General features: G+C 43.2%; 117 protein-coding genes, 9 pseudogenes and 2 riboswitches (2 of these 128 only partly in view). Of the genes and pseudogenes, 97 read left to right on the top strand and 29 right to left on the bottom strand.

The genetic code is table 11. The features are described 5' to 3' along the window. The 3 genes from ACWGXJ_RS14185 to ACWGXJ_RS14175 all read right to left on the bottom strand — a co-directional run. Positions 1–275 carry the 5' portion of a hypothetical protein gene (locus tag ACWGXJ_RS14185; protein WP_061831590.1) on the bottom strand. Its footprint begins 181 nt before the window's first position, so 275 of the gene's 456 nt are visible here — the first part of the coding sequence; the start codon lies at positions 273–275; its stop codon lies beyond the left edge, outside the window. A 153-nt stretch (positions 276–428) separates the two neighbouring features. Then, positions 429–1,001 (bottom strand): PadR family transcriptional regulator, encoded by a 573-nt coding sequence (locus tag ACWGXJ_RS14180; RefSeq protein WP_061831591.1) that lies wholly within the window; start codon positions 999–1,001, stop codon positions 429–431. Between the two features lie 251 nt (positions 1,002–1,252). Next, positions 1,253–1,816, bottom strand: a complete 564-nt coding sequence (locus ACWGXJ_RS14175; protein WP_061831592.1) for a beta-class carbonic anhydrase — start codon at positions 1,814–1,816, stop codon at positions 1,253–1,255. Between the two features lie 173 nt (positions 1,817–1,989). Here ACWGXJ_RS14175 and ACWGXJ_RS14170 point away from each other — a divergent pair, with 173 nt between their 5' ends. The 5 genes from ACWGXJ_RS14170 (at position 1,990) to ACWGXJ_RS14150 (ending at position 7,488) form a co-directional block, all read left to right on the top strand. Further along, on the top strand, positions 1,990–3,507 hold the full coding sequence (locus ACWGXJ_RS14170; protein ID WP_452567014.1) for a carboxypeptidase M32: 1,518 nt from the start codon (positions 1,990–1,992) through the stop codon (positions 3,505–3,507). 128 nt (positions 3,508–3,635) lie between these two features. Continuing rightward, a complete protein-coding gene (locus tag ACWGXJ_RS14165) occupies positions 3,636–4,727 on the top strand; it encodes an ABC transporter substrate-binding protein (protein ID WP_452567013.1) in 1,092 nt (363 codons plus the stop codon). Then, positions 4,724–5,536, top strand: coding sequence for an ATP-binding cassette domain-containing protein (locus tag ACWGXJ_RS14160; RefSeq protein WP_440722652.1), 813 nt, complete (start codon positions 4,724–4,726; stop codon positions 5,534–5,536). The genes ACWGXJ_RS14165 and ACWGXJ_RS14160 overlap by 4 nt, the downstream gene beginning before the upstream one ends. Before the next feature lie 8 nt (positions 5,537–5,544). Beyond that, on the top strand, positions 5,545–6,378 hold the full coding sequence (locus tag ACWGXJ_RS14155) for an ABC transporter permease subunit (protein ID WP_440722653.1): 834 nt from the start codon (positions 5,545–5,547) through the stop codon (positions 6,376–6,378). 153 nt (positions 6,379–6,531) lie between these two features. Then, the gene (locus ACWGXJ_RS14150) at positions 6,532–7,488 is read left to right on the top strand and encodes an aromatic acid exporter family protein (RefSeq protein ID WP_023989050.1); all 957 of its coding nucleotides are present in this window, start codon (positions 6,532–6,534) and stop codon (positions 7,486–7,488) included. 21 nt (positions 7,489–7,509) lie between these two features. On the opposite strand, the gene ACWGXJ_RS14145 is transcribed toward ACWGXJ_RS14150, so the two are convergent. Continuing rightward, positions 7,510–8,826 carry an amino acid permease gene (locus ACWGXJ_RS14145; RefSeq protein WP_452567012.1) on the bottom strand — a complete coding sequence of 439 codons (1,317 nt, stop codon included), beginning with the start codon at positions 8,824–8,826 and terminating at the stop codon, positions 7,510–7,512. Between the two features lie 115 nt (positions 8,827–8,941). Here ACWGXJ_RS14145 and ACWGXJ_RS14140 point away from each other — a divergent pair, with 115 nt between their 5' ends. From ACWGXJ_RS14140 to glnA, 16 genes are all read left to right on the top strand, one after another. Then, positions 8,942–9,838 carry a LysR family transcriptional regulator gene (locus ACWGXJ_RS14140; protein ID WP_028540705.1) on the top strand — a complete coding sequence of 299 codons (897 nt, stop codon included), beginning with the start codon at positions 8,942–8,944 and terminating at the stop codon, positions 9,836–9,838. Between the two features lie 126 nt (positions 9,839–9,964). Further along, on the top strand, positions 9,965–10,522 hold the full coding sequence (locus ACWGXJ_RS14135) for an outer spore coat protein CotE (protein ID WP_061831597.1): 558 nt from the start codon (positions 9,965–9,967) through the stop codon (positions 10,520–10,522). Positions 10,523–10,646: 124 nt separating this feature from the next. Beyond that, on the top strand, positions 10,647–11,879 hold the full coding sequence (locus ACWGXJ_RS14130; protein WP_452567011.1) for a putative amidoligase domain-containing protein: 1,233 nt from the start codon (positions 10,647–10,649) through the stop codon (positions 11,877–11,879). A gap of 110 nt (positions 11,880–11,989) precedes the next feature. After that, positions 11,990–14,809, top strand: coding sequence for a DNA mismatch repair protein MutS (mutS, locus tag ACWGXJ_RS14125; RefSeq protein WP_452567010.1), 2,820 nt, complete (start codon positions 11,990–11,992; stop codon positions 14,807–14,809). A 63-nt stretch (positions 14,810–14,872) separates the two neighbouring features. Beyond that, the gene (gene mutL, locus ACWGXJ_RS14120) at positions 14,873–17,047 is read left to right on the top strand and encodes a DNA mismatch repair endonuclease MutL (RefSeq protein WP_452567009.1); all 2,175 of its coding nucleotides are present in this window, start codon (positions 14,873–14,875) and stop codon (positions 17,045–17,047) included. A gap of 12 nt (positions 17,048–17,059) precedes the next feature. Next, on the top strand, positions 17,060–17,908 hold the full coding sequence (locus tag ACWGXJ_RS14115; RefSeq protein ID WP_452567008.1) for a class I SAM-dependent methyltransferase: 849 nt from the start codon (positions 17,060–17,062) through the stop codon (positions 17,906–17,908). Further along, positions 17,892–18,872, top strand: a complete 981-nt coding sequence (gene miaA, locus ACWGXJ_RS14110; RefSeq protein WP_452567007.1) for a tRNA (adenosine(37)-N6)-dimethylallyltransferase MiaA — start codon at positions 17,892–17,894, stop codon at positions 18,870–18,872. The genes ACWGXJ_RS14115 and miaA overlap by 17 nt, the downstream gene beginning before the upstream one ends. A gap of 20 nt (positions 18,873–18,892) precedes the next feature. Next, complete coding sequence (gene hfq, locus ACWGXJ_RS14105) at positions 18,893–19,138, top strand: RNA chaperone Hfq (protein WP_023989043.1); 246 nt, start codon at positions 18,893–18,895, stop codon at positions 19,136–19,138. 190 nt (positions 19,139–19,328) lie between these two features. Beyond that, positions 19,329–21,989 carry a PBP1A family penicillin-binding protein gene (locus ACWGXJ_RS14100; RefSeq protein ID WP_452567006.1) on the top strand — a complete coding sequence of 887 codons (2,661 nt, stop codon included), beginning with the start codon at positions 19,329–19,331 and terminating at the stop codon, positions 21,987–21,989. A gap of 165 nt (positions 21,990–22,154) precedes the next feature. Beyond that, positions 22,155–22,712: a DUF402 domain-containing protein gene (locus ACWGXJ_RS14095; RefSeq protein ID WP_013310580.1), complete on the top strand. Its 558-nt coding sequence runs from the start codon at positions 22,155–22,157 to the stop codon at positions 22,710–22,712. Continuing rightward, complete coding sequence (locus ACWGXJ_RS14090) at positions 22,709–23,404, top strand: YdcF family protein (protein ID WP_440722658.1); 696 nt, start codon at positions 22,709–22,711, stop codon at positions 23,402–23,404. The genes ACWGXJ_RS14095 and ACWGXJ_RS14090 overlap by 4 nt, the downstream gene beginning before the upstream one ends. A 115-nt stretch (positions 23,405–23,519) precedes the next feature. After that, the gene (locus ACWGXJ_RS14085) at positions 23,520–24,503 is read left to right on the top strand and encodes an AAA family ATPase (RefSeq protein ID WP_025718768.1); all 984 of its coding nucleotides are present in this window, start codon (positions 23,520–23,522) and stop codon (positions 24,501–24,503) included. Positions 24,504–24,616: 113 nt separating this feature from the next. Next, complete coding sequence (gene hflX, locus ACWGXJ_RS14080) at positions 24,617–25,903, top strand: GTPase HflX (protein ID WP_013310577.1); 1,287 nt, start codon at positions 24,617–24,619, stop codon at positions 25,901–25,903. Positions 25,904–26,014: 111 nt separating this feature from the next. Further along, a complete protein-coding gene (locus ACWGXJ_RS14075; protein ID WP_013310576.1) occupies positions 26,015–27,268 on the top strand; it encodes a methionine gamma-lyase family protein in 1,254 nt (417 codons plus the stop codon). A gap of 83 nt (positions 27,269–27,351) precedes the next feature. Beyond that, entirely contained in the window at positions 27,352–27,765 is a 414-nt protein-coding gene (locus tag ACWGXJ_RS14070) for a MerR family transcriptional regulator (protein ID WP_007430683.1), read from the top strand. 116 nt (positions 27,766–27,881) lie between these two features. Then, positions 27,882–29,210 (top strand): type I glutamate--ammonia ligase, encoded by a 1,329-nt coding sequence (gene glnA, locus ACWGXJ_RS14065; protein ID WP_013310575.1) that lies wholly within the window; start codon positions 27,882–27,884, stop codon positions 29,208–29,210. 470 nt (positions 29,211–29,680) lie between these two features. Here glnA and ACWGXJ_RS14060 read toward each other — a convergent pair whose 3' ends face one another. Next, positions 29,681–29,902, bottom strand: a complete 222-nt coding sequence (locus ACWGXJ_RS14060) for a DUF6199 family natural product biosynthesis protein (RefSeq protein WP_452567005.1) — start codon at positions 29,900–29,902, stop codon at positions 29,681–29,683. Positions 29,903–30,020: 118 nt separating this feature from the next. Continuing rightward, entirely contained in the window at positions 30,021–30,455 is a 435-nt protein-coding gene (locus tag ACWGXJ_RS14055; RefSeq protein WP_452567004.1) for a hypothetical protein, read from the bottom strand. Positions 30,456–31,838: 1,383 nt separating this feature from the next. Here ACWGXJ_RS14055 and ACWGXJ_RS14050 point away from each other — a divergent pair. The 4 genes and pseudogenes from ACWGXJ_RS14050 (at position 31,839) to ACWGXJ_RS14035 (ending at position 34,846) form a co-directional block, all read left to right on the top strand. Further along, positions 31,839–32,030, top strand: a complete 192-nt coding sequence (locus ACWGXJ_RS14050; RefSeq protein WP_452567003.1) for a hypothetical protein — start codon at positions 31,839–31,841, stop codon at positions 32,028–32,030. A 569-nt stretch (positions 32,031–32,599) separates the two neighbouring features. Further along, positions 32,600–33,173, top strand: a pseudogene (locus ACWGXJ_RS14045) (hypothetical protein). A 232-nt stretch (positions 33,174–33,405) separates the two neighbouring features. Then, positions 33,406–34,344, top strand: a complete 939-nt coding sequence (locus ACWGXJ_RS14040) for a bifunctional helix-turn-helix transcriptional regulator/GNAT family N-acetyltransferase (RefSeq protein ID WP_452567002.1) — start codon at positions 33,406–33,408, stop codon at positions 34,342–34,344. Between the two features lie 244 nt (positions 34,345–34,588). Then, a complete protein-coding gene (locus ACWGXJ_RS14035) occupies positions 34,589–34,846 on the top strand; it encodes a hypothetical protein (protein WP_452567001.1) in 258 nt (85 codons plus the stop codon). Between the two features lie 359 nt (positions 34,847–35,205). Here ACWGXJ_RS14035 and ACWGXJ_RS14030 read toward each other — a convergent pair whose 3' ends face one another. Further along, positions 35,206–35,586: a hypothetical protein gene (locus ACWGXJ_RS14030; protein ID WP_452567000.1), complete on the bottom strand. Its 381-nt coding sequence runs from the start codon at positions 35,584–35,586 to the stop codon at positions 35,206–35,208. 275 nt (positions 35,587–35,861) lie between these two features. On the opposite strand from ACWGXJ_RS14030, the gene ACWGXJ_RS14025 reads away from it, so the two are divergent. The 7 genes and pseudogenes from ACWGXJ_RS14025 (at position 35,862) to ACWGXJ_RS13995 (ending at position 40,803) form a co-directional block, all read left to right on the top strand. Next, positions 35,862–37,151 (top strand): terminase small subunit, encoded by a 1,290-nt coding sequence (locus tag ACWGXJ_RS14025; protein WP_452566999.1) that lies wholly within the window; start codon positions 35,862–35,864, stop codon positions 37,149–37,151. After that, positions 37,078–38,317, top strand: a pseudogene (locus ACWGXJ_RS14020) (DEAD/DEAH box helicase family protein). Before ACWGXJ_RS14025 ends, ACWGXJ_RS14020 begins: the two are co-directional and overlap by 74 nt. 44 nt (positions 38,318–38,361) lie before the next feature. Continuing rightward, entirely contained in the window at positions 38,362–38,604 is a 243-nt protein-coding gene (locus ACWGXJ_RS14015; protein WP_452566998.1) for a hypothetical protein, read from the top strand. Between the two features lie 28 nt (positions 38,605–38,632). After that, positions 38,633–38,965 carry a hypothetical protein gene (locus ACWGXJ_RS14010; protein ID WP_452566997.1) on the top strand — a complete coding sequence of 111 codons (333 nt, stop codon included), beginning with the start codon at positions 38,633–38,635 and terminating at the stop codon, positions 38,963–38,965. Beyond that, complete coding sequence (locus tag ACWGXJ_RS14005; RefSeq protein WP_452566996.1) at positions 38,940–39,410, top strand: hypothetical protein; 471 nt, start codon at positions 38,940–38,942, stop codon at positions 39,408–39,410. Before ACWGXJ_RS14010 ends, ACWGXJ_RS14005 begins: the two co-directional genes overlap by 26 nt. Positions 39,411–39,666: 256 nt before the next feature. Next, entirely contained in the window at positions 39,667–40,173 is a 507-nt protein-coding gene (locus tag ACWGXJ_RS14000) for a hypothetical protein (protein WP_452566995.1), read from the top strand. A gap of 327 nt (positions 40,174–40,500) precedes the next feature. Then, a complete protein-coding gene (locus ACWGXJ_RS13995; protein ID WP_452566994.1) occupies positions 40,501–40,803 on the top strand; it encodes a hypothetical protein in 303 nt (100 codons plus the stop codon). A 222-nt stretch (positions 40,804–41,025) separates the two neighbouring features. Here ACWGXJ_RS13995 and ACWGXJ_RS13990 read toward each other — a convergent pair whose 3' ends face one another. Both ACWGXJ_RS13990 and ACWGXJ_RS13985 read right to left on the bottom strand, forming a co-directional pair. Continuing rightward, positions 41,026–41,262, bottom strand: a complete 237-nt coding sequence (locus ACWGXJ_RS13990) for a hypothetical protein (RefSeq protein ID WP_452566993.1) — start codon at positions 41,260–41,262, stop codon at positions 41,026–41,028. A 75-nt stretch (positions 41,263–41,337) separates the two neighbouring features. After that, positions 41,338–41,526, bottom strand: coding sequence for a DUF7662 domain-containing protein (locus ACWGXJ_RS13985; RefSeq protein WP_452566992.1), 189 nt, complete (start codon positions 41,524–41,526; stop codon positions 41,338–41,340). A 467-nt stretch (positions 41,527–41,993) separates the two neighbouring features. Here ACWGXJ_RS13985 and ACWGXJ_RS13980 point away from each other — a divergent pair. Continuing rightward, a pseudogene (locus tag ACWGXJ_RS13980) lies at positions 41,994–42,734 on the top strand (endonuclease I family protein); the annotation flags it as partial. Positions 42,735–43,842: 1,108 nt separating this feature from the next. On the opposite strand, the gene ACWGXJ_RS13975 reads toward ACWGXJ_RS13980, so the two are convergent. Continuing rightward, on the bottom strand, positions 43,843–44,550 hold the full coding sequence (locus tag ACWGXJ_RS13975; RefSeq protein WP_452566991.1) for a DUF2278 family protein: 708 nt from the start codon (positions 44,548–44,550) through the stop codon (positions 43,843–43,845). Between the two features lie 314 nt (positions 44,551–44,864). Between ACWGXJ_RS13975 and ACWGXJ_RS13970 the strand changes: the two genes are divergently transcribed. The 3 genes from ACWGXJ_RS13970 to ACWGXJ_RS13960 are packed head-to-tail and all read left to right on the top strand — an operon-like array spanning position 44,865 to position 47,329. Beyond that, entirely contained in the window at positions 44,865–46,325 is a 1,461-nt protein-coding gene (locus ACWGXJ_RS13970; RefSeq protein ID WP_452566990.1) for a hypothetical protein, read from the top strand. A gap of 6 nt (positions 46,326–46,331) precedes the next feature. Further along, on the top strand, positions 46,332–47,114 hold the full coding sequence (locus ACWGXJ_RS13965; protein WP_452566989.1) for a hypothetical protein: 783 nt from the start codon (positions 46,332–46,334) through the stop codon (positions 47,112–47,114). After that, positions 47,111–47,329 carry a hypothetical protein gene (locus tag ACWGXJ_RS13960; protein ID WP_452566988.1) on the top strand — a complete coding sequence of 73 codons (219 nt, stop codon included), beginning with the start codon at positions 47,111–47,113 and terminating at the stop codon, positions 47,327–47,329. The genes ACWGXJ_RS13965 and ACWGXJ_RS13960 overlap by 4 nt, the downstream gene beginning before the upstream one ends. 215 nt (positions 47,330–47,544) lie before the next feature. Here ACWGXJ_RS13960 and ACWGXJ_RS13955 read toward each other — a convergent pair. The 3 genes from ACWGXJ_RS13955 to ACWGXJ_RS13945 form a co-directional block, all read right to left on the bottom strand. Next, a protein-coding gene (locus ACWGXJ_RS13955) for an IS1182 family transposase (protein WP_452566987.1) occupies positions 47,545–48,905 on the bottom strand; the annotation gives its coding sequence in 2 pieces (ribosomal slippage) (positions 47,545–48,338 and positions 48,338–48,905; 1,362 coding nt in all). Positions 48,906–49,237: 332 nt separating this feature from the next. Then, the gene (locus tag ACWGXJ_RS13950; protein ID WP_452566986.1) at positions 49,238–49,693 is read right to left on the bottom strand and encodes an AraC family transcriptional regulator; all 456 of its coding nucleotides are present in this window, start codon (positions 49,691–49,693) and stop codon (positions 49,238–49,240) included. Between the two features lie 181 nt (positions 49,694–49,874). Next, on the bottom strand, positions 49,875–50,678 hold the full coding sequence (locus ACWGXJ_RS13945; protein ID WP_452566985.1) for an undecaprenyl-diphosphate phosphatase: 804 nt from the start codon (positions 50,676–50,678) through the stop codon (positions 49,875–49,877). Between the two features lie 307 nt (positions 50,679–50,985). Here ACWGXJ_RS13945 and ACWGXJ_RS13940 point away from each other — a divergent pair, with 307 nt between their 5' ends. The 10 genes and pseudogenes from ACWGXJ_RS13940 to ACWGXJ_RS13895 all read left to right on the top strand — a co-directional run bounded on the left by ACWGXJ_RS13940 (position 50,986) and on the right by ACWGXJ_RS13895 (position 57,652). Next, a complete protein-coding gene (locus tag ACWGXJ_RS13940; RefSeq protein ID WP_452566984.1) occupies positions 50,986–51,726 on the top strand; it encodes a phage antirepressor KilAC domain-containing protein in 741 nt (246 codons plus the stop codon). Positions 51,727–51,765: 39 nt separating this feature from the next. Then, positions 51,766–51,981, top strand: a complete 216-nt coding sequence (locus ACWGXJ_RS13935; RefSeq protein ID WP_452566983.1) for a hypothetical protein — start codon at positions 51,766–51,768, stop codon at positions 51,979–51,981. A 21-nt stretch (positions 51,982–52,002) separates the two neighbouring features. Next, positions 52,003–52,436 (top strand): annotated as a pseudogene (locus ACWGXJ_RS13930) (phage holin family protein); the annotation flags it as partial. Beyond that, the gene (locus ACWGXJ_RS13925) at positions 52,428–52,967 is read left to right on the top strand and encodes a peptidoglycan recognition protein family protein (protein ID WP_452567910.1); all 540 of its coding nucleotides are present in this window, start codon (positions 52,428–52,430) and stop codon (positions 52,965–52,967) included. The pseudogene ACWGXJ_RS13930 and the gene ACWGXJ_RS13925, both read left to right, overlap by 9 nt. After that, positions 52,957–53,349: a hypothetical protein gene (locus tag ACWGXJ_RS13920; RefSeq protein WP_452566982.1), complete on the top strand. Its 393-nt coding sequence runs from the start codon at positions 52,957–52,959 to the stop codon at positions 53,347–53,349. The genes ACWGXJ_RS13925 and ACWGXJ_RS13920 overlap by 11 nt, the downstream gene beginning before the upstream one ends. A gap of 14 nt (positions 53,350–53,363) precedes the next feature. Next, the gene (locus tag ACWGXJ_RS13915) at positions 53,364–53,924 is read left to right on the top strand and encodes a phage holin, LLH family (protein ID WP_452566981.1); all 561 of its coding nucleotides are present in this window, start codon (positions 53,364–53,366) and stop codon (positions 53,922–53,924) included. 127 nt (positions 53,925–54,051) lie between these two features. Beyond that, positions 54,052–54,918: a hypothetical protein gene (locus ACWGXJ_RS13910; protein WP_452566980.1), complete on the top strand. Its 867-nt coding sequence runs from the start codon at positions 54,052–54,054 to the stop codon at positions 54,916–54,918. Positions 54,919–55,212: 294 nt separating this feature from the next. Beyond that, positions 55,213–55,830, top strand: coding sequence for a hypothetical protein (locus ACWGXJ_RS13905; protein ID WP_452566979.1), 618 nt, complete (start codon positions 55,213–55,215; stop codon positions 55,828–55,830). 13 nt (positions 55,831–55,843) lie between these two features. Next, entirely contained in the window at positions 55,844–56,239 is a 396-nt protein-coding gene (locus ACWGXJ_RS13900) for a hypothetical protein (protein ID WP_452566978.1), read from the top strand. A 373-nt stretch (positions 56,240–56,612) separates the two neighbouring features. Further along, positions 56,613–56,785, top strand: a riboswitch (M-box (ykoK) riboswitch). Between the two features lie 312 nt (positions 56,786–57,097). Further along, positions 57,098–57,652 carry a DUF1003 domain-containing protein gene (locus ACWGXJ_RS13895; protein ID WP_452566977.1) on the top strand — a complete coding sequence of 185 codons (555 nt, stop codon included), beginning with the start codon at positions 57,098–57,100 and terminating at the stop codon, positions 57,650–57,652. A gap of 152 nt (positions 57,653–57,804) precedes the next feature. On the opposite strand, the pseudogene ACWGXJ_RS13890 reads toward ACWGXJ_RS13895, so the two are convergent. Continuing rightward, a pseudogene (locus ACWGXJ_RS13890) lies at positions 57,805–58,961 on the bottom strand (SPRY domain-containing protein). A gap of 215 nt (positions 58,962–59,176) precedes the next feature. On the opposite strand from ACWGXJ_RS13890, the gene ACWGXJ_RS13885 reads away from it, so the two are divergent. The 7 genes from ACWGXJ_RS13885 to ACWGXJ_RS13855 all read left to right on the top strand — a co-directional run bounded on the left by ACWGXJ_RS13885 (position 59,177) and on the right by ACWGXJ_RS13855 (position 64,542). Next, on the top strand, positions 59,177–59,608 hold the full coding sequence (locus tag ACWGXJ_RS13885) for a NucA/NucB deoxyribonuclease domain-containing protein (protein WP_452566976.1): 432 nt from the start codon (positions 59,177–59,179) through the stop codon (positions 59,606–59,608). 172 nt (positions 59,609–59,780) lie between these two features. Then, positions 59,781–61,073: a Kelch repeat-containing protein gene (locus ACWGXJ_RS13880; RefSeq protein ID WP_452566975.1), complete on the top strand. Its 1,293-nt coding sequence runs from the start codon at positions 59,781–59,783 to the stop codon at positions 61,071–61,073. A 255-nt stretch (positions 61,074–61,328) separates the two neighbouring features. Beyond that, entirely contained in the window at positions 61,329–62,474 is a 1,146-nt protein-coding gene (locus tag ACWGXJ_RS13875; protein ID WP_452566974.1) for a hypothetical protein, read from the top strand. Between the two features lie 14 nt (positions 62,475–62,488). After that, positions 62,489–62,878 (top strand): hypothetical protein, encoded by a 390-nt coding sequence (locus tag ACWGXJ_RS13870; RefSeq protein ID WP_452566973.1) that lies wholly within the window; start codon positions 62,489–62,491, stop codon positions 62,876–62,878. Positions 62,879–62,987: 109 nt separating this feature from the next. Beyond that, on the top strand, positions 62,988–63,071 hold the full coding sequence (locus ACWGXJ_RS13865; protein ID WP_452567909.1) for a putative holin-like toxin: 84 nt from the start codon (positions 62,988–62,990) through the stop codon (positions 63,069–63,071). A gap of 317 nt (positions 63,072–63,388) precedes the next feature. Then, positions 63,389–63,703, top strand: a complete 315-nt coding sequence (locus ACWGXJ_RS13860; protein WP_250266692.1) for a transposase — start codon at positions 63,389–63,391, stop codon at positions 63,701–63,703. Next, complete coding sequence (locus tag ACWGXJ_RS13855) at positions 63,658–64,542, top strand: IS3 family transposase (protein ID WP_452566972.1); 885 nt, start codon at positions 63,658–63,660, stop codon at positions 64,540–64,542. Before ACWGXJ_RS13860 ends, ACWGXJ_RS13855 begins: the two co-directional genes overlap by 46 nt. A 56-nt stretch (positions 64,543–64,598) precedes the next feature. Here ACWGXJ_RS13855 and ACWGXJ_RS13850 read toward each other — a convergent pair whose 3' ends face one another. Next, positions 64,599–65,480, bottom strand: a complete 882-nt coding sequence (locus ACWGXJ_RS13850) for a hypothetical protein (protein WP_452566971.1) — start codon at positions 65,478–65,480, stop codon at positions 64,599–64,601. Between the two features lie 161 nt (positions 65,481–65,641). On the opposite strand from ACWGXJ_RS13850, the gene ACWGXJ_RS13845 reads away from it, so the two are divergent. The 6 genes and pseudogenes from ACWGXJ_RS13845 (at position 65,642) to ACWGXJ_RS13820 (ending at position 67,509) form a co-directional block, all read left to right on the top strand. Next, positions 65,642–65,977, top strand: a complete 336-nt coding sequence (locus ACWGXJ_RS13845; RefSeq protein WP_452566970.1) for a YolD-like family protein — start codon at positions 65,642–65,644, stop codon at positions 65,975–65,977. Positions 65,978–66,090: 113 nt separating this feature from the next. Continuing rightward, on the top strand, positions 66,091–66,255 hold the full coding sequence (locus ACWGXJ_RS13840; RefSeq protein ID WP_452566969.1) for a hypothetical protein: 165 nt from the start codon (positions 66,091–66,093) through the stop codon (positions 66,253–66,255). Positions 66,256–66,335: 80 nt separating this feature from the next. Beyond that, positions 66,336–66,665, top strand: a complete 330-nt coding sequence (locus ACWGXJ_RS13835) for a thermonuclease family protein (protein ID WP_452566968.1) — start codon at positions 66,336–66,338, stop codon at positions 66,663–66,665. Positions 66,666–66,682: 17 nt separating this feature from the next. Beyond that, a pseudogene (locus ACWGXJ_RS13830) lies at positions 66,683–66,850 on the top strand (thermonuclease family protein); the annotation flags it as partial. A gap of 3 nt (positions 66,851–66,853) precedes the next feature. Further along, positions 66,854–67,156, top strand: a complete 303-nt coding sequence (locus ACWGXJ_RS13825; RefSeq protein WP_452567908.1) for an excalibur calcium-binding domain-containing protein — start codon at positions 66,854–66,856, stop codon at positions 67,154–67,156. A gap of 156 nt (positions 67,157–67,312) precedes the next feature. Further along, a pseudogene (locus tag ACWGXJ_RS13820) lies at positions 67,313–67,509 on the top strand (group-specific protein). 92 nt (positions 67,510–67,601) lie between these two features. Here ACWGXJ_RS13820 and ACWGXJ_RS13815 read toward each other — a convergent pair. After that, positions 67,602–68,465, bottom strand: coding sequence for a tetratricopeptide repeat protein (locus tag ACWGXJ_RS13815; RefSeq protein ID WP_452566967.1), 864 nt, complete (start codon positions 68,463–68,465; stop codon positions 67,602–67,604). Positions 68,466–68,518: 53 nt separating this feature from the next. Further along, positions 68,519–68,722 carry a zinc-ribbon domain-containing protein gene (locus ACWGXJ_RS13810; protein WP_452566966.1) on the bottom strand — a complete coding sequence of 68 codons (204 nt, stop codon included), beginning with the start codon at positions 68,720–68,722 and terminating at the stop codon, positions 68,519–68,521. 227 nt (positions 68,723–68,949) lie between these two features. Here ACWGXJ_RS13810 and ACWGXJ_RS13805 point away from each other — a divergent pair. Both ACWGXJ_RS13805 and ACWGXJ_RS13800 read left to right on the top strand, forming a co-directional pair. Then, a pseudogene (locus ACWGXJ_RS13805) lies at positions 68,950–70,095 on the top strand (IS3 family transposase). A gap of 601 nt (positions 70,096–70,696) precedes the next feature. Next, positions 70,697–70,852, top strand: a complete 156-nt coding sequence (locus ACWGXJ_RS13800) for a hypothetical protein (RefSeq protein WP_452566965.1) — start codon at positions 70,697–70,699, stop codon at positions 70,850–70,852. Between the two features lie 204 nt (positions 70,853–71,056). Here the strand turns inward: ACWGXJ_RS13800 and ACWGXJ_RS13795 are convergent, their stop codons facing one another. Next, complete coding sequence (locus tag ACWGXJ_RS13795; protein WP_043882525.1) at positions 71,057–71,278, bottom strand: DUF6199 family natural product biosynthesis protein; 222 nt, start codon at positions 71,276–71,278, stop codon at positions 71,057–71,059. Between the two features lie 213 nt (positions 71,279–71,491). On the opposite strand from ACWGXJ_RS13795, the pseudogene ACWGXJ_RS13790 reads away from it, so the two are divergent. After that, a pseudogene (locus tag ACWGXJ_RS13790) lies at positions 71,492–72,851 on the top strand (IS1182 family transposase). A 119-nt stretch (positions 72,852–72,970) separates the two neighbouring features. Here the strand turns inward: ACWGXJ_RS13790 and ACWGXJ_RS13785 are convergent. Further along, positions 72,971–73,405 carry a hypothetical protein gene (locus ACWGXJ_RS13785; protein WP_254349731.1) on the bottom strand — a complete coding sequence of 145 codons (435 nt, stop codon included), beginning with the start codon at positions 73,403–73,405 and terminating at the stop codon, positions 72,971–72,973. Positions 73,406–73,646: 241 nt separating this feature from the next. On the opposite strand from ACWGXJ_RS13785, the gene ACWGXJ_RS13780 reads away from it, so the two are divergent. Both ACWGXJ_RS13780 and ACWGXJ_RS13775 read left to right on the top strand, forming a co-directional pair. Continuing rightward, positions 73,647–74,399: a BclA C-terminal domain-containing protein gene (locus ACWGXJ_RS13780; protein ID WP_432421674.1), complete on the top strand. Its 753-nt coding sequence runs from the start codon at positions 73,647–73,649 to the stop codon at positions 74,397–74,399. A gap of 1,355 nt (positions 74,400–75,754) precedes the next feature. After that, positions 75,755–76,186 (top strand): hypothetical protein, encoded by a 432-nt coding sequence (locus tag ACWGXJ_RS13775; RefSeq protein WP_231109493.1) that lies wholly within the window; start codon positions 75,755–75,757, stop codon positions 76,184–76,186. Between the two features lie 13 nt (positions 76,187–76,199). Here ACWGXJ_RS13775 and ACWGXJ_RS13770 read toward each other — a convergent pair whose 3' ends face one another. Together ACWGXJ_RS13770 and ACWGXJ_RS13765 are read right to left on the bottom strand one after the other, a co-directional pair. Then, complete coding sequence (locus ACWGXJ_RS13770) at positions 76,200–76,538, bottom strand: hypothetical protein (protein ID WP_452566964.1); 339 nt, start codon at positions 76,536–76,538, stop codon at positions 76,200–76,202. Positions 76,539–76,891: 353 nt separating this feature from the next. Then, complete coding sequence (locus tag ACWGXJ_RS13765; RefSeq protein ID WP_348622795.1) at positions 76,892–77,014, bottom strand: hypothetical protein; 123 nt, start codon at positions 77,012–77,014, stop codon at positions 76,892–76,894. 735 nt (positions 77,015–77,749) lie between these two features. Between ACWGXJ_RS13765 and tet the strand changes: the two genes are divergently transcribed. Further along, positions 77,750–79,126 carry a Tet(L)/Tet(K)/Tet(45) family tetracycline efflux MFS transporter gene (tet, locus tag ACWGXJ_RS13760; protein ID WP_452566963.1) on the top strand — a complete coding sequence of 459 codons (1,377 nt, stop codon included), beginning with the start codon at positions 77,750–77,752 and terminating at the stop codon, positions 79,124–79,126. 218 nt (positions 79,127–79,344) lie between these two features. Here tet and ACWGXJ_RS13755 read toward each other — a convergent pair whose 3' ends face one another. The 5 genes from ACWGXJ_RS13755 to lexA all read right to left on the bottom strand — a co-directional run bounded on the left by ACWGXJ_RS13755 (position 79,345) and on the right by lexA (position 81,899). Then, on the bottom strand, positions 79,345–79,884 hold the full coding sequence (locus ACWGXJ_RS13755; protein ID WP_452566962.1) for a GNAT family N-acetyltransferase: 540 nt from the start codon (positions 79,882–79,884) through the stop codon (positions 79,345–79,347). A 230-nt stretch (positions 79,885–80,114) separates the two neighbouring features. After that, positions 80,115–80,255, bottom strand: coding sequence for a hypothetical protein (locus ACWGXJ_RS13750; protein WP_165177052.1), 141 nt, complete (start codon positions 80,253–80,255; stop codon positions 80,115–80,117). A 41-nt stretch (positions 80,256–80,296) separates the two neighbouring features. Next, the gene (locus ACWGXJ_RS13745; protein ID WP_016821950.1) at positions 80,297–80,461 is read right to left on the bottom strand and encodes a hypothetical protein; all 165 of its coding nucleotides are present in this window, start codon (positions 80,459–80,461) and stop codon (positions 80,297–80,299) included. A gap of 234 nt (positions 80,462–80,695) precedes the next feature. Continuing rightward, positions 80,696–80,998, bottom strand: coding sequence for a hypothetical protein (locus tag ACWGXJ_RS13740; RefSeq protein WP_452566961.1), 303 nt, complete (start codon positions 80,996–80,998; stop codon positions 80,696–80,698). A gap of 274 nt (positions 80,999–81,272) precedes the next feature. Continuing rightward, positions 81,273–81,899, bottom strand: a complete 627-nt coding sequence (gene lexA, locus ACWGXJ_RS13735) for a transcriptional repressor LexA (RefSeq protein WP_013310545.1) — start codon at positions 81,897–81,899, stop codon at positions 81,273–81,275. A gap of 188 nt (positions 81,900–82,087) precedes the next feature. On the opposite strand from lexA, the gene ACWGXJ_RS13730 reads away from it, so the two are divergent. The 6 genes from ACWGXJ_RS13730 (at position 82,088) to ACWGXJ_RS13705 (ending at position 85,639) form a co-directional block, all read left to right on the top strand. Beyond that, positions 82,088–82,456 carry a LysM peptidoglycan-binding domain-containing protein gene (locus ACWGXJ_RS13730; RefSeq protein ID WP_452567907.1) on the top strand — a complete coding sequence of 123 codons (369 nt, stop codon included), beginning with the start codon at positions 82,088–82,090 and terminating at the stop codon, positions 82,454–82,456. A 108-nt stretch (positions 82,457–82,564) separates the two neighbouring features. After that, complete coding sequence (locus ACWGXJ_RS13725; protein ID WP_013310543.1) at positions 82,565–82,771, top strand: DUF896 domain-containing protein; 207 nt, start codon at positions 82,565–82,567, stop codon at positions 82,769–82,771. Positions 82,772–82,891: 120 nt separating this feature from the next. After that, positions 82,892–83,401, top strand: coding sequence for a hypothetical protein (locus ACWGXJ_RS13720; RefSeq protein ID WP_452566960.1), 510 nt, complete (start codon positions 82,892–82,894; stop codon positions 83,399–83,401). Between the two features lie 155 nt (positions 83,402–83,556). After that, entirely contained in the window at positions 83,557–84,351 is a 795-nt protein-coding gene (locus ACWGXJ_RS13715; protein ID WP_341163665.1) for an HAD family hydrolase, read from the top strand. Between the two features lie 135 nt (positions 84,352–84,486). After that, a complete protein-coding gene (locus ACWGXJ_RS13710) occupies positions 84,487–84,750 on the top strand; it encodes a helix-turn-helix domain-containing protein (protein ID WP_452566959.1) in 264 nt (87 codons plus the stop codon). Between the two features lie 4 nt (positions 84,751–84,754). After that, on the top strand, positions 84,755–85,639 hold the full coding sequence (locus ACWGXJ_RS13705) for an IS3 family transposase (RefSeq protein WP_452566958.1): 885 nt from the start codon (positions 84,755–84,757) through the stop codon (positions 85,637–85,639). A gap of 83 nt (positions 85,640–85,722) precedes the next feature. On the opposite strand, the gene ACWGXJ_RS13700 is transcribed toward ACWGXJ_RS13705, so the two are convergent. Then, a complete protein-coding gene (locus ACWGXJ_RS13700; protein ID WP_348622792.1) occupies positions 85,723–86,265 on the bottom strand; it encodes a 1,2-dihydroxy-3-keto-5-methylthiopentene dioxygenase in 543 nt (180 codons plus the stop codon). 280 nt (positions 86,266–86,545) lie between these two features. On the opposite strand from ACWGXJ_RS13700, the gene metH reads away from it, so the two are divergent. From metH to ACWGXJ_RS13570, 26 genes are all read left to right on the top strand, one after another. Further along, positions 86,546–89,986, top strand: a complete 3,441-nt coding sequence (gene metH / locus ACWGXJ_RS13695; protein ID WP_336077096.1) for a methionine synthase — start codon at positions 86,546–86,548, stop codon at positions 89,984–89,986. A gap of 79 nt (positions 89,987–90,065) precedes the next feature. Then, positions 90,066–90,995: a ribonuclease Z gene (gene rnz, locus ACWGXJ_RS13690; protein ID WP_103049124.1), complete on the top strand. Its 930-nt coding sequence runs from the start codon at positions 90,066–90,068 to the stop codon at positions 90,993–90,995. Between the two features lie 491 nt (positions 90,996–91,486). Continuing rightward, on the top strand, positions 91,487–92,308 hold the full coding sequence (locus ACWGXJ_RS13685; RefSeq protein ID WP_081112503.1) for a TIGR01457 family HAD-type hydrolase: 822 nt from the start codon (positions 91,487–91,489) through the stop codon (positions 92,306–92,308). A gap of 69 nt (positions 92,309–92,377) precedes the next feature. Beyond that, positions 92,378–93,196, top strand: coding sequence for an Fpg/Nei family DNA glycosylase (locus ACWGXJ_RS13680; protein ID WP_322163391.1), 819 nt, complete (start codon positions 92,378–92,380; stop codon positions 93,194–93,196). After that, positions 93,186–94,034, top strand: a complete 849-nt coding sequence (locus ACWGXJ_RS13675; RefSeq protein WP_452567906.1) for a deoxyribonuclease IV — start codon at positions 93,186–93,188, stop codon at positions 94,032–94,034. Before ACWGXJ_RS13680 ends, ACWGXJ_RS13675 begins: the two co-directional genes overlap by 11 nt. A 71-nt stretch (positions 94,035–94,105) precedes the next feature. Beyond that, positions 94,106–94,444: a cyclic-phosphate processing receiver domain-containing protein gene (locus ACWGXJ_RS13670; protein WP_452566957.1), complete on the top strand. Its 339-nt coding sequence runs from the start codon at positions 94,106–94,108 to the stop codon at positions 94,442–94,444. Further along, positions 94,441–94,755, top strand: a complete 315-nt coding sequence (locus ACWGXJ_RS13665; protein ID WP_061831513.1) for a thioredoxin family protein — start codon at positions 94,441–94,443, stop codon at positions 94,753–94,755. Before ACWGXJ_RS13670 ends, ACWGXJ_RS13665 begins: the two co-directional genes overlap by 4 nt. Then, a complete protein-coding gene (locus tag ACWGXJ_RS13660) occupies positions 94,752–95,525 on the top strand; it encodes an ABC transporter ATP-binding protein (protein ID WP_250268511.1) in 774 nt (257 codons plus the stop codon). The genes ACWGXJ_RS13665 and ACWGXJ_RS13660 overlap by 4 nt, the downstream gene beginning before the upstream one ends. Before the next feature lie 22 nt (positions 95,526–95,547). Further along, a complete protein-coding gene (locus tag ACWGXJ_RS13655; protein ID WP_452566956.1) occupies positions 95,548–96,606 on the top strand; it encodes an SAM-dependent methyltransferase in 1,059 nt (352 codons plus the stop codon). Positions 96,607–96,786: 180 nt separating this feature from the next. Continuing rightward, positions 96,787–98,280: a serine/threonine-protein kinase gene (locus ACWGXJ_RS13650; protein ID WP_250262061.1), complete on the top strand. Its 1,494-nt coding sequence runs from the start codon at positions 96,787–96,789 to the stop codon at positions 98,278–98,280. 41 nt (positions 98,281–98,321) lie between these two features. Then, positions 98,322–99,308: an SAF domain-containing protein gene (locus ACWGXJ_RS13645; protein ID WP_250261196.1), complete on the top strand. Its 987-nt coding sequence runs from the start codon at positions 98,322–98,324 to the stop codon at positions 99,306–99,308. A 22-nt stretch (positions 99,309–99,330) separates the two neighbouring features. Further along, positions 99,331–100,044, top strand: a complete 714-nt coding sequence (locus ACWGXJ_RS13640; RefSeq protein WP_061831508.1) for a hypothetical protein — start codon at positions 99,331–99,333, stop codon at positions 100,042–100,044. Beyond that, positions 100,041–100,898 (top strand): hypothetical protein, encoded by an 858-nt coding sequence (locus ACWGXJ_RS13635; protein WP_250261197.1) that lies wholly within the window; start codon positions 100,041–100,043, stop codon positions 100,896–100,898. Before ACWGXJ_RS13640 ends, ACWGXJ_RS13635 begins: the two co-directional genes overlap by 4 nt. Then, on the top strand, positions 100,899–102,734 hold the full coding sequence (locus ACWGXJ_RS13630; protein WP_061831506.1) for an ATPase, T2SS/T4P/T4SS family: 1,836 nt from the start codon (positions 100,899–100,901) through the stop codon (positions 102,732–102,734). After that, the gene (locus ACWGXJ_RS13625) at positions 102,724–104,808 is read left to right on the top strand and encodes a hypothetical protein (RefSeq protein WP_452566955.1); all 2,085 of its coding nucleotides are present in this window, start codon (positions 102,724–102,726) and stop codon (positions 104,806–104,808) included. The genes ACWGXJ_RS13630 and ACWGXJ_RS13625 overlap by 11 nt, the downstream gene beginning before the upstream one ends. Positions 104,809–104,859: 51 nt before the next feature. Next, positions 104,860–105,339: a hypothetical protein gene (locus ACWGXJ_RS13620; protein WP_023988985.1), complete on the top strand. Its 480-nt coding sequence runs from the start codon at positions 104,860–104,862 to the stop codon at positions 105,337–105,339. Between the two features lie 40 nt (positions 105,340–105,379). Further along, positions 105,380–105,775: a hypothetical protein gene (locus ACWGXJ_RS13615; protein ID WP_452566954.1), complete on the top strand. Its 396-nt coding sequence runs from the start codon at positions 105,380–105,382 to the stop codon at positions 105,773–105,775. 1 nt (position 105,776) lies between these two features. Further along, the gene (locus tag ACWGXJ_RS13610) at positions 105,777–106,331 is read left to right on the top strand and encodes a hypothetical protein (RefSeq protein WP_322160835.1); all 555 of its coding nucleotides are present in this window, start codon (positions 105,777–105,779) and stop codon (positions 106,329–106,331) included. Beyond that, positions 106,318–107,307 carry a hypothetical protein gene (locus ACWGXJ_RS13605; RefSeq protein ID WP_452566953.1) on the top strand — a complete coding sequence of 330 codons (990 nt, stop codon included), beginning with the start codon at positions 106,318–106,320 and terminating at the stop codon, positions 107,305–107,307. Before ACWGXJ_RS13610 ends, ACWGXJ_RS13605 begins: the two co-directional genes overlap by 14 nt. A gap of 184 nt (positions 107,308–107,491) precedes the next feature. After that, positions 107,492–109,045: an ABC-F family ATP-binding cassette domain-containing protein gene (locus tag ACWGXJ_RS13600; RefSeq protein ID WP_452566952.1), complete on the top strand. Its 1,554-nt coding sequence runs from the start codon at positions 107,492–107,494 to the stop codon at positions 109,043–109,045. A 93-nt stretch (positions 109,046–109,138) separates the two neighbouring features. Then, positions 109,139–109,247, top strand: a riboswitch (TPP riboswitch). 263 nt (positions 109,248–109,510) lie between these two features. Continuing rightward, positions 109,511–110,104 carry a thiamine phosphate synthase gene (locus ACWGXJ_RS13595; RefSeq protein WP_061831501.1) on the top strand — a complete coding sequence of 198 codons (594 nt, stop codon included), beginning with the start codon at positions 109,511–109,513 and terminating at the stop codon, positions 110,102–110,104. Positions 110,105–110,168: 64 nt separating this feature from the next. Next, entirely contained in the window at positions 110,169–111,317 is a 1,149-nt protein-coding gene (gene thiO, locus ACWGXJ_RS13590) for a glycine oxidase ThiO (protein ID WP_452566951.1), read from the top strand. Then, on the top strand, positions 111,314–111,517 hold the full coding sequence (gene thiS, locus ACWGXJ_RS13585) for a sulfur carrier protein ThiS (protein ID WP_061831499.1): 204 nt from the start codon (positions 111,314–111,316) through the stop codon (positions 111,515–111,517). Before thiO ends, thiS begins: the two co-directional genes overlap by 4 nt. Before the next feature lie 2 nt (positions 111,518–111,519). After that, positions 111,520–112,287 carry a thiazole synthase gene (locus ACWGXJ_RS13580; protein WP_254349647.1) on the top strand — a complete coding sequence of 256 codons (768 nt, stop codon included), beginning with the start codon at positions 111,520–111,522 and terminating at the stop codon, positions 112,285–112,287. Further along, complete coding sequence (locus ACWGXJ_RS13575; protein ID WP_452566950.1) at positions 112,284–113,345, top strand: ThiF family adenylyltransferase; 1,062 nt, start codon at positions 112,284–112,286, stop codon at positions 113,343–113,345. Before ACWGXJ_RS13580 ends, ACWGXJ_RS13575 begins: the two co-directional genes overlap by 4 nt. Before the next feature lie 142 nt (positions 113,346–113,487). Continuing rightward, complete coding sequence (locus ACWGXJ_RS13570) at positions 113,488–114,180, top strand: response regulator transcription factor (RefSeq protein WP_250261207.1); 693 nt, start codon at positions 113,488–113,490, stop codon at positions 114,178–114,180. 64 nt (positions 114,181–114,244) lie between these two features. Here ACWGXJ_RS13570 and ACWGXJ_RS13565 read toward each other — a convergent pair whose 3' ends face one another. Both ACWGXJ_RS13565 and ACWGXJ_RS13560 read right to left on the bottom strand, forming a co-directional pair. After that, positions 114,245–114,742, bottom strand: coding sequence for a C40 family peptidase (locus tag ACWGXJ_RS13565; protein ID WP_025724146.1), 498 nt, complete (start codon positions 114,740–114,742; stop codon positions 114,245–114,247). A gap of 280 nt (positions 114,743–115,022) precedes the next feature. Further along, positions 115,023–115,343: the final stretch of a thiamine diphosphokinase gene (locus tag ACWGXJ_RS13560; protein ID WP_103049145.1), read on the bottom strand. The gene runs 321 nt beyond the window's last position; only the last 321 of its 642 coding nucleotides appear in the window; its start codon lies off the right edge, out of view; it ends in the stop codon at positions 115,023–115,025.

Here is a 115,343-nt window from a genome sequence, read left to right as displayed (position 1 = left end):
AGCATCATACCTTTCAGGAATCCGCCGCCACCGCCAAGGAATCCACCAGTTCTGTTTGTATTCCCAGCAGTTGCTCCTGACTTGGTTCCGCTATCTGACTTATTGACGCCACTGCTGTCATTTGCCTTGCTTGGTGTAGATTGGTATGATTTAGGCCCGGATTTAAACCCGCCGCCTCGCCTTGCATCAGCTGTAGATGGTGCGATCATAGCAATGAGTAGGGTAAAAGCCATCATCAGCATCATCATATTTTTCAAAGTAAATGTTTTTTTCATGTAAATATATCCCCCTTAGTAAATTTTTTTTATAGGTCAAACAACCGCTAACCAGTAATACGAATGGCATGGAAAAGGGTTTCAAAGAATTTTAATTTTTAAAAATTAAATAATAACGTCCCATAAATCCTAGGCATGGATTGGTAAAAGCATTCAGCTTTGCGGCTTAAGTAAAAACGGATTAGTATCCGTACTGACATCACCGGCAAGCAGCATACGCAGAACCATTTGGCACCATTCCAGACCTGCTTTAGCATTCAAAAGTCCTTTTTGTACTAAAATATAGTCACCAAAGTTCTTACTGCCAAAATGTAAATTCTCTGCGGGAATGTCGTTCAGAATATCCTCAAGATGCTGGATTTTCTGAATAAAATGACGTTTGCGTTCTTCCAGCATACGATTGGCACTACTTTTGTCCGTCAACCAAAGACAGAACAGTCGAAGACTTAATTCATCCCGTGTAACCGGAGCAGCTAACGCTTCCTGGGACCATTGCTGAAGCATATGGATTCCCTTGTCGGTAATGGTATACATTTTCTTATCAGGCTTGTCAGACTGCTGAATCCAACGAGAGGCTAGCAGTTCCTTGCTCTCCATACGGGCCAGTAGCGGATAGATCTGACTGTGCTTAGCCTGCCAAAAAGGCTGAATACGCAACATCAGATCATAGCCGGAGGATTCCTCTCTTGCGAGAAGCCCCAACAGACCATACGATAGTAAATTCATAGATCTTATCTCCTTCATCCATCATAGTAACGGTTGTAACAGCACTGCGGCAGGTATTCTGCAGCTTCATGAAAAGTGTACACTGAAACTGTATGGTTTGACAACTTTCAGACAGGTCGTTCACAGGTTAGCCAAAATTGGTTCCTGCCATTCTCCACGTATATGCACTTTTTTTCATAAAAAAGGGTAGTTTAGGCTCGTATGTACGAGCTTAAACTACCCTGGTAACTTTCTGACAAAGCGTATCCTGTTTACTGTTCATTCCCGTCAACGACAAGCGTTAACGCTCCTGTATCTGGATGAATAACCATGCCGTGAACGGGGGCATTAGGGGGGAGAAGCGGGTGATTCTTAATAAGCTTCACGGTAGTTCTTACCCCTTCTTCAATGTTGTCAAATCCTTTTAACCATTTATTTAGCTTAATGCCTGAATTTTCTAATGTGTTCAGCACTTCCTGAGAAATTCCGCGATCGAGCATTTCATTGACCATGTGGTCTGCATTTAATGCAGCCATACCGCATTCATAGTGGCCTACGACGACGACTTCGTCTGCTCCCAGCTCATACAGGGCGACTAGCACACTGCGCATTACGCTTCCAAAGGGCTGTGAAATAATCGCACCCGCATTTTTGATGATTTTCACATCACCGTTGCGCAGGTTCATAGCTTTTGGGAGTAATTCCGTTAGCCGTGTATCCATACAGGTGATAATGACCATTTTTTTATTGGGGAACTTGCCCGTTCTATAGGCCTCGTATTCTTTGTTTTCTACGAAAACACGATTGTACTCTAAAATTTCTTTGATGTGATCCACGATTGTTCCCTCCAGATTCTAATAAAGTTTGATATGTACAGTCCAACGTTTGTTTTAGGTCTTAGGAGCTGGTCGTACATGTTGTGTGTTGATTATACTTTTTAATATAAGTATCATCAAGTATAGGTATTGTAAAGTTTTAACCATTTTAAGTTAAAGAGGTGACCTCAAATATGGCGCAACAGACGTTGGATCAATTGACGGCTTTAAAGGAGCTTGCACACAAAATTAGTAGTTATGGCGAAGCAGTAGGTCTGCTGCACTGGGATTTACGGACTGGCGCTCCGCGCAAGGGCGTTGATATTCGGTCGGAGACGTTGGGTATGCTGTCCACTGAAATGTTCAAGCTGATGATCTCGGATGAAATGGGACAATTGCTGCAATTTTTTGCCGTAGAAGACAAGCTGAAGCAACTGGAGGACAATGATCGCAGATTGGTGGAGGAATGCCGTAAAAATTATGAACTGAATCGTTCGGTTCCGGCAGACCGATACCGGGATTATAGCATTCTTGCAGCACAGGCAGAGAGCAAGTGGGAGGACGCAAAGGAACATAGCGATTTTGCCGGATTTGAACCGTACTTGTCTAAAATCGTAGACATGAAGCGTGAATTTATCGGCTACTGGGGTGTTAAGGATACAGAGTATGACACGCTTTTGGATCAATATGAGCCGGGGATGACGGTTGAAAAGCTGGATGCTGTGTTTGATCGTCTCAAGAAGCGCCTTGTACCCCTATTGTCTAAAATTCAGGCTTCATCGAACCAGCCGGATAAGAGCTTTTTAGATGGTGTGTTTGATGTGAAGCAGCAGGAGAAGTTCAGCCTATTCATTTTAGGACAGATGGGGTATGACTTTGACGCAGGTCGTTTGGATGAGAGTGTACATCCTTTCGCAACAGGATTAAATCCAGGTGATGTGCGTATAACAACTCATTATCTGCAAGATGATGTAACCAGTGCTATTTTCAGTTCTTTGCATGAAGGAGGTCATGCGCTGTACGAACAAAATATTGCTCCAGAGCTGGCAGGATCACTACTGTCTGGAGGAACCTCTATGGGGATTCATGAATCCCAGTCCCGCTTGTGGGAGAATAAAATCGGACGCAGTCGTGCTTTCTGGGATCGGTATTACGATGATTTGCAAAAGCATTTTCCTGATCGTTTGGCAAAGGTTACGGCAGAGCAATTCTACCGGGCAGTCAACCGTGTGGAAAATTCACTGATTCGTATTGAAGCGGATGAGCTAACATATAATTTACATATCATTATCCGTTATGAAATTGAAAAAATGCTGTTTAATGAAAAGCTGGATGTGAAGCGTCTCCCCGAGGTGTGGAATGCGAAATATAAGGAATACTTGGGACTTGTTCCACCGAATGACGGACTGGGCGTACTTCAAGACGTTCACTGGTCCGGCGGTGATTTTGGTTATTTTGCTTCCTACTCACTTGGCAATATGTATGCAGCGCAAATTTTGGCGACATTACGCAAAGAGTTGCCAAATCTGGATGAATTAATTGCTGCTGGAGAGCTTGAGCCGATCAAGCAATGGCTGACCGAACGTATTTACCGTTACGGCAAGAGTCGGACGCCGTCCGAGTTGATTGTAGCCATTACAGGTGAGGATCTGAACCCGGATTATCTCGCCGACTATCTGGAAGAGAAATATACCTCCATATACAAGCTGTAAATCATATAGCATCTACCCCGCGTTCCCGGGCGAACGTGGGTTTTTTTTTTTGCAATTAACCAATATATCGACAATGGCATAACAATATATGAAGTCAACCGATGTAAAAAGGTGGGGAGGGAATAAGGATGAAAAACGGCGCTCGTTTCAAAGCTGTGGTGGCTGCGGCACTACTCGGATTACTGTTGCTCAGTGGGTGCACCCCCAAAGGAGGGGAGCAGACGATTGAGATCAGATTAGGCGAGGTAGCCCGTACGGTCTTTTATGCGCCGCAGTATGTAGCCTTGAGCCAGGGTATGTTTGCTCAGGAGGGACTGGATGTCCAGCTGGCAACGATTCCCGGGGGTGACAAGGCAATGACGGCGTTGTTGTCCAATCAGGCGGATATCGCGCTCATCGGCGCGGAAACATCTATTTATGTGTATCAGCAAGGAGCAGAGGACCCTATCATTAATTTTGCCCAACTGACACAGACGGATGGAACCTTTTTGTTTGCCCGTCAAACGCAGAATAGCTTTGAATGGGAAAAGCTGAGAGGACAAAATTTTTTGGGGCAACGCAAGGGTGGAATGCCGCAAATGTCACTTGAATTTACGCTTCGCAAACACGGCATTGATCCTCACAAGGATCTGAAGCTGATTCAAAATATTGATTTTGCTAATGTTGCCTCTGCTTTCGGCTCCGGTACAGGGGATTATGTGCAGCTGTTTGAACCGCAGGCATCTATTTTTGAAAAGGAAGGTCGTGGGCGGGTTGTTGCCTCTATCGGTGTGGAGAGCGGCGAGTTGCCGTATACGGTATATATGGCTAAGCAAAGCTACCTGAACACAAATAGCGAGGCTGCACAGAAATTCACAAATGCTGTATATCGGGCACAACAGTGGATTGCTACGCATTCACCTGAACAGATTGCCGAAGCTATCACGCCCTATTTTAAAGATACAGATTTAGCTGTTTTAACGAGTAGTATCAAGCGATATAAGGAACAGAGTACCTATGCTTTGAACCCGATGATTGAGGAAAAGGAATGGAAGAACTTACAGGATGTCATGACCTCGGCAGGGGAGCTTAAAAGTCCGGTTGCACTAGATAAGCTAGTGAACCCAAGCTTTGCACAACAAGCGATTTCGTCAAGCTCTACCGGTAATACTGAACCGCCTGTGAAAAAGAGCACAACTGAATCTACGGATGCAGGTGTCGGTGCTGGAGGTTCGTCATGATGGAGGAACGGAGTGGCCTAACTTTGGACGCGACCATCCCGATGGTGAGACTGAAGCAAGTAACGCATGTCTATGTAACGGATCGTGAAGCTTCGCTGGCGGTTGAGAATATTGATTTTTCCGTAGAGACAGGGGAGTTTGTCAGCTTGGTTGGTCCAAGCGGCTGCGGCAAAACGACGATCCTGTCCATGATCGCGGGGCTACTGCGTCCAGCGACAGGCCAAGTTATGTTGCAAGGTCAGCCGGTAAGTGGTCCGAGTCCAGAGGTCGGTTACATGTTGCAGCAGGATTATCTGTTCCCGTGGCGGACGATAATGGATAACGCATTGTTGGGTCTGGAACTAGGCAACAGAGTAGATGAAGCTGCGCGTGAGCGGACACGGCTGTTACTGGAAGGCATGGGTCTGGGAGGGAAGGAGCATCTGCATCCATCCCAGTTGTCTGGGGGAATGCGCCAGCGCGTGGCGCTGGTACGGACGCTGGCGACCAATCCGGGACTGCTGCTGCTGGATGAACCGTTCTCCGCGCTGGATTATCAAACCAAGCTACAGCTGGAAGATCTGATTGCGGAAACCTTGCGCGAGCGGAGGAAGACGGCTATTTTAGTCACACATGATTTGGCCGAGGCCATTGCGGTCAGTGACCGGATTATAGTGATGGGTCGAAATCCGGGTCATATCCGACGTACCTTCGAGATTCCGGATTGCATCCGAGAAGCTCAGCCTTTTTATGCACGCGAGCAGCCGGGTTTTAATGAGCTTTTTCATGAAATATGGGGTGAACTGGAGGCTTCGGGAGCAAAGGAGTGAGTTAACGTATGAAGGACGAAGCGGATCAGCTTGAGCAACGTTGGATTCAAGGACTACATCAGGCGTATTTACGCAGCAGGCGTTTGCAACGATGGTTAGTGACAGGTGTGCAGACAGCTATTTTACTGCTTTTGTTTGTGCTATGGGAAATTGCAGGCCGTTTGAAGTGGATTGATGTACTACTGTTCAGCTATCCGAGCAAAATTTTTACCCAGATCGGTAAGGATGCGGTCAGTGGTGAATTATGGGGACATGTAGGTGTCACCGTGGGAGAGACGATGGCGGGGTTTTTACTCGGTACACTGTTAGGTACGTTGCTGGCTGTACTTATTTGGTGGTCACCGTTTTTGTCGAGGGTGCTTGATCCCTATATGGTCGTGTTCAACAGTATGCCTAAGGTGGCGCTAGGTCCAATTTTTATCGTCATGTTTGGGGCGGGATTTACTGCTATCCTAATGACAACCCTCTCCATTACGGTCATCATTACGACACTAGTCGTATACAACAGCTTTCAGGAAGTCGATTCGAATCTGATTAAAGTGGTTCGCACGTTTGGCGGATCACGCCGTGATACGTTTCAAAAGGTGATTTTACCTGCATCCTTTCCTGCAATCGTCTCTACGCTGAAAGTGAATGTCGGTATGGCATGGGTTGGTGTGATTGTTGGTGAATTTCTGGTGGCTAAAAACGGCTTAGGCTATTTGATTATCTATGGTTTTCAGGTGTTCAATTTCACGCTGGTTATGTCCAGCCTGTTGATCATTGCTGTCGTAGCTACACTGATGTATCAGGCGGTCGTGTATGTGGAGCACCGTCTGCTTTCTGGTCGTCCTCATCGGTAATAATAAAATTTCTGAACATTTGTGTAAAACGTGAAAATAAAGTACCATGAAAAATGAAAACACTTAAAATTTATGAAAATGAGCATTATGCATAAATTTCGAATTATGCAAAATGCTGAAACAGATTTCATCTAGAGAGGACAGAATTTTTTCATGGGCTTTCGTACGATTAAAACGGCTATTGCCGCATTAATGGCCGTACTTATTGCGGAGGGTTTTGGCATTCATGGAGCCACCTCAGCAGGGCTTTTAGCGATTTTGGGGGTGGATGTCACACGCAAGAGAAGTCTCCGTACCATTTCGGCGAGATTTTTTGCATCCGTCGTGGGGCTTCTTTTTGCTTGTGTTTTGTTTGTGGTATTCGGATTCCATGATTGGGTACTGGCATTATATATTTTAACGGCGTTTCCAGTCATTGTACGGGTGGGATTTAAAGAAGGGATCGTCACCGGTTCGGTCGTAGTTTTTCGCGTATTCAGCGGCGGCGTGATTGATATGGAGGTACTGCTGACCCAGCTAGCTCTGCTAGTGATTGGACTGGGTTCCGCGATGATTGTCAATTTAGCCTATATGCCGGGTTCTGATAATACAATGCAACAAATTCGGCAGGAGGTGGATCGGACATTTTCTGTTATATTCAGAAATATGGCCAATACGCTGCGTAGTCCAGCATACATATGGGATGGCAAGGAAGTTATTGAAGCGAACAGCGTGATAGCCAAAGGGGTTACTGAGGCGGGGCGTTCCTTGGAAAATCAGATGCTTCGTCCCCAAGAGGGCTGGAATGTGTATTTTTATATGCGAAAAGAACAGCTGGATTCGATCCAAAACATGATGCAGTTGATCGCACAAATGTATCAGCATATGCCGCAGGCCAAGCTTCTGGCCGAGCTGTTCGACCAGCTTAGCAATGACGTTTTGGCTGGACATTATACGGGACAGACCGAGAAGCTGCTAGAGCAGGTTCGTGAAGAATTTAAAGCCATGGAGCTTCCCGCAACCCGGGAGGAATTTGAGATTCGCTCGGCATTATTGCAGCTTACACATGAGCTTCATCAGTATTTGAAAATTGCGAAAAAGGACAAGGCCCCTACTCCAGTGAAAAATTAGAGTAAAGGCCTTGAGAGGCTACTATCCGTGACGGACAGTAGCCTTTTCTTGTTCAGTAATGGTAGAAGCCGATTGACTCAAAGTCCGTTTGTGCCGAATTCGGTCTGTGGTCCATAAGACAGCGGTGATCAGGCAAGGGTACAGCATAGCCCATCCGACAAAGGGGAAAACGATCGCCGTAGAGATGAACGATATCCAGCTAATGGCTACGCCCCAGCAACTACCACGTAGAAGCTTAATTCCTGCTGCACAACCGCCGAGATAGGTCAGAATAAAGGTGGCGTTCGGGAATTGAATCAGGTTAGTGAGTGAAACAGCGCCACTACCGTACAACACCATAATGATCACAAAGCACACGCTAAGAAAAGCAATGCCTCCGATAGGGGTATGGAAACGTTGCGATAACCTGCCCATCCAGCGAAAGGCCTGTCCTTGCCGGGATAAAGCATAAGCGACACGTGAAGCGGCACCAACATAAGCAATAATAGTAGCGGTACAAATAAAGATACCCGTCAAGCCAGCAATTATCGCGCCCCACGGCCCGATAGCTCGACTAATCACCCATACGAGTGAAGCATCCGAATCCCCCGCAAGGTAACTTTGTGTGCCCACAGTAGCCAGCGCAGTAAAGAAATAAAGCAAACCGACAATGACGGCTGCAATGGTCACACCTCTAACGGCCGCCCGCTGGGGATTGGTGAATTCCTCTGACATATGGGACACGGCCTCCCAACCGATAAAGCACCAAAACAGAATCGCGGCGGCTTGACCGATAGAGAGCCAGCCATGTGGAACAAACGGGGTGAAGTGGACTGTTTTCATCTGAGGAAGTGCTGCGGCAATGGCGAATATAAGGACGGCAACGATAGCTATGACGACTGCGATCTGAATACGTCCCGCGACCTTCATGCCGATCCAGTTGATGATCAGGCCCACCGCCAGCATAGCAACGGCTAACATTATGCGGCTTTCCTCTCCCCAGCCCATGGCTGCGGTCATATAGCCGGCTCCAGTGAGTGCGGCAACAGGTGCTCCGATCGGAACCGACATGAGAAAAAACCACCCGATATAAGCACCGGCACGTGGGGAAAAGGCCAACGTGACAAAGTGCGATACCCCTCCCGCATTCGGGAATTTGGCAGATAGAAGCCCCATGGAAAGTGCCATTGGCAGGATGAGCAGGGTCATAAAACCCCATGCCAGCAGCGATGCCGGCCCCGCCATTTGGGCAGCAAGACCAGGCACAATCAATATCCCCGAACCCAGTACAGCTCCGATATAGAGTGCAATGGCCTGTGGAAGACCAATGGTGGATTGAAGTTTACTTTCATTTGTCATGCAGAAAAGCCTTCTTTCTCTTGTTATTTTCTCCAGCTTATCAGATAATCAATCTATCGGAAAAACGGAATATAACGATTGCTTGCATCGGAAAAACCGATTGAAGGAGCGGATTATGGAATCGCGGCATTTGTTTACCTTTTTAAATGTAGTCGAGGCAGGCAGTTTTACGCGAGCAGCGCGTATACTGGATTATGCACAGTCGAGTATCACTGCACAAATTCAAGCGCTAGAGACAGAGTTGGGTACGCCGCTTTTTGATCGCATTGGCAAAAAAATCATGCTGACGGATGCCGGACGACGTCTGCTGCCCTATGCGCAGGAAATTTCCAAAATGCATGCTATGGCTAAGGATGCGCTTCGTTCAGAAACAGAATTGGCGGGCACGCTGAAAATAGGAGCACCAGAGTCTCTGGCCGCTTTTCGTTTACCAAGTCTGATCCGTGAGTACAGAGAACGGTATCCGAAGGTTAAAATTGTCCTTAAACCCGGCGAATGCTGGGAATTACGCGATTTGATCCGTTCCGGTGAGCTGGATTTGGCTTTTTTGCTTCAGCCTGAGACGGAGGATAGAGAACTGAATGTCACCACGCTTATTCATGAGCCGATGGCCTTGGTTGCTCCACTTAAGCATTCGCTGGTTACCTATACCCGGGTAGAGCCTGCCGACTTGAAGGATGAAACTATTTTGCATACGGAGGCAGGATGTACGTACCGTATCCTTTTTGAGCAGTATTTGAATAAACACGGTATTTTTTCAGACCCTAGCCTGGAATTTTGGAGTATTGAAGCTATCAAGCAGTGTGTCATGGCTGGATTGGGTATTGCGCTGCTTCCGCTGGTAACGGTACAAAATGAGCTGCGAGAAGGTAAAATGGCGCGTTTAGCCTGGGATGACAGTGAACAGCAGGTGGCTACTCAGGTCGCTTATCACACGAAAAAGTGGAAATCTCCGGCTCTTAGCGAATTTTTACAGATCGTTGAGCAGCATGTAACACATTGGCGTGCATGAGTTCAAGCCATCGCGGCATATGCTTATACAAATAATATTTTTTCCTTTTCGCCTATTCACTCAACATTCGCCCACAACCTGCATACATATGTATGGAATGATTGATTGTATGGAGGAGGTTCAAGAATGGCATTAAGTCATAAAAATCGTAGAGAGATTATTACCAAAGCGATCTGTGGTAAAGGTCGCAGATTCTCTACCGTAACCCATACCGTAACTCCGCCGAATAATCCAACGAGCATTTTAGGGGCATGGATTATTAACCACCAGTATGAAGCTGTGGCGGCGGGGGACGGCATTGAGGTCGTCGGGACGTATGATATCAATATTTGGTACTCATACGATAAAAACTCGCAGACCGATGTGGCCAAGGAAACGGTGTCGTACGTAGAAAATGTGCCGCTCTCGTATCTTGATCCGAAGCACCGGGCGTCTACAGTGGAAGTATCCGCCGAAGCTACACAGGAGCCGAGTTGTGTCGAGGCCAGTGTGTCTTCTGGAGGTGGCAGCGTAATGATCCGGGTCGAGCGGGAATTTGCGGTGGAGCTGGTGGCGGAAACGAAGATTGTTGTAGAAGTATTCCCGAATGGTAGCAGCGATGATTTTGAAAAAGACTTTGATTTTGGAGCGGAAGAGGGGGACTATGAGGAGCTCGACCCCGACCTCATTGACGACGAGCTCTGACAGAAGTAACCAAAAAGAGGGCCGCTTTACTCTTTGCGCCGGCTGATTCTGCGCAGGGGGCAAAGGCCCTCCTTTTTTGTTGTTGTGGGTTGAAATCCGTACGTAGTCCGTAGGGGGGAATACGATGCAGCAGCCGGGACAGGCGCTCATACGCTTCAGACAGATGTCAAACGATGAAAAAGAGCGTAGACTGGAACGTTCAGGCATAACGGTGCAGTGGATGGATAGCAGCCTTGCAGATTTTGCGATAGGCTACGCGGTGCAAATCCATCAACTGCGAGTGCTGGAAATTCGTAGACGTGCCATCGAGCGACCTTCCAAAGTCCGCGCACACGATCTATCTGAGCTGGATCAACATTCACCGCTCTATGTCCGGATGGAGCGGCTGGCTGTACGTGCGTTGTACACACTGGGTTTGGACAGTGGTGAGGTGGTACTGACGCCGCTGGGGGAGCGCAGCTGTCAGGTGCGCGAAGTCTCGGCACAGCCATGGCTGAATGATAGACATTTGGCCACGCTATATGAAATTGCTGCGCGCGAAGGGGATATTGAGGGTGAGAATCTTTCAGCGGAACGAGGGAGAGATCGACTACTCATCGGAATGGACCCTGAATTTGTGCTGGTTCGTATGCCAGAGGGACGGGTCGTTCCGGCATCAAGATATTTGGGTCGTCTCGGCATAGCCGGCTGCGATGCTGTTACCCGCCGGGGACGAACACTGTATCCAGTCGCTGAGCTTCGTCCTGCGCCAAGTGGAGATCCGGCCCGTCTGCTGAAGCATCTGCGTCAAGCTTTTGCAACCGCAGCCCGGCGCATTGCTGACCGCACACTCATCTGGCAGGCGGGGGGGATGCCGCAACCGGGTTTTCCGCTGGGCGGACATCTGCATTTTAGCGGGGTTTCGCTAAACGGTGCCTTGCTCCGGGCACTGGATAACTATTTGGCACTGCCTTTGGCGCTACTGGAAGACAAGCGTGCGGTCCGGCGCAGACCGCATTATGGCAATTTGGGTGATTTTCGCCGTCAGTCGTATGGAGGCTTTGAATATCGTACACTGCCCAGTTTTCTTATTTCGCCACAGCTGGCGAAAGGTGTGATTGGGATGGCGTTTCTCATTGCTTCTCAATATCCGCGTTTGCAACGTAGGCCGCTGGGTCAGGAGGAGGCTCACAGAGCCTTTTATGAAGGAAATCAATCTGTGCTTAAGGAGTATGTGGAACCTCTTATTTTGGATATGGTTTCACTGGAAATATACTCGCAATATGAAGCTTATGTAGCGCCATTGCTGGACAGCCTCCGCAAGGGGAAACAGTGGGATGAATCACGGGATTTGCGTCCATATTGGAAGCTTACGTAAAATCAAGTGTCGACACCAGGAACGGTTTCATGTTATCGACTGTCATTTTTGATATAATGAGAGATAATTATAAGTTTAAACGGAACAAAGTGTGGGGGTTAGTGAACGGTATGTCCAAATATACACCGATGATTGAGCAGTATTTATCCATAAAAGAGCAGGCTAAAGATGCATTTTTGTTTTTCCGTCTGGGAGATTTTTACGAGATGTTTTTCGATGATGCAATTCTTGCATCCAAGGAGCTGGAAATTACACTTACGGGTCGTGAGGGTGGCGCCACGGAAAAAATTCCGATGTGCGGCGTGCCTTATCATTCAGCTGAAAATTACATACAACGCCTTATTGAGAAGGGTTATAAGGTGGCCATCTGTGAGCAAATGGAGGAAGCCTCAGCTACGAAGGGGATGGTGCGGCGGGATATTGTCCGCGTTGTGACCCCGGGAACGGTAATGGAAGGCAAGGTGCTGGGTGACAAATCCAACAACTACATGGTATGTGTCACAGAGACGGACGGAATGCTGGCGCTTGCGGCGTGCGACTTGTCAACAGGTGAATTGTATGTGACTTCTGTGCCTGATTCGAAAGAATGGCTACTAGATGAAATTAACATTTATGAGCCTTCCGAAATGTTGGGAGATGGTCATCTGCTGGATTTTGTGACATCCCGTATGTCCCCCGTTGGACGGCGTGTTGTGTATACGGCCTGGGACAAATCCAAGGATGATTTGGTTCGGGATCAATTTGGGGAAGCCACGTGGGCAAGGCTTACGGAGGAACGCAGACGGTGCGTATCGCGCTTGATTTCCTATTTGAATGAAACACAAAAAAGATCGTTAGGCCAATTGACCCAAATCTCGGTATATGAGCCAAACCATTTTATGATTCTGGATCCATTTACCCGCAGGAATCTGGAACTGGTGGAGACGGTACGGGAACGCTCCAAGAAAGGCTCGCTGCTGTGGCTGTTGGACCGCACAGAGACTTCCATGGGAGCGCGTCTGTTGCGTCGTTGGATTGACAAGCCACTGTTGAGCAGCAGTCTTATTGAGGAACGCTTGGAGGCGGTGGACAAGCTATACCACCAGTTTATTTTCCGAGAGGATGTACGTGCTCAGCTTAAAGAGATTTACGATCTGGAGCGTCTAGTTGGGCGGATCGCCTTTGGTAGTGCTAATGCACGTGATCTGATCGCCCTCAAGCTGTCGCTGGCCCAAATTCCTTCTTTAAGCGAGCTGTGTGCTGAATCTCCTTCGAAGACGCTGAGACAGATTGCACAAACGCTGGATGGCTGTACAGATCTGTGTGCGTTGATTGAGGAAGCGGTGGCGGATGAACCGCCAATTTCCGTAAGGGATGGAGGTCTTATTAAGGAAGGCTACCATCAGCGTCTGGACGAACTGCGCGAGGCGAGTGTGAACGGTAAACGTTGGATCGCTGAGCTAGAGGCCAAGGAACGTGCAGCAACCGGCATTCGGTCACTTAAAATTGGATACAACAAAGTATTTGGTTATTATATCGAGGTGACCAAATCCAATTTGGCTTCATTACCAGAAGGACGATATGAACGCAAACAGACGTTGGCGAATGCGGAACGGTATATCACACCGGAATTGAAGGAAAAGGAATCTCTAATTCTGGAAGCCGAGGATAAAATGGTTGATCTGGAGTACACGCTTTTCTCCGAGCTTCGTAGTAAATTGAACGCTGAAATTCCCCGTTTGCAAAAGCTGGCAGAGCAAGTGGCTGAAATTGACGTGTATCAGTCGCTGGCATCGGTTAGTGCGGAACGGGGATTCGTGAAACCTGAGCTGACTACAGGATATGATTTCGTAGTGGAGCAGGGGCGCCATCCCGTGGTGGAAGCCGTAATGAAAGATGGCGGTTTTATCGCCAACAGCACGGTGTTGGAGGAAGGCGATGCGCATATTCTACTTATCACCGGGCCGAACATGGCTGGGAAAAGTACGTATATGCGTCAGGTTGCGCTTATTGCAATTATGGCTCAAATTGGCTGCTTTGTCCCAGCTGCACGTGCCAAGGTGCCGATGCTGGATCGCATTTTTACACGGATCGGCGCGGCGGATGATCTCATCGGTGGGCAGAGTACGTTTATGGTCGAAATGGCAGATATCCAAGTAATGACGGACAAGGCAACTCCGCGAAGCTTGATCATTATTGATGAACTGGGACGAGGTACGTCCACTAGTGAAGGGATGGCAATTGCACAGGCAGTCATCGAATTTGTCCATGACACGATCGGCTGTAAGGCGCTGGTATCCACGCATTTCCATGAGCTGGCGCATTTGGAGCAAGGCCTGTCTTCGCTGCGAAATTACTCTATGGCCGTGCAGGAAAGCGGCGACAAGGTGAATTTCCTACGCAAGCTCATACCGGGAGCGGCTAGCAGTAGCTATGGCATTTATTGTGCTCGGCTTGCAGGCTTGCCCAATAACATTATTGAGCGAGCGAATGGACTGCTGAATGGTTTTGAACAGGCAGCAGCTCAAGTAACGGCAGGTACCGAGATAGTAGTAGGAGGGAAGAAAGGGACTGATCTTCGTACAGTTTCAGAGACGGAAGATATTTCTTCTTTGACCGAATATAATTCAGGCCAGACATTGCGAGAAAGCGGAGAAACTGCATCATCAACTCAGTCTTTATCACAGCAGGCCACCCTGGTAAAAGAAGATACTCTACAGACTGTGGAGGATTCCAGCAGGTTGGAGCAAGGAGCAACCGAAGTGGTACAGCTGTCCATTTTCGGAGAGCAGGAGCTTGCCGCCTCCAAGCCCCATGCAGAGACAGTAGAGGCTAATCCGATTGTGCGCCAAATTTTGCGCAAGGTGAAAAATGCTGATGTCATGAATATGACTCCTTTACAGGCAATGCAGCTATTAAATGATCTTAAAAACAAGGCCAATGGCCTGTAGTTAAAATAGGTGACATTATTCTTATTTTTCATCACACTTTGAAGTCAGGAGGAGGTTAAAAGGATGTCTAAAATTCGGGTACTGGATGAACATATTGCGAACCAGATTGCTGCCGGTGAGGTCGTGGAACGTCCAGCCTCCGTCGTGAAGGAGCTGGTGGAAAATGCGATTGATGCAGGCGGTACGCGGGTGGACGTATGGGTAGAAGAGGGCGGTCTGCAAAGTATCCGGGTGACGGATAATGGAAGTGGCATTGAGCCTGAGGATGTGGAGACGGCATTCTATCGGCACGCGACAAGCAAAATTGGACATGGTCGCGACCTGTTTCAGATCACAAGTCTCGGCTTTCGGGGAGAGGCGTTGCCAAGTATAGCGGCTGTATCGAAAGTAGAGCTGCTTACAGCAGCCGGAGATGACGGGCGTGCCCGTAAATTGGTGATTGAGGGCGGCAAGCTGGTGCTTCACGAGGATGCCGCTAGTAGGCAAGGGACGGATTTTACCGTACGGGAGCTGTTCTATAATACACCTGCACGGCTGAAATATATGAAAACAATCCAGACCGAGCTGGGACACATTTCGGATGTATTGTACCGAATGGCGCTTTCGCACCCTGAGGTTGCCTTCACATTGCGGCATAATGGCAATACATTGTTGCAAACGCTGGGTAATGGTGATTTGCTCCAGGTGATTGCCGCTATTTATGGAACTTCTGCGGCGAAGTCCATGCTGCTGCTGGAAGGAGAGAGCCTTGATTACCGAATTAGCGGCTATATCAGCCGCCCAGAGTGGACCAGATCGAATCGGAATGCGATATCGACGGTAGTGAATGGACGTTTTGTGCGTAGCTACGGGCTTAATCAGGCGTTGCTCAAGGCGTATCATACCTTATTGCCGATCAATCGTTTTCCGCTGGCTGTGATCCAACTGGAAATGCATCCTTCTTTGGTGGATGTTAACGTTCATCCTGCCAAGCTGGAGGTAAGGTTTAGCAAAGAAGCTGAACTGTTTCAGTTGGTCGAGGATTCGGTAAAAGCTGTTTTAGGGCAGCAAGTGCTGATTCCGAAGGCAGTCAAGCGCGAGATCGGTGGCAAGGACAGTGGCTCGTTTGTGCAGGAGCAGTTTCACTTCTCAAAGGGAAATGCTACGGAAGGGGATGCTCCTTCCGACAAAGACCGGGGGGGAGCACTGCCACTTTCCGTGACCTCGCCGGAGAACCAGGTACCGGGCCAATCCAATTACTTGAACAGAAACGAAGAGAATAACAGAGGTAGCCAGGAGCGTGAGCAACGTCCGAGCAGGGATAGCCTCTCAGCTATTGGACGGGCAAACAACCTTTCAGGTAAAAGTATTAGTGATGATGAACTGGATGCAGATTTTGTGGAAGAAAACAACGGGAGTGAAGTTAGAGGGGACGTGCCGCTCCCTGATGGAGCGACTGTACAGTCGCCCGAAGGAGATAATGCTGCAATAGGCACATCTTCTTTATACAGTGGAGGGATAAAGGAAACGGCTGCTTCTGCAGCTTACCCATCTTCTGTGCCGCCGATTGAAGGACACGCTACGGATTCCCGTCATTTCGCGGATCAGAAGCCTCGCCAGCAACGTCTGAATGCAGAGCAATTGGCAGCGGTGTCGGGAGAAGTTCCAGAGTTGCCCACTTTTCCTGAACTGAATTTAATCGGTCAGCACCACGGGACATATCTGATTGCACAGAACGACCAGGGCTTGTATTTAATTGATCAACATGCCGCACATGAACGAGTCAATTATGAATTTTATTATGAAAAATTCGGTAATCCCGAGTCAGTATCGCAGGAGTTGCTACTGCCAATTACACTGGATTTTACGCCTTCCGAGACAGAAAAGTTGAAAACAAGGCTGCACTGGTTTGAGCAGGCGGGGGTGTATTTGGAGCATTTTGGCGGTCAAACTTTCCGTGTCAGCTCTTACCCGTACTGGCTTCCCCAAGGGGAAGAAGCGGATGTTATTGAGGAAATGGCCGGATGGGTGCTCGAGGAAAGAGCCATTGATCTTGCAAAGCTGCGGGAAGCAGCCTCGATCATGTGCTCCTGCCGGGCTTCGATTAAGGCAAACCAGAAGCTGACTGACCGACAGGCTAGCGTGCTGCTAGAGCGTTTGGCAGCGTGCAAACAACCATATACTTGCCCTCATGGGCGACCTATTGTGGTTTCCTTTTCCACATATGATTTAGAGAAGCTGTTTAAAAGAGTAATGTAAGGGAGTATATATATGTTGCAGGATCGGGAAAACCATGAAGAAGAGCGGTCGAGGCTACGGGAGAAGAAAGTCGAATTACTGGTCACGACAGGGGATTCCCCCTCGGCTGAGGTTGTGGAGCGAGCGAAGATGCTTGCAGCCGAGTTAGGGGTGTTGTATGCCCCTCGTCGTGGCATATCGGTAGCTAAGCTAATCGCGGCTCACAGAGTCCGCCAAGCATTGGTTCTGGTGCAGGGCGGAGTGAGGCTGATTAGTCCAGAACAATCACCGATGGTTTTTCACCCGAGTATGGGCTTCATTCGCGCCAAACGGGTATTAAAGGGTGAACCTGACCCGATGTTGACGGCTGCCCGGCTCGTCCCGGGTGATACTGTACTGGATTGCACCGCAGGACTTGGTACGGATTCTCTTCTATTTTCAATTGGAACGGGAAGCTCTGGACAAGTCACGGCTGTGGAGAGTTCTTTCCCCGTCTATGCTTTAATCAAGGATGGAATGAGGCATTACCGTTCCGGCAACGCTGAAGTAGATCAGGCCTTTTCCAACATTGACGTTCGTTTTGGTCATCATTTGGACTATTTGCGCAGTTTGCCGGATCGCAGTATAGATATTATTTACTTTGACCCTATGTTCCGTGATCCATTACTCGATTCCAGCGCAATCGGTCCATTGAGAGGGTTGGCTAATCCAGACGCGTTGAATGAGGAAAGTATTGTTCATGCGAAACGGATTGCACGAAAAACAATTGTATTAAAAGAAAAACGGGGTAGCGGGGAATTTGCCCGCCTCGGCTTCCGTGTAGAGCAGCGGGGCACAACGAAAACAGTGTACGGAGTGATTGATATTGACAGTGGCACCTAAGCCTAAACTACTTGTTCTTGTTGGCCCGACTGCGGTTGGCAAGACGAAACTAAGCATCGAGATGGCTCGACAATTTGACGCGGAAATTATTTCCGGGGATTCCATGCAGGTATACCGTCATATGGACGTTGGAACTGCCAAAATTTCCGAACAGGAAATGGAAGGAATCAAGCACCATTTAATTGATATTCATGAGCCTGAATACCCATATTCAGTAGCCCAATTTCAGGAAGACTGTCGTCGTCTCATACCTAATATTCAATCTAGAGGAAAGCTACCGTTTATCGTAGGCGGAACAGGTTTATATGTAGAATCAGTCTGCTATGAATACCAGTTTTCCGAGGTGGGGGCTGACGAAGCTTTTCGTCAGGAACAGCTTGACTATGCCGAACAGTTTGGAGCTGACGCGCTTCATGCGCGACTACAGGCGGTTGATCCCGAAAGTGCACTTCGTCTGCATCCTAATGATCGTCGTCGTGTCGTTCGGGCACTGGAAATTTACCATGTTAGCGGAACGACACTTAGCTCTCAACTTGCCAGTCAAAAAAAGGAATCTCCCTACCAACTCTGCATCGTAGGTTTGACAATGGATAGGCAAATGCTATATAAACGTATTGAAGACCGAATTGACGGGATGCTCGATCAAGGGCTTGTTGCTGAGGTAACCTCCTTAATGGAACGGGGAGTGCGAAGCGATGCCATCTCCATGCAAGGTCTAGGCTATAAAGAGATATCCTCCTACCTGCGGGGAGAGGTGTCTTTGGAAGAGGCGGTGACTTGGCTAAAACGGGATACGCGTCATTTTGCGAAGCGACAGCTCTCGTGGTTTCGCCATATGAAGGATATCCAGTGGGTAGATGTCACTGATTTCGGAAATTTTTCTGCTCATGCAGCCCGAATACACGAAATTATAGCAGGAAAGTTCCGGACAGACCTTGAATATACTTCAAAACAATCCAAATGATTATTGGGGGTACGGCTAAAATGAACAAGTCCATTAATATCCAAGATACGTTTCTGAATCAATTGCGCAAGGATTCTATACCTGTAACGGTATACCTCATCAATGGATTTCAGGTGCGAGGGACGATTAAAGCATTTGACAATTTTACGATTGTTATCGACTCGGATGGAAAGCAACAGCTGATTTACAAGCATGCCATCTCCACTTTTACACCGCAACGCAATGTATCGCTTGTACAGCAACAGGATAACGCTAGCGATAACTGATTACGGCTTGACGGTCGCCCGGGTTCATGAAACTTTTCAGGCGTCCGTCTCGTCTAACTGTATAGGAATGTGACCGGGAGCAACCTGATCAGGGTTGTTCTTTTCATTCCGTTTACTTTCATGCTGCCGACAGCAAGCTTTAGGCTTATGTTAGGTATCATATGATTATTCGCGAAAGGGAGTCAGGGGAATGCCAAACGATTCATTGTCCAGATCCGGCAATCGCAATAGAAACACATCTAAAGAGAAGCCGAAGGGCAAGAAAAAGAAAATAACAGGTAAGCGAGTGGGGTGGACGCTATTTATTACAGCGGCCTTAGCCATATTCTGTGCACTTGGTGGATATTTATTTGTCATGGTTAATGGCGAAAAAATTTACAAAGCCAACAAAGACAAAATTACAGTGAACGAGACATCGAAGGTTTATGACCGCAACGGTGTGCTCATGGGTGAGTTGTCTGTGCAAAAAAGCGATCCTGTTAAAAGCGAAGAAATACCAGATCTGCTGAAAAAAGCTTTTGTGGCAACAGAGGATAAACGGTTTTATGAGCATCAGGGTGTTGATATTTGGTCTATCGGTCGGGCGGCCGTAAAGGATATCGTGGCTCGTTCGGCAGTGGAGGGCGGCAGCACACTAACTCAGCAGCTAGCCAAAAACTTGTTTTTGACACGTGACAAAACCTTTTTCCGTAAAGCGACCGAGGTATCCATCGCAATGGCGCTGGAGCGGAATTTGACTAAAGAAGACATCATTACACTATATCTGAACCGGATTTGGTTTGGACGCTCGTATTCTGGAATTAAGGCAGCGTCGGAAGGCTATTTTGGCGTGTCAGACTTAAACAAATTAAAATTGTGGCAGGTTGCTACACTGGCAGCTATTCCGAAAGGGCCATCCAAGTATAATCCGATCAGTAACCCGGAGAACTCGAAGGCACGACGTGCGGTGGTTCTCCAGCTGATGTTTGAGCAAGGGATGATTGGAAAGCAAGAGATGGAAGAGGCCAAGGCTGTAAATTACAATTACAAACAACCAGAAAAAGTTCAAAAGTATCAAAATTTTATGGAATACGTCATGGATGAGGCAGAGGATGCACTGCCAGGAGTTAGCGGCAATGATTTGATTATTGGTGGTTATAAGATTCATACGACAATGGATGCCCAGGCCCAAAATGCGCTGGATCAGGCGATGGCAGATGATGACATGTTCGAAAAAAGTCCTGACGATCAGCCTGTTCAAGCCTCGATGGTCATTATTAACAACCAAACAGGTGGAATTGCCGCAATGGCACCCGGACGAGATTATAAAAAGGGAACCTTCAATCGTGCGACACAGAGCCGCAGACAGCCAGGATCGGCTTTCAAGCCGATTGTAGCCTATGCGCCAGCTCTTGAATCCGGTAAATTTACGATGGATACCCCTTTGAGTAACGAACGCCAGAGTTTTAACGGATACAGTCCGAAAAACTTGCATGGTTACTCATCAACCATTAGCATGCTCGATGCCATTACGAAGTCTGAAAATATTCCGCCTGTATGGTTGCTGAACCAAATCGGTGTGGAAAAAGGGGTTCAATTTGCCGAGAGCGTAGGCATTCCGATGGACAAAAATGATCACTCACTTGCTATCGCATTGGGTGGATTAAGCAAAGGAACGAATACCCTTGAAATGGCGCAGGCCTACAGCGCTTTTGCCAATAAAGGACAATTCCAAAAGGCTTATTCCATTAAAAAAATTAATAATAGTGATGATCAGGTAGTTTATACTCATGAAGAGGAATCTAAATCTGTAATGAGTGAAAAAACGGCTTATGAAATGACACAAATGATGCAAAATGTAGTCAATAGCGGCACAGGTCGCAAAGCACGTATTGACTGGCCTGTAGCTGGTAAAACGGGTACGACCCAAAGCGGAATTAGCGGTAACAGTGGTAACCGGGACATCTGGTTTGTCGGTTATACGCCAGAATATACCGGAGCAGTATGGATGGGTTATGATAAGCCGGACAGCAAACATATGCTCAGAAACTACAGTGGGCAGTCGGCAGCCTTTTTCGGAAGAGTCATGGGTGAAGCTCTCAAGGGACACCCGGTTACGCAATTCAGCGAGCCGAAGGGATATGAACCACCAGTTGAGCAGAAGCCAGAAGAGCCGGTTCAGGCTACCGCTCCAAGCGGGCTGAGCGGGTCTTATAGTCAGGACACCCAAATTGTATCGTTGTCCTGGACTGCGGCGACGGGGGATAATGTACAATACCGTGTGTATCGCAAAGGGACTTCTGATGCAGGCTTTGCAACAATCATGGAGGCCATGAAGGGCACGAGTGGTGAAGATACGTCTCCTATAGCTGGAAACACGTATGAATATTATGTAGTGGCTTATGGAGCGGATGGTAAAGAATCCGAGGCTTCTAATACGATCCGTGTGGAAATTCCGGCAGAGACTACTCCGGTTGATCCACAACAAGGGACTGATCCAAACGAGAATGGAACCTTACCGGATAATGGCGGGGCTACAGACGGACAAAACGGTACAGATCAGGGAAATACAGCTCCTGGCGGTATCAACAACAATAATGGCTCAGGTCAGGTTCCGACATCTCCTGGAGATACTAGTGGGAATGGTGCTGGAGGCACAGGCAACAATAATAGCAATTCCGGCAATGGAAACGATACAAATCAGGAAAATGGTCAGACTACTACACCGGATGCAGGTATTTCTGATGAAGATACTATGGTAAATCCAGAAAATACGGATGCATCTACGACTGAAGTCACAACGGATGGAACTCAAGAAGGCAATTCTAACGGTCATTCGAACTCCAATCGTGGACGTCACAATCGGGATTAGCAAGTATTGCTTTATGTAAGTTGAATTTGCTTCAAATCAAAGGTATTTTCGGACCGTTTCACGGTCTGAGAATACCTTTTTTTGCTTTAGTAAAGGGGTTCTTTTTGAGTGTACAGTTTAAATATGGTAAGCTGGTTTTACCAATGTTGGAGAGGAACATCATTTATGAAGCGCAAATTCGGAGACCGGGCCAACTGGCGCAGAATCACCAATCGCAAGTTTGCTTGCCGGTATGTAGAAAGTGACGCGTTTACAGGATATGTGACCCTGTATACAATTTTGAGTCTCAAGGAGCCGTTATGGAAAAGTTACGGTGGTCATACGTTTTGCATAGCCGATAAAGGATATTCCTGGCTACAATATTATCCAAAAGGTGAGCACTATGTGGTGACTGCTATGTTTGACAACCGAGAGCAAATCGTTGAATGGTACATTGATACCTGCCGAAATCAGGGTGTGACCGATCAAGGAGTCCCATGGTTTGACGATTTGTATTTGGATGTTGTGGTGCTTAAAAACGGTGAAATCTTCCTAGTGGATGAGGATGAATTGGAGGAGGCGTTACAACGGGGGCATATCTCAACGCAAGAGGCAGAATTGGCTAACCGTACAGCGGCTGATGTGTTACATCAGATAGATGCCCACGTGTTCCCCTATTTTAAAATGTCGCTGAAACACCGGGCAGAATGGTTTCACAACGGTGATTTCAAGAGAGAACGGTGAAAGTTTTGCAGTGGATTAAAGACACTAGGCCCAAACGTCCTGAGTTGAAAAGCGGGCAGAGTCGCCTTAAGAAGATATCTATGGTATCCAAGCGTCTTGTACTTTGTTTGATGATTTTCATTTTGGTCGGATTGGTATGGGCAGGTATCCGAGTGTGGGACATGAATACAGCCGCCTCTACCACTCCGCTCAAGCAAGTGCAAATTGGAATCGTACTAGGTGCTTCTATGTGGGGGGCTGTGCCCAGTCCTGGATTGAAGGAAAGGCTGGAAGAAGCAGTGCGCTTATACCGCAACGGGACGGTACAGCGTCTAATTGTAAGTGGGGGACTGGATAAACCAGATTTTCCGTATACGGAGGCTGAGGGCATGCAACGCTATTTAGTAGATAGGGGGGTCCCTGTACAGCATATTGTGTTGGAAAACCATGCGACCAGTACTTACGAAAATCTGCTCTATAGCCAGCGCATCATGAATGAATATGGATGGACCTCCACCGTGATCATCACACATAGCTATCATGGCCCTCGGGCGATGGAGATTGCTCAATTCTTGAAATTTGATCATCCTCAGATGGCACTGACGGAATCCAAAGTGCTGAATATGCCAATTCATCAATCAAGAGAAGTATTGGCATACGCTAAATGGACGCTGCAACGGTGGTGGATCAGCGCTCAAACTTGGGTTGCCTGAATTAAAGAAAAGGCTTTGTGCACGTTCCCGTTGCTTTTATGCTAATAAGGACATGCCAGACCGAATACATTAATAGGGTAAGCTGTGCCTGAAGAAATGTTGAGGTGATGGATGCATGAACGGACGGGGAATCGCCGCGGGCAAGCGGTCGGAGGAGAGACCTTCCAGACAAATTAATGTCGTGCTGCGTAGCCCGGAGCCGATAGCTTCGGTGACTGTGGACGAGACGGAAGCAGTGGCTTCAACCAAGTCACAGGCGCTACCGCAGTATCTCAGTCTTTATCAGGAAATTCAGAAAGAACTCGATCATCTCGTCGGCTTGGATAACATCAAAGACCTGGTATTTGAGGTATATGCCTTTTTGCAAATCGCCCATATGCGCACGGATGCGGGATTATTGAGCAATGCACACGTATATCACATGATTTTCAAAGGAAATCCAGGTACAGGCAAAACGACAGTAGCCCGCATTATCGCTAAAATGCTGCAAAAAATGGGTGTACTGAGCAAAGGTCATCTGATTGAGGTAGAGAGGGCTGATCTGGTCGGTGAGTATATTGGCCATACGGCACAAAAAACGCGAGATCTGGTAAAGAAATCTCTTGGCGGCGTGTTGTTCATTGATGAGGCTTACAGTTTGGCACGCGGAGGGGAAAAGGATTTTGGAAAAGAAGCGATTGATACCTTGGTAAAGTCCATGGAAGACCAAAAAAATCAATTTATTTTGATTCTCGCTGGATACTCGGGGGAAATGGACTTTTTTCTACGAACAAATCCTGGTCTTCCTTCTCGCTTTCCAATCCAGTTGGATTTTCCTGATTATACTGTGGATCAGCTTATCCAAATTTCCGAGATGATGGCCAAGGAGCGGGATTATATTCTCATGCCTCAGTCCATAATTAAAATGAAGGAGCATTTGCTAAACGAGCGTAATGACAGTCTTCATGCATTTAGTAATGCACGATATGTTCGTAACGTGATTGAAAAAGCGATTCGGCACCAAGCTGTCAGGTTGCTCAATCAGTACCGGAGCGGGCAACCTGGCAAACAGGAATTGATGACGCTGCGTCCAGAGGATTTGAAAATGGACAAAAGATAGGCGATAATAGGAATCTGAATCACATCGAATGGTATGACATCGAGCGGGGGCCGGCCTGAACATCAGGTCGGTCTCTGTTCGAGAGTTGACATGAAAATAAAGGAGCAAACAATATGGCGAACTCCACTCATGATACACAAACCGAAATGCAGGACAAGGCGGTACTGGTTAGTCTAATTACGGATGAAGTTAAACGATCTGGCATCAATACGGAATACTCGTTGGATGAGCTGGTGAAACTGGCTGAGACAGCGGGAGTTGAAGTATTGAGCGTCCTGACACAGAATAAGGAAGCTAAGGATTCAAAATGGTTTATTGGCAAAGGAAAAGTAGAGGAATTGCGCGCAGTTGCTGAAGAATTGGGAGCGAATACAGCTATTTTTGATCAGGAGCTCTCGGGGGCCCAAGTACGGAATCTGGAAGAAAGTCTGGATCTCAAAATTATTGACCGGACACAATTGATTCTGGACATTTTTGCACAACGTGCAAAAACACGGGAAGGTATTATTCAGGTTGAACTGGCGCAGTTGTCATATTTACTTCCACGTTTGTCTGGACATGGAAAAAATCTCTCGCGTCTCGGTGGTGGAATCGGAACACGTGGTCCTGGTGAAAGCAAGCTGGAGACAGACCGCCGTCATATTCGTGATCGAATCAGTGATCTGAAACGCCAACTGGAGGAAGTGACCCGCCACCGGTATTTGCACAGGGAGCGCAGACAAAAGAGCGGCATTGTTCAGGTGGCACTTGTTGGCTATACCAATGCGGGCAAATCGACGCTATTGAAGCAACTAACAGCAGCCGATGTATATATTGAGAATCAACTGTTTGCGACGCTGGATCCTACCTCCAGAACAATGGAGCTACCGAGTGGAAAAGAAGTTATTCTTACGGATACGGTCGGTTTTATCCAAAATCTCCCTCATGATTTGGTTGCTTCCTTCCGGGCTACTTTGGAGGAGGCGAATGAGGCTCATCTCATTTTGCATGTCGTAGACGCGTCTTCGGATATGCGAGACGAACAGATGAAAGTTGTAGAGACGATCTTACAACAGCTAGGGGCTGCGGACAAGCCTCAGATCGTATTATTTAACAAAAAAGATGCCTGTACCCCTGAGCAACTGGAAATGCTTCCTTCTGGGGAGGGCTATTTGAAAATTAGCGCTTTTGATGAAGGCGATTTGCTGCGCATTCGTGAACTGATTCAAGAGCATTTGAGCGGTGATACGCTGAGATTCCGCATTCCTGCGGAACGAGGGGATTTAACCTCGGTGCTTTATCGAATCGGAGATGTACTGCTGACAGAGTATGATGGAAATGATGTCATTTATGAGGTTGAAATTCAAAGAGGCGAGTACGAAAAGTATGGTCATGCACTCAGCGAGTTCACAGAAGGTTAACATCTAATGATGCTTTTGGGTCAATAAAATGATAATGCTCATCGTTCAAAGTGAACAATAATATAACATGAATAGCCTAAGGCTGCGTAAGAGAGAGGGTCAAGAAGGTAAATGGTAGTTTTTAGTCCAGAAATTCAGCAAATTCAGGAAACGGCAGAACATAAAATACAAGAACGTATACAGCACATAGATCATATTGTAGATTCAAATCAGTGGAAGGTAATTCAGGCATTCCAGCGGAAGCAAGTGAGCGATTTTCATTTTGCGGGTTCTACGGGATATGCTTACAATGACCGGGGACGTGAGGTGCTGGAAGAAGTCTATGCGGATGTGTTCGGTGCGGAGGCAGCGTTGGTGCGTCCGCATTTTGCCTCGGGTACTCATACAATTGCCACTGCTTTATTTGGTGTGCTGCGTCCAGGGGATGAACTGTTATACATTACCGGGAGGCCTTATGATACCCTGCACAAAGTGATTGGTAAGCCCGGCGACGGGACAGGATCATTGCAAGATTTTGGCGTTACTTATGGAGAAACCGCACTGACAGCGGAAGGTAAAGTGGACTGGGAAGCGGTGGAGGCTGCTATCCATGCCAATACAAAAGTAATCGGTATTCAGCGTTCACGCGGTTATGATTGGAGAGCTTCGTTTAGTGTAGCAGATATTGAAGAAATGACAGCACGTGTGAAGGAAATAAAACCTGACGTCATTGTCTTTGTTGACAATTGCTACGGTGAATTTACCGAGAAGTTGGAACCTACTCAGGTCGGTGTCGATTTGATGGCAGGTTCGTTGATTAAAAATCCCGGTGGTGGCATTGCAGAAACGGGTGGATATATCTGCGGCAAACAAAAGTATGTAGAACTGGCATCCTACCGATTAACTGCACCTGGAATCGGTGGAGAAGTAGGTGCCATGTTAGGTACTACACGAGGCATATTTCAGGGACTATTCCTTGCTCCAACACTGGTTGGGCAAGCGGTTAAAGGGAGTGTATTCGCAGCTGCGGTCTTTGAGGAGATGGGATTTGAGACCAAACCTGCCTGGCATGAAGAGCGTACGGATTTGATTCAGGCTATTTCTTTTAGCGGACCAGAACATCTAATTGCTTTTGTACAGGGTATTCAGCGTGCGGCTGCCGTGGATAGCCATGTGGTGCCGGAGCCGTGGGATATGCCGGGTTATGAGCATCCAGTTATCATGGCAGCAGGTACGTTCATACAAGGGGGAAGTTTGGAACTATCCGCAGATGCTCCGATTCGTGAGCCTTATATTGGTTACATGCAAGGGGGCTTAACCTACTCTCATGTTAAATTTGGAGTGCTTATGGCTCTGCAAACGATGAAAGAACGTAAATTATTGTGAGTTTTTCTAACATGTCATTGACACTTTGCATCAGCTAAATGTACAATAAGGTGAATAATAGATCACTGGAAGGTTGATGACAAATGGGCGACGAAATTCGCAGAAATATGGCCTTATTTCCAATAGGTATTGTCATGAAGCTAACGGACTTGTCAGCACGTCAGATTCGTTATTATGAACAGCATAACTTGATAGTTCCTGCCCGTACATCGGGAAACCAACGTCTTTTTTCTTTTAATGACGTAGAGCGTCTGCTTGAAATTAAGGCGTTGATCGAGAAGGGTGTTAACATTGCGGGAATTAAACAAGTCATGAATCCGGTTACCAAGGAATCGGAGGAAGCTACGGTTATTACTGCAGATACGGAAGTCAAACGCCGGGAAATGTCCGATACTCAGCTTCACCGTCTACTTAAACAACAACTTGTTGCAGGCAAAAGACCAGGACAGGTATCCCTAATCCAAGGCGAATTATCACGGTTCTTCAATAAGAGATAATGCTTTGACCTATCTCTTGGTACAAGGTCGCCTTACTTTAAAACCAGGTCTCATCATTTAAGTATTTATAGAACAACTGATTCGTATATAGTCGTTACAGAAAGGGAGAGGTTAGAGTGAGTTATAGCAGAGAAGATATCCTTCGGATTGCGAAAGAAGAAAATGTTCGTTTTATTCGTTTGCAATTTACAGATTTGCTGGGCACTATTAAGAACGTTGAAATTCCGGTTAGTCAACTGGAAAAGGCATTGGATAATAAAATGATGTTTGACGGTTCTTCCATAGAAGGTTATGTGCGTATTGAAGAATCTGATATGTATTTATATCCGGATTTGGACACTTGGGTGGTATTCCCTTGGGTAACCTCGGATCGTGTAGCTCGTTTGATCTGCGATATTTACAAGCCGGATGGAGTTCCGTTTGCAGGTGACCCGCGAGGCATCTTGAAACGTGTACTTAAGGAAGCAGAAGAGTTGGGATACACTTCGATGAATGTCGGACCAGAGCCTGAATTCTTCTTGTTCAAAACGGATGAAAAAGGCGAGCCAACTACAGAACTGAATGACCAAGGCGGGTATTTTGACCTGGCTCCGATGGATCTGGGTGAAAACTGCCGTCGTGAAATTGTACTTAAGCTTGAAGAGATGGGCTTCGAAATTGAAGCATCTCATCATGAAGTTGCACCTGGTCAGCATGAAATTGACTTTAAATATGCAGATGCGATTAAAGCTGCCGACCAGATTCAAACGTTCAAGCTCGTTGTTAAGACGATTGCTCGTCAGCATGGTTTGCATGCTACCTTTATGCCAAAACCTTTGTTTGGTGTAAATGGATCCGGTATGCACTGCAATCAATCGTTGTTTAAGGACAATGAAAACGTATTTTATGATGAAACGGACGAACTCGGATTAAGCCAGACGGCCCGCCACTATATGGCTGGTATTCTTAAACATGCACGTGCAATGGCAGCGATCACGAATCCAACGGTAAATTCCTACAAACGTCTCGTACCAGGTTATGAAGCGCCTTGTTATGTGGCTTGGTCTGCAAGCAATCGCAGTCCAATGATTCGGATTCCCGCGTCTCGTGGTCTGAGCACACGCGTCGAAGTTCGTAACCCTGACCCAGCAGCGAATCCTTATTTGGCCTTGGCAGTGATGCTGAGAGCAGGTTTGGATGGTATCAAACGTCAGTTAGCTCTGCCAGCTCCGATTGATCGTAACATTTACGTGATGTCTGAGGAAGAGCGGATTGAAGAAGGCATTCCAAGTCTGCCAGCAGACTTGAAAGAAGCTTTGTCTGAGCTTATTCGGAGCGAAGTTATCTCTGACGCACTGGGCGACCATGCTCTAGCCTACTTCTATGAGCTTAAGGAAATTGAATGGGATATGTACAGAACCCAAGTGCATCAATGGGAACGCGATCAATATCTAACTCTTTACTAAAATGGGAAATCCCTTAGCGCTCTAAGCGTTGAGGGATTTTTTTGTTTGTGGGTAATCCATTCATCATTTGACGCCAATTAGTTCTCCCCTCAATCTCCCCACAAAAAAATATTATTGAAGTAGACTTTCGGTAAAAGACTCATAGTTCTCCATGCTATTCATCTCTATTTTTTTGGAGATGTGTGGATAAGTGTCGGCTGTGAAAAGAGTGACGAGTCGAGTTTCTGCATTGTTCTTCCTTATAGGGTGACTGGTTAGATGAGTAAATACAATGGGAGAAAAATGATCTTTACTACTTATTACAGCGGCAGGCCGGTCTAAGATTAAGGAAGTTCGATTAGTGGAAACTATGGATAAGAGACAGATTTCTGTTTTTGAAAATATGCTAAATGATATTTTAGGAGCTTCAGCTAAACAGCAAGTGTCTTTTGGATAAGGGTATTATGAGGATTGAAAACAGATAGTAGAATTTACAGGAATATAACTAAAAGTCCACATGTTAAAAAGAAGAACCCAAAGAGTATCGAAACAGAGCCTCTAAATTTCATGTCATCAATGTAAGCATCACTCGGTTCAGAGTCACCTTTGTTCTTCCAGGCTTCGTTTACACGCCATCCCCAAGTGGGATTTCGTTTACTTAAAATACCAAGCGAGAAAAAAATAATCGCAATAAAAATAAGCATGAATCCCATTTGATCAGCCCCTTTAAGTAAACTATACCAAAAAAGAACGACAGATGGAAAGTATCGTCTCTCAAGGACAGATAGAAGAAAAATAAGAGGGCTTTGCCCTCCATGGGATGGTTCAATTTTAATCTGAGTAGGCAACAGCATTAAAACTTTCTATTCCTATTCGGGTAGCATCTGCTGTGCAAAATAGATATAAGGTATACACCAATTCATTTGAAGGTGGTAGAGGGATATTGTAATCGGAAGCATTTATGGTGAGGACCTGTACAGCGTTTGGGTTTGCTTCGGAGACGCTTACAGAGTAAAGGGCGTAAGCAACAAGCGAATCGAAATTGCCTCTAACAATGGAAAAAGAAATAACGGAGTCAAATGGTGGAGGGGTAGGAAATGCAAGCTCAGCTATCCCGGATAATTGTACACGCATGTTTTCCCCTGCGCCCGTTACATCTAAGCCAAACTCAGCAATGGCAACGGGTGTATTGGCTGGCAAGGGAATAGAGATTGTATTACCGTAACTTGCGTTTTGAGATGTTCGAGCATCTAACAATCTAGTCATTATCTCATCTCCTTTTTGATAGTTTATGCAGAAGATATTCAGTGTTGAGGGCTTGGTGGATATGCCTCTAAGCTAATTCGGTGTATTGCGTCATTAATGGCCCCGAAGGGTAGAGAGGAAGGATACAAGATGGAACTTAGCGAGAAACAGCTGGAGAATGTAAGCACGCTTTGGGCTTAACTTACAACAGAAGCCGACAAAAACATTTTTTACTGTGACACGGTCAATCGGTTTGGAATGATCTTGTTGCTAAAGGGTTAGCTACAAAACGAGGCGGATGGGATGAGAAAAGCGCGTATTTCCGCCTGACATATGAAGATGCGAAGACCGTTTATACAAAGCCATTGACACGAAAGTATTTTGAAGCATTGCATTAAAAAGTTTTAACCCCATAGAGGACAAGAAGGAGGGGGAACTCTCCATAAGGGAGAGAGACACAATGCCTCCCCTATACCAAAGGAGAGAATAACTGGTGCCTGATGAAAGGAATTCAACGTCTTGCGAATTTGAGGTTATTAAGGATGTATATTGGGACGACTGGGTCGCATAGTCCGAGTGTTCCGAGGGTGGTCCACATCCCTCAGGACTTATAGACCTTGAGAGTGGATAGAGATAAGCTTCGAGAGTCGCTAATATTTTACTGGAAACCTAAAAATACGTAGCAGATGAATTCTACGAAGACGGCCATCCTAAAAGTTGTGTAATCACAAGAGACCGCTGAAAAAGGGCTGGAGAAGTATTGAAGTCGTTTGAATTTTAAGGTAGGGAGTAACCCAGTAATACAATACGCCCCTGACTGAGCGTTGGAAGGATGATAGATATGAATGTGTGGCCTATATCGGCTATTAATCAAGACGGATAATCTAGGTGGCCAACTGTGGAAAGCCGATAAGCGAAGCCAAGGAGATTCTTACATGCAGATTGTATGAAGGTGAGTTTGCTTGCTGTCGGGAATGCGATGATGAACATGAGGAATTAGGCTGTCCATTTTCGAATGGCATAAGATATCGTGATTTGAAATATTAAGCCTATATAGGGTGTAGGTAACACCTGCACCCACTAAGGGAGGAAATAGATGACAGATAAACTACGCTTAATAGATGTGGATAACCTACTGGAATGGAGATAATAGCTGAGTGTTTAAAGTTGTGGGAACATTAACTTTAATAAATTAATTAGACCTATTCCTATTTACCTATTTTATTCTCAATATTTTTTTGTCAAGGGTTAAATGATGCTATAAATGTATTTTTATTTGGAATATATGGTACTATAGATATGGCATACAACGGGGTGGGCTTAGATAGTCACCTCTTAATGGATGGCCTAATGCGCGCCTCGTTAGCTCGATACGTCGAAAAAATCTAACAAGAGGTGTATTAAATGAGAAACTACATTAAGTTCGGCATCATATCTTTTTTGATTGTCAGTTTGTTTGCTCTTGGAGTACATAACAATATGATTATCGTTACTTCGGAACAATACTGGACAATTCTTGAGAAGTTGGTTGAGTTGGGAATGACTCTGATGATCGGTGAAGTTTTTCGCGGATTTTTTGAGAGCCCCAGAACTTAAAGCTTTTGGGGCTAAGCCCCTTTCCCTACAACCTACAACTTTTTTATCTATTTTTTAAAATGATTGAGTAGAAGAAAATTTCATATTGTTTAAAAAACCATAATTTCATATTGTAAAAAATCGTCTAATAAGAGACGTTTAGTAGCGTCTCAGAACCCTGTTTTCTCATTAATGCACCCGGCGTATCGATCGGGGGAATGTGTGATGGGCAGCATATTCCCCCGATATTAATTTATAAGAGAAGTTCAGAGGCGGAATTTGGTTGAGCTGATAAAAAAAACGTTCAGTTTATAGATGAACGAAACAGGAGCCAATTTAATAATCCTAAAAACCTGGAATATCTTTAAAACTTGAGGCAAGTGAGCCATTAAACAACTGTGAAACGAAACTTTGAAAGAATAAATAGCTGATTGCAGATTTTAATCACTCTCAGATAGCTATACTGTTATAAAAAATTGAAGAAGCATTTAACATTAAATTACATTTTGAAGGGATGCATGTTTATGGGACTTGCTCAGTCTGTAATTTTAAGCGCCCAATCTGATGATGATTCTACCGAGACATAGAAAATAGTCCAAATAAACTTCTTTTATGATGTAGATGCAGTAGATATAAGAAAAACAAAGTGGTTGCTAAACAAATATACTGATCTAATAGATGTAATAAAGAACTATGAATATTCACTTCAGCAGTTGGAAAACGGTATAGCTGCACTGATTTGCTTTCGGCGGAAGGATCGGTTGCCAAGCGGGTTTCTGGACAAGAATTGACAGCAGATGTGACAGCTAATGCCGTTCTATTGAAAGACCAGCGCCATCTAAATTATAAATTCTATCAATTCATTACGAATAACATTAAGTTCGCAATAAATAATATGCGTGATAAGCACGAGGGGTTGATAGCAACGCTGTTGTTTTTGGATGGAATGAAATACCTCAAAGCTCAACAATATTTGGAAAAAGGTTATCGTAAGGACATTCCACCTATCTCAGCAACTACATTTGCAGATAAACGGCGTAGGGCTATTGTTAACATAGCAAATAGCCTAAAAACAAACCGTACATTGGATTTTGTCACCATCGACTATGGGCGGGGCGTAACAAGGAAGGTGAAATTGGACTGCGGATGCCGGAAGTAAATTAGACCGTAAGGGCTTAAGCCTTTGCGGTCTTTATTGTAGGTGTCTAAAGTTCTAGACTGAAAGATAAAGTGATGGTCTTGACAATGTTCATTAAGCTAACGGGCAGGATAATTAGAACTGTTATCACCAATATAGTTGACAAAGTCAATTTAAATCATTATATTTTTACTTAGTTGACTTAGTCAATTAAAGTATATGCATTAATGTAGTTCAGTTAATTTAGGAGGCTGACAAATGGGTTCGGAAATGTCCTTAATCTTGACTATTCGCAAATTCAACCGATTCTACACGAAGGTGCTCGGGTTGCTTGATAAGCACCTGCTGGACAGCAATTTTTCACTTTCAGAAGCCCGAGTTCTTTACGAAATCGGCAACACGGAGCATTGCACGGCCAGAATGCTCATCGACCTTCTAAGTATCGACGCGGGCTATTTAAGCCGGATTCTCAAACGGTTCGAAAAGCTGGGCCTAATCTACCGGGTTCAATCCGAGAAGGATGGCAGATCTTTTTTTCTGTACTTGTCGAGTCTCGGGGAGGAGACGTTGTCAAAAATGAATGCCTTGTCCGATAATCAGATTCGCAATATGATCATCGGATTGCCGTATCAAAGCCAAGTAAGCATTGCCAGAAGCATGACTACCATTGAAAGAGAGCTATCGGACAATCCTACAGAGCGGAGCGTAAGCATCCGGACTGAACTGAAACCGGGAGACGTAGGGATGCTGATTCATATGCACGGATGGATCTATGCAAAGGAGTGCCGCTATAATCATTTTTTTGAAGGATATGTCTGCAAGACGTTTTACGACTTGCTTCAAACCTACAGCCCGGACAAGGACCGTTTCTGGCTAGCGGAAGCCAATGGCGAAATAATTGGCAGCATAGCTATCATCAGCCATTCTAATGAAAAAGCGCAGTTAAGGTGGTTTATGCTGCATCCGGATGCCAGAGGAATGGGACTCGGGAAAAAACTTTTACATGAGGCGATCAGTTACTGCAAAGAAAGAGGCTTCCAGTTCATTTTTCTGGAAACGACAGAGGACCAGAAAACGGCTATTGGCATGTATGTCAAAGCAGGTTTTCAGAAGATTTCCGAACAAGAAAACGAATCTTGGGGTAAATGTCACATTGAACAAACTTATGAGCTTAATCTCATGAAGCATGATGAATAAGCTTTCATAATGGTAAAAGTACAAGCTATTAAGCTAACGGGAAACGTTAGTTCAATGGAACAGCGGCAGTTTAGGACTTTATTTTCTCGTCCTTGGTTGTCGCTGTTTCAATTTCTAAGGTCAGTCTAATACTTTGGTTTCTGCTGACAGTAGGAACTATGTTAATCCGTAGTAGGTACGGAGTAGAAAGGATTTACACTTTATTCAGGAACAAATTAAAACTATTTTAGGAGGAACACAAATTATGTCTACACAACCACGTTTCGCGTTTCTCAGTTCTGACGGTATTTTGCACTTACACGATGAAGAGCATGCAGCTCAACATGGAAAGCATGTACAGACATCCTTGACGGATGATGAGAGTGGATATCCAGTCATTGAGGGTGAGGGTGTTGTCTACTACCCGCACGAAGACAAAGCTTATATCAAGGGCAATAAAGGTGACGGTAAGCTCATTCCTACGCTGTCAGTGCTCAAACAGCTTGCAGCAGAACTGATGTAGGTCAATAGATTATCCGAAAGAAGGCGGCGGCCAATTTAAGGGTAGCGACCGTCTATAGTGGGAACCACACCGCAAGTATACTGGAGTAGTCACGGCAAGCACATGACGGAGGGTTAGGGCGCATTCAAAACTAAATCGGAGACAGGACTCAGAGGGTAATATAAACTCGGAGCAAGAAGGATGTCCATATAAGACCCATTCCGGGCAGGGCGGATTAGCGGTAGCCGCATGTTATAAATTCTCGATCACTACATAAGAGCAACGTAAATTCGTTGCTCTTTTTAATTTAGATGGCGAATGTTTATGGGAGTAGGAAAAATAAGAAGTGACCTAATTGGAGATAAGGATTTCGAAAATTATTATGATAATCCTCTTCCGATATTACTACCAAAAGGCGGGTTAAAAGTACGGCCAATGGTATTTATTTTATTCCAACCAAAATGATAACGATTGAAAGCATCAGAGCTTGTAATAAATCGCTTCACCCATCTATATCCATCTTCTTTATCATACAGATATACATTCGGACTATCTGGATATTTGAATAGCATTGTTCCTCTAACAAGAGGGGGGCCTATGGGATACGATTGTAGATCAACTGCTAAAATTCCATCCCAATTTCTAAAAATACCCATATAAACATCGGCATCAACAATCCATCGTATTCTTCCTCTGTCGACGAGATAAATGGGATCTTGAAAAGGGGCTTTCACTCGCGAGCCGTCTGATATTTGTCGCACAAAACATCCCTCCATTAAATGTGTTTTTTTATCATATGAGTAATTTGCCTTGAATGGTTGGGCTTACTTGAAAAATACATATTATACAAAATGAGTTATTGAGGTGCAGGAGGAGAAGGAATGTAACAGTGAAATATATCGCTTTGTCCAAACTACTATTTTTCTATTTTGGATAACCAAGACACTTTTTTAGAAAGTGCTATTGGGTGCCTAATTACTTGTTCAGGAAACTTTTCCTTAGCTTCAGCTACATTATCAAAAGGGGGGAGAAAGATATGGGACGAAAGAGAGACCCGAAACGGGACGAAGCATTTTATCTGTACAAGGCAAGTTCCGGCAACATACGTCTCACAGATATAGCCTCTCAACTTAGTGTATCTGAAGGTACGGTAAGAGGATGGAAGGCTAAAGATAAGTGGGAGAGTTTGATTGCTGGAGAAGCGAAACATACGGAACGTTCCGATGAGAATGAAACTGATCAAAAAAAGGAAACTCCAAAGGAAGATGAAGATTCAACATCATGCCCCGACGAGCTTTTTCTAAAAGCTGTCCAAATTGTAGTCGAGGCTAAACAAGCCTCGGTTTCTTTATTACAGAGAAGGATGAGGATAGGCTATAGCAGAGCAGCCAGACTGATTGATGAACTGGAGCGGCGCAGACTCATTGGTACATATAGAGATGATAAGCCAAGAGAGGTATATGCTACCCCGCTTACAGTTGATGCGCTCTCTAAAGAGCTAAAAGTCGCTGCTCCAGAAATACGGAACGTTCCGACAAAAATACCGGAACGCTCTAATGATATGGAGCGTTCCAAAACAAAAAAGAGCGTTCCAGTAATCGAGGAGAAGCCAGAGTCGGAAATTCCGGACGAAGAGGGGTTAACGCCGAAACAGCGGATTTTTGTAATGGAATACCTCAGAGATTTCAACGCGACAAGGGCGGCTGGATATAGCAAGAAAACAGCATATTCAATTGGATGGGAATTATTGAGGAAACCTGAAATTAAGGCTGCGATTCAGAATTACAACGAATCCCTGATGGATGGGGTTGGTTTAAATGCTCAGCGCGTTCTAATGGAGTACATGAAAATTGCTTTTACAGACATAACGGACCATGTAGAATTCGGTCAAAAGGAAGAAGACGTCCTTGGATTAGAAGGAGAACCGGTCTTTGTTTCGGAGAATGGAGAAACGAAGAAGTACAGATATAATTATGTCTCTTTTAAAAACAGCGATGAAATTGATGGAACTCTGGTTTCAGAAGTCAAGCAGGGTAAGGATGGAGTGAGTGTAAAGCTACACGACAAAACCAAGGCATTGGACGTGCTGACTAAATATATGGATTTGTTGCCAGATAAGCATAAACGAATGGTTGAAGACGAAAAACTCAAGATGCAGCGTGAGAAACTTGAGCTTGAAAGGGCAAAGGTCATTGGAGAAGGCAATACAGAAGACGATCTAATTGACGACTGGGTAGAGGCGGTGGTAGGTGATGAGGCAGAAGGACTCACCGGAGACGAAACGGAGGCTTCAAGCATTCAAGATACGTATTCCTGTGTATCGTAAGAATCCCATATTGTTTTGTCAAGAGATGCTTAAGTTCTATCCTGATGATTGGCAAGCAAGCACTCTAATGGATTTAGCTAATAATCCGCGCGTTTCAGTACGTTCAGGTCAGGGCGTAGGAAAAACAGGATTAGAAGCGGCAACGGCTTTATGGTTCTTGTCGTGTTTCCCATATCCAAAGGTAATTTGTACAGCTCCTACAAGGCAGCAACTACATGACGTATTATGGGCTGAGATTAATAAATGGCAATCTAAAAGTCCGGTGCTGAAACGAATCCTTAAGTGGACTAAGACCAAAATATACATGAAGAATTATGAGGAACGCTGGTTCGCTACAGCTCGGACAGCAACCAAGCCTGAGAACATGCAAGGCTTCCACGAGGACTACATGCTTTTCATTGTGGATGAAGCTTCGGGTGTTGCTGATCCAATCATGGAGGCCATTTTAGGTACGTTGTCGGGTGAATTCAATAAAATATTGATGTGCGGGAACCCGATAAAAACGTCGGGTTTTTTTTATGATTCGCCAATAAAGATAGAGCAGACTACAAAACACGAAAGGTGTCCTGTCTAGATAGTCAAAGAGCCAGCAAGGATAATATCGCCATGCTCAAGCGTAAGTATGGTGAAGGCAGCGATGTATGGAGAGTCCGGGTAGAAGGTGAGTTTCCTCGTGGAGAGGCGGATACCATGTTGCTCATCCATATTTGAACCGAATCAGAATAAGAGTCGATGATAGCGGCGTTGGCGGAGGAGTAACGGATCGACTAAATGAAATCGTAGTTGAAGAAGGGCTACCGTATGAAATCATACCAATTAACAAAGGCTCTTCTTCTTTAGATGAGCACTATGGAAACCTTGTTACAGAAATGTGGGCATCTATTAAGGAACAATTAGAACAGAATATGAGCAATTTCATAAATGGAGATGCGAGTGTTCTACAATTGCCTGATGATGATGTTCTTATGACCCAACTTACAGCACGTAAATGGAACATGACCAGTAAGGGTAAAATGCTGCTTGAAAGTAAGAAAGAAATGAAAAAATGCGGACTCAAGTCTCCAGACCGAGCTGACGCTTTTGTTTTGACATTTGGGGAATATCTAATGGAACCAGATACACATATTATGCTTCCTTCAATAGGTAGTGTGGCAGTGAAAAGATAATAGGGAAAAAGCTTCAAACAAAAGATCGCATACTGGAGCTGGCAATGAGCAAGCTTCCCAGCATGCAGCGCGCCATTCAGCGCAGCTACCTGGACAATGAAGAAGAGTTCGACTACATCATTAGTGGCGAGATGGGAGTTAGCAATAGTACGTTTCGACGTTTAAAAGGAGAAGTGATAGGAATACTTGCGAATTTATTGAAGTTAATAGTTTTTAGTAAATATCGTATGAGGTCGGCTGATGTCGACCTTTTTATGGTTTTATTTGATTTTTTGGTATATATTTAGGATGAATTAACTATATAGGAGGGGTTTTATGGGTATATTGAATCAAGGTTGGTTTGGTATTTTAGTCGGAATCCTTACAGCTATTTTTGTTTATGTAAGAGGAAAAATAGGTGCAAGGCTTGATTACCAAATGGGGCAGCTCAAAATAGTGGGTAAAGAAAACTTAATCGCACCTGGTATTGAGATAAAATACAATGGTGTGCCAATTGAAAACTTAGTAAAGACTCAAATTATCATTTGGAATTCAGGCAATGCCACAATTAATGGAACAGAGATAGTCAATGATGATAGACTCAGATTTGCATTTGAAAAAAATGAGATACTGAGTTGGCAATGTGGTGTTATTTTCAAGGGGAATTAATAAAATTTGTGTAAGTAGAGACGAGGATTCTAAGAGGAAATTTTTTGTTGATTTTGATTTTTTAGATCCTAAGGATGGAGCAGTCATAGAGATTTTACATAGAGGAGAGGAGTCCGAATCCTACCCAGTTTTAGAAGGAACGATAAAAGGAATGAGGGGAAAAATAAGAAACAAAGGAATTGCTCCGTTTCCACTAATAGATCTTAAAAAGCTAAAAACAAAAACATTTGAAATATTTTTGATATTTATTGTATTTATATTATTAAATGTGGCAATTAGCGCTACCATAGTGTATTCACAAGTGCTTTCTGGTGTAGAAACTATAAAGATAGTTCCTGTTGTTATAACAAGTGTAGGAGCATCCTTACCCATTACATGTATCATAACAGGAATTAACTTTTTGAAGAGGAAAAAATTCCCGAGAGGGATAGACCAAATAAAATAAGTTTGGATTGAATTACTTGCCTGCTACTTAATCGGAATTGGCTGTTTTATGACCTGTCACTGGATTATTGATGTGGTAGATTTGTATCATGGGAAAACGAATAAGACCGACCGAGATATGAACACTTTGATGATAAGGCAGGCTAATGTGCTGGCCTATTAATTTCTCAATAAACTTTATATTTCTATAGAGTATCTTAAAGGTGTATAAGATCTACTATGAATATCTTAAAAAATAAAGAAAGTAGGTTGTTAAAGTGTCTAGTTTGATTGGTGTGATCGTAGGGGTCATATTAAACCAAATTTCTGTTTTTATCTTTAGCAGAAGGGCCGAGCGTGAACGAATACTAATGGCAAATATGAACGCCAGACTATCAGCATACAGTAACATTTATAGTGCACTACTTGATTATCAATCATATTATAGTCAGTTTGTTGATTATGGCAATGAATTTATTGTCCACGAAGATCCTAAAGACTTTGCTCCTTTAAGCCATTTAGAAGAAATGACGAAGGCTTATAATAAAAATGAAATTTGGATACACGAATCTTCTAAAGCTAAAATTTCCGAAGTGTTACAGCTTTCAAGTTATTGTGTGAATTTAGCTATTTGGATACAGGACCCTAACAATATTGACATGATTAATGAGGTAGAGAAAAAGGCTAATAGTATGTTGAAGTTAATTGAAGATGCTAAAAAGCATATTATAAAAGTTAATGGATTAGAAAAACTGGATCAGCATAGCCAAAAGTTGCTCAAATAATAAAAATAAAAGATATCGCGCGTTAATTAATCTGTTTTGTTTAAATAAGAGCATGTGTTACTTTGGTGCTTAAATACATAGGCAGATACAAGTCACTCATTTGGGTGGCTTTTTTATTACCTTGAAAGGTTTGAATGGTTTGAAGAAGTAGCAGAAGAGAGGAATTTTGCTCCCGTTGAAAGGACCACCAAAACAGCCGAAGAAATGTAAAGGTTGTGTATGGGGAAATTGGGATGGAGTTAAACAGTTTTGTTTTTGGTCTGACTGTGTGAAAAAGGATAAACCTTCCTGAGTGTCGAATTTTGAATGTTCAAGGAAGGTGGCGAATTGGAATACATTACAACTATAGAGGTTTCTCTGAAAACAGGTAAAACAACTGATAATCACAAGTTTGAGAATGAAAAAGTGATTATTAATCGGGCATCTCACCTTTGGTTTAAAAACAATGGTGATTCGGAATCTGATTTTATTGAGACGGTAAAGATGTGGCATCGAATGGACAAGGAAACGGGAGAAACAACATTTTATAAATTTAAAACGAGTGAGCCAACACCAGTTGTAACATCGTTAGTTTATAAAGTTGAGAAAATTTCAGAAGAGCAACAATCCATTATGTTTGTAGAAATTTGATTTATGCACCTTAACTGGTGCTTTTTCTTTTGCCCATATAAGACAATATGTGAGCTATTCTGAGCCTTCTTCCTGTTATACGGACGGAATGCCGGAAGGAGTGCAGCAGAGAGCAGAGAGCGGGCATACACACGCTCTGACAGCCTGTTAGCCGCCCACCCGAATAGACTAAACCAACTCAAAATAAAAAAGACCCCTGCGTTTAAATGCAGGGGCAGGTACCTACTTGGTTTCAATAAGTAATTGAGTAATCGCTGACAGAAACTCTGGAGTATACTCCATATCAAATTCTGGACCTGGTCGAGGAGATTTACCGTGTGGTCGAATATTAAGTTGTAGACAAGGACTTCTTGTAAATCCATTTTTAACATAAGTGATTCGTAGACTTTCTACTCCTTTCACTGTCTCTACTTCAATGTATTTTTGGTTAGATGAGTCAGTCTTAACTTCATGTTTCATAGTGTTGGCCTCCTTTTTTTAAAATATCATGATCAGCTTCTGATAAAAGTAACGCTCTTACCTAGATCAACCGTTCTAACCTTCCAACCAGCATTGAGCCATGATCGTGCTTGACGTATGGTTGTTCGTGTTGTTTGCCCACCACTGATCACGTTCATATGCTGTAGGAGGAAGTTCAGAACCAAGAATTTGTTCGATTTCGGTGTATGAAAGAGTTACAGTAATCCCTTTCAAATAGTTTTCTAGAGGATCGTATTTACTCATTTAATGTTCTCCTTTTTGGCACTGGATTTATTATACATTGCTTTGGGGGGATAAATGTAGATGGTCAGGAGCGCAGTCCCGAGCGCGAAAAGGCAAAACAGTTGTAGTGGGAGAACAGCATAGCTCAAAATAGGGTTTACAGAATCCAACAATTAATAAACATTTAACGATCCCTTCAATTGGATTTGTAGCTATCAAGAGGGATTAAAATTAAATACCTAAGCAAGATGAATAATCTTTTTGTTAGGTGCAGAAGCTTATGCATGAATACAAACTTTTACAGGGAGTGGCATAAGGTGAAAAAGAAAATAATAATCCTATTAGCGGTCTTGATTTTATTACTGCCTGGATGTGGAGTGAATAACTCTACGCAGCATTCTGATGTTTCGAATAAGACCGAAGTTCAAAAGGAGTACAGTGAGGTTAATCAGGAGGACAATGGACATTCTTTTAGGGTTTTAAACACATCTTTGGACACAAATTATTATAAGAACGCTTTGGGTAAATCTGGACCGGAATTAAAGAAATCCTTACATCAGATCATTAGTAAACAATCAAAATTAAGATATGATGCTATCTGGGAAGCGTTGTATGATACGGACCAAGACCCTAATAATGAAAACAATGTGATATTATTTTATACAGGACGATCTCAATCAAAATTAGATCATGGAACAGGAAATAATCAATGGAATCGAGAACATGTTTGGGCTAAATCTCATGGCGAATTTGGAACGAGAGTAGGTCCTGGAACTGATTTACATCATCTAAAACCGACAGATGTATCTGTGAACAGGGATAGAAGCAACCTTGATTTTGATAATGATGATGGACATCGTAATGATCCGAACGGACAACCAGTAGGTACTACACATAATGAAGCGCCGGACACATTTTATGATGAAAATTCATGGGAACCAAGAGATGAAATCAAAGGTGATGTTGCAAGAATGATTTTATATATGGATACTAGATATGAGGGGGACAATGGTGAACTTGATTTAGATGCCGTTGATGAAATTACAAATGTAAGGTCAAAAGAACCGAAGCATGGTAAGCTCTTCACGTTGTTAGAATGGAACCAATTAGATCCTGTTGATGATTTTGAAAGAAGACGGAATGAAGTGATTTATATGAAATATCAACATAATCGGAATCCATTTATTGATCATCCAGAATGGGTTGATTTGATTTGGAAATTGAAATGATCTAAATGAAATAATCGAAGCAAGCTGTTCGGAACTAACTATTTTTTAAATGCATAGATATTTAAGCGTCTTTTATTGAAGAACTTAGTGTTTTTCAAGTGCAAAACAAATTCCGGTTCCTAAAATGAAAACTTTAAAACAAATGACCCTCTTGTGAGTCATTTGTTTCATTCAGAATAACTGAGAAGGTAAATGTGGAGGAAAATTGAAAAAGTATACTGAGCAACAGATGAGTAATCGATTGTCCTTCCCGGTAATGAAAAAAGAACATTACATACCTACCTGCCTTTAGAGGCTAAGCATTATTTTTACTCCTACCAAGCTGGACATATCCCAGTGGAAATCTTTCGACAGACGGATTTTTGTTAGCACTCATTCATCTGCGAAGCCTAAAAAGTGATTGCCTCAGGTTACGCAAGTTATATACAGACGCAACGAGAGATTGAGGAGCAAAGAGGAAAAGGAAGTACAGATGCGCTTAGAATGTAATCAGGGTTGGTTATGAATCTAAAAAAGAATGGCGAATCATGCGCAAATTCAAGTTTTTTGCTACAATTCGTCAAGTAAAACCAATCGACACGTCATAAGCAACTCAGGAACATCGGGCTTGCCAACTCTATTGCAAGGTTAATTTAACTCGGGAGAACTGTGGAGAATTTGTTGTTTATGGATACTGCTTACCTCCAGCAGCGAAACGAGCATACTTTCCCGTCTCAAAGATGGTGCAATAAAATAACTTGGATAGCTAAGTCATCTTTAAGCTATCTTTCATTCCGATCAGACTAGTAACACTCATCACAGAATTCGAGAGTTTAAGATTACAATTAATCCTATGTTCCGAAGGAAAACAGCTTAGATAATCAATCTATGAAGAGTTTATTGGTTAATCTGAAAGATAAACTCCACTACTACGATTGTCAGACATTAAAGGAACTTATGTAACTTACCACAACCCAGAAGTATGTACAAATGTTCAATAAAGAAAATGACTCCTGATAATACAGAAGTCATCTCCTCACTGCTCAAAAAGGTTCTCTTTTTTCAAACTGGCTTATTACAAGTACGGTCTCAATTAAAATTTTCTAACCGTGACAACTTGTTTGGATTTTTAACGAGTAATTGTTGTTGCTAGTTTTGCTTGAGTGTGATCACAAACTTCGGCAGCATAACCTCGATCATCAGTACACCAAGATTGGGATAAAAAGGAAAGAAATATCGCAACCCACTTTTCTTGGTACTGTATCAAAATCCCACCATCATGCCACGTTCCATTGTCCCTCGCCCAATCCTTTTGCCTTCCGGGTTTGTCTTCATTACCTTGGTTCATGTGGACGTTATGAATGCCATTGGTCGGTTCAAAACCAAAGACCTTGTCTTTTTGTCTTTCGGGACCAAATTTGGAACCATAGATATAAATTGGGGCTTTTTCTTCTATTGCTTTTTGAATGTATTTTTGAATAAAATCATTCAAATCGTTTTCTGAACCGCTAAGATTGTGCTTCAGGGGCACCATCTTGGAAGGATCAAACAAGTCCCCCCTTATATAATCTAATGCAATTTCCCTGTTATTTTCATTTATAGGCGTAAAGCCGTTCTTCATAGTGGGTAAAATCGTAATAGACGAAGCGTCAAAATTTTCATCAGCCAAGTATAGTACTTCCGACTCACTTGAATTTGACATCACATTAACTGCTATTCTGTATTTTGTATTGTCTTCTCCAATTACTAAAATTTGATAATGTGGTGAATTATTATCTCTTTCTTCCCGTCCCTCTTTTGCAAATCCCTTTAGTACACCGTAGTTTCTTACTGGCATAATTAGCACCTCCAAGTTTATTCGAACGATACTTAGCATGTTGTTTTAAATATTAATTATACTGTAAATATTTACTGCAATAATTCTTAATAACACCACAATAAACAAAGGTATTCTTAATTCATAGAAGTAGAATGAATACAGAAGGTTATGGAATGTTTATTGACTTTTTAGGTTCATATTTAGAAATATTATTAAAGGAGCAGTAGTTTCCAATCGTACTGTTTTGGCGATTGAAAAATTCAGTAGTAATTTCGAATTAAACAAATGTTATCCTTTATCCATAGAAGTTTGTAAAGAAAGGTGTTGAAGGCTTGAAATGGTATCATAAAGCCATATATTCATTTGCGAATGTTGTTCTTCCGGCATCCGTAAAACGGCAGATGATGGGTGTTGGCAGAGCGACAGTACCTAATAACGCTAACCCGTGGGGCATATTTAACTGGCTACCCAAGAAACATCAGCAGGCTCACAATATTGACCTTACCAAGTTACAGAGCTATACAGCAGAGGAATTACTGGAACTTCTGATATCCGTTCATCCCGACGTATCCTATGCCTTGTACACATACTTACGTATGGGAGATACGGATATAACGTTTACAGCAAAGAAGCCGAATGGGAACGCAGATAAGGGCGGACAACGGGTGCTAGATGAGCTCAAATCTATGCTAAACACACCGCTACTTTCGCCAGGATATCAGCATGGACGGTCGTTAAATAAACTGGACACGATCCAACGGATGATGATTATGGTTCGTGGTGCTTGTGCCGGGGAAGTAGTACTAAATGAGCGATGTAACGATGTAATTGATATCGTTCCGGTTGATCCGGCTTTAATATGGTTTCGTAGGGAGCCGGATACTAATCGACTTACACCGTGGCAATATGTGAAGAACCCACGAAGGAACGCGAACGAAGAGTGGTTTGGTAATTATAAGAAGATCGACACACCAACGTTCATCTATGAAGAGTTTGATCCTATGGTTGATGATCCTTATGGACGAACGCCTATGCTTCCGGTACTGCAAGCAGTATTCTTTCATCTTCAGGTGTTGGAGGATCTAAAAGCAGTAGTTCATAACCAGGGGTATCCGAGGCTTGATATCTCCATGTTGGAAGAAATCATGTTGAAGAACATGCCGAACAACTTAAAGAGTAACCCCGATGGTCAACAAAAATGGCTTAAAGAGCGGATGGATGAGATGTTAAACCATTTCAACTCACTCAATCCAGATGATGCCCTTGTCCACTGGGATAGTGTAAAGGTGGAATACCTCAAAGGCGGTAATTCGGGGCCGATGATTGATATTAAGAAACTGATCGACATTATTGATACCCAAATGGCGACTTCACTCAAGACGTTGCTTACTATACTTTCTAGGCATCAAGGGTCAACCGAAACGTATAGCTCGATTGACACTCAAATATATATCAAAAATGTAGAGTCCGCGCGGAGCGTAACCAAACGTTTCTGGCAGCGGGCTTTTTTATTGTCAGCAAGAGTAAAGGGGACTCAAATAAAAGTTGAAGCTGACTATCTCCCCATTGATTTACGCTCTGAAAATGAGATTGAACGTGACCGACGTTCAAAGATCGACAACTACATCACAGCGGAGAAGAATTTCTACATCACACCGTTGGAAGCTGCTGAAGAAATACGTTGGACACTTGGTATTAATGCCAAAATTCCAGCCGAATTGCTCCCCTTGCTTCTGAAAAAGCTAGAATTTGATTCAAATGAAGAACAGACTCCACCAGAAGGAGGTGAATAAAACATTATGGCAAAACCTACACCGGAACAACTGGCAAAGATCAATCAAAAAGCATTGGTCCCATTGACCGATGAACAAACTCATGTGTTTCAAGCGAGAATCATTGGAACCAAGCGTATTGATAAGTACAAAATGAAGATTACCCCAAACTTCCTACGCAAAATGGCAGATCAAGTTAAAGAGGAAGTCGCCTTGCTGGTTGACCATCCGTGGCAGAAGCGGGAAGCCTTATCTTTCCCGTATGGCAGAACTTTTGACAGCCGGATTATCGAAGAGGGAGGGGAACTGGAACTTTACGGTGATCATTACATGGCAAAGGGGCTAGAAGCTAATGGGATCTCAGCGGATCAACTGGCTACCGGTATTGATTCAGGAACTATCTTTGATACCTCGGCAGGGTTTGTTAGTACGAAGCATACGTGTAGCATTTGTGGCAGTGATTATTATGGTTCCTCAGCATGTTCACACATTCGTGGGCAAACGTACGATGACAAAGAATGTCTTGTTCTCGCGGATGATGGATATATCATGGAAAACTCCATTGTATTTGATGGAGGATATGAAGGTGCTGGAATAACACGTGAATCTCTGTCGGTGAAACAACATGCTGAAGCTGAGCAGCAGCGACAAACTGAATACGAACCATTACCTTTAGATGCGAAGTCGCTTGATGGCGATGGACGCGTCTTTTATTTTTTCAGCAACAAAGGCGGTATGAATGCTTTTGTATCTAAGCAGCATCAAACAAAAGAACAGGCCGAGAACTGGCCCAAGGAGATGACACTGTGACAGACGAACAAAAAGCTGCTGCTTTGGCAGCACAACAAACACAAGCTACTGCATTGGCAGCGGCTAATAATGTACTCGGACAAATCCGGGCGGCGCTAAGTGTGGAGAATGATACTGAAATTTTGAGCAGACTGACATCGTTGAGCGCCCAGGCCGCTGATGGAGCAACATATAAGGTGAAGGTCACTGAACAAGCATGTGGAGCTGGTATATAGCTAAATATAAGACTGAACTAGAAGAAATAAATAAGGCTATAGCTTCCCTGAAATAAAATCCGTGGTTATCCAGCAACAAACAAAAATTATATACTGTATACACAAAAGCCCTCTTAAACAGAGGGCTTTTCAGATTGTCGAGAAACCCGTCTTTTGAGACGTGGGTTTCTTTTTCTTTACATCATAAGGCTCTGGTCTCTGGAGAAACAGGGGGGTTATCCCTGTTTCTTCAGGCGATCCAGGTGAATCGCCATCTTCTTCATGTTCTGCACGGCTGCCGTCATAAGGGCTTGTTCCCTGACATTTGGAAGACCGCGCAAACGGCAATAGCGAAACCCATGGAGCTCTTTGGCATCCGCGAAGCTTCGCTCAATCGTCTCTTTTCGTTTGCGGTACAGCCGTTTCCCGGATGGGCTTAGCCGGTTGCCCCGTACCCACTCTTTGCTGTCTTCCCAGACATGCCGAGTCACCACTTTGCGGTGGTTTCGAGACTGGGTACACTGGTCTAGCAGTGGGCAATGCTGGCACTGAGCTGGGTCAGAGGCATACTGCCGGTATCCCTTACGGTCCGTCGTTCGGTAGGGCAGTTCCTGTTGGGCTGGGCATCTATACACATTGCGTTTGGCATCGTATTCAAACTTCCATTTCGGAAACAGCCCTTGTCTGGGATGGAATCTTCGGTGAGCAATCACGGCAAAAACCTTTCGGTTTTGCAAACCTCGGCAAATCGGCGTCGTTAAATAACCTGAATCTAGCGCAACAGCTTCTACTTGAAAACCAAAGCGTTCTCTTTGTCGATCCAAACGGGACAAATAGGGGACAGAATCATGTACATTCCCCGGCGTCACATGCACATCCGTAATCAGATTGTACTTCATATCCACTGTGCGGTGGTCCAGATAGAAGAAGCCTTCAGGCTTGCCATCACGGATCATATAGCCGCTGTCTGGGGCTGTTTTGCTCACTTTAATTTCTTTTTCTTCGTTCACTTCCTCTCGGGATTTTAAGGCTTTTTTCCGTGGCTTTTCCGGTCCTCCTTCACCGCTTCGTTAAGCTCGTCCATATAGTCTTTGGTATTCTGCAACACTTGTTCTTTGGTGTACTGGTGTCTGTTAGCATTGGCTTTGACGTGTGTGGAATCGGTGACGAGAACACGCCCACCCACCATTCGGTGAGAGATCGCCTGCAGCACAATTTCATCGAAGATATCTTGAAAGATCGTGGTGTCTTTAAAGCGAGTGCGACGATTCCAGCTAATCGTCGTATGGTCTGGAACCTTATCCGTTAAGCCCAGCCCCAGGAACCAGCGATAAGCCAGGTTCGTCTGAATTTCACGCTCGAGTTGTCGTTCTGAGCGAATGCCATAGAAATAACCGAGAAAGATCATTTTAAACAACACGGTAGGATCAATGGCAGGACGCCCGTTGTCTGCACAATACAGCGGGCTTACCTTCTCATGAATAAAGGAGAAGTCTATATATGTATCCACTTTACGAAGCAGATGATCTTGTGGTACCAGTTCTTCCAGAGAAACCAATTCAAAAGATTGTTGTTGGTCTCGATGAGGTCGCAGCATATCAACACCGTCCGTTCTACAATAGTTACCTATATTATACAACATTAACGCGGTGTCGTCTTAAATAAAATGAACATAAAAAAAGCTGTCGAGACTTTCTCGACACTTCTATTTTTATATGGGGAGACGCATCTTTTAAAACAAAAATCGATTTAAAACGATCTGAGGACCCTAGTTTTTAGACCACTAAGACAGTTTTAAACCCCCTGCAAAAAAACAGGGGGTTTCTCGACAGCCTGAAAAGCCCTCTTAAACAGAGGGCTTTTACTTTTATAAAAGAGGATAGTATTAGACTGCTTTCAATAATAGAAACAACCTATATCTTAATACGTCTATTGAATCGGAACGCAAATTTCGCAATAATGATTATTAATAAGTTCAACTGTATATCGCTCCAAGATAGGTCTGGTTTCATCTAAGCTGAACCTTTGATTTTCCAACTCCAGGAATATTTCAGTCCAAGCTTTTTGAACAGCTTCTGCTGTATGATTTATTTTAAAAACAGCGTATCTTCCTCCACTAATGTTGCTTAGACTTACTTCATCAGTATTAATACAGTAATCATCAGAAAGAACCAAACATGCATCGTAGCGACAATTTTCTGGCTTCACAAATGCAGGATTATCTTGGGCAATACCAAGGATAATAGACGTATTATTAAATAAATTATTCGATTTAACCCAACCTTTAAATTTCTCCATTAGTTGTGAATTTTCAATTCCATAAGGACCAATCTGTCTCATGTATGCAATTCTAAAAGACGGTATTTTTTCAATTTCAGCCTTCATATTTTCTTCTCTTTCTTTTTAAAGTACATCGATGTCTGAAACCATCTTATAATGCTTTAAAATGATAAACAACTCAATTTTAAAAATAGTCAAATTAGCGCTAATACCCAAAGAGAAGACATATGCGCCTGCTCAACAATGTGTGAATGATAGTGGAGATATTTCTTTAATAATAAACTGGTTACTGTATGACGATTAAATAGAAGAGAGCTGCTAAGACAAAACGGTATAGGGCAAACCATTCCAATCCGAGTCGCTTAATTAGTTTGATGAACGTCACTACTGCAATCATCGCCACAAGAAAGGATGTCGTAAAGCCAATTAACATTAGAAAGATATCGTCAGAATTTAGCAACTCGCGACTATCGTACAAATCCAACAAGCTTGCACCAAACATAACAGGTACGGAAATAAGGAACGTAAAGTCTGCGGCGGCTTTTTGGCTAGTGCCAAGTAAAAGGCCACCTGAAATCGTCGAACCCGATCTCGAAAATCCCGGCCACAAAGCCAAACATTGGAACAGGCCAATCCCGAAAGCCTGTTTATAATTAATCCCATCAATCGTATCAGTGGTTTTAGTTCTCCTACTCCGTGCTGCGATAATCATCAACAAGCCACCGGCAACTAAACCGATCAAGACGGGAGTTGGGCCGAATAATTGGCTTTTTATTGTGTCCTTGAAGAAAAGATATACGATTAATGCTGGTAACATAGCCAAAATCATATGAATTACATTTAATCCTTTATTTTGGGAAAAATCCATTCTAATCAGATTAGCCCCAATCTCCAAATATCTTTTCCAATAAAGAATTAGAACTGCCATCACTGCACCTAACTGTATAACAATTTTAAAAGTTATTGCAGCGTCACCATCAAAGCTAAGCAAATTGCCTGCTAAAATAAGATGTCCAGTAGACGATACCGGTAAAAATTCAGTTAAGCCCTCTATTATGCCAAGTATTATTGCTTTGATTACATCAATCATCAGTGGCTATCCCCCTTCAAAAATAACAATTCCCAGTATAAGGGGGACATTTACATATTCCCATCGATCAACATAACAATATTCTATTCAGAATGACATAATTGTCACATTTCTCATTTATAAGTCTTTTTAGAGTTAACCTGCCTTTTAGCCTAATGACGTATATTCAGTCTAATGCTCTATTTCCACGAACAATACTTCTCTAAAATCCGCAGCGTTATAGTAACAAAACCAATTTAAGATATAAGTATAAAAGCCTCTGATAACTCAGGGGCTTATTTTGCGTACAAAGAAAGGTGAGATCGTAATGGATATACTTACAATTCACGGAGTACGAGGGTTTATTGATGGAAATGGGACGGCACAATTGAGTTTAGAGAATGTTTCTCGTGGGCTTGGGTTTGTTCGTTCAGCAGCCAGTGGCAATGAAGTTGTAAGGTGGGAGCGAGTGAGAGGGTACGTGCAAGATTTTGGCGTACCCACAAGTGGGCACGGTGATGAAGTCGGGAAAGTTGGCCTGCCTGAATTTATTCCTGAAAACATTTTCTATCGTTTATCAATGAAAGCAAAAAATGAAGTAGCAGAAGCCTTTCAGATAAAGGTAGCTGATGAAATATTGCCGTCGATCAGGAAGCATGGAATATATGCTACGGATACTGTGATTGATAATATCCTCAATAATCCTGACTTTGGAATTGAACTGCTGACTAAGCTCAAGGAAGAACGTGCTGCCAGAGTACAGGCGGAAAGAACAAATGCAATCCTAATGCATGTTAACAAAACCTATACTGCCATAGAGATTGCCAAAGAACTCGGATTTAAGTCAGCAATTGCTCTTAACCATGATTTAGGCAATCGAAAGATTCAATTCAGGCAGAATGACACATGGTTGTTGTATAGCAGATTTGCGGATTGCGGCTATGTTGAAATCAAACAAGAAGTTCTTGATAACGGAAAAGTGATATATCACCGTAGATTTACACAGTTAGGTCGTGAATGGCATGTGAAAATTTATAATAAGGAGCAATCAAAGGCATCTGCAAACTAAAGGTGTCTTTTTTTGTGTCTGAGGGAGGTGATGAAACCCGTGGCAAAAATAAAATCTACATTGGATATACAACTGGATCTAACAAGGCCAATTGAAGAATTGACTGAGGTCATTTCTGCTGTGATTGCTTCGCAACCAGCGCGCCGGAAAGAAATACTTAAAGGTTTGGATATAGCAATAGGAGATGCATTAGCAGAGATACAGGCGCAAGAAGATCAGAAAAAAGACAATGATAGCTCAGGAAAAGTTTCCTGAACAGAGAGACGGGGGAGAACGATGGACGACAGATTAACACAAATCATAAAAGGGGCGGCGGCGGGGTTTGGGGCGGTTGCTGGCTACCTGTTTGGAGGCTGGAGTGTCATGATACATTTACTTTTATGTTCGTAATTGCGGACTGGTTGACTGTGTGGATAGCTGCATGGATTCGCGGAGAGTTACGAAGCCGGATAGGTTATCACGGCATAGCGCGTAAGGTAGTTATTTTCTTAATAGTGGTAGTGGCCCACTTTATTGATGTGGCGTTGGGCAACTTACACTATTTCCAGGATGCAGTGATCTTTTTCTATTTGGCAAATGAGCTGCTGTCCATTATTGAGAATGTAGGTCGCATGGGTGTACCGATGCCGGATGTACTCAGGAATGCGGTCAAGATTTTTGAGTCTCGGTCACGCCTGCTGTATAAGGGGGAACATATCAAAATGTTCGACACAAAAAAATACACGATAGAACGGCGCTACATAAACAAGCGCCATAACGTAAGACCGGGTACTCGATTAACGTCGGGTACGCCGGTCTTTTTAGTTGCCCATGATACGGGTAATCCTGGGGCATCTGCGGATAACCATTTCACCTATTTTCAAAATCTAAAAGACCGATCAGCGTCTGCACAGGTCTTTGTCGATGATAAAAAGATTCTCGAAATTATCCCAACTGGAACCGGATCAGACGCAGCCGAGAAAGCTTGGCACGTCTTGTACAACGTCACCACAGATAACGAGCGCTTTGGTGACGACGCGAATGACATTGCCCTTGGAATAGAACTATGCTTCGGTGGCAAGATCGACACGTTAGAGGCTTACAAACGCTTTGTATGGTATCTAGCTTACTGCTGTAACAAGTGGGGTATTAACCCGCGAACGCACATACCAAGCCATAAGCAGCTTGATCCAGCGCGTAAGAGGGACGTAGACCAAGCGCTAGCTACGATTGGCAAGGACGCTAAAGGTATTGATCTATGAGGTTGAGACAGAGCTCAAAGGCGCTTCTACAGCTCCAGCTGCGCTGGACTTCACGCCGTTGCCCGTGTATATCGCTCAATCCTTAATTGACAACTATGTATCTCCAGCATGGTTTGCCAGCCAAAAGGCCGATGATCAGGAAGGCAAGACGCATTTTCATAACCTTGCGAACAACCTAAGGGCTGCGGCCGGGCTGAACGAAAAGAATCTGCCTCTTGCCGGAGCTGTGAAGCTGTTTAAATCCAATGCTCAAGAAATCATTTTCCGCTGGCTTCAGCCGGCTTGGTTTAAAGCGAAACAGGCGGGTGACAAGGAACAAATGCAACACTATAACAATTTGGCTAATTATCTGGGCGCTGCCGCAGGTTTGCCCAAACAATAATAGGGGGATTTTATATGCAAAATGTAATCGAAACAATTCAACCAGCCATTAATACCATTGTTACAGCCGTTGTAGGCGTACTGGTGACCTTCGTATTGGCAGGGCTTAATACACTTAAGAATAAGGCTAACTCTTGGTTAGATGCCCGTACGACAGCGGCGCAACGAGATGTAATCCATAAGGTAGCTGGTGAAGCTTTCGCGCTTGCTCAGACCACGTTTAAAGATGTAGGCGGTGTTCGTAAGATGCAAGAGGCTTTACAGTATGCATCCTTGCGATTGACCGAACAAGGTATTGTGGTATCGCCTACGGAGTTGCAAGCAGCAATTGAGAAGGCATATCTGGAGTATAAGGCCAAAACAAAAGCGGTACTGGCTACTGAAGCACAGCCAAACGAGGAGGCAACACAGGCCGCAGCTAAGGAAGCTGTATCGGGTCTGGCTGCAAAGCTTAATGATTTCTTAGCTCAGGCTACAGCGGATGTGGTCGTTGTTGTTCCTACTCAGGTGCAGCCTGAATCCGAGCTTATTTTAGCGCCGGTAGAAGCTGTAGAAACGCCTATGACCACGGAATAAAAGGATAAAACCAGTACCCTGCTAGTGTGTGCTGGCAGGGTACCTAAGAATGTATTTATTATAAAAATTGAATTATTTGCATATTACTTTATGATTTTATCATTGTTAATTGAAGTTTAAAGGCGGGTTGAATAAGATGGTGTTCAATATACTAAGTGTCATAGTGATTATCTTAGGGTTATATGGTTCTCCAACAGGCACATTTAGTTTAACGGGTGGTGATTTCCACCAAGGAATGAGAGCATTAAAGATTGAAAAAAATTTTAGGGCATGGCAAGGTGTCGCTTCTGACGGGACACACATTTACGTTACATCTGATCGTGATGAGAAATTCAAACTTTCCAATACAATATCTGTTTATACAATGAACGGTGCTTTTGTAACTGAGAAAACGAAAGCTTATACAGAAACAGATCAAAGAGGGCTTTTTATGTCTTTTGGAGATTGTTACATAACAGATGGTTACCTTTATGCAACGGTATATAATTTTAATTCGGGGCCATCAACAGAGGAACGAATAAGTAGAATTGTAAAGTATAGCCTGCCTGATTTGAAACAGGTAGATGAGTTCGACATAGGGTATGGCACAGCAGAGTCTTTAGCAGAATATAATAATACGTACTGGGTAGTTTACCATGATTTAAATGAGATTAGACAATTTGATAAAGATTTTAATCTAATGAAGTCTTACCCCTTATCAGAGAATTTTGGAAATGATGGTGGTTATCAAGGCATCTTTTTTGATGAGGATGAGTTATACGCTAACCTACATGGCGCCAATAAATATGGAGAAAATTATGCGCAAGGATTGGATCATTACCATTTTAATGGTAGAGAGTTTAGATTTATTGAGCGTATAAAACCCCCTACATATGGAGCAGGTCAAGGTGTTGAAAAAGTTGGCAAATTATATCTATGGGCTGATCGTCCTGGAAATAGCATAATAGTTACCGAAAAAATTAAGAATTTATTCTGTTTCCGTTTACTAAGATGAATTTAGATGGAAATTTAATGATATACAAGAAATCACTAAGCATTGTATAATCGTAACAACACATACGGAAGCACCGTTGTGCAATCCGAAAGCATTGGTAACACCCCCACTAGCTAAGCTAGTGGGGGTGTTTTGTGCATTTCTACAATTAAATTCAATAAATGAAGTTCAAAAATATGTTAAAATTTCAAGTGTAAAAAATAACATAATTGTATAATAATTCAATTTGTATTATTATTGTAAATATTGGTTGGCCAACCATACTTGTTAAAAATAAAACATAGAGGTGCTAACTTGAAGAGAATAGCTAAGTATTTTGCCGCAATTTTATCCGTTATTTTATTATTTAATATTTTTGGTTTGACTGCAACTTCAGCTTCAGCTGAAGAAATCACTCATCAGTCTGAAGAAGTTACTGAGGAATATGACAGACAATTGGATAAAGTGTATGAAGAATACAAGGAAAATCAGTCTGGCATTCAATCTGAATTTGATCAAAATCACATTACTCCGTTTGCAGCTCAACCAGCATCAATTGGTCATATAATTAAGTTTACAATACAACAACTTTTCAAAAGAGGTAGTTCTGTTGCTGTTCAAACCACAACAAGAAATGTTATAACAAACTTAACTAAACATGCCATTGAAGAAGCTATTAAAGATGGAATTACTACTCTTATGATTGACAATCTGCTTGAAGGCAAAGCATCCGGTATGCGAGCAGTTGAAAAATATGTTGATATTCAAACAGGAGCTCGTGTTGTCTATGACCCTAATAATAAAATAATAGCCATTTTGGATAATAGCGCGAATGATGTAATCACAATTTATAGCGATAACGGTAAGGACACTATTAATTATCGAGTAAATGTGAAAAAACGTTGGTTTAAGTCTATGTGGAATTTTAAATAAAGAGGAGAGAACAATGGCTATTCTTAAAGACAAAAATGAAGAGGGGACATGTGTTGAATTTACATTCAAATATCATATCCCGGGTGAACGTGAAGGGTGTCAGCTCAATTTTAAATACTTCAAATCGGATAAAAAGATATATGATTTGGATTTTGGGTGGACAAATATCACTGTTAAGAATTATATTGAAGCCACTTCGCAATTCCCCGTAAAAAGGTTAAATGGATCGTATTCATCATTCGAGAAAGATCTTTATGAGTTAAACTGGGAAGAGGTTGACTCCGGCACCCTATACAAGCTGAATTTTTACGGTTCTCAACAAGATTTCTGTCTTTTTGCTACTAAAGAAGCAATAAGACAGTTCGGTGTCGATTTGCAGGCGGATTGGGATCAGGCTCCATTACATTAAACTTAAAATTAAGGCTCGCTAGGTAACTGGCGAGTCTATTTTTGTCGTTGGAGGAATTACCACATTATTCATCAAATAAATGACCGAGGTGATCAGCATGAACCATACATATAAAGTGTTAAAGTCGGATATAGAACTTTTTGCAGCTGCATTAAGCCAGGAAAGAGTATATGTAGTAAAACCGTTGAGTGATGATATGGTGTAAGTTGTAGACCACCTGTTTGCCGCACCTGCGGCACAACGACTTTTTATTTTTGCATTATATGGGGGAGTGCCAGCGTCGCTGTCACCAGGCGCAAATACATGTAAAATATAGTAAATATATTTGGGTTGACAGCACATTTGGACAGCAGTATGCTTGCTAAGGAAATATTGATGTCCTCGTTAGGTGAGGCTCCTATACGAACATAAGCCACTGCCCGGAAACATCGAAAGATGCCAATGGGTATAACAGGAATTGCCGGATTAAGGCTCTTCTTAATGTGGCTAAAGAACTTTGGTTCTTTTACGTCGTATAGTGCTAAAGCTCGACTTGGGGGAATCGGATATTTGCATGCTTTATCTTGCATGCAGAACGACGCCCTTCAGTTGAGCTGAGGGGCGTTTTAATTTCAATGTGTTAGGTATTGGCAGTGATATGGTTCCAGTGTGATCAGTAAAATATGAGCCCACAACATGATAATGGGAGAGGGGTTGAACCATTCTATGAGTAGTCGAAGTTCGTCTGAACCGGATCCAGAACCAGTGAGTCTATTGGCAGTCGGGATAAAACTAGATACCGTAATTGAGTATGGTTGCTACTCCTCTCCTACGGGGTAGTATTGGGCCCGACTGCCTTAAAACAAGGAGGCAGTTGACATGTCAAAAATGAATTTTTTTCAAAAAAAGCAGCAAAATAAAAGCGCTGCTCATATTCAAGGCTTTGATATTGAATTGAATCAGGAAAATACTCGTCGTATTGATCGGCTAGTCGATAGTTACGAAAATAGCATTCTTTCTCATTTAGATGAAGCGTACCAAAGAACGACAAGCTGGTCAGATCGTCTTGCGGATCGGATTGCATCATTCGGCGGTAGCTGGAGATTTATTACTTATTTCGCTATCTTTCTGACCATCTGGATACTCTTGAACAGCTTGCCGTTTACTCGCTTTCATTTCGATCAACCTCCATTTATCTTGTTGAACTTGTGTTTGTCCTTTATCGCAGCATTCCAGGCTCCGGTCATTATGATGAGTCAGAACCGCCAAACTGCAAGGGATAAGCATGAATCGATCATTGACTTCGCGATCAACTACAAAGCCGAACAAGAGATTGACGATATGCAGAGCCACCTTCATCGGATCGAAGGCGAACTGATTGAGATTAAAAAACTCTTACTTGTTCTAAAACAACCGAATGAAGAACACAAATGACTCTTTGGATTATATAGAGGCCCTGTAGAAAAGTTTTCACCTGAATCGATTCAGATTAACGGATCTTATTTCTTCCGTAAGCAGTTTGAATTTAGAGTAGATGTAAAGAAGGACTCCACTGGCACGTAGCCGGATAGAGTCCTTCTTGTTGTTTATTTAGTTGAATACTCGCTTACTTCAAATGTGAGTATTTTATTGAATATTACATAGTCCTTACGGTTGCTGAATGGACCTTTGTTGTTATTGTGTTTATCAATGGCAAAGAATGAAGGGCCTCTACCAGCATCTTTAGCGTCATACCAAGCAAAGAATGCACTGAGTTCTTTTTTACTAGATCGAATTCTTTATCAGTTCCATTGTCCATGGTTACAGTCAGAATAGCGCGGTCACCAGTTGGTTGTGATGGTTCGGCTGGATCTGTAGGTTCAGACGGATCAGGCGTGGATTTCTTTAAAGTAGTAGCACTAGCTTCATTTGATACAACTTGATCCGTGGATGAGATATTTGTTGTAACTACGTAGTAATAGGTAGTGTTTTCTTCAACCTTATTATCAGTGTAAGTTGTACCAGAAATATCAGAGGCTAATTCTTCATACGGACCTCCAGGGGTTAGCGCTCTTTCAATTTTATAAGTCGTAACTCCCGGTATTCCATCCCACTTCAATTGAATATTTTCTTCATTACCTGTTGCAGAAAGAGTTAATGAATTTTCAGGTTGTTGGTAGAGGAGAAACCCTTCTGGAAGGCTATACGTGAACGGAGTTGCACCGAAATTTGCATCAAACGAAAAGCTACCAGTTGTTCCACCTGTGATCGAAGGAGTCACAATCTCTCCTGGAAGATCGCTCGGCTTAAAGGTGCTTGTATAAACGAGTACACCATTCTTATACCAGCTGATCTTATCATCACTCATATTTAACGCCACACCAATAACGTCCTTAATTGTGTAGATTTTTCCAGAAGAAACTATACCCGGATAAGTGTTTCTGTTTGCAGCATAATACATCCAATTCTGAAGAGCTGATGCACCTGCTCCATTGTATATTTTACCTTCACCAACGATACCGATACCTGTCGAGGCATTTGATTGAGCATTTACTGTTACTTCCCAATACCATTTTCCTTTGGTTTTTCCCATATTTGCTTTGGTTCCATTTTCATTTACGGTGACTGAAACAGAATTGCTCTTTTCCCATACTACGTTTTTTGTAGCAGCATATGCCGAGGAACTAATACTTATTAAAGTAAAAAATCCCAGTAGCAATAATGGCGTAATAACTCGCTTTAAATTAATCTCTCCTTTAAGCATTTATTATTATGCGAATTTAGCAACTTTTATATGGGTTGTCTAAACATTAATGACTATATATTCAAAATAAGTTTAAATGTGGTTTTTAATTTCCGAAGTAATGAACTCTGCCAGAAAACTGGTAAGAGTCTTTTTATTATGCGACAACATATGCGATACTTCGACATGACTCTCCAATTAGTATAGAGAAGATTTAAATAATATGGAGGTGTCATATGATAAAAGAAATCGCAAAAGGATTAATCGTATTCTTACTGGCAGCTATCTTTTCCGTTCAGGGCGTTTATGCTGAACCGACAGCAATCAACCAACAAGCAGCAGCTGGGTATACGTTGGAGTTCCCAAGCTTACGCTACCCTGAAACAGGGGCACATATTAGAGATGCCATTGCAGCCGGACATTCCGCAGTATGCACGATTGACAGGGATGGAGCAGAGGGAAATAGGAAGGAGTCGCTCAAGGGCTATCCGACGAAAAAAGGATATGACCGCGATGAATGGCCGATGGCAATGTGTGCTGAAGGCGGTGCAGTTGCCGATATCCGATACATAATAACCCCTAGTGATAACAGGGGAGCAGGATCATGGGTAAGCCATCAGCTAGATAAGTATGCTGATGGTACAAAGGTAAAATTTATAGTGAAATAAGGGTGAGGGACTCTACAGGGTGTTGGCTGATAGAGCCCTTTTTCATACCCAATAAAAAATAAATATGCAAATATTTAGATTATATTTATAGATCAGCAAGTTTCTGTTTAGACAGACTTTTAAGAATGATTTATCTTCGTAATAGTTCAATATATTGCAGGAGGAGATCTTAGTGATAAGTAAAATTAAAGCATTATGGAGTATTTTAATTGTAGTGATAGTGTTCATGAATATGCCAGCTATTGAGGTAAAAGCAGAAGCTGTGAGCGATGAATGGTCGATTAAAACGACTATAGAAAATCCTAAGGCGGTAAGTGCTGTTTCGGAATTGAATGGTAAGATATATATGTTCGGTGGTTCTTCAGGATCAAACCCTTATAAGGATGTAAAAATTTATGATCCGAAAAATAATATATGGGCCTCAGGAAGTAACATGCCTACGGCTCGTGCTGCAGCAACTTCCGTTGTTTATGGAAATGATATTTATGTTTTCGGTGGCTATACAGGTAATGCTTTTAGCTGGACAGGAGGCTCCTCAGTAAATAATGTTGAAGTTTACAATACCCAGACAGATACATGGAGCGTTAAAAAAGCCATGCCGCAGGCTTTAGGTTCGTTGACAAGTGTTTTATATAAGGGAAAGATTTATGTGTTTGGTGGGATGACAACAAATACACTTTCAGTTGCTACTGTCCAAGTATACGATCCAGCTTCCGACAGCTGGTCAACAAAGAAACCTATGCCGAATTCAATTCATGGTTCCTCTGCAGTTGTACATAAGGACAAAATCTATCTTGTAGCAGGTAGACATATTGATAATAGTTCAAATGTTTCACTAAATACATTTCTTGAATATGATCCCGACAGCGATAATTGGTCAAACAAACCCAATCTTTTAACAGCACGTGGAGGGGCCCAGGCTGTCATCTATTCCAATAAAATTTTTGCTATTGCTGGGAAAACTGAAGCAGGTGGACGTAGTTATGAACTTAGTACAGTAGAATCCTTTGATTTTGGACAGAATAAATGGTCTCCTGAGGCTAGTTTAAAGCAAGCCAGAAGCGGGGCAGGGGCTATAACATTAGGCGGACAGATTTACGTTATCGGAGGAAGTCAGAGTACATTATCTAATTCTCCGGTTAATACTATAGAAATATTCGGAAAGATTGACAGTTCCACACCTGAGCCGACACCAACTCCCGAACCAACCGATCCATCTCAACCAACTGGGGACCGTGCAATTCTAGTAGTCACCATGACAACTGGCTTGGAAAAAGAATTCGACCTTAGCATGAAAGAGGTCAATGACTTTATTGCCTGGTACGAAGGTAAGCAGGCTGGTTCTGGATCTGCTTCATACGCGATTAATAAGCATGACAATAATAAAGGCCCATTTAGCAGCCGTAAGGATTATATGCTTTATGATCGTATCCTGACGTTTGAAGTAAGTGAATACTCTAAATAAATAAATAGCTCTGCTAACCTTAATTGGTCGGTGGAGCTTTTAACGTTTCTAACAGGCCCGTGTTAGGCTGGATTACATTTTGTTTTAGCTTCTTTATATAATTTGCCGAGGTTAAGAAACTCAATTGTCGTCCTTTACCACGTTGAAAATATGTTTACTATTTAATATTTTTCGTATATATTAATATTTGGAAATTATTTTTTTCACAAATATTTCCTATAAAACTAGATTGAATTAATAGAGGAGATTATTTCAATGAGCATTTCATTAAGAATAGATCGCAAATCCGGTGGTGAACCAATCGAGTTTGTAAAAGGTGAGATCATTGGCTTTACTTATAAGAATAATAGTCCCATAAACCTTTCAGCTAAGTCTCCAAACTTGGCTCATTCGCTACATATTCGAAGCAAAATTCCGCTTCATTCGCTTCCTTCAGTTATAGGCAATGCGGATAATTCCAACATGCTGTATACATGGGCAAACACAGAATATAAACCAGATAGTGAGGATTACTATCGCAAATGTAATATCCAAATCGTTAGAAATGAAAACACAATCCGAGATATTACGTTTACACACGCTTATGTAGATAAGTATCAAGAACAGATTGATACTAGTAAAGAGATCCTTGAGTTTGAAATTGTTTTAAAACAAAAAGAAGATCAATTGGGAAAAATTCAATACAGTCCTCAGTTAGAACCTAAGGAAACAAGAGAAAAGGATCAGTCTGATATCTCGCAAAAAGTACTGGAAGGCGCATATAGTAAGAATATGTTAGTGTATGCAGGGAATAGTACTTTTCTGTTTGAAAATCCGATGGTAGAACTAGAAAAGACTTGGGTGCGAGGCGTAGAGAAGATAAAGAATTCAACAGATACTGTAATACATTATCCTGATCGTAAAGCATTTACATTAGTAGCTGTTCCTATAGCTCGAAAGAAGTACGGGGACATCACAGCCAATTTACTTCAACATTCCCTTGATTACAAACCAGGACATTTACACTTTAACGAGTGGTCGTATGAGGCGCAGCAAATTAAAAAATCCAAAGAACATAATATGTATGTAATTGATAAAGCAGTACAAAAAGCTAACGACAAAAAAGTTAAAAGTTTTTCAAGTGATGGGTCTATTGCAATTGAAAGTGACAGAGATTTGTATAACGCTTTTCACAAAATGAAGTACAAAATAGATGGAACATATGTAAAAGGACAATGGGAAATTACTACAATATATTATGATAAATATAATTTTGAATATAATTTTAAACAAATGTTTACTGGGGACAACAAACTCGGTTGGGCTGCGGCCAATCTAACAAATTTAATGGAATCATGGGGAACACTCAATGAGTATACATCTTATGTTACAGTAACTGATACAAAAAAGGCTTGGAAGTGAGGTGTGAATTGCAGATGAAACGCAGATACAAGATTTACATCTTGATCTCTCTACTAGTTATAACTACTACTATAATTTTTCTAGCGAATTCTGGAGATGATACGATAAGGAAGTACCCGTATGGCAAAGATACGTTAGAGTTTTTTGGAGATGGGACTTTTCAGATTTACAGGGGAGGAGGATCGGGTGATCCTCCAATACTATACACTCATCAAATTGAAGCTCCAAATTCAGTGATTGATAACGTTTTGTCTTATAAAATAGAAGATAATATCGTATACGTGGTTGGTGAAAATAGCTTCATTAAATTGGATTCAAGTACCAACACATACGTGAAAAAGAAACGAATTTCCGACTTTACACCCAAAGATAGAGAGATATTTAATAAATTACTGGAAAAATAAAAGTAAAGTCTCCAGACCTACCTAGAGCTTTTTTGTGGTATAATCTGGATTGTGTGACAAAACGGCTATAAAGGGCGGTCGGCTAATCTCCCGGAAGGGAGGTGATGCCATGGAAGTTAAAGACACGCTGATGTTGATGATTCAATTCGCAACGTTGGTGATTCTGATACTTTCTTTCGATAAACGAAAATAGACCGCCCTGTGCAAAGGTAAACGGTCTATTCCTAGATCAAGCCTTTAGTGCCGACCGCTCTTATAGCGGTATGTTGTGCAGGGGAGCGGTGGTAGCCGTTCCCTTTTTCTATTTTTATGTTATCACACTATGTTTATTCATGGCAATTGGTATCCTCCACCAAAATTTATCTTTCACACGCTATACTGTTCCTATCTAATGTTTGAATTCAGGACGGACATAAAATAACCCACCGGAGTTTTGAAGTGCACCCCTTAGAATAGACATTGGAATAAACCCCTGGTTTATCCGATGTATTTCTAGGGGGTGCATTTTTTATGCCAGCGAAAAAAGGACAGAAGTTTAAAGAATATACGTTTGAAACCAAAGTAGAGGCCATACGGCTTCATATCGAAGAAGGTTGGACATATCGTAAACTCATGGAGAAGTTCGGGATTGCAGATCGACATCGGTTGAAAGAATGGATGCGGAAGTACAAGGAACTCGGTGAATTCGGACTAATGGACCAGCGAGGACGGCGTAAGGAGTATATCGACCAGGATAGGTATGTACAGAAGCTGAGACGGGAAAATGACATGCTAAAAAAGTGTTTGGAAATCTGGATACAGGAGATGAAGCACACAAATATATAACCATTGAGAAAGCTGCGAAAGACTATCCTATTAGCAAACTGTGTATGCTTTTCAAAGTCTCCAGAAGTGGATATTACGCCTTCTTAAAGCGTAGAGGAGCAGATCGAGATCGGGACGCGAAAGCTCTTGTGAAGAAAGTGTATGAGCAGTATAACGGAGTCTACGGCTATCGCCAAATTCAACTATTTTTGCAGCACGATCATGGAGTCTGGATGAACCATAAAAAGGTACTCCGGCTCATGCAGGTCTTGGGGATCCGCTCACAAATTCGCCGGAAGCATCGCTGTAACTATGCTTCTTCTACAGAAGGTCGTGTGGCGAAAAATCTGCTAAAACAGGATTTCAAGGCGGCCAAACCTAACCAAAAATGGGTCACAGATATCACGCAATATCGTGTGGGTGATTGCTGGCTATATCTGTCTGCGATTAAAGACTTGTTCAATAACGAAATTATCGCGTACCAGATGAGCCATAGAAATGATAACGAACTGGTCTTACAGACGTTTCGACAAGCCTGGAAACAGCAAAAAGACGTGACTGGCCTCATCGTTCACAGCGATCAGGGATTCCAGTACACGTCCCATGCGTACCATGACATGCTGCCAAAGGTTGGCGCCCGAATCAGCATGTCTCGCCGAGGCAATTGTTATGATAATGCCTCGATAGAGAGCTTCTTCTCGCATCTCAAAACGGAAGGGCTCTACCCCTATGATATCCGAAATATGGACGAGGCACAAAGGAGAATAAAAGAATATATCCAATTTTACAACCAGTGTCGACCACAACGAAAGTTAAATAAGCTGCCTCCGAAAGAGTATCGGAAGCAGCTTATAGCCTAGGGGCTTTTTTCAGTGTCTATAAAATGGGGTCTTGACCAGATTGCTCCGGGGCTGTTTTATTCAAGACCAAATTGTGCTTTTGCTTGTAGTTTGTTGCCTTGGAATGTGAAAACGGCATTTGCACCAGGTCCGACTTCACCTTTATACGAATACATTACAGTATAAAATTCGTCTCCTTTTTCACCAACCTCTGAAAGAGCCTCACCGGGACCACCGATAATTTTCGCAACTTCCTCATAAGTCATTCCATTTTTAATCTTGTTATATTTAGCTTTGGTAATGGTTCCGAGGTTTGGCGATTCTGCTACTGTCCGACCCTCTATTTTTCCGTTGTATAGTTTCCAATTGGCTTCTCCCTTAGCACCACGGGAACCAAGTTCACCCTTAAAGGTAACTATATCCCCCGGATTAAGACCATTCAATTCTGAACGATCTGAAACTTTTACAACAATAACATCCCCGAGTTTTTTCTTTTCAGCGCTAATATCTGACCATAGTTCACCGTTGTAATCTGCTGGTTTACCATAGACATAGAGGCTGCTAGATCCAGCTTCAATAACAACACCTGACCATGAAACAACTTGATTTCTTACACTGTCGAATGTTTCCCCTTGCTTTGATACTGGCAATGCAAAGAGTGCAGATGAAAACTTATCAAAAGGAAGCGATGTGTCAATCAATGGTTTTTTAGCGTCAGTCTGGTCCTTTTGTACTGATTCAGTAGTAACTACCTTCTCTTTAACAGGCGTAGTAGCTACTGATTTTGAATTAGTTTCGATTGGTTTCAGAGTGTCAGCGACTGATATTCCAATAATAAATACTAAGAGAGCAGCTAAACCAAAGAGAAACATTTTTTTAGCCTTGCCGTTCTTTCTTATTAAAGCTATAGCCCACAAAACAAAAAACACAAAAAAAGCCAGCAAAGCAATTGCAGTCATTACATAACCCCTATCTATTGGTAATATTATAGTAAAATTAGTATATATGACCTAGGAATAATTTTCTAGTACAAAAGTTTTGGATTCAGAACGCGAAAGGTCTTGTCTAGAACGTATGTTCGGAATATAATTTCTACATAAAACATCAGGAGGCTACATACATGTCGAAAAAATTAGAAGGTAACGGGTTATGGGAAAGCAGCCGGATTATCATACCAGAACACAAGGAAGCATACTTAAAACTCATGAAAGACCGTCAGCGGAGAGGCAAGCCGGAACTTGATGATCAGGAAGTCCGGTTGATCGAGCAAGCGCCTATAGAGTCCTACAACACACGTCAACCTATAACACTGGTGGTTTTTAGCCCGTTCGATGACGAAGAACTCACAGGTGTAATCACTTCTATAAATACTGCTCGCAGGGAAGTAAAACTGTTTCGTGGCGAGGATGATTTTAGTTGGATCAAGTTGGAGGATATCATTTCAGCAAGTTTCTAGCGGGTAAATCTAGAGAATAGCAAAATAATCGTGCGATTTTTGTAATAAAAGTATATATATTGGAAAATATTCATGGTATATTTATCCTAGAACTAAATACCTAGAGGGATATCATGAGAAGTAATGGAAAGGGAAAGATCATAGGAATTATCTTTGCATTAATTGTAGTTGTTGCGATTATTAAATATTTAGGATTGCTGATTATCGCGGGAGGGCTTGGTTACTGGGGGTATAAAAAATATCAGAATGCTAAGAGAGAAAATCAAAGAGTAAACTAGCCATAGTTTTATTTTCACTTGCCGGGATTTTCTTTTTAGCGTTCATCGGGAATCTAACGAATGTTAAGCAGCAGGAATTAGTGAATAAAGCACCAGCTGTTCCAGCTAAAGTAGAACAAACTTCTGTGGTACCTACTACAACTAAATCTGAGCAAACTTCAAACATTGTTTCTACCTCAGCATCTAACGAAAAGGCGGATTCTGAACAACCAAAACGTATTCCTATAACTTTAATAGCGGGAACGGATGGAGATACATTTAAAGCATCAGTTCAAGGGAAAGAGGAAAAGATTCGACTACTCCTAGTAGATACGCCAGAAAGCGTAAAACAGGGTACACCAGTCCAACCGTTCGCAAAAGAAGCTTCGGCTTTTACGCTGAAGCAATTAAAGCAGGGTAATCTTTCCTAGAGCTTGATGTTTCAGAACGAGATAAGTATGGTCGTCTACTTGGTTATGTATGGGTTGGAGATAAAATGTTAAATGAAATGTTAATTGAGAAAGGGTATGCTCGGGTGGCCTACATAAAACCACCAAACGTTAAATACGTCGATCAATTTAAGAAGATTCAAACGACCGCTCAAAAAAATGCAACAGGTATCTGGAGTATTGAAAACTATGCACAAGAAGATGGATTCAATCAGAAGGCAGCTCAAAAGGCAACTGCAAAGACTGAATCTAAAAGTAATGATTCAAGTGTAAAAGAATCTAAGCCTAAAGTAGTTACTCCTAAAAAGGAAGTCGTCCAAACTTATTCTGAACCAAGAGAATCATCAAGCAATGTATACTATAAAAACTGCTCTGCGGTTCGTGCTGCTGGTGCCGATCCAATTTATGAAGGTGAACCAGGTTACAGTAGGAAGCTGGAGCGTGATGGTGATGGAGTAGCTTGTGAAAGATAATCTTTGTTAAAAACTATTCCTCGGTGCATATCCGAGGAATTTTTATGCTTTCATTAATTAGCTTTGCAATCTACAAAAAGAGGGATGAGAATATTGATTGAGATTAGTATAGATGAAAAGAAAGCGAAAGAACTTAGATAGAAGAAAAATTCGGACTTGGTGGAAGTAGTTGATGCTAAATATGTATTTTGGGATACGAAGAGTTAAAGAAGAGAACTTGTATGAGTTGGAATGCAATACTCGATACCTTTTTTTACGATCCGAGATTTATCAAACGTAAAATAGGGAAAAAATGGTATTTTCCAGCTCGTGAAACGAGAGCCTTCTTAGAACAATGGATTTTGGAGCAATGAAATATTAAAAGGTTTGAGTTTCAATATGTTATTTTTAACTAGAGGAGAAAAACAAGGAGCCTTCAAGAAAAACCGAAGGCTACACACGAGGCTTAATCTTGAATTGCTGTTACGAATCCATTTTCGAAATAGATGTACTTATATCGATCATAGACCCATTGTTCATTTACACCATATGCAGTAGTAGTTTTGTTTACGTGTTTTGGAAGTCCCCACTTAGAGTCTATAACTTCCTGTTCAGTCATACCAATTTGGGGAGTGAGCTTCTCTGGTGGGATATCCTCGTAATTTCCAACCTTGAAAAAAGAGTTCGTGCCAAGGCTCTCGTCTTTCGCAATAAGATTATCATTCTTGAGATAATATATTGTGCCGTTGTCAGCATGCAATTCATTGCCGACGAGAGTGGTTGGCCAGGTATAAGTGCTTTTATCCTGTGAATTAGGAAACATTACTTTGGTTACTTCTCCATTTTTAAAAGTCAGATTTTCATAGCCAGATTCTTCTTTCCAAATTCCTTGGAAATGATCTAGCATAAATGCTTGAGCCAGATACCCTTTTGAGTCTAGATAGTTACCGCTGGCAGTGAATAGCTTCGTCGCTTCCTTAAAATGAAACGTGTCGAATTGGTTTATGCCTTCTCGGTAATTCGCCTCCTTCAATAATTCAAAGGAGTCTTTATATTCTTGGATTAGCTCAAGTATTTCGATTGCTGAAGCGTAGTTATCATTAAAAACGTTTTGCTTTGCAAATAGATATTTTGACTCTGTTTTTAACTTCATACTATCTTTGTAGTTAACTAAATTTATAAACATTTGAGCTGCTGTTTCGTATTCTTTATTATTTAACAGGTATTTTGCTTTGAGATACTTGACTTCGTCAATCATTTCATTAGAGTCCTTGAATTTATCCAATTTGGTAAAAGCTTGAATCGCTTTGTCAAATTCTCCATTACTCATTAATGACTTGGCCTGAAAATAACGGACGTAGGGATTTATAATAAAACATCCAACTATAATAAGGCACAGAATAAGGAATGAAGCAATTGAAATAATAACTTTCTTCCTATAGCCGATCTCTTCTTAGGAATAAGATCATTATTCTTTATTTCGGATGTTTTTTTCTGCGGTAAAATATTAACAGATACTTCCTTTCCACAGTGATTACAGAATGAGCTTTCTTCTGGTATTTCTTTTCCACATTTTTCACAAGTCATTTCAGTTAATCCTGCCTTCCTGTAACAAAGGTACTAGTTAATATCCTTTACAAATTTACTTTATCAGATATAGGAATATCTTTCTATATATCAGTTTTACTATAAAGGCATATTGTCCTCAAAAGTGCTAGAGGAACTGACCCCATAACGTGAGACAAATCAAAACACCTTCAAGAGAATCAAGCCATGTCGTAAGATATGGAGATAACCTTGGAGGTGTTTTTACGTTGGCAACGAGAGTTAGCTATCCAGTAGAAGTGAAGATGAAAGCTATTGAAATGAGATTGGCAAGAGTTCCGGTAAGAGAGGTTATGGAGCAGTTGGGAATACGGAATAAGACACAAACTAAAAACATGGATGAGGTGGTATCGAAAAGGCGAAGTACATCGTCTGGAGCAACCTGTGGGTAAACAATACAGCTACGGAAAAGGTCCGGAGCACTCTTCGGAGCTTGAAAAAGTAAAGGCGGAGAACCGATTCCTGAAGCAGCAATTGGACCTACTAAAAAAGTACAAGGAACTGGAAAGGAGGTGGAACCAGAAGTTGCCGTTGCTTGGGTCGAATCCATTCGAGACGAAGTGACGGTGTCTGAGGCTTGTACATGGCTCGGGATCGCAAGAGCGACCTACTACCGCTGGAAAGCAGCCGTGAAGACAGAGCACACAGATGCTACGGTGGAGAAAATCCGGGGGCTTTGCATCCATCATAAATTTCGGTATGGTTACCGGAAAATCACCGCACTCCTTCGGGCAGAGCAAAGAATGAATCACAAACGGGTTCAGCGGATTATGCAGCGTGAGGGGTTACAGTGCCGCGTGAGGATGAAAAAACGAAAGATCACTGGGCAGCCCGCTTATCCGGCAGAAAATCTGCTGAAGCGGCAATTCCATGCAGAGGCGCCCCTGCAAAAGCTCGTCACGGACATCACCTATTTACCGTTTGGCGGAAAAATGTTGTACTTCTCTAGCATTCTAGATCTGTACAATGGGGAGATTGTGGCTTACAGTATAGCGGACAAGCAAGACACGTCCTTGGTTTTGGATACGCTGAATCAACTTCCAAAACGGACAAGCATGCTGCTTCATAGCGACCAAGGAAGCGTATATACGTCACAGGCTTATCAAGCTGCAGTAAAGGGAAAAGGCATTACCATGAGCATGTCCCGAAAAGGAACGCCCGCTGATAATGCCCCCATCGAATCGTTTCATTCCACACTAAAGTCTGAAACGTTCTACCTCGAAGATCTCATCTGTACAACGACTGCAATCGTTGTACAGACCGTTCGAGACTACGTCACCTACTATAACTCAATTCGGATTCAAACGAAACTAAATAATCAGTCGCCGGTAGATTTCCGACGACAGGCTGCTTAAACTTGAAAGGTGTTTTGATCCCTGTCTCACAAACGGGGGTCAGTCCCAGATGACAGTAGGATTTTTATTATATATCCATTTCATCTGAATCATCCCTATACATAAGTGCTTATTTTCTCTGCTTAGTTCAACATTAGTAATGTGCAAACTAAAGAGGGGAACGAGTTGGGGGATTTCGTAACCCCTTATACAAGCGTCCCCCAACTCGCCCCCCAAACGTCCCCCGATCCGTGAAAAGCAATGATATAATAAGAACTTACGTTCCTGTTTAATGCTCCGCATACATTATAGTTATGAAGGAAAGAAACAATATGATGTAGTCGTACATAAACAGAACCCAAGTGCATCAATGGGAACGCGATCAATATCTGACTCTTTACTAAAATGTGAAATCCTTTGGCGCTCTAAGCGTTGAGGGATTTTTTTGTTTGTGGGTAATCCATTCGTCATTTGACGCCAATTAGTTCTCCCCTCAATCTCCCCACAAAAAAATATTATTGAAGTAGACTTTCGGTAAAAGACTCATAGTTCTCCATGCTATTCATCTCTATTTTTGGAGATGTGTGGATAAGTGTCGGCTGTGAAAAATTTTTAACTAACGTTGAATGCAAAGTATGTGTTGGATGTCTTGAAAGTCTTAGAAAACGAAGTGACTACACTCGGGTATACTGACTCTTCTAAAGCATTCACTCTCGAGAGTGACGAGTCGAGTTTCTACATTGTTCTTCCTTATAGGGGTGACTGGTTAGATGAGTAAATACAATGGGAGAAAAATGATCTTTACTACTTATTACAGCGGCAGGCCGGTCTAAGATTAAGGAAGTTCGATTAGTGGAAACTATGGATAAGAGACAGATTTCTGTTTTTGAAAATATGCTAAATGATATTTTAGGAGCTTTAGCTAAACAGCAAGTGTCTTTTGGATAAGGGCATTTTGAGGATTGAAAACAGATAGTAGAACTTACAGGAATATAACTAAAAGTCCACATGTTAAAAAGAAGAACCCAAAGAGTATCGAAACAGAGCCTCTAAATTTCATGTCATCAATGTAAGCATCACTTGGTTCAGAGTCACCTTTGATCTTCCAGGCTTCGTTTGCACGCCATCCCCAAGTGGGATTTCGTTTACTTAAAATACCAAGCGAGAAAAAAATAATCGCAATAAAAATAAGCATGAATCCCATTTGATCAGCCCCTTTAAGTAAACTATACCAAAAAAGAACGACAGATGGAAAGTATCGTCTCTCAAGGACAGATAGAAGAAAAATAAGAGGGCTTTGCCCTCCACAGGCTGTCGAGAAAGTCTCGATAGCTTTTTTTATGTTCATTTTATTTAAGACGACACCGCGTTAATGTTGTATAATATAGGTAACTATTGTAGAACGGACGGTGTTGATATGCTGCGACCTCATCGAGACAAACAGCAATCTTTTGAATTGGTTTCTCTGGAAGAACTGGTACCGCAAGATCATCTGCTTCGTAAAGTGGATACATATATAGACTTCTCCTTTATTCATGAGAAGGTAAGCCCGCTGTATTGTGCGGACAACGGGCGTCCTGCCATTGATCCTACCGTGTTGTTTAAAATGATCTTTCTCGGTTATTTCTATGGCATTCGCTCAGAACGGCAACTCGAGCGTGAAATTCAGACGAACCTGGCTTATCGCTGGTTCCTGGGGCTGGGCTTAACGGATAAGGTTCCAGACCATACGACGATTAGCTGGAATCGTCGCACTCGCTTTAAAGACACCACGATCTTTCAAGATATCTTCGATGAAATTGTGCTGCAGGCGATCTCTCACCGAATGGTGGGTGGGCGTGTTCTCGTCACCGATTCCACACACGTCAAAGCCAATGCTAACAGGCACCAGTACACCAAAGAACAAGTGTTGCAGAATACCAAAAACTATATGGACGAGCTTAACGAAGCGGTGAAGGAGGACCGGAAAAACCACGGAAAAAAGCCTTAAAATCCCGAGAGGAAGTGAACGAAGAAAAAGAAATTAAAGTGAGCAAAACCGACCCGGACAGCGGCTATATGATCCGTGATGGCAAGCCCGAAGGCTTCTTCTATCTGGACCACCGCACAGTGGATATGAAGTACAATTTGATTACGGATGTGCATGTGACGCCGGGGAATGTACATGATTCTGTCCCCTATTTGTCCCGTTTGGATCGACAAAGAGAACGCTTTGGTTTTCAAGTAGAAGCTGTTGCGCTAGATTCAGGTTATTTAACGAGCCGATTTGCCGAGGTTTGCAAAACCGAAAGATTTTTGCCGTGATTGCTCACCGAAGATTCCATCCCAGACAAGGGCTGTTTCCGAAATGGAAGTTTGAATACGATGCCAAACGCAATGTGTATAGATGCCCAGCCCAACAGGAACTGCCCTACCGAACGACGGACCGTAAGGGATACCGGCAGTATGCCTCTGACCCAGCTCAGTGCCAGCATTGCCCACTGCTAGACCAGTGTACCCAGTCTCGAAACCACCGCAAAGTGGTGACTCGGCATGTCTGGGAAGACAGCAAAGAGTGGGTACGGGGCAACCGGCTAAGCCCATCCGGGAAACGGCTGTACCGCAAACGAAAAGAGACGATTGAGCGAAGCTTCGCGGATGCCAAAGAGCTCCATGGGTTTCGCTATTGCCGTTTGCGCGGTCTTCCAAATGTCAGGGAACAAGCCCTTATGACGGCAGCCGTGCAGAACATGAAGAAGATGGCGATCCACCTGGATCGCCTGAAGAAACAGGGGTAACCCCCTGTTTCTCCAGAGACCAGAGCCTTATGATGTAAAGAAAAAGAAACCCACGTCTCAAAAGACGGGGTTTCTCGACAATCTGAAGAGGGCTTTGCCCTCCATGGGATGGTTCAATTTTAATCTGAGTAGGCAACAGCATTAAAACTTTCTATTCCTATTCGGGTAGCATCTGCTGTGCAAAATAGATATAAGGTATACACCAATTCATTTGAAGGTGGTAGAGGGATATTGTAATCGGAAGCATCTATGGTGACGACCTGTACAGCGTTTGGGTTTGCTTCGGAGACACTTACAGAGTAAAGGGCGTAAGCAACAAGCGAATCGAAATTGCCTCTAACAATGGAAAAAGAAATAACGGAGTCGAATGGTGGAGGGGTAGGAAATGCAAGCTCAGCTATCCCGGATAATTGTACACGCATGTTTTCCCCTGCGCCCGTTACATCTAAGCCAAGCTCAGCAATGGCAACGGGTGTATTGGCTGGCAAGGGAATAGAGATTGTATTACCGTAACTTGCGTTTTGAGATGTTCGAGCATCTAACAATCTAGTCATTATCTCATCTCCCTTTTTGGGTAAAGGATTTGCAAGCTGGAAATATAAAAATACAGACAGTGTAGGATTTGGACCGGTTGATTGAACTGGATATTAAGCTTCAGAAGGATGAGCTGTAATAATGCTAACACGATAGGGTCAGACCTATGCCTATTTTCCCGAGATGAAGTCAACAGCCCAATCTTTTTGGTTAATTGCACAATATGCTACTTTGACTAGACTTTGGAGGTGACCATTAATTATGTTTCGACATTATTGTTGGCAGAAGAATATGCATCGGAGAAAATTTAGAAGATGTGTAGTTAAAAAAGTCAAAGTATTACCGAAAGTTATTGTTAAAGGGATCCGAGGACCTCAAGGACCTCAAGGACCTCAGGGACTGCCGGGTCCACAGGGAGTTCCAGGCGCTCAAGGCCAGCAAGGGCTACAAGGTTTTCAAGGAATTCTCGGACCAACAGGACCAACAGGACCAGCAGGAGCAGTAGGGCCAGCAGGACCAGTGGGGCCGGCAGGAGCGGTAGGTCCAGCAGGTCCAGCGGGGGCGGTAGGACCAGCAGGAGCAACGGGGGCAGCAGGGCCTGCAGGCGCCGGGATAACAGACTTCTTAAGTGTTTTCCGAGCAGATCCTGGTACGGGAACTGACACAGTTCCGGGTAACTCACCAATTACCTTTACAGGAGTTTTAGCTAATGTTGGTGGTGCATTTACTTTCACTCCTCCATCTACAACGATAACAATCAACGAAACGGGGAGCTATCTAATAGATTTTACAATTCATAACCAAGGTGATGCTAACTTTAACCTTACCGTAAATGGAATCCCTGTTACCCCTGTTCCCTTCACGGGTAACGGTGGCGGACCAATTTCGGCAGAAGTCATTATTACTGTAGGGGTCGTTCCTACAACTATTCAATTGGTAAATGCAAATGCAACCCCAGCCCAACTTCATAACTTTACCAATACCACTCTTACTATATTAAAGTTGACTGTTTAAGCCATTCTTAATGATATATAGAACATTATATGTAGCCGCCTTAGAAAAGACTGTACGATTTCCATCGTCAGTTTGTCTAATTACACTCATAGTAAGCAGATGCATTTATGAGGAGATTGTGTAGCATGGCAAGAGAACGTAGTGGCAGTAATAAGATCCATTAAACACTACCACTACTCCAAAGCCTATCTTCAAAGTTGAAATGGATAACTTTGTAAAAAAGATGATATTATTCAGACATAGAAATATGAATGCTAAGAAGGTCGGGAAACTTTTCCCACCTTCTTTTTTGTTGTGACAAAATCGGAACTATTGCTTTGATATGTCAGGTACGACAACTCATGAGCGGCAATCAATATAAATTTTCTTTTTGATTAGTCGCGAAAAATGGGAAGCTACAGAAGAACGGGTCGAGGTCGATTGGCCTAAAGTTGAGGCATTTCATAAGGAAGGCTTTAATTTTGTGTTGGTGAAGGAGATTGACAGAGGAAGAATATGAGAAAGTAGACGAAGAGGGGATTAAGCAGTTGGACGGCCTCTTAGAACGATTTCTATAAGGAGTTGTTTCCACCTGATGAAGATTATGAGCCTACGACGAAGAAGACCAAGAGGTTCCTGAGGATGATCGGAAAATAAACTGGATAGAACTTTGGGCTCTATGCGTGAGTAATGGTATTTCTGATTCAGAATGGACTAATATGACCATTCCAAAGATTAGAGCGCTCATGAAGGCCAAGAACAGAAACCGGGAATTCGAAATCATTCTCCACGGTGGTAAGGTGGAAAATAAAAAGCCGAAGAAGGTCAAGTCGCTATCTGATCTTGGTTTCTTCGCAAAGTAAATTAAGAAGCATCCGCAAACATGAAGTGCCCCTGCAAAGTAAACAGCTATTTCCTTGTCTTTGTTTGTTGTATTTCATATTTATGTGTCGAATATTCTTATTTTTAATGAATCACGGAATGGTATGAATATTTATAGAAGGATTTTTTTGCGATTTAGCCAGAATAGCCCTAGCTTATTCGAGGTGATCAGCATGAACCACGCATATAAAATGTTAAAGTCGAATATCGAATTATTTGCAGCTGCGTTAAGCCAGGTAAGAGTATATGTATTTCAGCCATTGGAAGAGGATTTAATATCGGTTATAGACTATTGTGGTACTCAGGAGAAGTTTTCTCCTGAGTCGATTAAGTTAAACGGAAGCTATTTTAGTTTAGATTTAGAGTAGACACGAAAAAGGACACATAATGAAATGTGTATTTTTCATGTCAGACAAAGCTCCCCTAACTTTGACAGTCATTAAGCTGTATGTTTATTGACGAAGATTAAAAGAAGGAGAGGAGTTATTGCTCCGTTGTCAGCTTCTGCAGATGCAGCAACTGTAACACTTGACACTTACAAAAATTTTTCAAATCAAGAAATAGTTTTATCACAATCAGTAATATTTAAAGATGACACGGCATATACAGATGTATCTGTTACAGTGAAAAGAGTGAAATTTTCAATTAATGGTTTGGAAAATCCTTTTAATGCTAATTATTATAATCGGTTGGTCTGGACAAGTGACGAAAATACACCGAGTATAGAAAATACGTTATCAGTAAAAATTGCCCCAAAAACAGGGAGTCTTTACGGTTCCAGTAGTTATGAGAACCTTTCTCTGATAAAACAAAAGATCAACTCCGATTCAAAAGTATATGGATGGATTCAATTAGAATCAAAAGAGTGGACTAAAGCAGGATCAGCTAAAAGCTCTGTTACCTTAATTGGTCTGCAGAGCCTTTAACTGTTCACGGCTTTTAGAATATATCCAGGTATTCTTTCTGGAATTTGATGAAATCTTGCACACTGTCGTGATAGGTAAATCTACCGCCATTTTTATCAATAATCCAGTTGATCTTCTCGTCATTTAACAAGATTCCATACATGCAGTGATGAAGCAGTTCAATTTGCTTTTCATCCCTAATTCGGATCAAATGTTTTTCTTCTTCGACAATGAGGTACCATTTCGTTTCTGTTTCATCTACATCTACATCTACGTCTACATCCGCATCTACATACAGTATTGATACCGACAAGGGGAATGGCCAGTCAAACCAATGTCCTCGTTTGTCTTCTCTATAACCTTCAAATGCCATGGTTATTTCCCCCTACTTGGATAATTTCCTGATTAGTTTAAATGTATCTAACGTGCTGCGATTGTACGCTTAATTGGAAACTGTTTTACGGAAGTGGCAGCTATCCTCAGCCTTTGGCATCTTGGCATCAATCTGGTGAATGACCTGCTGTTTGAGGCTGGTACTAGCTGGGATACGTCTGTTTAGACTGGGTTAACGGAGTTGTGAACTCCGGATTTTATTGTAAATTTCTCATTTGCTCAAGTTTTTAAAGACAATGCTGGTTCAAGGAAACATTTGCGGCAGCCCTTTTTGGCATTGGACGACACAGGCTTTTAGGAATACACACATTAAGTTTACTGCTAGTTCTTGTCTTATCCTACTGGCTCAGGAATATCGCCCCCATATTCTTTCCATGGCTTCACGTACACCATCGTAAACTTCTGAAAAAGTTCAGTGTCGCTTGGGCAACCGTCTAATCCGCTATTGTTGCGCAATAGTTGTATCCTCTTTTATCGTTCATTGTTCTGATCTGTATAGTATACGGAAAACGACAGGTAACAAAGAAGTTGAGCGCTTTGTTACCCGATATCAAAACGCTACTACCAATACTCTACAGTTATTCTACTGAGCAATGACGTGGGCCCAACATGAAGGAACTGGAGTTGAAAACAGGTAGCAGTGTAGTGGACATAAAGGCGCGTCTGCTGGTTTTGGAAGAGGGGGACAACAAGAGCGATATACGCTCTATATTGTAATCATAGAGGGCTGGAATGGTGACCCAAAGATCATTACATTTTCTCATATGGAAATACGCGCTGTATTAAACCTCCAATGATATGGAGCTTATTTTTTGTACTCGGAATATAATTTGCGCATAACACATCAGGAGGCTGCACTCATGTCTTGAATGTATCTTATTTATGGAGTGGTTTGTTTTTTATATTTAAAACAAATGGATGGAAAAGATCGGATATATATTGCTACATCGTTACTTACTTCATTAACTTTAAAGGGGATCTGAAAAAACTTTAAAATTGTAATTCATGGATTGTTGCATTCGTATATATAATTACATCTTTTCCCATTCTAGATAAGGTGGTAGAATGAAAAAAATAGGTATGGGAGGCGTTTTATTTGAAGTGTGATAAATATAATTGGGGACAATTTAAAGAGGGAGCGTATCATTGACCCTATAAACTACGTTAACCCTCATTTCTGGAGGGTCAAAAGTGAAAACCCCTTATTCACAGTCTGTTTTACGCCATAACCAAATTTTAATGTGGCTTTGTGTTCTTTCGTTTTTTAGTGTGTTAAATGAAATGGTTCTTAATATCTCTTTACCTGATATTGCTGATGAATTCAATAAAACACCAGCCGTTACAAATTGGGTAAATACTGCCTTTATGCTAAGTTTTTCTATAGGAACCGCTGTATACGGAAAGCTATCTGATCAGCTAGGTATTAAAAGGTTGCTTCTGTTTGGAATCATAGTGAATTGCATAGGATCATTAATTGGATTTATGGGACATACTTTTTATCCAACACTTATCTTGGGGCGATTTATACAAGGGATTGGTGCAGCTGCATTTCCTTCACTTGTGATGGTCGTAGTTGCTCGCTATATCCCAAAAGAAAACAGGGGCAAGGCATATGGCCTCATCGGGTCTATCGTAGCAATGGGTGAAGGGATAGGACCGGCTATTGGTGGGATGATTGCTCATTATATTCATTGGTCTCATTTACTGCTTCTTCCTGTTCTAACGTTTGTCACTGTTCCCTTTCTGATAAAATTATTGAAAAAGGAAGTCATATCAAAGGGTTCACTTGACATTGCAGGAATCGTGCTTATATCTCTAGGCATTGTAATGTTTATGTTGTATACAACGTCTTACAGAATTTCTTTTCTGGTGATAAGTATTCTTTTTTTCTTGATCTTTTTAAAGCATATCAGACAAGTAACCAATCCTTTTGTTGATCCTTCATTGGGGAAAAATACTGCATTTATGATAGGAATCCTTTGTGGCGGACTTATGTTTGGTACCGTAGCTGGATTTGTTTCTATGGTCCCTTATATGATGAAAGACGTTCATCACTTAAGTACCGCAATGATTGGCAGTGGAATTATTTTTCCTGGAACGATGAGTGTTATTTTCTTTGGTTTCCTTGGAGGAGCACTTGTTGATAAGAAAGGTTCCTTACATGTGCTAGCAGTCGGCGTTGCATTTCTTGCCGTCAGCTTTTTGATAGCTGCTTTCTTTATTGAAATGACACCTTGGCTGATGTCTATTATTATAGTCTTTGTTTTCGGTGGTCTTTCTTTTATTAAAACAGTAATATCCACTATTGTTTCAAGTAGTTTAAGACAAGAAGAAGCTGGCGCAGGAATGAGCTTGCTTAATTTTATAAGCTTTTTATCAGAAGGAACAGGGATTTCAGTTGTAGGAGGCTTATTATCAATACGTTTTATTCATCAAAAATTTATACCAATCATTAATTTTCCATCTGCTTATTTATATAGCAATATGTTATTGATTTTTACAGTGGTCATTATAATTAGCGGGATTTTAACTGTTATTGTATATAGACGTTCAGTTTCAGATTCCTGATAAGAGCAGAAAAGGATTACATGCTGAAAATGATCGCATCCTCACGTTTGAAGTAAGTGGATACTCTAAATAAATCAAAAGCTCTGCTAATCTTAATTGGTTGGCAGAGCTTTGTTTGCTGATCAGTTTGATTTTACGAGAGGTGGGAAATGTAGCAACGCAAAGTGTGCGTACAAGATGGTATTATTTCAAATTCAGCCTTGTTACAGAAGGATAGGCTAATTTGAATGCTTAAACTTATAATACCAAAAAATCGCTTTTTCATGGGCTGTGGAAAAGTTAGAATATAGCATAGTATCAACTCCGCCGATTACAAAGTTATTTTTAGCATAGAATCGACAAGCTAAAACATTCACATCCTGTGTTTCAAGCATAAGACCAACAAGGTTATTCTGCTTAGCCCACTCGGTTGCTTTACTCAATAAGGCTACTCCGATTCCCTTGTGTCTCCAGTCTTTAGCGACGGCAATATCCTCAATTAGAGCATAGCGATTCCAATTAGTACAAAGTTTAATTTGCCCAACACAGTCGTTCTCATCATAATATAAAAAAATAGATTTTCCTTGTTCATCAATATAACTGATGTCAACGTCATCATCCTCATACTGTTTAAAATATGGTTCGGGGAAACTTTCTTCTATATATGTCCAATTATCGTTCTCGTATTTAGGTATAATCCTTCCTGACACAATAAAGCCGTTATTCTCATTTGACTTCTTAAAATCTCCCATATTCGAAAGTGACATTTTAATTATCATGGCTTGTCTCCTCCTGGTTTAATTTCTCTATGCACACTATTCTAAAAGAGAACCACCTTTTCCTGTCTGTTAGATTTATAAAAAGAGCAAAATTGTAGCGACTGTTCAACTATGTGTGATATTCTACGATCTCGTCCCCTTGCTTCAACGATTCATAGCAGTAGTTAGGTGTACCGTTTAACACAAAAAAAGCAGGAAGAATCCTTCCTGCTTTTGCTTGAAAACGATTATTAACGTCTGCGTTGTCTATCATTCACGCTAAACAGATTAACAGCCAGTGCGTTACCTCTTGCACGCGCAACGGCTCTTTGATTCGAACGGATGTTTGATCTTCTTCTTCTCAAATCACGTCTGCAATGTCTTCTGCTCATATGATCACCTCCCTTCAAGGAAATGAAGGTACGGATGAATCTTAGTGGTGTTTATGCTTACGCTTGGAAATTTTGATATTCAAGGCATTGGTTGCTAGTGCATTTCCGCTTCCTGTTTTAGCAGCTGCGGCTTGAAAGACTTTAACGACCAGATATCTGTTTTTCCCGATGCGATGCTTATACGTTTTAACTCTATTTCTGATCATCTGCATATCTCCTTTGCTTAGGTCTGCTATATACTATGTCAATTGTGATAGTAATGTATCAGCATAAATCTATTAAAAGCAAAAAGAAGCTGGTACCTATATTACTAATGGTTAACAAAAAAACTCATGCGAACCTGTCTTCGCCATTTCAACTTTACATTGCAGGAGAATGTTACAGGCAGGTCGGCATGAGTCTAATAGTGTAGATAAATAATATGCAGTTTAGTATGAAAATTATTTACTATTAAGAGTGTTAAGTTTTTTCTCGTAGTACGCCTCTTGAGCAAGAATATGATTCAGTTGTTCAGAGAGCTGTTTATATTCTTGGCTGTCTTCTGGGTAATTGTTTCTTTCGGAAATTACAGCTTCGAGTTGCTTTTCTAAGTACCTGAAATGGATAAGTATTTGTATGTACTGAATACGATCGTAGGTTGTTATGTGTGATTTCTCTTCTGCATACAAATGATCCATTGTTGGTACTACACAGCTTATGGCGATAAATATCACAACGAACGCTGAAATTATAATTTTTTTCATTTAATTCCTCCTACAGAGCTATGAGTAATTAATATACCATATTTATCTAAAACAAAGAAAGATCTATTAGTTTTGCCCATAACAGTATAGCTGCTCAAGATCAGTGGGTGATTATTTGAGATGAGGAGGCTGATTTTATAGTAGAAACAATAGGAATAGATTGCTGAAATGAAAAAATAGTTGTGAGATACATAATAACAATACAAAACCGGCTTGCCCTAGGCAGCCGGTTTTGTATTAGTGGTTAGAATAACGGGGAAGAAAGAACGAGAAATCAGTGGAAGTCCCGGAAGAGTCCTACAACCTTGCCCAAAATGCTGACGTGTGTCAGGCGAAGCGGTTCAAAGGCTGGGTTTTCAGGTTGAAGCCGGATATGATCTTTTTCTTTGTAGAAGGTTTTAACTGTAGCTTCGTCTTCATCTGTCATAGCTACAACAATATCGCCATTATCAGCGGTCTGCTGCTGACGTACGATTACATAGTCTCCGTTAGCAATCCCAGCCTCAATCATGCTTTCGCCTACAACAGATAACATGAATATTTTATCCTCACCAACAAAGTGTTGGGGAAGAGGAAAGTAATCTTCAATATTTTCTGTCGCCGTAATAGGAAGGCCAGCAGTTACTTTGCCGACGACGGGGACACGACTAATGGAGTAATTAATCAAGTTGCTGTTATCCGATTCGTCTTGACCGAGTAACTCAATAGCCCGTGGTTTTGTAGGATCGCGTCGAATGAGTCCTTTTTTCTCTAAACGATCCAAATGACCGTGAACCGTAGAACTGGAGGCCAATCCGACAGCCTCGCCTATTTCGCGTACAGAAGGGGGGTATCCCTTTAGACGCACTTCATTGCGGATAAATTCAAGAATGGCCTGCTGGCGGCTCGAAATCTTAGACATACCGTATCAACCCCATTTAGTAACGTTTGGGAAAATTATAGCATAGAACCTCCGTTCGTACAAACATAAGTTCTAAATAATCCCTAAAAATAATCGCGAACCTTTGTTCTCTTTTCTATTGAACAAAACAAATGTTCGTGTTATATTGTGAAAACATAAGAACAAACGTTTGGAGGTCGCAGCCAATGATGAAATATAGCACTTATCAAAGTATTTTTCCGATGAATTCAGAAAATTTGCAGGAGACCCGAAAAGAGGGTAGAGCGCATTTTATGCAAATTATTACTAATAGTCTTTTACTTAAGCTTCTTATTTTAGTGATTGTTGCTTGGATTGCAGGGGCAGGTGTACTTACGGTTTTCGCGGCACCCTCAGCTTCCAAGGGAGAAGTGACTAAACTGACCGTACAACCTGGAGATACGTTGTGGGAGATTGCCGCAAATCATAAACCGGAACGAATGGATACACGGGTATATATAGAAGGAATTGTTCGGATTAACGGTTTAGAGGATCGGGGAGTACAGGCAGGTCAGGTACTCAAGCTTCCTAACTTCTGACCTATAGACTATTAGAGCTTGTCAGGGAGCGTAATGCGGGAGCCTTGACAAGCTCTTTTCTACATGTCAAAGTGTATTATATCTTTGCTTTTATGGAGGGGACACAATTTGGATATAGACAGCTTGGTACAGCGCATCAATGAATTAGCGCGCAAAGCAAAATCCGAGGGTTTGACGGAAGAGGAAGCCACAGAGCGCGCCAATCTTCGGGAAATTTATTTAGGTAACATTCGCCGTAATTTTCGGCAGCAGCTTGAAACGATTGAATTTGTGGACGATGATACATCGAAGGGAAATGACGGGCTGAAGCATTAATGTTGTTAAAGCGCCCAAGCCTGCAATTTGCCTTTTGTTTTAGGTACCGTTCTCGGTATCTATATAGATCAGCTTTGAGGCAATTGTTTTATTGTAATATATCTGGGAAGGAATTGAGAGATGGCCCGATCATTTGAAAGAAAAGTACGCAAAAACACAGCGCATTTAAATAAATCGCGCAAAAAGCAAGGCATTCAAACCATTAACGGCGCAGGTTCTGCAATGGATATTTTCCGTGGTCGTAACATTACTGTGCCAATTATGCTGGCTGGTCTTTCTGTATTGTACATGCTTATGAGTTACTTTTTGACTAAAACTGGTATGCGAGGGATGGATTGGCTTGTATTCGGCCTATACTTGATGCTGGCTGTTATCTTTTTCATCCGTCGTCCTTATTTGAAAGTGGGAAAGGATACTATCTATATGCTGAAAGGTGGTAGAGAACGTCCAATGACGGCAGGGGACATGAAAGCCATCAAGATTGAAAAGGGTTACGTAACCGTTGAAAGAAAAGGTAAGGGCGGTAATTTCATTTTCACAAAATCATTAGGTCGCTATGACACGGATGCCATTGCAGAGCGACTTGAGAAGTTTGCGCTATCCAATCAGATACAGGTGGACAAGAAATAACTGATTTAGCCTGTAGCTCTTTAACAAAGGCCGTATGATGTTATTTCATATAACATGCTGCGGCCGCTTGCTTAATATGGGCACACATAACGATTCAAATACTTAACCGAGCAAATAGGTGTACATATACTGTGGAAAGAGAGTGGATAATTCAGATGACGATTCAGGCGGTAATGTTTGATCTTGATGATACCCTTTTATGGGATGAACGTAGTGTAGAAGAGGCATTTGATGCAGCATGCCAAACAGGCTCCCGTGAAGCAGGCGTTGATCCGAAAACTCTGGAGGAAGCGGTACGTAAGGAAGCACGCGCTTTGTATGAATCCTATGAAACCTTTAGTTTTACTCAAATGATCGGCATTAACCCGTTTGAAGGATTGTGGGCGAATTTTACAGCAGGTGAGCAACCTGAATTCCGCCAATTGGAACAGTTGGCCCCTGTTTATCGAAAGGAATCATGGCGCAGAGGACTCCAGCAACTAGGGATAGATAATGAGAAGTTGGCGGAAAAGCTGGCTACCCAATTTGCTTCGGAAAGACGCGCGCGTCCACATGTATATGAAGAAACGTTCGAGATTCTAGAACAATTGAAGGGACATTACAAACTGTTATTGCTGACAAATGGCTCCCCTGATCTACAACAGGAGAAACTGGATGGAGTTCCTCAATTAGCTCCTTTTTTTGATCATGTTGTCATTTCAGGTTCTTTTGGTCGAGGCAAGCCTGATCCGTCTATATTTCAGCATGCTTTGGGGCTTCTTGGTATTGAGCCTGAACATGCTTTAATGGTAGGAGATAAGCTGACGACTGATATTCAAGGAGCATTGGCAGCAGGTGTACACTCGGTGTGGGTGAACCGGAACGCTAAAACCAATACCACAGAGATCAAGCCGAAGTTCGAAATCAAGCATCTGTCTGAATTGGACGGAATTATTCAATCGTTAAAGTAAGAAATCCATAGTCTTTAGAAACGAGTATTAAAAAAACTCCCTTCGCTCGATTGTTACAGTGAAGTGCACCCCTTAGAATAGACATTGGAATAAACCCCTGGTTTATCCGATGTATTTCTAGGGGGTGCATTTTTTATGCCAGCGAAAAAAGGACAGAAGTTTAAAGAATATACGTTTGAAACCAAAGTAGAGGCCATACGGCTTCATATCGAAGAAGGTTGGACATATCGTAAACTCATGGAGAAGTTCGGGATTGCAGATCGACATCGGTTGAAAGAATGGATGCGGAAGTACAAGGAACTCGGTGAATTCGGACTTATGGACCAACGAGGACGGCGTAAGGAGTATATCGACCAGGATAGGTATGTACAGAAGCTGAGACGGGAAATGACATGCTAAAAAAGTGTTTGGAAATCTGGATACAGGAGATGAAGCACACAAATATATAACCATTGAGAAAGCTGCGAAAGACTATCCTATTAGCAAACTGTGTACGCTTTTCAAAGTCTCCAGAAGTGGATATTACGCCTTCTTAAAACGGAGAGAAACAGATCGAGATCGGGACGCGAAAGCACTTGTGAAGAAAGTGTATGAGCAGTATAACGGAGTCTACGGCTATCGCCAAATTCAACTATTTTTGCAGCACGATCATGGAGTCTGGATGAACCATAAAAAGGTACTCCGGCTCATGCAGGTCTTGGGGATCCGCTCACAAATTCGTCGGAAGCATCGCTGCAATTATGCTTCTTCTACGGAAGGTCGTGTGGCGAAAAATCTGCTAAAACAGGATTTCAAGGCGGACAAACCAAATCAAAAATGGGTCACAGATATTACGCAATATCGTGTGGGTGATTGCTGGCTATATCTGTCTGCGATTAAAGACTTGTTCAATAACGAAATTATCGCGTACCAGATGAGCCATAGAAATGATAACGAACTGGTCTTACAGACGTTTCGACAAGCCTGGAAACAGCAAAAAGACGTGACTGGCCTCATCGTTCACAGCGATCAGGGATTCCAGTACACGTCCCATGCGTACCATGACATGCTGCCAAAGGTTGGCGCCCGAATCAGCATGTCTCGCCGAGGCAATTGTTATGATAATGCCTCGATGGAGAGCTTCTTCTCGCATCTCAAAACGGAAGGGCTCTACCCCTATGATATCCGAAATATGGACGAGGCACAAAGGAGAATAAAAGAATATATCCAATTTTACAACCAGTGTCGACCACAACGAAAGTTAAATAAGCTGCCTCCGAAAGAGTATCGGAAGCAGCTTATAGCCTAGGGGCTTTTTTCAGTGTCTATAAAATGGGGTCTTGACCACAGAGCAGAGGGAGTTTTTTTATTCACACAAGGATAAACTCGTAATTATGCTTTAATGAAGGTTGGGTCTTCATACGGTTCGGCAATCCAGCCATTTTCTTCGATGAACAATCGGATTGCGACGATCTTTTGATTCTCCATTAAAGTGAAGAAGTGAGGTATATTTTCAGGTACGGAGATAACGTCCCCCGGTGAAAGCTCTACGTTAAAATAGCCGATCTCTTCAGGGCCTTTAATGATGAAGATGCCTTTACCAGCGACAATGGCACGGATTTCATCCTCGGTGTGGGTGTGAATTTGCTCAAACTTGGCCAGCAGCTCGTCTAAATTCGGCGTTGCTTCAGATAAAGTGATAACGTCCCATATTTTATATCCGCGACGTGCGGCTAAATCCTTGATTTCGGGTTCAAATGTTTGGAGAACAGCGGCCTTTTGATCATCTGTTAAGGTAAAGTTCTCTTGCAGCTCCCCGGACAATTTGGAAGCATCCCAATGTTCATACAATATCTCGTGACTCTCCAGAAATTCACGTACTTGTTCTTCACCGCTAATTCGTTCGTTCGTGTTACGTATTAAGATTTCGGCCATATATCTATTCCCTCTTTTCCACTTGGATTAATATTGTATAAAGAATACCATGTCTTGAAACGTTGTACAATACAGGATTTCAACATTTTATAATGCAAATGACTATAGCTAAAGGGTCAGGGTTAAGTACGTTCTGTAATGCTACAAACTATAAAAATGGATTAGAGAAGTCGTTTTTACAAAGAACAACCTGTATAAAACGTATGTTTTTACTTCAATCTATCTAAATGATACGGTTTCTGCTAAACTAGGATTTAACGTTTTGCGGGGGTGAAGAAATTTGGATAAAGTTAGCTTGCAGGATGCATTACAACGAAGAATACTCCTTCTTGATGGGGCCATGGGCACCATGATTCAACAGGAAGACCTTTCCCCCGATGATTTTGGTGGGGAAGAGCTGGAGGGCTGTAATGAAATGCTGGTCTTAACGAGACCAGATGTCATTCAAGGGATTCATGAAGCTTACTTGGAGGCTGGGGCAGACCTAATTGAAACGAATACATTTGGAGCAACATCCGTCGTTTTGGCGGATTACGATATACCAGAACGTGCCCGTGAAATTAATCTGGTGGCAGCCAAACTGGCGCGTAACGCGGTGGATAAATACAGCACTGCGGACAAGCCTCGTTTTGTAGTAGGAGCTATGGGTCCAACCACGAAAACCTTGTCTGTCACAGGTGGTGTTACATTTGCTGAGCTGATTGACAGCTATCAAGAGCAGGCCTTGGCGCTTATTGAAGGCGGCGTGGATGTGCTCCTTTTGGAGACCTCACAGGATACGCTTAACGTCAAGGCTGGAAGTATCGGAATTCGGCAGGCTTTTGAGCAGACAGGTATCGAGCTTCCGCTAATGATTTCAGGTACGATTGAGCCTATGGGAACGACGTTGGCCGGGCAAAATATCGAATCCTTTTGCATATCACTTGAACACTTACATCCAATTTCGATTGGATTGAATTGTGCTACAGGTCCAGAGTTTATGCGTGATCATATTCGCTCTCTGTCTGAAATGTCCTCTGCAGCTATTAGCTGTTATCCAAATGCGGGCTTGCCCGATGAAAATGGCCAATACCATGAATCGCCTGATTCATTAGCACGTAAAATGGCTGCTTTCGCTGAAAAAGGCTGGCTGAACATTGCTGGGGGTTGTTGTGGTACCACGCCTGAGCATATCCGAGTTATGAGTGAAAGTATGGCGCAGTTTGAGCCGCGTCCGCTGGTAGGTCATCATCCTCCTGCCGTATCAGGCATTGAGCCTGTATATATTGAACAGGACAATCGTCCGTATATGGTTGGTGAGCGAACGAATGTTCTGGGCTCCCGCAAATTCAAGCGTTTGATCGTGGAAGGCAAATATGAAGAGGCATCTGAAATTGCCCGCGCTCAGGTAAAAAGCGGAGCGCATGTCATTGATATTTGTGTGCAGGACCCGGATCGCGATGAAATGACGGATATGGAAGCGTTTTTGAAACTGGTTGTAAACAAGGTAAAAGTACCTTTGGTGATTGATACCACGGATATTAAAGTCATTGATAAAGCACTTCAATATTCGCAAGGTAAGGCGATTATTAACTCCATTAATTTGGAGGATGGTGAAGAGAAATTTGAGAAAATGGCTCCTCTTATTCATAAGTACGGCGCCGCTGTTGTTGTTGGAACCATTGATGAACGCGGACAGGCTATTTCACGTGAGGATAAGCTTGAGGTAGCTAAACGTTCTTATGATCTGTTGGTGAACCGTTACGGTTTGGCAGCGGAGGATCTAATTTTTGATACACTCGTATTTCCAGTAGGAACAGGTGATGAGCAATATATCGGTTCAGCTAAGGAAACGATTGAGGGCATTCGCATTATTAAAGAAGCGCTTCCCGGGGTACATACCATCCTGGGCATCAGTAACGTATCTTTTGGTTTGCCGGAAGCGGGTCGTGAAGTGCTCAATTCCGTCTATTTATATGAATGCACCAAAGCAGGTCTGGACTATGCGATTGTAAACACTGAGAAGCTTGAACGTTATGCATCCATTCCAGAGCATGAGCGGAAACTTGCGGAAGACTTGATCTATAAAACAAATGACGATACTTTATCCGCTTTTGTAGCAGCTTTCCGTAACAAGAAAGTGGAGAAAAAAGAAAAGATATCAAACCTTTCGCTCGAAGAACGACTGGCTTCCTATGTAGTCGAGGGAAGTAAGGAGGGACTTATTCCGGATCTGGAGCAAGCGCTCGTGAAATATTCTTCGCTGGAGATTATTAATGGCCCTCTGATGAAGGGGATGGAGGAAGTAGGACGACTGTTTAACAATAACGAACTGATTGTTGCAGAGGTGCTGCAAAGCGCTGAAGTGATGAAGGCGTCCGTAGCCTATTTAGAGCCGTTCATGGAGAAGAATGAATCCTCAGTAAAAGGTAAGATTTTGTTGGCTACAGTTAAAGGTGATGTGCATGACATTGGTAAGAATCTAGTGGAGATTATTCTATCCAACAATGGTTACCATATCGTGAATCTGGGTATAAAAGTACCACCAGAACGCATTATTGAGGCTTACCGTGAAGAAAAGGCCGACATGATCGGCTTATCCGGACTGCTTGTTAAATCGGCACAACAAATGGTGCTAACAGCACAGGATTTGAAAAATGCGAATATCGATATTCCAATAATGGTGGGTGGAGCTGCTTTAACACGTAAGTTCACTAAAAATCGTATCCGTCCTGAGTATGATGGTCTGGTTGCCTATGCAAAGGATGCTATGGATGGTCTGGATATTGCCAATAAGCTAATGAATCCTGAGTCCCGTAAAAAAATGGCTGAGGACATGGAGGCTGAGCGGGAAGCTGAAGCGGCAATCGTCGTGGAAGCCAAGCCGCTCCCTAAGCTCACTCGAGCTGTGCGCTCTAACATTGCTCAGGATTTGCCCGTCTATATTCCACCAGATACGGATCGCCATGTACTGCGCAACTATCCACTGAATTATATTTTGCCTTACGTGAATATGCAGATGCTAATGGGGCATCATCTTGGTTTAAAAGGAAATGTTGAACAGCTGCTGGCTTCGGAAGATCCGAAAGCGATTCAGTTGAAGGAAACCGTGGACAGCATCATGTTTGAAGCTGTGACAGACGGAATCATCCAGGCACATGCTATGTATCGGTTCTTTCCAGCGCAGTCCCAAGGAGATCAAATTCTGATCTATGATCCGTCGGATGTGAGCAAGGTACTGCACACATTTACATTCCCGCGCCAGCAGGTAGAGCCTTATCTATGTCTGGCTGATTTCTTGAAATCAGTGGAATCCGGGGTTATGGACTATGTAGGTTTCATGGTCGTTACAGCTGGTCATGGGATTCAGCAGATATCTACCCAGTGGAAAGATAAAGGAGATTATCTGCGCTCGCATGCACTTCAAGCGGTAGCACTCGAAGTAGCAGAAGGGTTAGCGGAACGGCTTCACCATATTATCAGGGATAGCTGGGGGTTCCCGGACCCTGCCGATATGACAATGAAACAGCGACACGGTGCCAGATATCAAGGCATTCGGGTATCCTTTGGCTATCCGGCATGTCCAGATCTAGAGGATCAGGGGCCGTTGTTCCAGTTGTTAAAACCTGAGGATATTGGCGTTGAGCTGACGGAAGGGTTTATGATGGAACCGGAGGCTTCTGTATCAGCCATGGTGTTCAGCCACCCTCAGGCGCAGTATTTTAACGTCGAAAAGGTTTAACACCTTTATCAGATGGGATAGCAAATACCCTCCGAGCTTCGGAGGTTTTTTGCTGGTCAGCAGGAAGAAGGTTAATGTTATGGAATTTTATTTTCTCGGTACAAATGCAGGGGTGCCTACGATTCAGCGAAATGTAACGTCCATCGCTCTTCGTTTGCTGGAAGAACGAAGAAGCATGTGGCTGTTCGACTGCGGCGAAGGCACTCAACAAGAGGTATTGCGTTCGCCGCTCAAACTAAGCAGACTTGAAAAAATATTTATCACCCATTTGCATGGGGATCATCTTTTTGGTCTGCCGGGACTGCTGTCGAGCAGAGCGTATCAAGGGGGAACGACACCACTGACGGTATATGGGCCGCCTGGAATCCAGCAATATATAGAGCTATCTTTAGGGATCAGCCAATCGCGTATCAATTACCAACTACATATTGTGGAGCATACGGGCGGGGTTCTGTTTGATGACGGACAATTCCGGGTAGAGTCAGCTTTGCTGGATCATCGGATTGACAGCTATGGCTACCGAGTTGTAGAGATGGATAAGCCCGGTAAGCTTAACCAAGAGCTGTTGGAGCGATATGGTATTAAGCCCGGCCCGGTGTACGGTAAGTTAAAGCGTGGGGAAAGCGTGGAGGTAGAGGGTGGAGTTATTTTGCATCCTCAGGATGTACTGGGTTCGCCGAAAAAAGGGCGTATCATCACGATTTTAGGGGATACGAGACCTTGCCCGAATACGGTAGTGCTGGCTCAAGATGCAACTGTCGTCGTTCATGAAGCCACTTTTCTGCATGAACTGGCAGATACAGCTTACGAGTATCATCATAGTACAGCGCTTCAGGCAGCGGAAGCTGCAAAAGCCGCAGGTGCGGGTCAGTTAATCATGACGCATTTTAGTTCTAGGTATAAAGATCAGGAGCAGCTTCAGCCATTGCTGGAGGAAGCGCAAAGCATATTTCCTAATTCATTGCTTGCGGAGCAGCATGTGTTGTTACCGGTACCCGATATCGGTTAATATACGATTGGAGAAGATATGTGCATGGGTGCCGGGGCTTGCCTCGGTGCCTTTGTTTTTCACCGAAATTATTTTCCGGGAAAGCGCAGGATGCGACAAGAGATGAGAACCCGTGCAGGGTGGTGGGGGATGAATTTGTTCTACCACATATGGAGGCGTGTCCTATTCGAGTTTCTATATATCGAATTTAAAGGATTATATTTCTTGAGCATGACTAGGAAATACAGGAGATTTCCTTGGAGGAAATAGCGCCTTCGATGGATTTCGACGAAGAAGTGAACTTATGTCATGGGAAAGCGACGGGTTTTAGCGAGGAATGGCACTATTTTGGACGGTTTACCAGCAATTCATGGACTTCATACGCATTTTTGACTTAAGATAGATGAGATGAATAGAGACGGCCGATTATTTTATGACCTGAATAATTAAGGTGGTTAAATAAGAAGGAGAACATCGTTCATGGGATGAATTATAATTTTTAATGCTATGATGTGAATGGATTTGAAGTAGGGGAGGGGATTGCGATAAAATCGTTACTAATTGATCTGGATGGAACACTTTATCATGGAAATCGGATGATCAAGGGTGCGGATCTGTTCATATCCCAATTGCGTTCAGACCAGATACCTTATGCCTATGTTACAAACAATGCTTCACGTACACCCGATTCGGTGGCTGAGCATTTGGTTGGTATGGGAATTGAAGCGGCCAGCCATGAAGTATATACTTCGGCGTTAGCAGCTGCACAATATGTTGCACAGCAAAGTCCTGGAGCTCGTGTATTTTGTATTGGTGAAACAGGATTACGCGATGCACTCACAGGAGCCGGTTTGCAGCTTGTTGAGAACCATCCTGATTATGTGGTGCAGGGGATAGATCGTCAATTTACATATGATGCGCTGGCCGCTGCCATGCGCTGGATTCGGGAAGGAGCAACTTTTATTTTGACAAACCCGGATCTCCAATTGCCTTCACATGATGGGCTAACGCCAGGTGCAGGTACGATTGGAGCTGCAATTGAAGCGGCTTCACAGGTGAAGCCTATTGTCATCGGCAAGCCTTCAAGCGTATTGATGAACTATGCGCTGAACCGCTTAAACATTAGGGCGGATGAAGCTCTGGTTGTGGGCGATAATATGCTTACAGATATTGCGGCAGGTGCAGCAGCAGGTTGTAAAACAGCTCTGATCCTGTCGGGCGTGACGACCCGCGCTAATATGGACGAGCATGTGCGCACCGTTGGAGTGAAACCTGACCTGATGTTTGACAATCTCGCTGAACTGCAGGACTGGATGAAAGAAGAGCTGAAATAATAGAAAGTATAGGTCTTACAAAACTTGCGAGAATTAAAAGCTATGTAGCTACGAAAGGAAAGATGTTTTATGCCGGAACTTCCTGAAATGGAAAACTACAGAATCTTATTATCAAAACAAATTTTGGACATTCCGATTACTGGAGTTACGGTTAGCCGTGAAAAGTCCATTAATACTGAAGTGGAAACGTTTGAGAAGCAATTGCTGGGAACGACCGTTGTATATTTAGAGCGTCGAGGCAAGCATTTGATTTTTCATTTAAACACGGGCGGGCGGCTCGTACTTCATCTGATGCTCGGAGGACTGTTATATCTGGGAACGGAGGAGCAGCGTCCAGATCGTACAGTTCAAATCGAATTAGATTTTAGTGGAGTAAAGCTTTATTTTATCGGACTGCGCTTAGGTTATCTGCACCTGCTAACGGCTAAAGAAACAGAAGAAGCTTTGTCAGACCTGGGACCTGATCCGTTAGACCGTCGCATGACGTTGGAAAAGTTTACAGCACGGCTGAAGGGACGCCGGGGGATTTTGAAAACAATGCTGGTGAATCAGCAGATTTTTTCGGGTATTGGCAATTGTTATTCAGACGAAATTGCTTATATCGCCGGATTTACACCGGGTTCCAAAGTACAGAACATTGTGCAGTCGCCAGAAAAAGTGGAAAAGCTATATCATGCCACTCAATCCGTACTACGTGAAGCTACAGCGGAAGGCGGGTACATGGAAATGCCTCTAATGGAGGGGGACACGCTAACAGGTGGATTTGATCATCAGTGTCGAGTATATGACCGCGAAGGAGAAGAATCTCCAAGTGGCGGGAAAATTGTAAGGGTTGAACTGGCGGGGAAAAAAGCATTTTATTGCCCGGTACAGCAGCATGATGCCTAAATTGCTCATCGGCTCCCATGTGAGTACGCGTGGTGGCTTTTCCAAAGCCGCTATGCGTGCGCGAGAGCAGGGGGGACGTTCATTTCAATATTTCCCGAAAAATCCTCGTAGTCTTAGGCTGAAGGAATGGAGTGCTACTGATGCTGCTGCTTGCAACGCTTACTGTTTAGAGCACCAGCTTCAATCCATTGCTCATTCACCATATCCCGTTAATCCGGCTCATGGGTCAGAGCGTCGTCAGGAACTTTATGAGCTGACGATTGCTTCATTACGCAATGATCTGGATATTGCTGAAGCATGTGGGTCAAAAGGGATTGTCGTTCATTTTGGTCATATGCATTCGTTAGACCCTCTAGAGGGCTACCGTAATATCATTAACTGTTTTAATGATGTGCTGGAAGGCTGGCAGGGAAATGCTAAAATATTGATCGAAAATCAGGCGGGAGATCATGGACCCATGGGAACCACGCTTGAGGAAATGGTGCAGATCCGTCAGCTGTGCCGGTATCCTGACAGTATCGGCTTTTGCTTAGACACTTGTCATGCATATGCAGCGGGATTGTGGAACGGTGGAATGGACGAGGCTTTGATCGAAAAAGGGAATCGTCTCGGCTATTGGTCAGCTCTGTGTGGAGTTCATTTGAACGATTCTAAATACCCATATGGCTCTAAAAAAGACAGACATGCTCGTGTGGGACAAGGCTACATTGGTACTGAGGGCATGCGTTGGATGACAGATCAGGAGGCTGTAAGAGGTATTCCTATCGTTTTGGAGAGTGAGACGGGACCTGATGGGACACATCAGGAGGATATTCAAATGATTCTAAGCTGGGAGTAAATCGGTCTGATTGATAATAACTATCTTTGAGGCTTGTGAGCTTGCATATATGGAAAAAGGAGGAGAAGTTGATGTATTTGTTTATGGACGATTATCGGCCTTGTCCTCCGGGTTTTAAGCTGGCAAGAGATGCGGATGAGTGTCTGCTGCTGCTTCATGAATACCCTATTTCGATACTATCGCTAGATTATGATTTGGGTCCAGGTCAGCCTACGGGAAAGGATGTGGCTGCTGCTATCGCAGTGAAACGGTTATATCCACGTGAAATTTACTTGCATTCGTCCAGTCCAGAGGGGCGGCGAGCCATGTATGAGCTACTCTATGCGAATAAGCCAGAGGGAGTCACCGTACATAACGGGCCCATACCCGAAGAGCGTATGCGAGAGATCAGAAAAGGGTCTGAACGATGAAAGAGATCGGACAAAAAGAGGCGCGCCGTGCCATATGGGAGGGATGCAAGCTGGCTTTGTTTGTGTACACTCCCATGTGCGGAACATGCGCGGCTGCCCGTAAAATGCTGGAGGTAGCAGAGCATTTGCTCCCTGAAGAAGCAGTGGTGCAGAGCAACATTAACTATATTCCTGAACTGGTACAGGAGTACCGGATATCAAGCGTTCCCGCGCTTCTTATATATAATGGTGAAAACAAAAATCCTGAAATCATCTACAAAATGGAATCTGTAGAACACTTGCTGAGCAAAATAAGGAGCGTGATGGAATGATATCCATGAAGAGCATTACGTTGCAGCGGGAAGAAAGACGGATTTTGGACGATGTAAGCCTGGACATACGAGAAGGTGAACATTGGGCTATTCTGGGTCGCAATGGTTCCGGTAAAACAACATTGCTGGAAATGATGACAGGATATATGTTTCCAAGTCATGGAACGGTTGAAGTGCTTGGGCAAATGTATGGTCAATGTGATGTGCGGGAAGTTCGCAAACAAATCGGATATATCAGCCAGACCTTGTTGGAAAAGCTGGCGCTAAAAGATCCCGTTTGGGAAGTTGTCGCTACAGGTGCGTATGCTTTTTTGCGCTTTTATCAGGAAATTCCGAGAGGGGCAAAAGAAAAGGCCATATCTTTGCTGGAGGGTATGAATTTAGGCGACTTGATTCATCACCCACTGGGGACGTTATCTCAAGGAGAACGTAAAAAGGTGATGCTGGCCCGCTCACTGATGGCAGAACCTCGTCTGCTGATTATGGACGAGCCTTGTGCCGGGTTGGATCTATTTGAGCGGGAAAAAATGCTGGTCGAGATTGATCGGCTCCGCAAGCGAGACTTATCAGTGGTTTATGTGACTCACCACATTGAGGAGATTGTCCCTCTCTTTACGCATGTTGCATTGATTCGTGATGGTAAGGTCGCAGCAGCTGGACCGAAAAAAGAAGTTTTAACGAAAGAATTGATTATGCACACATATGAAGTTCCGGTTGAGCTGGATTGGGATGGAGAACGTCCCTGGATTCGGGTGTGCACTGGAGGGTAATGTTATTTTGGAGGAACTATATATGAGTACAGATGAACAAAGTGAATCTACTTTGTCATCATCAAGATTTGTTTGTACGGCCAATCATGGTTTTGCACCCTATGCTCAAGAGGAGCTTAGAAGATTATTTGGCTCTGTAAAAAGCACAATGCTTTTACCTGGTGAAATTTTTCTGGCTACATTACCTGCGGAAGAAATTGAGGCAGTGAGGACAATTACAGCTCAGCCGCCGATGTTTTTACGTCACTTGTTTCCTGTTCATTTTCAGGAAGAAGGAACGGACCTGGTTCAGGTGCAGGAACGGCTGGTTGCATTCATCCGTAACCGCAAGGAACTGATGGATCAACGTGTTTCTTTACAAGTGCGCAAAGGATCTAATAGCAGTTGGACTGAAAGCGCAGGTGCGCTCAAGCAGGCTTTGAGTGAACAAATAAGTGATCTATCTATGGAGCAGACAGTACAAGGCGCCGATCTTATTGTGTCCGTTTTTGCAGATACAGATACGTGGTATGCAGGTGTATCATGTCCTGAGGATAACCTATCGGATTGGAGCGGAGGCGCGGTTCGTTTTCAAAAAGAAGATGGACAAATTTCTCGTGCCAAATTCAAGCTATTGGAAGCGGAAGCGACGTTCGGCATAGATTTTGGTGCTTTCCGTCAGGGACTGGATATTGGGGCAGCACCGGGTGGATGGACTTCCTTCTTACTGGAGCGGGGACTGAAAGTTACAGCGGTTGATCCGGCAAAGATGGAGCCATCACTGATGAAGTACGCCAATCTGACTTTTTTGCGTAAAAATGCAAGTGAAGTCAAATTTAAAGAGAATTCGTTCGATCTGCTGGTTTGTGATATGAGCTGGAGTCCTAAGCAAATGGCAAGGCTCGTTACTGATTTACTATATAGTTTGCGAAGTGGTGGTACTGCTATCGTTACGGTCAAGCTAATGCATAAAAAGCCCTTGGCGCTCATTCATGATGTAATTGCTTCATTTGAGGAGTCCGGCATGCAGATTCAGCGAGCTAAGCAGCTATTCCATAACCGAGATGAAATTACCCTGTACATGATCAAGTATGGAAAATAATACTTTACAATAGATACAGGTGTGCTATATAATAAATCCAAATTGTTCCTTAAAAATAATAATCATGTTTAAATCAAGGGAAAGCATCCCGCGAAAACGGTTTTCATGGCGACATGGAAATTTGATTTTGCGGCAGCTTTCCCTTTTTTGCGTTGTCTGCTTTAGAAAGGAGGTAGGAGAATAATGGAGCAACCATCACAGTTGGAATTCGGATCCATTGTCGGTGAGCGTTACCGTATTGTTCGCACATTGGGTTCGGGAGGAATGAGCCGCGTGTTCATGGCAGAGGATTTAAAACTGCCAGGCAAGCAATGGGCGGTGAAGGAGTCGGTTGCCGGGCCACAAGTGATGAAGCTTGTACGTACGGAGGCAGAGATGCTGATTTCGCTAAGTCATCCACGTTTACCGAGAATTGTTGATTTTTTTGAGCATCCTCGGTCTGGTGCGGTATACCTGGTCATGGATTACATCGAGGGAATTACGCTGGAAGCATACATGAAGGGCTATGAAGGCTATATTCCACAGGAGCAGATCGTCCCATTCGCTTTGCAGGTACTGGATGTGTTGGATTATTTGCATACCCGTCAACCGCCAGTCATTTACCGGGATCTGAAACCGACGAATATTATGCTGACACCGGAAATGGAATTTATACTGATTGATTTTGGAATAGCGAGGAGCTATAAGGCTGAACTGGATCAAGATACGGTAAAGCTGGGCACAGTGGGCTTCGCTGCCCCGGAGCAATATGGAGCAGGTCAGACGGATGCTCGTTCAGACTTATACAGTTTGGGAGCGCTGCTATTGTACCTATGTACAGGAGGCAAATATAGCGAGTGGACTGCGGGAGTAGAAGGGTATATTCGCGGAGAATTGCCCCGCCATTTGATCCCGGTGATTCGAAAACTGCTGCGTCAGCATCCTGAGGAACGATTTCAATCTGCCGGGGAGGTCATTGGAGAACTGCGGCACAGTGCGGATTTTCAGCCTGCTCAACAAGGAATATCCGTTAATGATGCCTCAATGGATTATGCAGGTACAAGGGTAGTGGCTGTATTGGGTGTCTCTGCCGGCTCCGGTGCTACTCATACAGCAATTGCGGTGAGCCACTATCTGGCTCGAAGGTCCCGCTCCGTAGCTTTGGTTGAGCTGCACAGCACAGCCAAAGCATTTGCCCGACTTCAAGAAGTCGTAGAAGGCACATCCGTTGGACAATCGAGTTCAAGTCGGCGTTTTGAAGTTGATGGAGTACACTACTGGCGGCAAACATCTCGTGCGGATGTCATTTCTTTGTTGGGTGGTTCCTATAGATTTATCGTACTGGACCTGGGGAGTGGGCAGGACAATGAACGACTGGAAGAATTCTTGAGAGCCGATTATCCGCTTGTCGTTGGCTCAGGGGCCGAATGGAGAGTTCAGGATATAGCAGGGCTAGCCCGATCTCTTCAGCGCCACCCACAGCATAAATGGAATTACTGCTTGCCATTGGCAACCTCGGAGGCGGTTCGCAGGCTTCGTAAGGAGCTGGATCACGATAAAGTATTTGCTTTACCGTTCCACTCAGACCCGTTCGAACGAGATGATGAGGTGGATCAGGTGCTGGACGAGCTGTTTCGCGGAGTCATTCCAGATACCCGGAAAAAACGCTTCGGATTCCTTAAACGACAGCGCTAAATAAAACGGTATATATCAAAAAGAGGCAGGGGAGAAGTTGTGTGTCCAAGCTAAGAAAAAGCAGTAAGCAAAAGCTATACGCCGGTTGTATTGGCGCAGGAATTGTTGGCATTATCTTTGCTGGCTACCTTATGGTTAATATCCATCAAATGGATGAGGTCAGGAAACAGGCTGAAGTAGAGGCAGAGCAGAAATGGAAAGTGTACGAACAGGAGCAACGAACCGCGAAAAAAGGTTGGGCGGTTGTCCGTGACATTTCCCCCGGCGAACAGATTGCATCTAATGATTTGAAGGGAATTAAAGTTCCCGGTTCTCAGGCCCCATCAAATTTGCTGACAGATAAAAGTGAGGTTTCCGGTACCACAGCCAAGATTGAGCTAAAAAAGGGATCTGTGCTTACATCAGCCATGGTTACTGCTGATGAGCCCACACCTAAAGATTTACGCAACCGTGAGCTAAAGGTGGTAGTATTGCCCAACAGCCTCAAGTCGGGTGACGAAGTGGATATCCGCATTCAATTTCCAACAGGGCAGGATTACATTCTATTATCTAAGAAGAAGATTTCTCGACTGGAAGGTCCAATTGTCTGGGTCACTTTGAATGAGCAGGAAATATTATCGCTTTCGAGTGCGATTGTTGATGCTTATCTGCATAAAGCATCTATCTATGCCCTGACATATGTCGATCCCCAATTTCAGCCCAAGGCAATCCCGACCTATCCGCCTAATGCGCAGGTGTTAGCGTTAATGAATAGTGATCCGAATTTGATACGCGTGGCTGAACAAAAGCTGTCCAAGCAGCTGCGGGATTCGCTTGAAAATGCAATTAATGCGTCAAACAATGTGATTTCAACACCCGTGGAAAGAAGTTTGAGTGAGGAAATTGTAGCCCAGCATGCGGGTGCTACTATAGAAAACCCAGCAAGCGGGATAGATGATACAAGAAATGAATATGAGAACGAGCAGGATCATCAAGAACAAACAAAGATTCTGACGCAGGGCGAAAGCTCTGATCCGTATGCCAAATAAATGAGAGAAAAGGAACGGAAGTATGAAAACATGGATATTTGCCGGGCTTTGTGACAAAAGCGATACCTTGTTATATATCAGCAGCATATTAGCAGCTTCCGGCCAACAGGTACTGCTTGTGGATGCTACGCTGCGGGGACAGTATCGGTATAGCATAGGGATGCTCGACAAACCACTTCCCATTACGCAGTTTAGTGGTTTTGATGTAGCGATTGGATTTACAGCATGGGAAGACCTGCATACCGTTATGATGACTGATCAAAAGGCGGAGCAGGCTTATGACATTGTTATTTTGGATGTAGAGTTACCTGATTTTTGTCCAATTTCTGTTTGGAAAGGGGCAGAACTGCGAGTTTGGGTCAGTGATTATAGCCGTATGCTAATGCACAACGGACAGAATTGGCTTGAGCATTTATTCAGTCAACCCGAATTCCCCAAAGATCTTGTATTTCACAAGCTATTTTTACAGGCTGTGGATTGTGGTGTGGAGGAGCCGTATCTGTGGGAATACATGAACCATTTCCCGGCTTCTTGGCAGCAAGAGCCATATGTTCTGCCATGGGATGAGGGGCTGCTTGCTCTGAAACTGGAAAATGAGCATAAAAAACAGCTACTACTAAAACCGCTATCCAGAATGTATAAGAAAGAATTATGCCGTTGTATTGGGGAATGGATGAGTTGGGAATTAAAAGTGAGTCGTCGTGCGCTAAAGCGTGCGGAAAGGAGTAGGGCATGAGTACCATTTTGTTTTGGAGCCCCATTAAGGGGGCTAGTGGAAGTAGCTCTTTGGCGGCAGCAATAGCAATTACCATAGGGAATCTATATAGAGGAAGACTATTATTGACACATTTAGGTCGTAGATATACCGGTATTGAATCAGGATTACCTATACAAGAGTATGGTATGGACGATCCAACCCTACAGCTTCAGGAAGGGGGCTGGGATGCTGCCGCACGTTTAGTTCTGCGAGGGACACTGTCTAAAGAAAATATTCGTAATTATACGACACCTGTACTCGAACATACTTTGGATGTACTTGAGGGAACCTCCACCTTTGGAGCTGCACCGCCGTTACTATCTCCAGGGCTTGTACGGGCAGTAATAGATACAGCGAATCAATATTATGATTTAACGCTGATTGATGCAGGAAGTGGAGCAGGGTGGGGGGCTGTACAACATGAAGCATGTGCACGAGCCAAACTGGCCGTTCTTTCACTCACTCAGAATATGCGAGAATTAGATGCTTATTTTGAATCCGTGTCTCCGTTATCTACCTACTCATCATTGCCCTTATTAATAGTACTTGGGAAATATGATGTGCATTCTCAAGTGAATGAAACGAATATTCGCAGGAGATATGGCTACAAAGGTGCTTTGTATACAGTCCCTTATAGCACCGGATTTATGGACGCATGGAACCGCAGGGATGTGATCGGCCATGTGCAACGTGAGGTACGAAGTGGAAAAGAGCAGCATCGCAAGCTTTTTATGCCCGTAGGATGGGCGCAGAGTATACGACATATCAGCAAAGCTATTCTGGAGGCGGCAGAGTCCGATCTTCGACTCAAGGCTTTGGAGAGGGGCGCTTAAATGCTGTCCGCTCAAATGATCAACGGATTGATTCTTACCTGCATAGTACTGATGTGCATCGTACTGATTATTGTTAAATATCGAGGGAATCTTCACTCGCGACATTCAACCCTTCGGGTAGAAAAAAAGAACGAAGATGCCACATTCGAAACATTAATAGAGTATATCAAAAATGCACTTCATGAACTGAGTCATAGCCAGATGGCGGATGCCGGATTGCATGAAGAGGAATATAGACGGCGTATCCATCAAAGGGCGGAACTACGCAGGGCGTTAAAGGACTGTGCCAATGGCAGCATTGGAGATAAACGTTTTGTTAAAAATCTGATGGCTGAGCTTCTGATTAACGGTTACGGCTTGAACGAGAAAATCGTCGATACTGTTATGCCATTCTCCAGACCTGAGTTGTTTAGCATACAGGATCAATTCGAAATTATATTTTACCAATACCAGCAGAAGTTTGGCGCTGATGCACTATCACGTTTATTGGATACTTATGACTTGGCCGAAATGAGGTATTCACAGCAAGGTGAAGAAGATGGAAGTTATCTCGTTACCGCAGAGGATATTCGTTATATCTATGACTGTGAGTACCGCCCTCTTTCCTTTTTGGAGAAAGTGGATATTATTGTCCAGCGCATTTATCAGCATTACAAAGGCTTTTCCGTCATTGATGATATTCGTGACCAGCGGATCGACGGTGTAAGTGGGGGTGTCAGTGGTATGCCGGAAGGTGGGATTCCTGCATCATCAGACTGGCCTTCGGATGGGTATGCATTTGAACAAACATCTGCGTCTACTGCCAATGGTTATGAGAGCGTGTGGATTTTTTATAAAGGTAAAACGATCCATCTTTCGTTCCTTTCCTTCGGATCTGAGCGTGAACTTAAAAGGGTGTGCCAAAATATTTACAAATACAATTACCCGGGCCAGCTTTCCGAAGCGAATGGTTATAAGGTCAACGAAATGAAGGATGGGTCACGGGTAGTGGTGGTGCGCCCTCCTTTCTCAGAATCGTGGGCTTTCTTTGTTCGTAAATTCGATATTCAAAGCGCATCGCTGGAACAGTTAATTAAGGGACAGAATGCTGATTTTCCAATCCAACTACTTTCTTATTTAATGAAAGGCAGCCGGATTACTGCTATTACAGGCGCGCAGGGTTCAGGTAAGACGACGTTGTTAATGGCGATGGTCAAGCATATTTATGCTTCGTATACGCTTCGTGTTCAGGAAATGGCCTTTGAACTGCATCTGCGCAGCATTTACAGTCGCCGTAACATTCTTACCTTTCGAGAAACGGACCATATTTCAGGACAACAAGGGCTTGACTTGCAGAAAAAAACAGATGGAACCGTCAATATCCTAGGCGAAGTAGCAAGTGATGAAGTAGCTGCTTGGATGATTCAAATGTCGCAGGTTGCCAGTCTGTTCACCATTTTTACTCATCATGCCAAAACATTTCGTGATCTCGTGTTTTCACTTCGTAATTCATTGCTCAAAACAGGAGTATTTCAGCATGAAGGCATCGCTGAGGAACAGGTAGTTCATGTCATTAACTTTGATGTGCATCTCAAACGTGATGCGGAGGGGCGACGCTACATCGAACGGATCACAGAATGTGTGCCGTGTGACCCGGATCATACGGATGCAGGCTCCAATGCTTCATTGAGCTACAGTTATCGCCACGTTATGGAATATCGGAACGGAAGCTATATACCGATGGAGCCCTTAACAGCCAAAAGTGCAAAAGAAATGTGTGAGCAGATGAATGTAAAGGATGCCAGAGATTTCCGCAGTTTTTTGACCCGCTATTGGGAGGAAGACTATGAGTCTTAAAGAAATTTCATTATGGATTTTACTTATATCAGGTGGGAGCTTTGCGCTTCTATATATAGTTTTGTGGGGGTTGCATAAGCGTAGTAGTCATGCAGTTCGCAGAGGACGAATTTATTCTGTGCAGGAAGGACGTAAGGGAAAAGCGGTACTGCAACGTGAGCTGCAAGCCTTACTGCATAAGTTGTACACGCTATGTATGAAGGTCCCTTTCTTATCTGGCTACATCACGAGTGTACGTAAGCGACTAGCTGGTCAGCATGCCTACGATGAGTACAAGCTTCGCCTACAGACTATGAAGATGACACTGTTCATCTGGGGGGCTTTTGCTTGCAGTGGCGTTGTACTGGTCATGATGAAGCCAGGAATAGAGTTTGCTATATTGGCCGTTTTATGCGGAGTGGTAATCAACAGTCTTATTTTGGATATGGCCATTAGCCGGATGGAAAAAAGGCTACTTGCACAGATGATCGAATTATTCGCCAATGTACGTCATTATTACCATCAGCACGGTATGGTGGAGGAAGCCATATCCGAAGCGGCCGATTTGGCGGAGGCAGAGGCTGGGAGACACGCACGACTCATCCATGAGGCGCTAACAGATGTTGATCCGCACGAAGCATTGGAAAGATACTATGAGTCGGCTCCTAATCGATTTTTAAAAGCATTTGCCGGTATCTCGTATATGGTAATGGAGTTTGGTGATCGGATTGAGGAGGGGGGCTCCATTTATTTGAAGGGGCTCGGCAGTCTCGCACGCGAAATCCAGTTGGAGTTGCTGCGAAGAAATAAACTGGACTATCTATTAAAAAGTCTAAACGTGATCGCACTGGCACCTGTTTTCTTTACCACCCCAATCGAGACATGGGCGAGATCCAGCTTTCCATCCATGGATGAGTTTTATCAGGGAAAATTGGGTTATATCACGAAATTGTCCGTTTATATTGTGATAATCGTATCTTATTTTCTGTTACAGAAGCTTCAACAGACCGATGAAACAGGGTATCGTGCGGGTAGAGGACGGAGGGTTTGGGAACAGAAGCTATACCGTTTTCCCATCATCCGTAATGTGGTGGATTCTTTAATTCCGCGTCAGCATATATCTTCTTATTTCCAGATAACCCGTCTATTAAAAGAAAGTGGTGCGGAGATAAAGCTGGAGTGGCTCTACATACGCAGAATAGCTCTTTTTATCGTAGGTTTGGTGCTCAGTATTAGTACGATATTTTTTTTACATGAAGCTGAGAAAACGCATATCCTTCACGCCCCGGTACAATCGGGTCAAATGTTTGGACATTTAAGTTCGATGGAGCAAAAAGAAGCTTTGAAGCAGAGTGGGATTGATCGCAAAATCATGCATTTGCTGAACATGAGAGCGGACAGCACATACGAACGAACGTACGCTGCTTTAGAACATAATGCCAATGGAACTGTTACTCCTGAACAGCTATCCACAAATACTCGGCGTATTCTCCAAAAGCTGAAAGATTGGAATGATGAATACATCAAGTGGTGGGAAGTGCTGATTAGTTTGATTGTTGGGTATGTAGCCTATCAAATGCCTATGCTTTTATTATATTTGCAACGAAAAATGCGTCGGTTGGATATGAGGCACGAGGTGTATCAATTTCAAACAGTTATTTCCATTTTGCGGGTTATGGAACGAATGTCTGTCGAGGAAATATTGGAGTGGCTGAACAGATTTTCAGTTATATTCAAAAGACCTCTGCAAAAATGTTTGCTTCATTATGAACATGGGCCAGAGGCAGCTCTCGACTTGCTAAAAGAAGAGGCACCTTTGCCGGAATTTCAACGTCTAGTGGACAAGCTCCATTTGTCTTTGGGTAAAATTACGATTCGAGAGGCCTTTGATGATTTGGAATCCCATATGTCCTACTATTTCGAACAAAGAAAACAGGAGTATGAAAAAATAATAGACAGCAAGGCTATCTGGGGAAGGATGATTGGCTTTGCCCCGATGTATGGTCTTATCTTTTTATATTTGGTGATTCCGTTGATCGGCATGAGTTTTGTTCAAATGGAAAACTATTATGAGCAAATACAAAAAATTCAGTAAGAAAGTTCTATTATGACTAATACAAAATAACAAGCTGAGGAGAGAAAAATAATGAATAACGCATCAACAGCTTTAAAGGTAGCCGCTGGGATATTTTTGACCATCGCTCTAATTACGATTGTAGTTATACTGTTTATTTCAGCCCAGGAGGCGACTAAAACTGCACAAAACAATTTTGCTGATATCCAGACCGAATTGTCTCAAGCCTCTTTTACGGTATATGACGGCACAACGATTAGCGGTTCCCAGGTGACCAATGCGCTACGGAAGTTTCAGGGGAAGGACCAATTCGGCATTCAGATTAAAACCGGTAAAAATATGGCAGGCCAGTGGTACGGTAATGCTCTGAACATTAGCCCAGACAGTGAACAGTATGGCGCAGTGAATGGTGGCAGTGATAAGACTGGGAAAATCACGAATACGCTTAATGAGAAAGAGAATGAATACGTAAATCCAAGTGGCAAATTCAAGGCTGAAATCGTAAAGGACAAATCGAACGTTGTCCGTGGGTTGTTGTTTACCCAGTCCTAAGCACTACAGCAAAGATAATAATCATAAGGGGGATGAGAGTATGTCTGATCACGCTTCAAGTATGCTGCGGCTTGGTGTGTCAGTTATTCTGTTCATAACCGCATGTGTAACGGCAGCAGACTTGTCCAGCCAGCTGGATGGTGCACTGGAATTAAGATCACAGCAAGAGGAGCATTCTGAAGGGCGAATAGCCCGTACTGCTGGGGTGGAATTGCCGGAACGGATTAAAGGAACTCAGGTCATACAGGCTATTCGCATGAACTTACAGGAGGGGGTTTCGGTTCAAGTCGACGGGACAGAGTACGATGTGTATTCTGAACCATTTGAGCCTGATGTATCTGCCCTGGATGCTTCCTCTTTATATTCCATGTACCCACAGCGCAATGGGAATGGGGACATAACATCTGTACGTTTTGAGAAATTGGGGGAAGACTGAAGTGGTTCAAACAATATCCAAGTTGTTGGGGACGCTGCTCGCTGTATTGCTTTTGTACATCGTTCCCGCAGTTCAAGCTGCTGAACGGCAGGATGATATATCCGGGTTAAATACATATCATTCAACTGTACGTTTTGTTGATATGGTAAGAACCAAAGGTTACATTACACCGACGATGTATAACGATTTTATGCGTGATCTGGAATTGACAGGCAATACGTACGAAGTTGACTTGGAGCATATGCACAAAAAGTATGTACCGGACTATGCAGATGCCGCGAAGCCAGACAGTTTTCTGGGCAACTATGAAACTGTATATGATGGGTACTATAATCCGCAAATCTTGCCTGTACTGTTTCCTGACAATCAGCAGCCAAAATCAGATCAGACACGTCGGTATACCTTGATGGCCGGGGATTATTTTACGGTCCGGTTACATAATACGAATCGGACTCCTGCGAACTTGTACAAATCATGGCTTCTCGGTGGGGCAGATAGCGGCAAGCCGGCAGTTACAGCTTCTTACGGGGGCATGGTTCTGAATGAAGATTACTGATTTTGCAGTCATATTTATACTTTTGTTTTTGCCCTTTGGTGTAGTTAGTGACTTACGGGTGCAGAATCAGCGTGAAGTGCAGCAGCTAGAAATGAAATATACGTCGGCTCTTCGTACCGCAGTTCAGGATGCAGGGGTCATGCTCTCACAGAATGAACGTCAGGAACGCGAGGCCGGATACGGATCGGATAAGTTTTTTCGTGTAGATAAAGAAGCAGCGCTGAACACGTTCCTGCATACCCTTTTTCTTAATGTAGGCATTGATGAGGATATAGTAGCACAACGTGCATTATTGGATTATATACCAGCCATTATAATTCTGGATTATGACGGTTATTATGCGTTCACTTCAGAAGCCTATACAGACGAGCGTGGACAAGCTGCTATTGCCCACAAATGGAGCGGAAAAAAGCCATATGCCTATGTTGATTCAGTAGGCAACAGTGTGGGGTTCAGCTTGGATAATTATGTGCACGCATACGATGCGCGGAATCACAAGTGGGTGGAGGGCTTTCAAAAGGAACTTCAGGATCAGACTCCTATATCTTTACTGAATAATTCAGAAGCTTTTGAGCAAATACGTCGTTCCACTATTGTTGGCAGCGTTCAAGAGGACCTGGCGCGAATTATTAATGTCCATAACGAAAAAGCTGCACGTAACGGCATATCCTATACATTCACACTACCGATCATTCCGCAAGAGGAGTGGTACAACACGATAGATGATGTGGGTCTGATCGCGTTTATCCAAGGCATTCCGGTCGGAGACAGGTATTACAATAACTATGGATTTGGTGGTGGGAGAGTTGTCAGAAAGCAAGACATTATCGGTGGCATAGAACTAGATACTGGAATGAAATATTTTTATAGAGATTCATGTCCAGCTCCCTTTAAAGCGAGTGAACGTTTTACGGATGAAAAATCTGCAGCAGCTGCGGGATACTTTGAGTACAAATGTTATAATGGCTTAAAATAATCACCCTCATGGGTGGTTTTTGTTTTTTTAGGCAGATCCATACCAAAAAACCTTAAAATTCACTGTTTTCAATATTCCGATATGGTTGCAGAATGTGCTACAATAAAGCTTTGAAAGAAACGAAATGCATATGAAATAAGAACAGTCGGCAACGCCGATGACAATAAGGAGCCAAAAACAGCTTATGAGTTTATTGACTGTAGAAAATGTATCCCACAACTTTGGGGACCGCGCATTATTTAAAAATGTTTCCTTTCGATTGCTTGCGGGGGAACGTGTAGGTTTGGTAGGAGCTAACGGTGTTGGTAAATCGACACTCATGAACATTCTCACTGGAAAATTGCTTAAGGATGAGGGTAAAGTGGAATGGACTCCACGTGTACGTTACGGTTATCTGGATCAGCACACCAAGCTGACACCGGGCAAAACGGTACGTGATGTATTAAAAGACGCTTTTCTTCCTTTGTTGGAATTGGAAAAGGAAATGATGCAGATTACTGACAAAATGGGGGATGCTTCTCCTGAAGAGTTGGAAGTGTTGCTGGAACAGATGGGTGAAATTCAGGAGCAACTGGATATGGGGGATTTTTACCTCATTGATGTGAAGGTTGAAGAAATGGCGAATGGACTAGGTCTGTCGGCCATAGGACTGGAACGGGATGTATCTGCACTTAGCGGCGGGCAACGGACAAAGGTGCTTCTTGCTAAATTGCTGTTGGAAAAGCCGAATGTCCTGCTGCTGGATGAGCCTACCAACTACTTGGATGTAGAGCATATTGAATGGCTTACGCGCTATTTGAAGGATTATCCCTATGCTTTTATCCTTATTTCACATGATACTGAGTTTATGAACCAGGTCGTTAATGTTATTTACCATCTTGAATTTACCAAGATGACCCGTTATTCAGCTAACTATGAAAAGTTTCTTGAAATGGCGGATCTGAACAAAGCTCAGCATATTGATGCTTATGAGAAGCAACAGGACTTTATTAAGAAACAGGAAGATTTTATTCAGCGTAATAAAGCGCGTGCTTCTACCTCAGGCCGAGCAAAGAGCCGTGAAAAGCAGCTTGATCGGATCGAACGTATTGATAAGCCTGAAGAAGCCGCAAAACCAACCTTTCAATTCAAAGAGGCACGTGCAAGCGGAAAGACGGTATTTGAGGGTATTGATTTTGAGATTGGTTATACACATGCCCTTTTGCCTAAGATGTCCATGACGATTGAACGTGGCGAAAAAATTGCAATTGTCGGCTACAACGGTGTCGGTAAATCGACATTGCTCAAAACCATATTGGGAAAAATTCCGCCAATCAGTGGAAAAACCTATCAAGGTGATTTTTTGCAGCCCGCTTATTTTGAGCAGGAAGTAAAGGCAGAGAAAATTACACCGATTGACGATGTGTGGAATGAATTTCCGCATTTGAACCAGCATGAAGTACGAGCGCATTTGGCGCGCTGCGGTTTGAAAAATGAGCATATCACACGTCCGCTATCTGCGCTTAGTGGTGGAGAACAGGCTAAAGTCCGTCTTTGCAAACTGTTAATGCGTGAAAGCAACTGGGTATTGTTCGATGAGCCTACCAACCACTTGGATGTTAAAGCAAAGGATGAGCTGAAACGTGCCTTAAAGGAATACAAAGGGACCGTATTGCTTGTATCTCACGAACCGGACTTTTACGAGGATTGGGTAACCAAAACGTGGAATGTGGAAGAGTGGTCAAGTAAAGTTAACTAAACTCAATTAAATCCAGTTCTGCATATTTCACACGAAGTGGGGTTTGCAGAATTAGGAAAATATGCTAAGCTATCTTTAGCTTATACAATAAAATAGTCACACTAGGGGAGCCGCCCATGCGGCTGAGACGGAATAAATGGATTTCGGACCCTTTGCACCTGATCTGGGTTATGCCAGCGTAGGGAAGTGAGCGCCGTACAAACAAGGCAACACCATCTTTATTTTGTTTGTGCGTGGGACGATACACGTATACGGATATCATGGTCCGTTCGATTATTGGACGTTCGTTAAACCACTTCCTTGGGGAAGTGGTTTTTTTGCGTTTCGTTCATTTTAAGTTGTCGAGCTTCCGTAGACGGATTCACATACAATCCCCTTTCATTACTGCTGGTAGACGTGGCTGCTAAGCTTAGATCCTTTAATCCAATGTGAGGTGAAGACAAAATCGAATTACACGCAATTTCGATGGAAAAGGGCACTTTTGCACAAGCCGCCCGAGTGGCTGCTATGATTTGTCCGTATGTTCATTATGTACACGCACGTTTAAAACAGAATGGTGCCTCTGCATTGCTTTCTTTGACTCGCAGCATGGTGGAGCAGGAAGTGCCTTTGCAACAAATTGTAGTAAATGATCGTGTGGATGTAGCTTTACTTACTTTGGTTGGAACCGTCCAGCTACCAGCTAATGGATTACCTGTTGTGGATGTGAAAAGCCTACTTTCAAAGAGTACACGCTGTGGAGTGTCTGTGCATTCCTTGGAGGAGGCGCAGACTGCCGAGCAGGCAGGAGCAGATTATGTACTTTATGGTCACGTATATGAGACCCATTGTAAGCCCGGTATTGTACCGCGGGGTTTAGCTCAGCTTGAACATATTTGCAGGCTGTCGAACATTCCGGTGATCGCGCTGGGCGGCATACAACCGCACCATATCCCGGAGCTTTATATGGCCGGAGCAAGCGGAATTGCGGTGATGTCTGGTATATGGGAGGCTGAGTCGCCCGTTGCAGCTGCGATGGAATATAGGCGAATGGCAGATCTTGTAGTTCACAGCTTGTAGCGAGAAAACGAGAGTAGAGGCAAGCTGAAAGCAGAATGGTTTATGGAGAGGAGACACGGAACAAATGCTAAAGATACACACAGAGGCAAGAGCGATAGGACATGCTGAATGCTTGGTCATAGGTGGAGGTGTCATCGGCAGTTCCATTGCTTATCATGTGGCCAAGGAGGGAAGAAGTACGATCATGCTGGAACGATTGATCCCGGGTGAGGGAGCCTCAGGAGCAGCGGTTGGAATGCTGGCAGCGGAAAGTGAAGAGTTCACCGACTCTGAGCTGGCACGATTTGCTCGCAGAAGTCGAGATGCATTCCCTGAGCTTGTCTGTGATCTGGAGCGTTTGTCGGGTATTTCGGTGGAATTCCGTACAGAAGGATTTGTGACCCCTTTCCGTACGGAAACTGAAGGCCAAAAACGCTGGAAAGCTGCTAAAACGCGAGAGGATGATTGTCCTATCTGGTGGGATGCGAGGGAATTGGCCCGACGAATTCCAGGTTTGGATGAACAAGCGATCGGAGCAATATATCGTTCAAAGGAGACACAAGTGGCTCCTGTCCAGCTTTGTCGTGCTTATGCAGGTGCTGCTGCGGTGCTGGGAGCAACGGTATGGTCTAGTACACGGGCAGAGCAACTGGTCATACAGGATGGTCGAGTTTGCGGTGTCCGAACAGATAGTGGCTTTTTTTCCTGCGATCAGGTCATTATTGCTGGAGGCTTGGATAGCATGAAATTACTGGCGCAGGTTGGGTTTGAATATCCACTTTATCCGGTCAAGGGCGAAGCGGTAGCGGTCTCCTTGAAGGATCACCCATTAGAATACACCATTTATGCTGATGATATTTACCTCGTGCCTAAACAGAATAACGAGCTTTGGATTGGGGCAACGAGCCTTCCGCATCAATATGACGAAGAAGTGACCGTAGGAGGCTTGGAGGGGTTGCTGGCACGTGCCTCTGCCTGGCTGCCGCGCGTCCGTGAAGCTTCTTTTATACGCGCTTGGGCGGGCTTACGGCCGCAGGCTGCATCAGGTCATCCTTTTATAGGTACTGTTCCTGGGGTCGAGGGCGTATATGCTGCGGTCGGGCATTATCGCAACGGTGTCCTGCTGAGTGATGCTACCGGGCGTGCGATGGCAGCTATGCTTAATGGAGCTGGTGCAGCAGAACTTGGGATAAGTAGTTTTTCTTCTGAGCTCCTCAAGGAGAAAAGCTTATGAAGCTGACGATTAACGGCCAGAGCATGACCTTTTCTAATCGAATCACTCATGTGAATCAATTGCTACATGAGCTTGATGTAAAGGTGAAAACCGTAGTGGTGGAGCTGAACCGGCATATACTGAGCCGTGAAGATCATGATGAAGCGGTACTGAAGGATGGAGATTGCCTAGAGATTGTACATTTTGTGGGAGGCGGTTGATTATGTTAACCATTGGAAAAGCATCTTTTACCTCGAGGTTGTTGTTGGGAACAGGAAAATTCTCTGATCTGGATATCCAATCCCAAGCCGTAGAGGCTGCTGAGACGGAAATATTGACGTTTGCTGTACGGAGATTGAACTTGGAGGAACGGGATAAGCAGCATTTTCTCGATATGCTGGATTTGAGCCGGTATACACTTCTTCCCAACACAGCAGGGGCTACAACAGCAGAGGAGGCGATTCGTATTGCCAAATTGGCAAAAGCCTCCGGCCTGTGCGATATGATTAAGGTGGAAGTCATTGGGGATAGCAAGACACTGCTCCCTGACCCTTTTGAAACGTTGAAAGCTAGTGATAAGCTGTTAGAAGAAGGCTTTATCGTGCTGCCCTACATATCGGACGATGTGATTCTAGCCAAGAGGCTACAAGAGCTTGGAGTACACGCCGTTATGCCTGGAGCTTCACCGATTGGTACAGGACATGGTTTGCTCAATCCGTTTTCATTAGAGCTAATTATTGAACAGGCGGAGGTTCCGGTTATTGTCGATGCGGGTATTCGCTCACCCGGTGACGCGGCAATGGCGATGCAGTTAGGGGCAGATGCTGTTTTGTTGAACACAGCCGTATCAGGAGCGAAGGACCCAGTAAAAATGGCCGAGGCCATGAAACTGGCTGTTCGTGCTGGAAGGTATGGTTTTGAGGCGGGGATGATTCCTGTAAAACGTTACGCTTCAGCAAGCAGTCCGACAGAAGGTATGGTTCAGGCATGAAGGTAACTGACAAATCCGGTGCAGGAGAAACACATCCAAGTGACCGTTATTCCAGACAGGAAAGATTCGCGCCCTTTGGACCGACAGGACAACGCCGGCTTGCTTCTTCACATGTACTAATCATAGGTGTCGGAGCGTTAGGTACAGGTATTGCGGAAACACTCATTCGCGGGGGCGTAGGTACAGTGAGCCTCGTAGACCGGGATTATGTGGAATGGAGCAATTTGCAGCGCCAGCAGCTTTTTCAGGAAAGTGATGCTGCGCAAAGATATCCCAAAGCAGTAGCTGCTCAGCGAAGATTAAAGGATATTAATTCGGAAACGGTTATACATGCACATGTACTGGATGTTGGGGTGGAAGAGCTGGAAGAGTTGATCCAGGGGGTAGATCTCATGATGGATGCAACCGATAATTTCGATACCCGACTTCTTATGAACGACATGGCACTCAAGCATCGGATACCTTGGATTTATGGGGGATGTGTGGGCAGCTATGGTGTAACCTATACCATCTTACCGGGTCAAACGCCTTGTCTTCACTGTCTGCTGGAAACTGTACCGTTTGGTGGAGAAACCTGTGATACCGCGGGGATTATTCCGCAGGCCGTACAGATGGTCACGGCTAACCAAACTACGGAAGCTTTCAAACTTCTTGGTGGATATCCAGAAGATTTGAGAGGAAAGCTGCTTTCGTTTGATTTGTGGAAAAATGAGTATGTAGCAATAGCGGTAGATAGCGTTAAAAAGGAGAACTGTCCTTCTTGCGGTAGCCAACCGACGTATCCCTATTTGTCGGCTTCTCATCGGCAGAAGATAGATGTTTTGTGCGGTAGGGATACCGTTCAAATTAGACCAGCAAACCCAACACATCTGAATCTTGCAGAAACAGCAGATAGATTAGCTTCTTTGGGAGAAGGAAAAGTAGAGCGGAATCCGTTTTTGGTTTCCTTTAGTACAAGCGAGCATCGCTTGGTTGTTTTTGCAGATGGCAGAGCGTTGATTCATGGGACAAAGGACGTGGCAAAAGCAAGAAGTTTATATCATCGCTATTTGGGCTAAATCATAAGAGCAGAAGACCATTCTTTGAAGAATGATTTTCTGCTTTTTTGTTACAATAATATAGATATACTTTAATGGCTTACAATACAAACTTGTTCGTATCCAATATGTAATGCTATGTCCAAACCAGGTGGGTGAAAAGATGAGCCCGTTAATTCTACTTGTGAATGTAAATGAAGCGTCTCCCGTATTTGTTCATCCATTGGAGCAGGCAGGTTATCAGGTGGTTCATGTTAGCAATACCACAGATGCAAGCTCTTATGTAGCCCATAATCCTGTGGATTTGCTACTGCTCAATATAGAAGATGAACCGACGGATTCACATGGCTTGCTCCGCACATTGCAGCAATACCATCCTCATATTCCGCTATTTGTTATGACTTCATCAGATGAGGAGGACCATATTGTTTCCTGCTTTGAACAAGGAGCACATGACGTGATCGTTCGGCCCTTTTATCCTAGAGTTTTTCAGGCTAGGGTGGCTAATTTATTGCGGATTTTTGGTATTGAACGTGATGTGAAAAGGGCAATCGAGGCGGGGGATTTACATATAGACAATGCAAGCAGAATGGTGAGCAGAGGGGGGCAAAAGCTGGAATTAACTCCGAAAGAATTTGATCTTTTGCTTCACCTGGCGATACATCTTAACCAAGTTTGTAGCAGACAGCAAATTCTGAAGGATGTTTGGAAACATGATTATATCGTTGATACGAACGTAGTAGACGTCTATATCAGACATTTGAGGGTTAAAGTAGATAAAGGATATAAGTTTAAAATGATCCGTACGGAACGAGGAATTGGCTATTCACTCAGAACACCAACCGTATCAGAATAGCATAAGGCATAAAAAAAGCCGGAACTTTTCGTCCCGGCTCGCATATTTCATAATAAGTTTCAAACTACAGCACGCGGCGTGCTTTAATGTATGTTCTTTTCCAGTTGCTAGAGTTCAAATCGGAGATAGTCACGCCAGGTCCGCCGTAAGTGTGTAGAATTTTACCCCCGCCCATATAGACTGCTACGTGGGTAATGTTGCGACCCGTGGCACGGCTACCGCTTGAAAAGAACACTAAGTCCCCTTTTTTCAAATTGGACTTGGATACGGCATGTCCAACTTTGGACTGTTGAACAGAAGTACGCGGCAAATTCACTCCGTATTTTTTGAATATGTGCTTCATGAAAGAAGAACAGTCAAAATTGCGCGTCGTGCTTGTGGAAGCTCCAAACTTATAGGGAGTGCCCATATATTTTTCACCGTAGTTAATTACTTTTTGGCCAACAGAAGTAGTAGTGGCAGCCTGTGCCGTATTTGTTCCCTCAATTGCAAAAGTACCAAAGCCGATCGTGGCTGCGACTCCTGCGATAATTACCTTTTTTATGATTTTCTGCATATTCATGTTGTAAATACCTCCAGAAATTGATTTGTGCAATATTTTGCTGAGTTGCTAACTAACTGACAGCGTTGAGTATAACAGTTTTGAAGCCGCCTAATAGTTGGAAAAGAACTCTCAAATGCTTGAGGGACAAGACTTACACAGTGATTATTAAAAAACGATTAAAAATTACAATTTGTTAAAAATATATCGATTCATAGATCTCTACAAACGGAAAAACCCTTATTAATAAAGGGTTTTGAGTGAAAAAACAATTTAAATAATGGTTACAACAATGTCATAATTAATCCTTGCTTTGAATAACGAGTAGTAGACCGCTTTTGATGGAAATCGTACCTTTTGGAGCCGTTAGTTTATTACTGACAGCACGTGATTGTCCCATTTTGAGGGTGGCATTATGTAGCGGATACATAAATCCTTCCAGTTGTATGCCTGTTACTTCGGCAGTCATAGGAAGCAGCGATGTATATGTATAACCCATAGGCTGGATCTCAAGCGTTGATCCGGTGAGCTCAATATAATTATGTGCGTCCATAATAGCGCAACTAATATGATGCTGCATTGCACGTACCAATATTTGAACATTAGCCAATGTGTGGTCCAT

It is taken from the genome of Paenibacillus sp. S33 (genome assembly GCF_053615415.1).
The sequence above is the reverse complement of the archived record's forward strand: the minus strand, read 5'-3'. Positions and strand labels throughout refer to the sequence as shown.

Excerpts from the sequence above, each read along its gene's own strand:
- hflX (WP_013310577.1), top strand. The coding sequence starts at position 24,617 with ATGGCGAACTCCACTCATGATACACAAACCGAAATGCAGGACAAGGCG.
- ACWGXJ_RS14075 (WP_013310576.1), top strand. The coding sequence starts at position 26,015 with ATGGTAGTTTTTAGTCCAGAAATTCAGCAAATTCAGGAAACGGCAGAA.
- ACWGXJ_RS13595 (WP_061831501.1), top strand. The coding sequence starts at position 109,511 with ATGGAAAAGGGCACTTTTGCACAAGCCGCCCGAGTGGCTGCTATGATT.
- ACWGXJ_RS13575 (WP_452566950.1), top strand. The coding sequence starts at position 112,284 with ATGAAGGTAACTGACAAATCCGGTGCAGGAGAAACACATCCAAGTGAC.
- ACWGXJ_RS13630 (WP_061831506.1), top strand. The coding sequence starts at position 100,899 with ATGCTGTCCGCTCAAATGATCAACGGATTGATTCTTACCTGCATAGTA.
- ACWGXJ_RS13620 (WP_023988985.1), top strand. The coding sequence starts at position 104,860 with ATGAATAACGCATCAACAGCTTTAAAGGTAGCCGCTGGGATATTTTTG.
- ACWGXJ_RS13875 (WP_452566974.1), top strand. The coding sequence starts at position 61,329 with ATGAGCATTTCATTAAGAATAGATCGCAAATCCGGTGGTGAACCAATC.
- ACWGXJ_RS13965 (WP_452566989.1), top strand. The coding sequence starts at position 46,332 with ATGGCAAAACCTACACCGGAACAACTGGCAAAGATCAATCAAAAAGCA.
- ACWGXJ_RS13670 (WP_452566957.1), top strand. The coding sequence starts at position 94,106 with ATGTATTTGTTTATGGACGATTATCGGCCTTGTCCTCCGGGTTTTAAG.
- ACWGXJ_RS13950 (WP_452566986.1), bottom strand. The coding sequence starts at position 49,693 with ATGAAGGCTGAAATTGAAAAAATACCGTCTTTTAGAATTGCATACATG.
- mutS (WP_452567010.1), top strand. The coding sequence starts at position 11,990 with ATGTCCAAATATACACCGATGATTGAGCAGTATTTATCCATAAAAGAG.
- ACWGXJ_RS13730 (WP_452567907.1), top strand. The coding sequence starts at position 82,088 with ATGAAATATAGCACTTATCAAAGTATTTTTCCGATGAATTCAGAAAAT.
- ACWGXJ_RS13745 (WP_016821950.1), bottom strand. The coding sequence starts at position 80,461 with ATGATCAGAAATAGAGTTAAAACGTATAAGCATCGCATCGGGAAAAAC.
- ACWGXJ_RS13720 (WP_452566960.1), top strand. The coding sequence starts at position 82,892 with ATGGCCCGATCATTTGAAAGAAAAGTACGCAAAAACACAGCGCATTTA.
- ACWGXJ_RS13665 (WP_061831513.1), top strand. The coding sequence starts at position 94,441 with ATGAAAGAGATCGGACAAAAAGAGGCGCGCCGTGCCATATGGGAGGGA.
- ACWGXJ_RS13700 (WP_348622792.1), bottom strand. The coding sequence starts at position 86,265 with ATGGCCGAAATCTTAATACGTAACACGAACGAACGAATTAGCGGTGAA.
- ACWGXJ_RS13655 (WP_452566956.1), top strand. The coding sequence starts at position 95,548 with ATGAGTACAGATGAACAAAGTGAATCTACTTTGTCATCATCAAGATTT.
- ACWGXJ_RS13600 (WP_452566952.1), top strand. The coding sequence starts at position 107,492 with ATGAGTTTATTGACTGTAGAAAATGTATCCCACAACTTTGGGGACCGC.
- mutL (WP_452567009.1), top strand. The coding sequence starts at position 14,873 with ATGTCTAAAATTCGGGTACTGGATGAACATATTGCGAACCAGATTGCT.
- ACWGXJ_RS13975 (WP_452566991.1), bottom strand. The coding sequence starts at position 44,550 with ATGCCAGTAAGAAACTACGGTGTACTAAAGGGATTTGCAAAAGAGGGA.
- ACWGXJ_RS13985 (WP_452566992.1), bottom strand. The coding sequence starts at position 41,526 with ATGAGTAAATACGATCCTCTAGAAAACTATTTGAAAGGGATTACTGTA.
- ACWGXJ_RS13795 (WP_043882525.1), bottom strand. The coding sequence starts at position 71,278 with ATGGGATTCATGCTTATTTTTATTGCGATTATTTTTTTCTCGCTTGGT.
- ACWGXJ_RS14170 (WP_452567014.1), top strand. The coding sequence starts at position 1,990 with ATGGCGCAACAGACGTTGGATCAATTGACGGCTTTAAAGGAGCTTGCA.
- ACWGXJ_RS14050 (WP_452567003.1), top strand. The coding sequence starts at position 31,839 with ATGAGAAACTACATTAAGTTCGGCATCATATCTTTTTTGATTGTCAGT.
- ACWGXJ_RS13945 (WP_452566985.1), bottom strand. The coding sequence starts at position 50,678 with ATGATTGATGTAATCAAAGCAATAATACTTGGCATAATAGAGGGCTTA.
- ACWGXJ_RS13865 (WP_452567909.1), top strand. The coding sequence starts at position 62,988 with ATGGAAGTTAAAGACACGCTGATGTTGATGATTCAATTCGCAACGTTG.
- ACWGXJ_RS14155 (WP_440722653.1), top strand. The coding sequence starts at position 5,545 with ATGAAGGACGAAGCGGATCAGCTTGAGCAACGTTGGATTCAAGGACTA.
- ACWGXJ_RS14100 (WP_452567006.1), top strand. The coding sequence starts at position 19,329 with ATGCCAAACGATTCATTGTCCAGATCCGGCAATCGCAATAGAAACACA.
- ACWGXJ_RS14160 (WP_440722652.1), top strand. The coding sequence starts at position 4,724 with ATGATGGAGGAACGGAGTGGCCTAACTTTGGACGCGACCATCCCGATG.
- ACWGXJ_RS13580 (WP_254349647.1), top strand. The coding sequence starts at position 111,520 with ATGTTAACCATTGGAAAAGCATCTTTTACCTCGAGGTTGTTGTTGGGA.
- ACWGXJ_RS14055 (WP_452567004.1), bottom strand. The coding sequence starts at position 30,455 with ATGACTAGATTGTTAGATGCTCGAACATCTCAAAACGCAAGTTACGGT.
- ACWGXJ_RS13860 (WP_250266692.1), top strand. The coding sequence starts at position 63,389 with ATGCCAGCGAAAAAAGGACAGAAGTTTAAAGAATATACGTTTGAAACC.
- ACWGXJ_RS13605 (WP_452566953.1), top strand. The coding sequence starts at position 106,318 with ATGAAGATTACTGATTTTGCAGTCATATTTATACTTTTGTTTTTGCCC.
- ACWGXJ_RS13990 (WP_452566993.1), bottom strand. The coding sequence starts at position 41,262 with ATGAAACATGAAGTTAAGACTGACTCATCTAACCAAAAATACATTGAA.
- ACWGXJ_RS13845 (WP_452566970.1), top strand. The coding sequence starts at position 65,642 with ATGTCGAAAAAATTAGAAGGTAACGGGTTATGGGAAAGCAGCCGGATT.
- ACWGXJ_RS14085 (WP_025718768.1), top strand. The coding sequence starts at position 23,520 with ATGAACGGACGGGGAATCGCCGCGGGCAAGCGGTCGGAGGAGAGACCT.
- ACWGXJ_RS13770 (WP_452566964.1), bottom strand. The coding sequence starts at position 76,538 with ATGGCATTTGAAGGTTATAGAGAAGACAAACGAGGACATTGGTTTGAC.
- ACWGXJ_RS13615 (WP_452566954.1), top strand. The coding sequence starts at position 105,380 with ATGTCTGATCACGCTTCAAGTATGCTGCGGCTTGGTGTGTCAGTTATT.
- ACWGXJ_RS14095 (WP_013310580.1), top strand. The coding sequence starts at position 22,155 with ATGAAGCGCAAATTCGGAGACCGGGCCAACTGGCGCAGAATCACCAAT.
- ACWGXJ_RS13660 (WP_250268511.1), top strand. The coding sequence starts at position 94,752 with ATGATATCCATGAAGAGCATTACGTTGCAGCGGGAAGAAAGACGGATT.
- ACWGXJ_RS13925 (WP_452567910.1), top strand. The coding sequence starts at position 52,428 with ATGTTCGACACAAAAAAATACACGATAGAACGGCGCTACATAAACAAG.
- ACWGXJ_RS14035 (WP_452567001.1), top strand. The coding sequence starts at position 34,589 with ATGTCTACACAACCACGTTTCGCGTTTCTCAGTTCTGACGGTATTTTG.
- ACWGXJ_RS13850 (WP_452566971.1), bottom strand. The coding sequence starts at position 65,480 with ATGACTGCAATTGCTTTGCTGGCTTTTTTTGTGTTTTTTGTTTTGTGG.
- ACWGXJ_RS13755 (WP_452566962.1), bottom strand. The coding sequence starts at position 79,884 with ATGATAATTAAAATGTCACTTTCGAATATGGGAGATTTTAAGAAGTCA.
- ACWGXJ_RS13740 (WP_452566961.1), bottom strand. The coding sequence starts at position 80,998 with ATGAAAAAAATTATAATTTCAGCGTTCGTTGTGATATTTATCGCCATA.
- ACWGXJ_RS13640 (WP_061831508.1), top strand. The coding sequence starts at position 99,331 with ATGAAAACATGGATATTTGCCGGGCTTTGTGACAAAAGCGATACCTTG.
- ACWGXJ_RS13750 (WP_165177052.1), bottom strand. The coding sequence starts at position 80,255 with ATGAGCAGAAGACATTGCAGACGTGATTTGAGAAGAAGAAGATCAAAC.
- ACWGXJ_RS13565 (WP_025724146.1), bottom strand. The coding sequence starts at position 114,742 with ATGAATATGCAGAAAATCATAAAAAAGGTAATTATCGCAGGAGTCGCA.
- ACWGXJ_RS14060 (WP_452567005.1), bottom strand. The coding sequence starts at position 29,902 with ATGGGATTCATGCTTATTTTTATTGCGATTATTTTTTTCTCGCTTGGT.
- ACWGXJ_RS14150 (WP_023989050.1), top strand. The coding sequence starts at position 6,532 with ATGGGCTTTCGTACGATTAAAACGGCTATTGCCGCATTAATGGCCGTA.
- ACWGXJ_RS13635 (WP_250261197.1), top strand. The coding sequence starts at position 100,041 with ATGAGTACCATTTTGTTTTGGAGCCCCATTAAGGGGGCTAGTGGAAGT.
- ACWGXJ_RS13840 (WP_452566969.1), top strand. The coding sequence starts at position 66,091 with ATGAGAAGTAATGGAAAGGGAAAGATCATAGGAATTATCTTTGCATTA.
- ACWGXJ_RS14010 (WP_452566997.1), top strand. The coding sequence starts at position 38,633 with ATGGGTATATTGAATCAAGGTTGGTTTGGTATTTTAGTCGGAATCCTT.
- ACWGXJ_RS14135 (WP_061831597.1), top strand. The coding sequence starts at position 9,965 with ATGGCATTAAGTCATAAAAATCGTAGAGAGATTATTACCAAAGCGATC.
- ACWGXJ_RS14115 (WP_452567008.1), top strand. The coding sequence starts at position 17,060 with ATGTTGCAGGATCGGGAAAACCATGAAGAAGAGCGGTCGAGGCTACGG.
- thiS (WP_061831499.1), top strand. The coding sequence starts at position 111,314 with ATGAAGCTGACGATTAACGGCCAGAGCATGACCTTTTCTAATCGAATC.
- ACWGXJ_RS13710 (WP_452566959.1), top strand. The coding sequence starts at position 84,487 with ATGCCAGCGAAAAAAGGACAGAAGTTTAAAGAATATACGTTTGAAACC.
- ACWGXJ_RS14025 (WP_452566999.1), top strand. The coding sequence starts at position 35,862 with ATGGGACGAAAGAGAGACCCGAAACGGGACGAAGCATTTTATCTGTAC.
- ACWGXJ_RS13625 (WP_452566955.1), top strand. The coding sequence starts at position 102,724 with ATGAGTCTTAAAGAAATTTCATTATGGATTTTACTTATATCAGGTGGG.
- ACWGXJ_RS14040 (WP_452567002.1), top strand. The coding sequence starts at position 33,406 with ATGGGTTCGGAAATGTCCTTAATCTTGACTATTCGCAAATTCAACCGA.
- ACWGXJ_RS13940 (WP_452566984.1), top strand. The coding sequence starts at position 50,986 with ATGGATATACTTACAATTCACGGAGTACGAGGGTTTATTGATGGAAAT.
- lexA (WP_013310545.1), bottom strand. The coding sequence starts at position 81,899 with ATGTCTAAGATTTCGAGCCGCCAGCAGGCCATTCTTGAATTTATCCGC.
- ACWGXJ_RS13570 (WP_250261207.1), top strand. The coding sequence starts at position 113,488 with ATGAGCCCGTTAATTCTACTTGTGAATGTAAATGAAGCGTCTCCCGTA.
- ACWGXJ_RS14145 (WP_452567012.1), bottom strand. The coding sequence starts at position 8,826 with ATGACAAATGAAAGTAAACTTCAATCCACCATTGGTCTTCCACAGGCC.
- ACWGXJ_RS14140 (WP_028540705.1), top strand. The coding sequence starts at position 8,942 with ATGGAATCGCGGCATTTGTTTACCTTTTTAAATGTAGTCGAGGCAGGC.
- ACWGXJ_RS13810 (WP_452566966.1), bottom strand. The coding sequence starts at position 68,722 with ATGACTTGTGAAAAATGTGGAAAAGAAATACCAGAAGAAAGCTCATTC.
- ACWGXJ_RS13785 (WP_254349731.1), bottom strand. The coding sequence starts at position 73,405 with ATGACTAGATTGTTAGATGCTCGAACATCTCAAAACGCAAGTTACGGT.
- ACWGXJ_RS14130 (WP_452567011.1), top strand. The coding sequence starts at position 10,647 with ATGCAGCAGCCGGGACAGGCGCTCATACGCTTCAGACAGATGTCAAAC.
- ACWGXJ_RS13680 (WP_322163391.1), top strand. The coding sequence starts at position 92,378 with ATGCCGGAACTTCCTGAAATGGAAAACTACAGAATCTTATTATCAAAA.
- ACWGXJ_RS13885 (WP_452566976.1), top strand. The coding sequence starts at position 59,177 with ATGATAAAAGAAATCGCAAAAGGATTAATCGTATTCTTACTGGCAGCT.
- ACWGXJ_RS13915 (WP_452566981.1), top strand. The coding sequence starts at position 53,364 with ATGCAAAATGTAATCGAAACAATTCAACCAGCCATTAATACCATTGTT.
- ACWGXJ_RS14180 (WP_061831591.1), bottom strand. The coding sequence starts at position 1,001 with ATGAATTTACTATCGTATGGTCTGTTGGGGCTTCTCGCAAGAGAGGAA.
- ACWGXJ_RS14015 (WP_452566998.1), top strand. The coding sequence starts at position 38,362 with ATGAGCAAGCTTCCCAGCATGCAGCGCGCCATTCAGCGCAGCTACCTG.
- ACWGXJ_RS13715 (WP_341163665.1), top strand. The coding sequence starts at position 83,557 with ATGACGATTCAGGCGGTAATGTTTGATCTTGATGATACCCTTTTATGG.
- ACWGXJ_RS14165 (WP_452567013.1), top strand. The coding sequence starts at position 3,636 with ATGAAAAACGGCGCTCGTTTCAAAGCTGTGGTGGCTGCGGCACTACTC.
- rnz (WP_103049124.1), top strand. The coding sequence starts at position 90,066 with ATGGAATTTTATTTTCTCGGTACAAATGCAGGGGTGCCTACGATTCAG.
- ACWGXJ_RS14070 (WP_007430683.1), top strand. The coding sequence starts at position 27,352 with ATGGGCGACGAAATTCGCAGAAATATGGCCTTATTTCCAATAGGTATT.
- ACWGXJ_RS13895 (WP_452566977.1), top strand. The coding sequence starts at position 57,098 with ATGTCAAAAATGAATTTTTTTCAAAAAAAGCAGCAAAATAAAAGCGCT.
- ACWGXJ_RS13870 (WP_452566973.1), top strand. The coding sequence starts at position 62,489 with ATGAAACGCAGATACAAGATTTACATCTTGATCTCTCTACTAGTTATA.
- hfq (WP_023989043.1), top strand. The coding sequence starts at position 18,893 with ATGAACAAGTCCATTAATATCCAAGATACGTTTCTGAATCAATTGCGC.
- thiO (WP_452566951.1), top strand. The coding sequence starts at position 110,169 with ATGCTAAAGATACACACAGAGGCAAGAGCGATAGGACATGCTGAATGC.
- ACWGXJ_RS13675 (WP_452567906.1), top strand. The coding sequence starts at position 93,186 with ATGATGCCTAAATTGCTCATCGGCTCCCATGTGAGTACGCGTGGTGGC.
- ACWGXJ_RS13815 (WP_452566967.1), bottom strand. The coding sequence starts at position 68,465 with ATGAGTAATGGAGAATTTGACAAAGCGATTCAAGCTTTTACCAAATTG.
- ACWGXJ_RS13780 (WP_432421674.1), top strand. The coding sequence starts at position 73,647 with ATGTTTCGACATTATTGTTGGCAGAAGAATATGCATCGGAGAAAATTT.
- ACWGXJ_RS13900 (WP_452566978.1), top strand. The coding sequence starts at position 55,844 with ATGGCTATTCTTAAAGACAAAAATGAAGAGGGGACATGTGTTGAATTT.